General features: G+C 62.8%; 80 protein-coding genes (2 of these 80 only partly in view). 33 read left to right on the plus strand and 47 right to left on the minus strand.

The features are described 5' to 3' along the window. The 4 genes from hutI to tdh form a co-directional block, all read right to left on the minus strand. On the minus strand, window positions 1–930 hold the 5' portion of the coding sequence (gene hutI, locus M1E05_RS14950; RefSeq protein ID WP_461163388.1) for an imidazolonepropionase. The gene continues 273 nt to the left of window position 1, outside the view; the window shows 930 of its 1203 coding nt (coding positions 1–930); its start codon is at window positions 928–930; its stop codon lies beyond the left edge, outside the window. An 11-nt stretch (window positions 931–941) separates the two neighbouring features. Continuing rightward, window positions 942–2096: an NAD(P)/FAD-dependent oxidoreductase gene (locus M1E05_RS14955; RefSeq protein WP_461163389.1), complete on the minus strand. Its 1155-nt coding sequence runs from the start codon at window positions 2094–2096 to the stop codon at window positions 942–944. A gap of 74 nt (window positions 2097–2170) precedes the next feature. Further along, a complete protein-coding gene (locus M1E05_RS14960) occupies window positions 2171–3379 on the minus strand; it encodes a glycine C-acetyltransferase (RefSeq protein WP_461163390.1) in 1209 nt (402 codons plus the stop codon). Between the two features lie 8 nt (window positions 3380–3387). Beyond that, the gene (gene tdh / locus M1E05_RS14965) at window positions 3388–4434 is read right to left on the minus strand and encodes an L-threonine 3-dehydrogenase (protein WP_461163391.1); all 1047 of its coding nucleotides are present in this window, start codon (window positions 4432–4434) and stop codon (window positions 3388–3390) included. Window positions 4435–4569: 135 nt separating this feature from the next. On the opposite strand from tdh, the gene M1E05_RS14970 reads away from it, so the two are divergent. Continuing rightward, complete coding sequence (locus M1E05_RS14970) at window positions 4570–5493, plus strand: LysR family transcriptional regulator (RefSeq protein WP_458114452.1); 924 nt, start codon at window positions 4570–4572, stop codon at window positions 5491–5493. A 107-nt stretch (window positions 5494–5600) separates the two neighbouring features. Here the strand turns inward: M1E05_RS14970 and M1E05_RS14975 are convergent, their stop codons facing one another. The 5 genes from M1E05_RS14975 to M1E05_RS14995 all read right to left on the minus strand — a co-directional run bounded on the left by M1E05_RS14975 (window position 5601) and on the right by M1E05_RS14995 (window position 11488). Then, window positions 5601–6251: a hypothetical protein gene (locus tag M1E05_RS14975; RefSeq protein WP_461163392.1), complete on the minus strand. Its 651-nt coding sequence runs from the start codon at window positions 6249–6251 to the stop codon at window positions 5601–5603. Between the two features lie 233 nt (window positions 6252–6484). Further along, window positions 6485–7993 carry an Asp-tRNA(Asn)/Glu-tRNA(Gln) amidotransferase subunit GatB gene (gatB, locus tag M1E05_RS14980; protein WP_458114451.1) on the minus strand — a complete coding sequence of 503 codons (1509 nt, stop codon included), beginning with the start codon at window positions 7991–7993 and terminating at the stop codon, window positions 6485–6487. Further along, window positions 7990–9570, minus strand: a complete 1581-nt coding sequence (gene gatA, locus M1E05_RS14985; RefSeq protein ID WP_461163393.1) for an Asp-tRNA(Asn)/Glu-tRNA(Gln) amidotransferase subunit GatA — start codon at window positions 9568–9570, stop codon at window positions 7990–7992. The genes gatB and gatA overlap by 4 nt, the downstream gene beginning before the upstream one ends. Before the next feature lie 3 nt (window positions 9571–9573). Continuing rightward, window positions 9574–9870 (minus strand): Asp-tRNA(Asn)/Glu-tRNA(Gln) amidotransferase subunit GatC, encoded by a 297-nt coding sequence (gatC, locus tag M1E05_RS14990; RefSeq protein WP_458113746.1) that lies wholly within the window; start codon window positions 9868–9870, stop codon window positions 9574–9576. 127 nt (window positions 9871–9997) lie between these two features. Next, window positions 9998–11488 (minus strand): CitMHS family transporter, encoded by a 1491-nt coding sequence (locus M1E05_RS14995; RefSeq protein ID WP_461163394.1) that lies wholly within the window; start codon window positions 11486–11488, stop codon window positions 9998–10000. Between the two features lie 213 nt (window positions 11489–11701). Between M1E05_RS14995 and M1E05_RS15000 the strand changes: the two genes are divergently transcribed. Next, a complete protein-coding gene (locus M1E05_RS15000) occupies window positions 11702–13417 on the plus strand; it encodes a sensor histidine kinase (RefSeq protein ID WP_461163395.1) in 1716 nt (571 codons plus the stop codon). Continuing rightward, window positions 13410–14078 carry a response regulator gene (locus M1E05_RS15005; RefSeq protein WP_461163396.1) on the plus strand — a complete coding sequence of 223 codons (669 nt, stop codon included), beginning with the start codon at window positions 13410–13412 and terminating at the stop codon, window positions 14076–14078. The genes M1E05_RS15000 and M1E05_RS15005 overlap by 8 nt, the downstream gene beginning before the upstream one ends. On the opposite strand, the gene M1E05_RS15010 is transcribed toward M1E05_RS15005, so the two are convergent. From M1E05_RS15010 to M1E05_RS15100, 19 genes are all read right to left on the minus strand, one after another. Beyond that, a complete protein-coding gene (locus M1E05_RS15010) occupies window positions 14075–14458 on the minus strand; it encodes a RidA family protein (RefSeq protein ID WP_461163397.1) in 384 nt (127 codons plus the stop codon). The genes M1E05_RS15005 and M1E05_RS15010 overlap by 4 nt on opposite strands. A gap of 82 nt (window positions 14459–14540) precedes the next feature. Continuing rightward, window positions 14541–15053, minus strand: a complete 513-nt coding sequence (locus M1E05_RS15015; protein ID WP_461163398.1) for a GNAT family N-acetyltransferase — start codon at window positions 15051–15053, stop codon at window positions 14541–14543. 146 nt (window positions 15054–15199) lie between these two features. Then, the gene (locus M1E05_RS15020; protein ID WP_461163399.1) at window positions 15200–16012 is read right to left on the minus strand and encodes an inositol monophosphatase family protein; all 813 of its coding nucleotides are present in this window, start codon (window positions 16010–16012) and stop codon (window positions 15200–15202) included. Then, window positions 16009–18351, minus strand: coding sequence for an NAD-dependent DNA ligase LigA (ligA, locus tag M1E05_RS15025; protein ID WP_461165260.1), 2343 nt, complete (start codon window positions 18349–18351; stop codon window positions 16009–16011). The genes M1E05_RS15020 and ligA overlap by 4 nt, the downstream gene beginning before the upstream one ends. 176 nt (window positions 18352–18527) lie before the next feature. Continuing rightward, a complete protein-coding gene (locus tag M1E05_RS15030; protein WP_461163400.1) occupies window positions 18528–23015 on the minus strand; it encodes an FtsK/SpoIIIE domain-containing protein in 4488 nt (1495 codons plus the stop codon). Beyond that, complete coding sequence (locus M1E05_RS15035) at window positions 23012–23716, minus strand: hypothetical protein (RefSeq protein WP_461163401.1); 705 nt, start codon at window positions 23714–23716, stop codon at window positions 23012–23014. The genes M1E05_RS15030 and M1E05_RS15035 overlap by 4 nt, the downstream gene beginning before the upstream one ends. A 64-nt stretch (window positions 23717–23780) precedes the next feature. Continuing rightward, window positions 23781–25628: a protein kinase domain-containing protein gene (locus M1E05_RS15040; protein WP_461163402.1), complete on the minus strand. Its 1848-nt coding sequence runs from the start codon at window positions 25626–25628 to the stop codon at window positions 23781–23783. Then, window positions 25625–27496: an FHA domain-containing protein gene (locus tag M1E05_RS15045; RefSeq protein WP_461163403.1), complete on the minus strand. Its 1872-nt coding sequence runs from the start codon at window positions 27494–27496 to the stop codon at window positions 25625–25627. The genes M1E05_RS15040 and M1E05_RS15045 overlap by 4 nt, the downstream gene beginning before the upstream one ends. Next, window positions 27483–28562, minus strand: a complete 1080-nt coding sequence (locus tag M1E05_RS15050) for a PP2C family protein-serine/threonine phosphatase (protein WP_461163404.1) — start codon at window positions 28560–28562, stop codon at window positions 27483–27485. The genes M1E05_RS15045 and M1E05_RS15050 overlap by 14 nt, the downstream gene beginning before the upstream one ends. Next, a complete protein-coding gene (locus M1E05_RS15055) occupies window positions 28559–29884 on the minus strand; it encodes an RDD family protein (protein WP_461163405.1) in 1326 nt (441 codons plus the stop codon). Before M1E05_RS15055 ends, M1E05_RS15050 begins: the two co-directional genes overlap by 4 nt. A gap of 260 nt (window positions 29885–30144) precedes the next feature. After that, window positions 30145–32781: a transglutaminase family protein gene (locus M1E05_RS15060; protein WP_461163406.1), complete on the minus strand. Its 2637-nt coding sequence runs from the start codon at window positions 32779–32781 to the stop codon at window positions 30145–30147. Further along, window positions 32778–34127, minus strand: a complete 1350-nt coding sequence (locus M1E05_RS15065) for a DUF58 domain-containing protein (RefSeq protein ID WP_461163407.1) — start codon at window positions 34125–34127, stop codon at window positions 32778–32780. Before M1E05_RS15065 ends, M1E05_RS15060 begins: the two co-directional genes overlap by 4 nt. A gap of 51 nt (window positions 34128–34178) precedes the next feature. After that, entirely contained in the window at window positions 34179–35150 is a 972-nt protein-coding gene (locus tag M1E05_RS15070) for an AAA family ATPase (RefSeq protein WP_458113731.1), read from the minus strand. 69 nt (window positions 35151–35219) lie between these two features. After that, window positions 35220–41333: an Ig-like domain-containing protein gene (locus tag M1E05_RS15075; RefSeq protein ID WP_461163408.1), complete on the minus strand. Its 6114-nt coding sequence runs from the start codon at window positions 41331–41333 to the stop codon at window positions 35220–35222. Between the two features lie 179 nt (window positions 41334–41512). After that, entirely contained in the window at window positions 41513–47257 is a 5745-nt protein-coding gene (locus M1E05_RS15080) for an Ig-like domain-containing protein (RefSeq protein ID WP_461163409.1), read from the minus strand. 590 nt (window positions 47258–47847) lie between these two features. Next, entirely contained in the window at window positions 47848–49197 is a 1350-nt protein-coding gene (locus tag M1E05_RS15085; RefSeq protein WP_458113728.1) for an adenylate/guanylate cyclase domain-containing protein, read from the minus strand. Further along, window positions 49181–49669, minus strand: coding sequence for a PH domain-containing protein (locus M1E05_RS15090; protein ID WP_458113727.1), 489 nt, complete (start codon window positions 49667–49669; stop codon window positions 49181–49183). Before M1E05_RS15090 ends, M1E05_RS15085 begins: the two co-directional genes overlap by 17 nt. Before the next feature lie 142 nt (window positions 49670–49811). After that, complete coding sequence (locus M1E05_RS15095; protein WP_461163410.1) at window positions 49812–50807, minus strand: biotin--[acetyl-CoA-carboxylase] ligase; 996 nt, start codon at window positions 50805–50807, stop codon at window positions 49812–49814. 51 nt (window positions 50808–50858) lie between these two features. Beyond that, window positions 50859–51749, minus strand: a complete 891-nt coding sequence (locus M1E05_RS15100) for an SDR family oxidoreductase (RefSeq protein WP_461163411.1) — start codon at window positions 51747–51749, stop codon at window positions 50859–50861. Window positions 51750–51953: 204 nt separating this feature from the next. Between M1E05_RS15100 and M1E05_RS15105 the strand changes: the two genes are divergently transcribed. From M1E05_RS15105 to M1E05_RS15120, 4 genes are all read left to right on the plus strand, one after another. Continuing rightward, window positions 51954–53537 carry an acyl-CoA carboxylase subunit beta gene (locus tag M1E05_RS15105; protein ID WP_458113724.1) on the plus strand — a complete coding sequence of 528 codons (1584 nt, stop codon included), beginning with the start codon at window positions 51954–51956 and terminating at the stop codon, window positions 53535–53537. Then, window positions 53534–53785, plus strand: coding sequence for an acyl-CoA carboxylase subunit epsilon (locus M1E05_RS15110; protein WP_461163412.1), 252 nt, complete (start codon window positions 53534–53536; stop codon window positions 53783–53785). Before M1E05_RS15105 ends, M1E05_RS15110 begins: the two co-directional genes overlap by 4 nt. A 175-nt stretch (window positions 53786–53960) precedes the next feature. Then, on the plus strand, window positions 53961–55643 hold the full coding sequence (locus M1E05_RS15115) for a DUF885 domain-containing protein (RefSeq protein ID WP_461163413.1): 1683 nt from the start codon (window positions 53961–53963) through the stop codon (window positions 55641–55643). 269 nt (window positions 55644–55912) lie between these two features. Further along, window positions 55913–57349, plus strand: coding sequence for a dicarboxylate/amino acid:cation symporter (locus tag M1E05_RS15120; RefSeq protein WP_461163414.1), 1437 nt, complete (start codon window positions 55913–55915; stop codon window positions 57347–57349). 146 nt (window positions 57350–57495) lie between these two features. Here the strand turns inward: M1E05_RS15120 and M1E05_RS15125 are convergent, their stop codons facing one another. Next, on the minus strand, window positions 57496–58059 hold the full coding sequence (locus M1E05_RS15125; RefSeq protein WP_461163415.1) for a hypothetical protein: 564 nt from the start codon (window positions 58057–58059) through the stop codon (window positions 57496–57498). A gap of 170 nt (window positions 58060–58229) precedes the next feature. Between M1E05_RS15125 and M1E05_RS15130 the strand changes: the two genes are divergently transcribed. The 7 genes from M1E05_RS15130 (at window position 58230) to M1E05_RS15160 (ending at window position 67982) form a co-directional block, all read left to right on the plus strand. Continuing rightward, entirely contained in the window at window positions 58230–58886 is a 657-nt protein-coding gene (locus M1E05_RS15130) for a TetR/AcrR family transcriptional regulator (RefSeq protein ID WP_461163416.1), read from the plus strand. A gap of 66 nt (window positions 58887–58952) precedes the next feature. Then, window positions 58953–61574 (plus strand): MMPL family transporter, encoded by a 2622-nt coding sequence (locus M1E05_RS15135; RefSeq protein ID WP_461163417.1) that lies wholly within the window; start codon window positions 58953–58955, stop codon window positions 61572–61574. Window positions 61575–61584: 10 nt separating this feature from the next. Beyond that, window positions 61585–62238 (plus strand): Maf family protein, encoded by a 654-nt coding sequence (locus M1E05_RS15140; protein WP_461163418.1) that lies wholly within the window; start codon window positions 61585–61587, stop codon window positions 62236–62238. A 111-nt stretch (window positions 62239–62349) separates the two neighbouring features. Next, window positions 62350–64011, plus strand: a complete 1662-nt coding sequence (locus M1E05_RS15145; protein ID WP_461163419.1) for a LuxR C-terminal-related transcriptional regulator — start codon at window positions 62350–62352, stop codon at window positions 64009–64011. 128 nt (window positions 64012–64139) lie between these two features. Then, the gene (locus M1E05_RS15150) at window positions 64140–65264 is read left to right on the plus strand and encodes a flavin-containing monooxygenase (RefSeq protein ID WP_461163420.1); all 1125 of its coding nucleotides are present in this window, start codon (window positions 64140–64142) and stop codon (window positions 65262–65264) included. A 186-nt stretch (window positions 65265–65450) separates the two neighbouring features. Continuing rightward, a complete protein-coding gene (locus M1E05_RS15155; protein ID WP_461163421.1) occupies window positions 65451–67217 on the plus strand; it encodes an acetyl/propionyl/methylcrotonyl-CoA carboxylase subunit alpha in 1767 nt (588 codons plus the stop codon). Window positions 67218–67250: 33 nt separating this feature from the next. Beyond that, the gene (locus M1E05_RS15160) at window positions 67251–67982 is read left to right on the plus strand and encodes a glutamine amidotransferase (protein WP_461163422.1); all 732 of its coding nucleotides are present in this window, start codon (window positions 67251–67253) and stop codon (window positions 67980–67982) included. Window positions 67983–68137: 155 nt separating this feature from the next. Here M1E05_RS15160 and M1E05_RS15165 read toward each other — a convergent pair whose 3' ends face one another. Next, window positions 68138–69550, minus strand: coding sequence for an MFS transporter (locus tag M1E05_RS15165; RefSeq protein ID WP_458113712.1), 1413 nt, complete (start codon window positions 69548–69550; stop codon window positions 68138–68140). A 289-nt stretch (window positions 69551–69839) separates the two neighbouring features. On the opposite strand from M1E05_RS15165, the gene M1E05_RS15170 reads away from it, so the two are divergent. From M1E05_RS15170 to M1E05_RS15190, 5 genes are all read left to right on the plus strand, one after another. Further along, window positions 69840–71315 carry an MFS transporter gene (locus tag M1E05_RS15170; RefSeq protein ID WP_461163423.1) on the plus strand — a complete coding sequence of 492 codons (1476 nt, stop codon included), beginning with the start codon at window positions 69840–69842 and terminating at the stop codon, window positions 71313–71315. Window position 71316: 1 nt separating this feature from the next. Next, complete coding sequence (locus M1E05_RS15175) at window positions 71317–73518, plus strand: molybdopterin oxidoreductase family protein (RefSeq protein ID WP_461163424.1); 2202 nt, start codon at window positions 71317–71319, stop codon at window positions 73516–73518. Then, window positions 73515–75131: an FAD-dependent oxidoreductase gene (locus M1E05_RS15180; RefSeq protein WP_461163425.1), complete on the plus strand. Its 1617-nt coding sequence runs from the start codon at window positions 73515–73517 to the stop codon at window positions 75129–75131. The genes M1E05_RS15175 and M1E05_RS15180 overlap by 4 nt, the downstream gene beginning before the upstream one ends. Before the next feature lie 197 nt (window positions 75132–75328). After that, window positions 75329–77011, plus strand: coding sequence for an HNH endonuclease signature motif containing protein (locus M1E05_RS15185; protein ID WP_461163426.1), 1683 nt, complete (start codon window positions 75329–75331; stop codon window positions 77009–77011). A gap of 253 nt (window positions 77012–77264) precedes the next feature. Then, window positions 77265–77630: a LuxR family transcriptional regulator gene (locus M1E05_RS15190; protein WP_458113707.1), complete on the plus strand. Its 366-nt coding sequence runs from the start codon at window positions 77265–77267 to the stop codon at window positions 77628–77630. A gap of 438 nt (window positions 77631–78068) precedes the next feature. Here the strand turns inward: M1E05_RS15190 and M1E05_RS15195 are convergent, their stop codons facing one another. The 5 genes from M1E05_RS15195 to M1E05_RS15215 all read right to left on the minus strand — a co-directional run bounded on the left by M1E05_RS15195 (window position 78069) and on the right by M1E05_RS15215 (window position 80730). Further along, entirely contained in the window at window positions 78069–78446 is a 378-nt protein-coding gene (locus M1E05_RS15195; protein ID WP_458113706.1) for a DUF7793 family protein, read from the minus strand. Between the two features lie 72 nt (window positions 78447–78518). Next, entirely contained in the window at window positions 78519–78803 is a 285-nt protein-coding gene (locus M1E05_RS15200) for a hypothetical protein (RefSeq protein ID WP_461163427.1), read from the minus strand. Beyond that, entirely contained in the window at window positions 78763–78927 is a 165-nt protein-coding gene (locus M1E05_RS15205) for a GNAT family N-acetyltransferase (protein ID WP_461165261.1), read from the minus strand. The genes M1E05_RS15200 and M1E05_RS15205 overlap by 41 nt, the downstream gene beginning before the upstream one ends. 16 nt (window positions 78928–78943) lie before the next feature. Further along, window positions 78944–79777 (minus strand): gamma-glutamyl-gamma-aminobutyrate hydrolase family protein, encoded by an 834-nt coding sequence (locus M1E05_RS15210; RefSeq protein WP_461163428.1) that lies wholly within the window; start codon window positions 79775–79777, stop codon window positions 78944–78946. Window positions 79778–79923: 146 nt separating this feature from the next. Then, window positions 79924–80730: a carbon-nitrogen hydrolase family protein gene (locus M1E05_RS15215; protein ID WP_461163429.1), complete on the minus strand. Its 807-nt coding sequence runs from the start codon at window positions 80728–80730 to the stop codon at window positions 79924–79926. A gap of 297 nt (window positions 80731–81027) precedes the next feature. On the opposite strand from M1E05_RS15215, the gene M1E05_RS15220 reads away from it, so the two are divergent. Then, window positions 81028–82809, plus strand: coding sequence for an N-acetylglutaminylglutamine amidotransferase (locus M1E05_RS15220; protein WP_461163430.1), 1782 nt, complete (start codon window positions 81028–81030; stop codon window positions 82807–82809). 12 nt (window positions 82810–82821) lie between these two features. Here the strand turns inward: M1E05_RS15220 and M1E05_RS15225 are convergent, their stop codons facing one another. Then, window positions 82822–84237, minus strand: a complete 1416-nt coding sequence (locus M1E05_RS15225; protein ID WP_461163431.1) for an NAD(P)H-quinone dehydrogenase — start codon at window positions 84235–84237, stop codon at window positions 82822–82824. Window positions 84238–84337: 100 nt separating this feature from the next. After that, complete coding sequence (locus M1E05_RS15230; RefSeq protein WP_461163432.1) at window positions 84338–84679, minus strand: metallophosphoesterase family protein; 342 nt, start codon at window positions 84677–84679, stop codon at window positions 84338–84340. 83 nt (window positions 84680–84762) lie between these two features. Here M1E05_RS15230 and M1E05_RS15235 point away from each other — a divergent pair, with 83 nt between their 5' ends. Together M1E05_RS15235 and M1E05_RS15240 are read left to right on the plus strand one after the other, a co-directional pair. Next, window positions 84763–85596 (plus strand): purine-nucleoside phosphorylase, encoded by an 834-nt coding sequence (locus tag M1E05_RS15235; protein ID WP_458113700.1) that lies wholly within the window; start codon window positions 84763–84765, stop codon window positions 85594–85596. A gap of 100 nt (window positions 85597–85696) precedes the next feature. Continuing rightward, a complete protein-coding gene (locus tag M1E05_RS15240; RefSeq protein ID WP_461163433.1) occupies window positions 85697–87445 on the plus strand; it encodes a phospho-sugar mutase in 1749 nt (582 codons plus the stop codon). Window positions 87446–87481: 36 nt separating this feature from the next. Here M1E05_RS15240 and nirD read toward each other — a convergent pair whose 3' ends face one another. Continuing rightward, window positions 87482–87847, minus strand: coding sequence for a nitrite reductase small subunit NirD (gene nirD / locus M1E05_RS15245; RefSeq protein WP_458113698.1), 366 nt, complete (start codon window positions 87845–87847; stop codon window positions 87482–87484). 312 nt (window positions 87848–88159) lie between these two features. On the opposite strand from nirD, the gene nirB reads away from it, so the two are divergent. The 6 genes from nirB to M1E05_RS15275 all read left to right on the plus strand — a co-directional run bounded on the left by nirB (window position 88160) and on the right by M1E05_RS15275 (window position 95308). Beyond that, window positions 88160–90802 carry a nitrite reductase large subunit NirB gene (gene nirB, locus M1E05_RS15250; protein WP_458113697.1) on the plus strand — a complete coding sequence of 881 codons (2643 nt, stop codon included), beginning with the start codon at window positions 88160–88162 and terminating at the stop codon, window positions 90800–90802. 3 nt (window positions 90803–90805) lie between these two features. After that, complete coding sequence (gene cobA, locus M1E05_RS15255; protein WP_461163434.1) at window positions 90806–91840, plus strand: uroporphyrinogen-III C-methyltransferase; 1035 nt, start codon at window positions 90806–90808, stop codon at window positions 91838–91840. Between the two features lie 8 nt (window positions 91841–91848). Then, window positions 91849–93027: a uroporphyrinogen-III synthase gene (locus M1E05_RS15260; RefSeq protein WP_461163435.1), complete on the plus strand. Its 1179-nt coding sequence runs from the start codon at window positions 91849–91851 to the stop codon at window positions 93025–93027. Window positions 93028–93245: 218 nt separating this feature from the next. Next, complete coding sequence (locus M1E05_RS15265; RefSeq protein ID WP_461163436.1) at window positions 93246–94151, plus strand: FAD-dependent oxidoreductase; 906 nt, start codon at window positions 93246–93248, stop codon at window positions 94149–94151. 70 nt (window positions 94152–94221) lie between these two features. After that, complete coding sequence (gene deoC / locus M1E05_RS15270; RefSeq protein WP_461163437.1) at window positions 94222–94980, plus strand: deoxyribose-phosphate aldolase; 759 nt, start codon at window positions 94222–94224, stop codon at window positions 94978–94980. A gap of 97 nt (window positions 94981–95077) precedes the next feature. Then, on the plus strand, window positions 95078–95308 hold the full coding sequence (locus M1E05_RS15275) for a hypothetical protein (protein ID WP_458113692.1): 231 nt from the start codon (window positions 95078–95080) through the stop codon (window positions 95306–95308). A 54-nt stretch (window positions 95309–95362) separates the two neighbouring features. On the opposite strand, the gene M1E05_RS15280 is transcribed toward M1E05_RS15275, so the two are convergent. Both M1E05_RS15280 and mfd read right to left on the minus strand, forming a co-directional pair. Beyond that, complete coding sequence (locus M1E05_RS15280; RefSeq protein WP_461165262.1) at window positions 95363–96184, minus strand: metal-dependent hydrolase; 822 nt, start codon at window positions 96182–96184, stop codon at window positions 95363–95365. Window positions 96185–96190: 6 nt separating this feature from the next. Further along, window positions 96191–99835, minus strand: coding sequence for a transcription-repair coupling factor (gene mfd, locus M1E05_RS15285; protein WP_461163438.1), 3645 nt, complete (start codon window positions 99833–99835; stop codon window positions 96191–96193). A 363-nt stretch (window positions 99836–100198) separates the two neighbouring features. On the opposite strand from mfd, the gene M1E05_RS15290 reads away from it, so the two are divergent. Together M1E05_RS15290 and M1E05_RS15295 are read left to right on the plus strand one after the other, a co-directional pair. Further along, window positions 100199–100696 carry a DUF2505 domain-containing protein gene (locus M1E05_RS15290; protein ID WP_461163439.1) on the plus strand — a complete coding sequence of 166 codons (498 nt, stop codon included), beginning with the start codon at window positions 100199–100201 and terminating at the stop codon, window positions 100694–100696. Between the two features lie 4 nt (window positions 100697–100700). Beyond that, a complete protein-coding gene (locus tag M1E05_RS15295) occupies window positions 100701–100919 on the plus strand; it encodes an SCO4848 family membrane protein (RefSeq protein WP_461163440.1) in 219 nt (72 codons plus the stop codon). 130 nt (window positions 100920–101049) lie between these two features. Here M1E05_RS15295 and sufU read toward each other — a convergent pair whose 3' ends face one another. From sufU to M1E05_RS15330, 7 genes are all read right to left on the minus strand, one after another. After that, window positions 101050–101499, minus strand: coding sequence for a Fe-S cluster assembly sulfur transfer protein SufU (sufU, locus tag M1E05_RS15300; protein ID WP_461163441.1), 450 nt, complete (start codon window positions 101497–101499; stop codon window positions 101050–101052). A 26-nt stretch (window positions 101500–101525) separates the two neighbouring features. Continuing rightward, entirely contained in the window at window positions 101526–102851 is a 1326-nt protein-coding gene (locus M1E05_RS15305; RefSeq protein ID WP_461163442.1) for an aminotransferase class V-fold PLP-dependent enzyme, read from the minus strand. Window positions 102852–102924: 73 nt separating this feature from the next. Further along, the gene (locus M1E05_RS15310) at window positions 102925–103815 is read right to left on the minus strand and encodes a sulfotransferase family protein (RefSeq protein ID WP_461163443.1); all 891 of its coding nucleotides are present in this window, start codon (window positions 103813–103815) and stop codon (window positions 102925–102927) included. Continuing rightward, window positions 103805–105106 (minus strand): hypothetical protein, encoded by a 1302-nt coding sequence (locus M1E05_RS15315; RefSeq protein WP_461163444.1) that lies wholly within the window; start codon window positions 105104–105106, stop codon window positions 103805–103807. Before M1E05_RS15315 ends, M1E05_RS15310 begins: the two co-directional genes overlap by 11 nt. Window positions 105107–105189: 83 nt before the next feature. Further along, window positions 105190–106557: a Gfo/Idh/MocA family oxidoreductase gene (locus tag M1E05_RS15320; protein ID WP_461163445.1), complete on the minus strand. Its 1368-nt coding sequence runs from the start codon at window positions 106555–106557 to the stop codon at window positions 105190–105192. A 77-nt stretch (window positions 106558–106634) separates the two neighbouring features. Further along, window positions 106635–107288 carry a hypothetical protein gene (locus tag M1E05_RS15325; protein WP_461163446.1) on the minus strand — a complete coding sequence of 218 codons (654 nt, stop codon included), beginning with the start codon at window positions 107286–107288 and terminating at the stop codon, window positions 106635–106637. 37 nt (window positions 107289–107325) lie between these two features. Continuing rightward, a complete protein-coding gene (locus M1E05_RS15330) occupies window positions 107326–110502 on the minus strand; it encodes a PKD domain-containing protein (protein ID WP_461163447.1) in 3177 nt (1058 codons plus the stop codon). A 278-nt stretch (window positions 110503–110780) separates the two neighbouring features. Between M1E05_RS15330 and M1E05_RS15335 the strand changes: the two genes are divergently transcribed. The 3 genes from M1E05_RS15335 to M1E05_RS15345 form a co-directional block, all read left to right on the plus strand. Beyond that, window positions 110781–113018 (plus strand): O-antigen ligase family protein, encoded by a 2238-nt coding sequence (locus tag M1E05_RS15335; RefSeq protein ID WP_461163448.1) that lies wholly within the window; start codon window positions 110781–110783, stop codon window positions 113016–113018. 84 nt (window positions 113019–113102) lie between these two features. Continuing rightward, window positions 113103–114743, plus strand: a complete 1641-nt coding sequence (locus M1E05_RS15340) for a P-loop NTPase family protein (protein WP_461163449.1) — start codon at window positions 113103–113105, stop codon at window positions 114741–114743. After that, on the plus strand, window positions 114721–115343 hold the start of the coding sequence (locus M1E05_RS15345) for a lipopolysaccharide biosynthesis protein (RefSeq protein WP_461163450.1). It continues 955 nt past the right edge of the window; only the first 623 of its 1578 coding nucleotides appear in the window; the start codon lies at window positions 114721–114723; its stop codon lies off the right edge, out of view. Before M1E05_RS15340 ends, M1E05_RS15345 begins: the two co-directional genes overlap by 23 nt.

The raw sequence follows: 115343 nt of genomic DNA on the forward strand, positions 1-115343 counted from the left end.
GTAGGACGTTCCCGGATTGCAGTTGGAGGCCAGGGCAATCGGGACTCCGGCGTCCAGGAGCTCGCGGCCGGGCGCAAGGGGCTGTCTGGTGGACAGGTCGCAAGCGGGAAGGCAAGTGGCCACCGTTCCCCGCTGTCCGTTTCCAGTGTTCCCGGACCAGCTGGCGGCGAGCGCGTCCAGGTCTGCCCGTGACAGGTAGTTGACGTGGTCGACACTGGCTGCGCCAAACTCCACCGCCAGCTGAACCCCCGGGCCCTCGCCAAGCTGGTTGCCGTGGACGCGCAGGCCCAGTCCTGCATCCTTGCAGGCCTTCAGCACCCGCCTTGACTGCTCTTCGGTGAAGGCGCCGCGCTCACAGAAGACGTCTGCCCAGCGGACGTAGGGCCGGACTGCCGTCAGCATCGGGCCGCAAACGAGGTCCGTGTATTCCTCCGCGTCCATTCCGTCCGGCACCAGGTGCGCTCCGAGAAAGGTCACTTCGTCGACGGCGGTGGCGGCGATGCGGGCACTCCGGGCCTCGTTTTCCACATCCAGTCCGTAGCCCGTTTTGGTTTCCAGGTACGTGGTCCCCTGGGAGACGGCCTCCGCCACCCGGCCAAGCGCCAGCCGGGTCAGGTCGTAGTCGCTGGTGTTCCGGGTAGCGCCGGTGGTCACCGCTATGCCCCCCGCGCTGTAGCTTTCGCCAGCCATGCGGGCCTCAAACTCGGCAGTCCTGTCCCCGGCGAAGATCAGGTGGGTGTGGGAGTCCACCCAGCCTGGCAGCACGGCACGGCCGCCGGCGTCCACCACATCGTCGGCCGCAGGGGCCTCTGCCGCCATGCCGATCCATGAGATACGTTCCCCTTCGATCACCACAGCGGCATTCTTGAGGACGCGGTGCTCCAGGTCCTGGGTCATCAGTTCGGCGATATTGGTAACGAGGGTGCTCATGGATCAATTCTTCAGCGCCGGATGGACCAGCGGGTGGCGGCCAGGGCTTCAGCTGTACGGGATACCGGACGCTTGCCTTCCCCGGTTAATTGCTGCCCGGCAGTCTGCTGTCCGGCACTCTGTTGTCCGACGGTCTTATTTCCGGTCAGGATCTGCTCCGCTGCCAGTTCAGCAATCGCCGAGGAGGTCTGGAAGCCGTAACCGCCCTGTCCGGCGAGCCAAAAGAATCCGGGCGCCTCGGCGTCGAACCCCACGACGGGAAGGCCGTCGGCCGCTTGGGTCCGCAAACCCGTCCAAGCGGTCCTGACGCCGCTGATCCCCAGAGTGGTCACCGAGTTCAGCCGCGCGATCAGCGTCTCCACGTCTCCGGGGTGCGGCTTCGCGTCTTCTGGACCGCTGGGCACCGCTTCCGAAGGGGAAACCAGGACGTCGGCCCCCTCCCGGCGGAAGTAGAAGGATTCGTCGGCTGCCGCCACCATGGGGCAATTCTCCGGAAGTGAATGTTCGACGGCGACAATCGCCGCCGTCCGCCGGTACGGCTGCAGGCCAAGCTTTTCCACCCCGCTGATGACAGCAAGCTCATCGGCCCACGCGCCTGCGGCGTTGACCAGGACACCGGCCTGCAGCGCCTCCTGTCCGGCCCCGATCTGCCAGCCCGAGCCGAGATGCTGGGCCGAATGAACCCCCGCTCCCGTGATGATGTCGACGCCCGCGCTCTCCGCCACCTGCCGGTGATGCTCCAAAAGCACCGGGGCATTGCAGCCGAAGGATTCTGTATCTAGGCCTGCGGCGCTGAACGAGTCCGGTTCAAGAACCGGACAAAGCGCCAGGGCCTCCGTGTGACTGATCCGGCGCATGGAGCCGCTGGCTTCTGCCCGGACGGTATCCTCATCCCCGATCAGCATGAAGCTGCGTGGTGTGAGGACTTTGACGGGCTTGGCCTCATCCTCTGCAGCGATCAGCTCAAGGGTACGGACAGTCAGCTGCTGCACCACGGCCGGGCCGTAGCTCGGAATCAGCTGCCGGGCCGAGCGCGATGAGGTGTGATAGGCAAGAGACTGCTCGGCTTCCACCAGGGCGACCCTACATTTTCCCGCAAGGGCCGAGGCCAGTGACAGCCCCGCTATGCCGCCGCCTACAATCACCACATCATAATTTGCTGACATTGCTCCATCCTTGCAGACGGTGGCGGTTGGCGCAGTGCAGCATCAGCTCAGGCGGCATTCCGCCGGGGCGGGGCTCAGGCGGCGAGAGCCTCACGGCTTTCCACGAACGCCCTCACGCAAGCTTCGACGTCGTCAGTGCTGTGCGCAGCCGAAAGCTGTACCCGGATCCGTGCTGCACCCTTGGGTACCACCGGGTAGCTGAAGGCCGTCACGAAGACTCCGTGCTGCAGCATCCGGTCTGCCACCTTGGCAGCCGCCACTGCGTCACCGAACATCACCGGAACGATCGCGTGTTCGCCCTCTAGAAGTTCAAAACCTTCTTCAGTCATTCTGTTCCGGAACAATTGGGCATTGGCGAAGAGCTTGCTCCGCAGCTCAGCGGAATTCTCCACCAGGTCAAGGGCCTTGAGGGTGGCTGCAACGATGGAAGGGGCCAGCGAATTGGAAAACAGGTAGGGGCGCGCCTTTTGGCGGAGCATCGCCACAATTTCGCTGCGTCCCGAGACGTAGCCGCCGGATGCGCCTCCCAGGGCCTTGCCGAACGTTCCCGTGTAGATGTCCACGCGGGAGGATACTCCGGCGTGCTCCGGGGTGCCCGCTCCTGTGCCTCCCATAAAGCCCACGGCGTGGGAATCGTCCACCATAACCAGGGCGTCATACTGCTCGGCAAGATCGCAGATGGCCTCCAGCGGGGCAAGGTAACCGTCCATCGAGAACACACCGTCCGTGACGATGATGGTCCTGCGTGCCGGTTTCTCACCCCGCGTCGCCTCAATCAGTTTCGCCTCGAGGTCTGCCATGTCCCTGTTTGCATAGCGGAACCGCTGGGCCTTGCAGAGCCGGATGCCGTCGATGATGGACGCGTGATTGAGGGCATCGGAGATGATGGCATCCTCGGCGCCGAAAAGTGATTCGAAAACGCCGCCGTTGGCATCGAAGCAACTGGAGAACAGGATGGTGGCCTCGGTGCCCAGGAATCTGGAAACCCGCTCCTCCAGGGCCAGGTGAACATCCTGGGTGCCGCAGATGAAACGGACGCTGGCCATGCCGAAGCCCCGCTCGTCCAGGGCGGACTTCGCCGCTGCAATGATCTCCGGATGATCAGCGAGGCCGAGGTAGTTGTTGGCGCAGAAGTTAAGGACGTCTGCTCCTGCCTCACCGATTTGGCCTGCCCGGATGTGGTTGCCCTGCGGGGAATCAATGTGCCGTTCGGTCTTGAAAAGCCCTGCGGTGCGGATCTCGTCCAGCTCGCCCTGCAGCTGGTCCTTGATGCCTGAATACATGGTGCTCCTTAGATTTCAGTCCAGTTGAGGACGACTTTGCCGCCGATGCCTGCGCGGGCGATTTCAAAGCCTTTTTCCCAGTCGGCGGCCGGGAGGGTGTCGGTGACTACGGCCGAAATGCCGGCGTGCAAAGCAGGGTTGGAGGACAGCATGGCGCTCATGGCATACCAGGTCTCGAACATCTCACGGCCGTAGATGCCTTTGAGGGTCAGCATATGGGTAACCACCTTGCCCCAGTCGATATCAATGGACTGGCTGGAAAGGCCAAGCATGGCGATGCGGCCGCCGTGGTTCATGTTGTCTATCATTTCGGGCAGCGCGGTGGGGTGGCCGGACATTTCCATGCCGATGTCAAAGCCCTCGCGCATACCAAGCTCCTGCTGCGCGTCCTTGATCCTCATTTTGGAAACGTCAATGGCCAGGTCAACGCCCAGCTTCCGGGCCAGTTCAAGCCGTGGAGCCGAGACGTCCGTAATGGCGATCTTCCGCGCCCCCGCATGCCGGGCCACGGCGATGGCCATCAAGCCGATGGGACCGGCCCCGGTGATGAGGACATCTTCACCGACGAGCGGGAAGCTGAGGGCGGTGTGGACAGCATTGCCGAAGGGATCGAAGATGGCGCCCAGCTCCGGGGTCACGGAGGGATCCTGATGGACCCAGACGTTCGTTTCGGGGATGACCACGTACTCAGCGAAAGCGCCGTCGCGCTGGACACCGACGCTGACGGTGTGGATGCACATCTGCTTCCGGCCGGCACGGCAGTTACGGCAGATCCCGCAGACTACGTGTCCCTCCCCGGAAACCCTGTCGCCCACCTTGACGTCCCTGACGCCGTCCCCTGTTTCCACCACTTCGCCGTAGAACTCGTGGCCTGGGATGAGCGGGGCTTCGATGATGCTTTGCGCCCAGGCATCCCAGGACTGGATGTGGAGGTCGGTCCCACAGATGCCCGTGGTCATTACCCGGATCTTGACATCGCCAGGCCCGGCTTCGGGCTCTGGCCGGTCTGCCAGTTCGAACCCGGAATGGGCACCGGACTTATACAGAGCCTTCATTGGCTTCCTCCACTCTTGCTGGCCCCTGTCTCGGAGGCCATGAACTTCCTTCATTAGAGCCTCAAAAACGCATTAGCACAACCGGGAGTTTCTCAATCGACGATTTAGCTTTTGCTTAGGAATACAATCATGCTTATGGAAATTCACCAGCTGGAGATGCTGCGCGAACTCGGTGCCCTTGGCAGTGTCAAAGCCGTGGCAGAAACGCTCCTGGTAACACCTTCCGCCGTGTCCCAACAATTGGCGTCTCTGCAGAAGAGCCTGGATGTGCCGCTTACCCGGAAGGAAGGGCGGAACCTGGTCCTCACCGACGCCGGGCAGGTACTGGCCGATGCGGGAGCCGCCGTCGTCAGCGCCATGGCCGAAGCCCGGCGCGCGATAGGCGCCTACCACGCATCTCCGGTCTCGCCGGTGACGGTGAGCGGTTTCCACAGTGCCGGCCAGGTTCTGTTTGCTCCCCTGGCCCGGCTCCTGGACGCTCCTGATACTCCGAAGGTGCTGCTCTCCGACGAGGACGTGGCCCAGCAGGATTTTCCGGCGCTGACCGCGCGGTACGACCTGGTGCTGGCGCACCGGATGGACCACAGCCCGAGATGGCCTGAGGAGAGGGTGGCCGTGATCCCGCTCGCCCGGGAACCTCTCGACGTCGCCCTGCCGGCCAATCATCCGCTGGCCCGGTTGCGCTCACTGACAACGGACGACGTCGCCGGCGAACCCTGGGTGACCAGCCGCGCCGGCTACTCCCCCGCGGACGTCCTGACCGCCGTCGCCGCCTCATCAAGCCGCGAGCTCAACATCGTGCACCGCATCAACGATTACTCCACTGTCGCGGCACTGGTGGCCGCCGGCAGTGTCATTGGCCTGCTACCGCGCTACACAGCCAGGCCGGCACTGAATCCGGGTATCGTGCTGCGCCCGTTGGAGGGCATCAGCACCAGAAGGAGGATCGACATCCTGGCACGCCCCGAAAACCTGAAACGGACGTCGGTCATGATGGTGTGCCATGCGCTCCAAAAGATCATGGACGGACTCGTTGACGCGGACGGGTCTCCGGTTTAGGACACGCAAAGGGCATCAGGACGCCGAAACGGTCGGAGGACACCTAAATTTGGTGTCCTCCGACCGTTTGCGCGTCCCGAGCGGCTCTGGTGGCTCAGGCGCTCCACCTATGGTGCATTGCCCGGTGCCTGATTTTTGCCCAGGGCCTTGCCGTTTCCTTTGGCATGATCCTTGCCGGGCCGATGATCCCTGCCGAAGCCCATACCGTTCCCGGGTCCGTCCGGGGCTACCCCTGCAACGATCTTTTCCGCTGCAACCGAGTCGCCGTCCCTGATGCCCTTGGCGCGGACCGTGTCGCCGGCCTTAAGGTCCGCTGCGGTGACATCGGTGGGCTTGAGCCGCTTCCCGGACTCGTCAGTGGGTAGTGAGCCGTCCTCTGCCAGTGGCGGAAGTTTGACTATCCGTGTTTCAGCGCGAATGACGTAGGTCTGGCTGAACCCGTCCTCGCTCTTGACGGTGACGGAGTTCTCGCTGACTGATTCCACCGTTCCACGCTGGGAAACCTCGGTCTGGAAGGAACCGTCGCTGTTCTTGACCACGGTCTCGCTATGCAGGGCCTGGCCTCGCTGGGCTTTGTCCGGCCTGTTCTTCTGTCCCTTGTCCTGGGATTGGCCCGGCGGGGAGGCTGACTGGGACTGGCCATTGTTGGGCGGATCACCCGCCGACCATGCGACAGCAGCTCCCGTTCCAGTGAGCGCGACTGCAATGGTGCCCACGAGGGCAGCTTTACGTATGTTCCTGGGCTCCTGGGTAGCCATGGCACTTCCTCCCGCCGCGCCGGGTGGACACCGGCGCCTTGTGAGCAGTTTACGACCGGAAGCAGCGGCGAATACACAAGATTGCCGCAAGTTCAGAGCCGGCAATCTGCTACAAACTTCCCCGGTCCCAAAGCCAACTGGGTCGCAGTTGTTGCTGTTTTGACGGCTCAAAACAACGTTAACTGCGACCCAGTTGGGAAGGAAAGAACGTTAGGCTTCGACTCCAGCTTCGACTAGCCTTCTACTCCCAGTTTTTCCAGGATCAGTTCGCGCACCCGGCCCGCATCGGCTTGTCCGCGCGTTGCCTTCATGACTCCGCCAACGATTGCTCCGATGGCCTGGACCTTGCCGCCGCGGATCTTGTTAGCGACGTCGGGCTGCGCGGCGAGGGCTGCGTCTATTGCTTCAAGGAGGGGTCCGTCGTCGGACACCACGGCGAGGCCGCGCTTCTCCACGATCTCCGCCGGAGTACCTTCGCCGGCGAGCACGCCGTCGAGTACTTCCGTGGCCATCTTGTTGTTGATCTTGCCGTCTTCAACCATTTTGTTCAGCTCAACGATGGTGGCAGGCGCAACACCCAGCTGGCCGGGGTCGACGTCGGCGTTCTTGGCGCGCCCGACGATCTCGCCCATCCACCACTTACGGGCCACCGATGCAGTGGCGCCAGCGGCAATGGTTTCCTCAATTTCGTCCATCACACCGGCGTTGACGACGTCGCGGAACTCCAGGTCTGAATAGCCCCAGTCGGCCTGCAGCCGCCTCCGCCGCTCGGCAGGGGGCTCGGGCAGAGTCGCCCGCAGTTCTTCAACCCATTCGCGGGAAGCCACGACAGGAACCAGGTCAGGCTCCGGGAAGTAGCGGTAGTCGTCGGCGTCAGACTTTGCACGGCCGGAGGTGGTGGTGCGGGTGTCCTCGTGCCAGTGGCGGGTTTCCTGAACCACAGGCTCGCCCGAGTCCAGAACCGCGGCATGCCGCTGGATCTCGTAGCGGACGGCGTGTTCGACGGCGCGCAACGAGTTTACGTTCTTGGTCTCGGACCGGATGCCGAAGCGTTCGCGGCCGTGCGGGCGGAGCGAAACGTTGGCGTCGCAACGGACGTTGCCGCGTTCCATTCTGGCATCCGAAACACCGAGGTTTTTCACGATTTCACGGACCGCTGCCACATACGCCTTGGCCAGTTCCGGAGCCCGCGAGCCGGCACCCTGGATAGGCTTGGTGACAATCTCGACCAGTGGAACACCGGCACGGTTGTAGTCCACCAGGGAGTAATCGGCACCCTGAATGCGGCCGGCGGCTCCGCCCATGTGGGTCAGCTTTCCGGCGTCTTCCTCCATATGGGCCCGTTCGATTTCGACGCGGAACACCGTTCCGTCGGAGAGCTCGATGTCAAGGTAGCCGTCATACGCAATGGGTTCGTCGTACTGCGAAGTCTGGAAGTTCTTCGGAGTGTCCGGGTAGAAATAGTTCTTCCGGGCAAAACGGCAGTACTCAGCGATCTTGCAGTTGAGCGCGAGGCCGATCTTGATGGATGATTCCACGGCCGTCTTGTTAAGCACGGGCAGGACGCCGGGCATGCCAAGGTCCACCTCGTTCACGTTGGTGTTGGGCTCGTCACCGAACACGTTGGGCGCTGAGGAGAACATCTTGGTCTTGGTGTTGAGCTCCACGTGGACCTCGAACCCCAGAACGGGATCGTACTTCTCCATGGCCTCGTCGAAGGTCAGGATTGCGTCGGACATCAGCGTGAACCTCCGGGTGTCGTGACAAGCTCCGTGAGCGAGGGCGCGCTTGCCAGGATGGGACCGCCCCACTTCGCCTCGAGCAATGATTCAAGGACTGCACCAACGCGGTACAGCCGGGCGTCTTCACGGGCCGGGGCGAGGAGCTGGATGCCCACCGGGAGCCCGTCCTCGTCGGCGAGTCCGCCGGGGAGGGACAGGCCTGGTACGCCCGCCATGTTCGCTGGGATGGTGGCGACGTCGTTGAGGTACATGGCCAGGGGATCGTCCAGCTTCTCACCGAGCTTGAAAGCGGTGGTGGGTGCAGTGGGCGAAACCAGGACGTCAGCTTTGGTGAAGGCGGCCTCGAAGTCACGCTGGATCAGGGTGCGGACCTTCTGCGCAGACCCATAGTAGGCGTCGTAGTAGCCGGCGCTCAGGGCGTACGTGCCAAGGATGATGCGCCGCTTGACTTCGTTGCCGAAGCCGGCAGCGCGGGTGGCTCCCATCACGCGTTCAATGGTCATCGGCGCGTCTTGGGGGAGGACCCGCAGGCCGTACCGGACGCCGTCGAACTTGGCCAGGTTGGAGGAGGCCTCTGAGGGCATGATCAGGTAGTAGGCACCCAGCGCGTACTTGAAGTTGGGGCATGAGACCTCAACGATTTCGGCTCCGGCCTGCTTCAGCAACTCAAGGGATTCGTTGAATCGGTTCTCGACGCCGGCCTGGTAGCCCTCGCCGTGAAGTTCCTTGATGATGCCGATTTTCATGCCCTCGATGTTGCCGATGCGTGCAGCGGCAACAAGGTCAGCGAGGGGATCCGGCAGCGAGGTGGAGTCGAAGGGATCGTGCCCGCCGATCACCTGGTGCAGCAAGGCCGAGTCCAGTACCGTGCGTGACACCGGGCCGATCTGGTCCAGGGAAGAGGCCATGGCGATGGCGCCGTAGCGGGAAACGCCACCGTACGTGGGCTTGACGCCGACGGTTCCGGTCACGGCGCCGGGCTGGCGGATGGAGCCACCGGTGTCCGTGCCGAGGGCAAGGGGGGCTTCGAAGGCCGCGACGGCGGCCGCGGAGCCACCGCCCGAACCGCCGGGGATGCGGTCCAGGTCCCAAGGGTTGCGGGTGGGCCCGAAGGCGGAGTGCTCTGTGGAGGAACCCATCGCGAACTCGTCGAGGTTGGTCTTGCCCAGGATGGGCATCATCGCAGCGCGCAGCTTCTTCACGACTGTGGCGTCGTACGGGCTGTGCCAGCCTGCGAGGATTTTGGAGCCCGCCGTGGTGGGCTGGCCGACGGTGACGATGAGGTCCTTGACGGCGATGGGCACGCCGGCGAGGGCGTGGAGCTCCTCGGCCGCGGCTCCGCCGGCGGCGCGGATGTTGTCCACCTCGGCGGCAACGGCCAGCGCTTCTTCGGTGTTGACGTGCAGGAAGGCGTGGACTCCCCTGTCGCCGCCGTCTACTGCGGCGATGCGGTCCAGGTGCGCCTGGGTGACCTCGACGGCGGAGACCTCACGGGCCGCCAGCTTCTCAGCCAGCTGCGCGGCGGAGTTGCGGATGAGCTCGGTGGCACTTGTACCGGTAGCGTTGTATTCAGTCATGTCTCAGTCCTCGTCCAGGATTGCCGGAACCTTGAACCGGTTCTCATGGGCATCCGGCGCGCCGGACAATGCCTCTTCTGCGGTGAACGTGTGCCCCACGATGTCCTCACGAAAAATATTGGTGAGCGGGATGGGGTGGGACGTGGCCGGGACGTCGTCGCCGGCGGCTTCACTCACCGACTTCACGGCGTCAACGATGACGGCGAGTTCGCCTGCCATTCTGTCCAGCTCGTCAGGACTCATCTCGATGTGCGCCAGCCGCGCAAGATGCGCGACGTCGTCACGGTTGATCGCAGCCATGGATCTCCCCTGCAAGGTAGTTGGTTTCCCCCATAGTCTACGTGGCAACAGTGTGCCCGCCTGACGACCCCCAGCGGGCGTGAGACGGGCACAACTGGCCAGACGGCAAGCCGCCGACAATCTCAGGTTAGCCGATTCCGATGGCTCCTGTAAGGACTCCCACACCGAGCATCACGAGGGAAATAACGGCCGTGCGCCATAGCACCTTCTTGTGGTGGTCGCCGAGGTCGACCTTGGCAAGGGAGACGAGCAGCAGGATGGCGGGAACCAACGGGCTCTGCAGGTGGAAGGGCTGGCCGGTGATGGAGGCGCGTGCCATGTCCGCAGCGCTGATGCCGTAGTGGCTGGCCGTCTCGGCCAGAACGGGCAGCACGCCGAAGTAGAAGGCGTCGTTGCTCATGAAGAACGTCATCGGAATGCTCAGAATCCCGGTGATCACGGCCATGAACGGACCCATCTGGGACGGGATGATGTTCACCAGCCAGGCAGACATGGCCTCGACCATGCCGGTTCCGGTGAGCACACCGGTCAGTACAGCGGCGGCCATGACCATGCTGACCACGGCAACAATGGACGGCGCGTGGGCGATGAGCTGGGTGGCCTGGTCCTTGACCCTGGGGAAGTTCACCAGCAGGGCGATGGCCGAGCCCACCATAAAGACGTACGGCAGGGGCACGAGGTCAGCGATGAGCATGCCCATGACGGCCACGGTCAGGCCAAGGTTGAACCACTGGAGCTTAGGGCGCAAGGTCTTGCGGTTGGGGTCCAGTGCGGTGTCCGCCATGGCTGAATCCCTGTCATCAACCAGCAATTCAGGATGGTCCAGGACAGCAACTGCTGAGCCCTCGACGGCGGGGCTTCCGCCGGCAGGTCCGTCACCCTTGCCTCCGCTGCGGCCGCCACCGGATGTACCCGTCGAACCCGAACCGCCGAGGGCCGGGGTGGTGCCGCCGCCGAACGCGTCTGCCGGATCCAAAAGATCGCCCCAGATCCCGGGAGCCGTTGCGCGAAGTCGGTTGCGCTCCTGAAGGCCCAGCAGCCAGGCGAAGACGAAGACTACAACCAGGCCTGCGATCAGGGACGGGATCATCGGAACGAAGACGTCGTTGACGTCGATCTTCAGCGCGGAGGCGGCACGTGCGGTGGGGCCTCCCCAGGGAAGGATGTTCATGGTGCCGTTGGCCAGGCCTGCCACGCAGGTCAGGACCACGGGGCTCATCTTCAACCGGAGGTAGATCGGCAGCATCGCAGCCGTGGTGAGGATGAACGTAGTGGAACCGTCGCCGTCGAGGGATACTGCTGCCGCCAGAATCGCCGTGCCCAGAACAACCTTGGCGGGGTCGTTGCCGAGCTTGCGCAGGATGAACCGGACCAGCGGATCGAACAGCCCGACGTCGATCATGAGGCCGAAGTAGATGATGGCGAACATCAGCAGCGCTGCGGTGGAGGTCATGGACTTCATTGAGTCCATGACCATGTCGCCGATGCCCAGGCCAGCGCCTGCAAACAATCCGAATACAGTGGGAACAATGATCAGCGCCAGGACTGGCGTCAACTTCTTCGTCATGATCAGCACCATGAATACTGCGATCATGGCGAATCCAAGTAATACCAGCACGGCCGGCTCCTTTTCCTGTGAACAGCAACACAACAGTGTGATGCGCGATACAGACGTTATAGTGGCCTCGATCACGGCTGTGCCTTTGGCTCAATTGATTGGCATACTGCTTATTGGGAGCATTTTGCTCATTTAGCTCACAGCCATGCGGCAGACGCATTCAGCACCGGTTCGGCAAGGGCCAGTTGGATTGAGGGGATCGACAGGAGGATCATGAAGCGCTCCACCTCCCGTCTTCCCCTGCGGTTTTCGACACAAACCCTGTTCCTGCAGCTTGGCGTCGTATTGCTCGTAGTCCTGCTCAGCGCTGCAATGCACGCCTGGCTCACCTTTGACCGTTTAGGCCGCGAGGCGGAAAACCAGGCGCTCACCTTGGCCCGAACCGTAGCTTCTGATCCTTCGGTCCGTGCCGAGGTGCAGTCCATAAGCCGGAAGGAGGGCACTCCCCCGGCATCAGTGCTGATAAAGGGTCCGCTTATGGCTGCGGCGGAAGGTGCCCGCAACCGCACCGGGGCACTTTTTGTGGTGATCACTGACGAGACTGGACTCCGCCTGGCCCACCCTGATGCCGACCGCCTGGGGGAAAAGGTAAGCACAGATCCTTCCGATGCGCTTTCGGGCAAGGAAGTGACCACTCGGAACACAGGCACGCTAGGTCCTTCCGCCGGGGCGAAGGTGCCCGTTTTTGCCCCTGACTCCTCGGCTGTAGTCGGCGAAGTGAGCGTGGGATATTCCACGGAGAGCATCTCCCGGAGCCTTGCCCGGGATATTGTGCCCATTGGAGTGACCGCGGCCGGAGCCCTCCTGGCCGGCGTGTTGGCATCGTTCCTTTTGCGACGGCGTCTGCACCGGCTCACGCTGGGGCTGGAACCGGAAGAAATCAGCACCCTTGTCCACGACCAGGTTGCTGTCCTTCAGGGTGTGGACGAGGGCGTTATCGGCATCTCCGGCGACGGCAGGATCAGTGTCTTCAACGCAGCAGCCCAGCGGCTTCTTGACCTTGACGATCTGACCGGGACTCCTTGGACCCAGGCCCCGCTTCCCGCCCAGCTGAAAGCACTGACGGAGCCCGACGCACAGGAGAGGGATGCAATCCAACTTGTTGTCGGCGCCCGGGTGGTCGTCGCAAGCGCACGGAAAGCCCTGCACCGGAAAGAGGACCTCGGCTGGGTCATCATGCTGCGGGACCGCACCGAGTTGCAGCATCTGACACGCCAACTAGATGCTGTTGGGACCATGTCCACGGCGTTGAGGGCCCAACGCCACGAATTCGCGAATCAGATGCACACCCTTGCCGGATTCATGAGCATCGGACAGTTCCGGCAGGCACAGGAGTATCTGGGGCAACTGGTGGCGACGGGCCCTTTGAAATTTCCGGTGGACCAGGCTGAGTTGCTGCAGGATCCATATCTTCAGGCCTTTGTGGGAGCCAAAGGTGTGGAAGCGCATGAGCGGGGCGTGGCATTGCGCATCGGCCCGGAAACACTGGTGCGTGGACATGTCACAGATCCCCAGGACGTCACTACTGTGCTTGGCAACCTCATCGACAATGCCGTAAATGCGGCCGTCGCCGGTGCGGCTGCCGATCGCTGGGTTGAGGTGGAAGCTCTGGATGCCCCGGGCGAGGATGGGGGGACCCTGCATATTGTGGTGGCCGATTCCGGGGACGGACTGGACCCCGGACACGTTGACGATGTGTTTTCGGAGGGGTTTACCACTGCAGGAAGTTCGACGACGCCGGCTCGCCCGGCCGGGGGCCAGGGACTGGGCCTCGCCCTCGCCCGCCAGCTGGCCCGGCGGCGGGGCGGGGACGTCACGGTTCTTGAGAAGGGTACAGCCGGAGGACCGGGAGCGGTGTTCATGGCTACCCTCCCGGGTACAACGGACACCGGCATGACGGTTTCATCAGGAAGGGACAACGGTGTCTGAGGATTTCAGGGTGCTGATTGTGGATGACGATTTCCACGTGGCCAAACTCCATGCTGCCTATGTGGATTCTGTGCCGGGATTCCTGGCGTTGGCTCCCGTAGGTTCTGCCTCCCAGGCACTCATGGCCATCCACAGCCTGCGCCCGGATCTGGTGCTGCTGGACGTGTACCTGCCGGACGCATCGGGGCTCGATCTGCTCCGGCAGCTCGACGTCGACACCATGATGTTGAGCGCCGCCTCGGACACCGGATCGCTGCGGCTTGCCTTCCGCCGTGGGGCCCTCGCGTACCTGCTCAAGCCTTTCACTTCGGAGTCCCTGTCCCAGCAGCTGCGCTCCTATGCCCGTTACCGCCGTATCCTCGCCCAGCCAGGAAACGTCGATCAGGAGACTGTCGAGCGGGCCAAACGCGCGCTGGTTCCCGGTGAGGTCAGCCCGTCTGCGCGGCCCCGGTCGGCAACGGAAGCAGCTGTTCTGGAGTCCCTGGTCCCTGGGGAACAGTATTCGGCCGCGGAGGTAGCAGCGCGGGTGGGCGTCTCACGAGCTACTGCACAGCGCTACCTGTCTTCCCTGGCGGATGACGGCTCGGTCGATATCCAGCTTCGCTACGGCACCACCGGCCGGCCCGAACACCGCTACGGACTGCCGCCTGCGCGAAGCTAGCTGGCACCCTTCTGGGCCACAAGCTCGATTTCCACCAGCATTTTCGGGTCAAGGAACGGCAGCACGTGAACCAGTGACAGGGTGGGGCGGATTTCCCCGAAGACTTCGCCGTGGGCGCGGCCTGCCTCTTCCCATTGGCTGATGTCCGTCAGGTAGAGCTTGGACTGGACCACGTCAGAGAATTCAAACCCGGCATCGGCCAGTACCACGCCCAGCTTCTCGAGGATGAATTTGGTCTGAGTGTAGAAGTCCTCGCCCACAATCCCGTCCTCGCCACTGGCAGCGGTAGCCGAGATGTAGAGCGTGTTGTCCACCTGTACGGCACGTGAATAACCAAGGATCTTTTCCCAGGCGGAGCCGGAGCCAAACGTCTTGCGCATCTGTGCCTTTCGCAGTGCTGCATCCCGGCAGACGGCTGTTTGCCGTCTCCGGATGCAGCAGGGTCATGGAGTCGGCACTACTTTAGGTCGCCGGGAGGTCCCGCCGGTAAACGAGCAGCTTTATGTCGGTGCCCGGGACCAGCCAGTCACGTTCAGGCACCCGCTGGAATCCGGTCTTCTTATACAGCCCATGGGCGCTTTCCCAGGTCATGCCGGTGGTCAGCGACACTCCCTTGATCCCGTCCAGGGAGCCTGCGTAGTCAAGAATGGCCTCCACCATGGCTTTGCCCGCCCCGCTTCGCTGTACCGCCGGATCCACCACCAGCATGCGGAACTCCAGTTCGTCCTCCAGGGCAATGTCCGCGAAGGGCTCGCCGGCCACGGCCAACGTCACCGAGCCAATCACTTTCCCCGCACGCTCAGCCACCCACACCGTAGCTTCCGCCGCCCGGGCATCTACTTGTTGAATCTGCCGCATATACGGGTGCTCGGCGGTTTCAAAGTAGCCGGCAGCGAGATAGGAGTCCCGTGTGATGCGGGCTACGGAATCGTAGTCTGCGGGGACAGCCGGGCGTATGAGAATCTGCGAAGGCACGTGGCAATGGTAATCGTGCGTTCCCCGTTACTATTGCGAATACATCATTTCCGTGACTGAACTATCACTCCCGGCGCCCGCACAAGACCCCCACCTCCGGCGCCGGCACAAGGCTCAAAGGCTCAAAGGCTCAAAGGCTCAAAGGCTCAAAGCGGGAACTTGCCTGACATTTCCAGCGTGCCCGCACAAGTCCACGCGGACAAGCGCTCCTCAAGGGAGGGACCGCCATCGAGCGGGCTGGTAAGACGGGGTCGGCGCACCCAGCAACCAGCCTCCTCGGCGATCAGCGCACCCGCCGCGAAATCGTGCTCGTTGAGCCCCCGCTCGCCGTAGGCGTCGTGTGTACCGTCAGCCACAAGGCAAAGATCCAAGGCAGCCGAGCCGAGCCTCCTCAGGTCCGCGAAGCCCTCCATAAAGCCGGCCAGGGCGTTTGCCTGCTCGGCCCGCACCTCGGGGTCGTAACTGAATCCCGAAGCCAGGATCTGCCCGGGGCGACCGGGATCGGGGCCGTTCAGCCGGGTGACGCGGCCTCCCTCCTCCAGCCAGGCGCCCTGACCCCTGGACGCGTAAAACAACTTGCCCAGGGCAGGGGCGTTGACCACCCCGGCCAGCCAGAAGCCGTCGGGATCCGCGACCGCCACGGATGTTCCGTAGTAAACGATGTTGCGGATGAAGTTGGTGGTTCCATCCAAGGGATCGATGGACCAGCGGTAACCGCTGGGCGACGCAGGCATGTGCGTGCCGTATTCCTCTCCGGTGATGGCGTCGTTGGGCCGGGCCTGAACGAGGACATCACGGACCGCGTTTTCGGCAGCGACGTCGAAGGCCGTCACCCAGTCGCCGGCAGCGCCTTTGTTGCTCGCCTTCAGCTCGGCGGCATTCCGGCGGGCCAGGACAGCGGCACCAGCGGCAGCGGCTTCCTTGGCCAGTTCCAGCAGTTGCGTATGGTCGGTACTCATTGAGCGCCTCCCGCCTCGTGGAGTTGCATCTCGTCGTTGTCCTCGGCGGGCTCAGTGTCCCCGCCGGGACTGCCGGCAGGGGCTGCGCCAGCGTCATGTGCGGCGGAATCAGGTTCCACGCCCGTCGCTTTTGCCGGTCCGTTCGCCAGCAATTCCCGGAAGCCCTCCTCATCCAACACGGGAACGCCCAGTTGCTCCGCCTTGTCCAGTTTGGTTCCGGCGCTTTCACCGGCGACCAGATAGCTCGTGTTCTTCGAGACCGAACCTGACGCTTTCCCACCACGGATCAGGATGGCTTCTTTTGCTTCATCCCGGCTGAAATGTTCAAGACTTCCGGTGACAACAATGGTCAGCCCCTCCAGCGTCCGTGGCGTTGATTCGTCCCGTTCGTCCTCCATCCGCACTCCGGCCGCACCCCAGGCATCGACGATTTCCCGGCGCCAGTCTTCAGCGAACCACTCCGTCACGGCTGCCGCGATGGTTGGTCCGACTCCGTCGACATGGGCAAGCTGGTCCTCGGAAGCCCGGCGGATGGCGTCCATGCTGCCGAATTCAGTGGCCAACGCACGCGAAGCACGGGGGCCAACATGGCGGATGGACAGCGCCACGAGAACCCGCCACAGCGGTTGGGACTTGGCTTTCTCGAGTTCCTTGAAGAGCTTCTCGGTATTGGCCGTGGGTTTCGAGGGTGACTTGGCCGTGGGCTTAGAGAAGAAATACGGCACCAGTTCATATTCTCCGGTGCCCACACCCTTCGAGCGCTTCTCACGCCGGATGCGCACATTCGCCAGGTCCTCGGGCTTGAGATCGAAAAGCGAGGCTTCCGTGGTGAGGGGCGGGGTCTCCGGCTCGGCAGGTTGGGTAAGGGCGATCGCAGCCTCCCAACCAAGCGCCTCGATGTCAAAGGCACCGCGTCCCGCCAGGTGGAAAACACGCTCACGAAGCTGGGCGGGGCACGAACGCGCATTTGGACAACGGATGTCCACATCGCCCTCTTTGGCCGGCGCCAGCGGAGTTCCGCACGACGGGCATTCGGTGGGCATCACGAAGTCCCGGACCGGAGGATCCTGGAGATCGCGCAAGGCCAGGACCGGCCCCACGATTTCCGGGATGACGTCGCCCGCCTTCCGGAGGACCACGATGTCACCTATTTTCACGCCCTTGGCCCTGACAACATCCTGGTTGTGAAGCGTTGCCATTTCCACGGTTGATCCGGCGACTTTGACTGGCTCCATCACGCCGAACGGAGTCACCCGGCCTGTCCTGCCGACGTTGACAGCGATGTCCAGCAGCTTCGTGTGGACTTCCTCCGGCGGGTACTTGTACGCGACCGCCCAGCGTGGCACGCGCGTGGTGTAGCCGAGGGCGCGCTGCGTGCCGAAGTTATCGACTTTGACCACGATGCCGTCGATTTCATGCATCAGCTTGTGGCGCTTTTCGCCGTAACGGGCAATGAACTCAAGAATGTCCTCAAGCCCGTCGAGCACCTCGAAATAAGGGCTGACCGGCAGCCCCCAGCTCTCGAGCTGGCGGTATGTTTCCGATTGGCTCCCGGTGTCCAGCCCTTCGCGGGCGCCGATTCCGTGCACGAACATCCGGAGCGGCCGTTTAGCGGTTTCGGCGGGGTCCTTTTGCCGCAGGGAGCCGGCGGCCGCGTTTCGCGGATTCGCCAGCGGGGCTTTTCCAGCCTCGATCAGGGCTGCATTGAACTCCGCGAAGGCGTCGGAAGGAATGAAGACTTCTCCCCGCACTTCCATTTCTGCGGGAAAGCCGCTGCCCTTGAGCTCCTGGGGGATCTCCTTGATGGTCAGGACATTGTGGGTGATGTCCTCACCGGTGGTGCCGTCTCCACGTGTGGCGGCCCGCACGAGCTTCCCGTCCCTGTAGAGGAGGTTGACGGCGAGGCCGTCGATTTTGAGCTCAGTCAGCCATTTAGGCCTTCCGTTGTTATTGCCACCCAGCTTTGCCACGGAGGCCTCTGCCTTAGTGATCCACGCCCTCAGCTCTTCGAGGGAAAAGACGTCCTCCAGGCTGTACATCCGCTGCAGATGCTCGACGGCGGCAAAGGCAGCGGAAACTTCTCCGCCGACTTCCTGTGTGGGGGAATCGTTGGACACGAGTTCCGGATGCAGGGCCTCCAGTGCTTCAAGCCGACGGTAAAGCTCGTCGAACTCCGCATCCGAAATAAGCGGTGCGTCCTGCTGGTAGTAGGCGAAGCGGTGTTTGCGGACCTGATCGGCAAGGGCCTCATACTCTTCCCGCAGGTCCTCGGGTGGTACCGCGCCGGCGGAAGTTTGAACCGGTGCTGCCTTTTCTGCCGGTGCTGCGTCGTCTGCCAGTGCTTCATTTCCCGGTGCTGTGCTCACAGACCTATCTTGCCTTAATGGGCTGACAATGTCCGACCGCCAGAAAGCAGTAATTAGAGGCCGTAAACAGGAAGGCCCGGACCGCCGCTTGAACCTGCGGAGCACTTCCCGTGCCTTCCTGTCAGCGGACTCCGACCGCCGGATCTGCGTTAGACGCCGGCCGCACCCACCCCGCTGAGGGCTGACTCCCCGTAGGCACGGTCCTCCGGGGGCAGCGCCACCTGGAGTTTGCGCACCTTGCCCCTCCCCACAATGTAGCCTCGTCCGGGAATGAAGTCGGTGCTGATCCGGCCCAATGATGTATTGAGCAGGCTGTCCCCCTCAATATCTCCCGGGTTGATGAGCAGGCCCCGGCGCCCGGACTTGAACGGCTGCGCCAGGGACCAGGCCGAGGACCAGGTGGACGTTTCGGATTCGCCCACCACCCATTGATCCGCCTTAATCGACGCCGTCACCAGGCGCCCGATGCCGGATTCCGCTATGGTGTCCGTGAATTCAGTGAGGCCCTCGATAAAGATGGCGAGGCTCCCCGGATTGCCCGTGGAGGACTCCGTAAGATCGTCCAGGGCCTCCTGGACATCGTCCACTCCCACGAACGAGCGGTTCCAGACGCGCAGAGAAGCCACTGCTGAGCGGCGGGATCCGATATAGATGAGCTCCGTGTTGGGATTGGAGCGGCGGAGGGCATAAGCCATGGTTACCAGGGCCACAGTCCTGCCGGCACCAGGGGGACCTGCCAACAGCAGCGGTCCCTTCGCGAGAATTTCGGCGGGTTGCAGCGTTTCGTCGTCCACGCCGATCACAGGCGCGTCCGGACGTCCCGCCGGAAGGATATCCAGGTCCACCTGGTCCGGCAGACGTTCGATCTGCGGTGCCTTCTCGACTCCTTGCCGAAGCATCGCCTGGGCGAGCTTGTGCACCTCTCTGGCCTGGAGAGCCAGGTTGGAGTTCCCGCCGAGCACGGCCAGCTGAACTTCGTTGTTCCCCAGGAGCCCGCGCCCTGGCGGAGACGTTTTGCTCAGAACGTCCTTGGCCACATCGACGGACATGTAGTCGTCCTCAGAAGACAACCGCAGGACAAGCCGCCGTTGGATGGATGCCAACAGCGACGCCGGTACCGAGTTGGGGCGGTCTCCGGACACCACAAGGTGGATACCGAGGGGCCGGCCGTCAGTGGCGAGCTGCAGGAAGATGTCCCAGAGCGCAGACAGCCTGCTGAACTCATACGTCTCGCGGAAGGCCGACATACCGTCCACCAGCACGAAGATCCGCTTTTCGGCAGGCCTGCCTGAGAGTTTGCGATACTCCACAATGGTGGATGCCCGCACTTCGGCGAAACGAGCTGATCGGTCATCGGCCATGTCCCGCAACCAGCGCAACAGGCGCCCTACGCGCTCGACGTCGTCGCCGCTGATGACCTCGCCGACGTGCGGGAGTTCATCGAGCATTTTCAGTCCCGAAGAACCGCAGTCAATGCCGTAAACATGAACCGGTCCACCCCGGGGTGTCACTGCCGCGGCGATGGCGATTCCCCTCAGGGCCGCCGACTTCCCGGAACCGCCGGTTCCGTAGATCGCCATGTTGCCGTCCCGGTCCGGCTCATAGAAGACTGTCGGTTGGTCCTGGTGCGCGGGATCGTCGGCCACCCCCAGCAGGAGCCGCTCATCGGTCCGGGGATTGGGAAGCTTGGAAAAATCGTAGGTGGTGGCGAGCTCGTTCAGCCACGGCTTTCGCGGGGATTCAATGGCAAGCACTTCAGCGGCCTTGATGATATTCGCCGTCATACGGGCAATATCATTGGGCCCGGCCGGCTCTTCCTTGACGGGGTTTTCCGGTGCAGGAGGCTCCCAGCTTGCCCCCGACCCGAAGGCCATTTCCACAATGTCGATCTGGGGACGCTGGGGCTTTTCCGTGGTCCAGCCACCCGCATACCCGGTCTGGAAGCCCTGGATGCGGCCTGGACCGGTCTTGGCAGCACCACGCCCGGGAATGGATGGGTCGAAGTAGGCGGCAGTGGGAACGCCAAGGATGTCTGTGGCGTCGTCCTCATCGGCCATTCGCAGGGCCACACGGAGGTTGGTGTTGGCGCGGAGGCTTTCCTTGATGACGCCTGCCGGCCGTTGTGTGGCGAGGATCAGGTGGAGTCCCAGGGACCTGCCCCTGGCCGCGACGTCGACTACGCCGTCCACGAATTCCGGAACCTCTGTGGCGAGGGCCGCGAACTCGTCCACGATGATGATCAGATACGGCGGCGCTTCAGGGTCAGCTTCCCGTTGAAGACCCAGCAGATCCTTGGCCTTCTTCCGGTTCAGCAGGTGTTCCCGGTAGTGCAGCTCGGCCCGCAGGGACGTCAGTGCACGGCGCACCAGGTGCGGTGACAGGTCGGTCACGAGTCCAACGGTGTGAGGGAGGTGAAGGCAGTCAGCGAAGGCCGCGCCGCCCTTATAGTCGACAAACAGGAAACTGACCCGGTCGGGACTGTAAGCGGCGGCCATGCCCATCACCCAGGACTGCAGGAACTCCGATTTGCCGGCCCCTGTGGTTCCGCCCACCAGAGCGTGCGGACCTTCGTTTTTCAGGTCCAGGTACAGCGGCTCTACGCCCTTCGAGCCGACCAGGGCGCGCAGTGTGCCGTTGTCCTTGCGGTTGGGGACGGCCGTGGCCCGGACGGAATTGTTTTCCTTCCAGCGGTCCGCCACAGCCTGCGGGTTGTCCATGAAGTCCTTCCCGATCAGCGTCGCATAGGACACTGCCCGGGGAAGGTCCGATTCGTCGTCGACAGGTTTACCGACGTCGACGACGGGCGAGAGCATCCGTGCAAGCTGCTGGGCGAGCTCGGCGTCCAGGCTCTCGCAGCTGACAGGGTAGGTGTGGCGCCCGAGCCGGACCTGGCCGGTAGTGGTACCGTGATCGCCGTCGACCACCATAAAGTCCCGGCAAGCTGCCGGCAGGGACTGAACGCTCGAAGCAACCCACATCACGTGCACGCCTGAATCCGGTCCACGCTCCACGAGCCGGGTGAGCCGTCCACGGTCCACTGGAGCGTCATCCTCGACAATGACCAGGACCGAGGGCAACACCGGGCCGGGAAGTTCCTCTTTGTCCGCCTCGATGGCCGGCCGCGACTGGGAACCCTGGGTCTTGGCCGCCGCCTCGCGCTGCTCGATCAGGTCTTCAAGGCGGGCCAGGAGGGTGGATCCGCTCGCCGAGCCGGCCGCGAGGTGGTCCCCGTTCAGCGGGCTATGCCCTGATCCGACGTGCGGCAGCCATTGCAGCCAGCCCCACCGGTCTTTTGACTCAGCCGAGGTGATGGCAGTGACCACCACCTCCGCGGGCGAATGCAAACCCACAGCCTGAAGGACTATTCCCCGCGCGACGTCGTCGACGAGACCCCGGGCTCCGGCCAGCCCGAACGAGCCTGCTGAACGGAGCTGGGACACCACCGGCACGCCTTCGATGATCTGGAACTGCTTCAGGCAGTCCTGGAGCTCCTGCATGAACTCCGGCTCGGTGTCGTTGCTGCCCGGTTCTTCAAGGGGAACTCTGGACGGAACAGTACCCAGGCCAAAACGGATCCCCAGGAAGCCAGCGTGTTCGGGCCGGTGGGTCCAGAGGAGCGGGCCGAGTTTGTAGATGGAGTCCACTGTGTCGCTGACCGACGGGGCCTCCTGGAGGCGTACTGAGCGCTCAACGTGCTGGAGCTCAGTGATGTCACGCCGGAACGCTGCCATCGATTCACGGAACTGCTTCAGTTGTTCCTTCCGCTCCCGCTTACTGCGCATCCTTTGGTCCACATAGTGCCCGACGATGAACAGCGGCATCATGGCCATAAACATCGCCGACATGGCGTTCTGGGTCACGATCCACAGAACCGTGCCCATCATCAACGGGGCGATGAGCATGATGAACGGAAAAGGGTGGTTATCCGGGCGTTTCGGCCCGGCCGGCAGCACGCGCTTGGGAGTTTCGAAGCGCGGCACCACCCTGGGGGAACGGTTGAAATCGACGAGGGGCGACGTCGGTGCTGCCGCCTGGTTGCGTGACAGGGACACCACGGCCACGGTGGTATCTCCAAGCATCAGGGTGTCTGAAGAGTTCAGCGTAGCCCTGGTGACGGGTAATCCATCCATGATGAGCCCGTTGGCGGAGTTCGTGTCGACGATCTCCACCGTCTCTCCCACCGTAATCCGGGCGTGCCGCTTCGACGTCATGGGGTCCGACAGCCTGATGTCCACGTCCCGGCCCCGGCCGATGTAGCTGGTTCCGGTGGGCAATGAAAATTCCTGGCCGACGTCGGGACCAGTCAGGATCCGGAGCGTTGCCGCGGCCGGACCCCGGTTGGCCCCCGGGACGGCGAACTGCTCACTGACCTGCGTCAGCGAAACAACGGAACCCGGCCGGAGCCCCGACTCCAAAAGATTGTCCGTCCTGTTGAGGACGTTGCCCGTCATGCCGCCGGCCACAAAGGCTTCATCGATGCTCAGGGTGAGGTTGGGGGGTGCCGGCGTGCCTCGCCGTTCCGGATCTGCAGTCCAGAGCTCGACGGCGATGTCCGCCACCGTGGCCAGGCCGTCCACGGTAACGGCCAGATCCTTAGCTTCGGCCGGGTCCCGGCGCAGCGTCAGTCGGATTCTCACCCTTCTTCGACTCCCCTCATCTTTTCGATCAAATACAGGTCATCGACAGTTACCAAATGGGATGTCACGGCATGTTCTACGAGACGGGCGCGCCTGTTGGTAGCCAGCTTCCCGCCTCCGCCGCGCAGTCCGGCAACACCGACCCGGTCCAGTTTGTCGCACACGTTGTCCAGCTTTCGGTTGAATCTGGTCAGGGCCCAGCCAAGTTTTTTTGCTGCCGCGGCCGAGGATGGAATGGCGCTGAAGCCTGTTCCTTCACGGCGGAGCATTGGTTCAGCCAGGGCGACGATCAGCGCCTTTTGGGAGTCTGTAAAGACCACGGGCCCGATGGTTGTATCCCCTCCGCTCTCGTCGTCCCGGATCTCCTGCCGAAAAGACGGGGTCTTCAGGTGCACGGCAAACTCGTAGGTAGTCGGACCAGCCGTAAAGATCACGTTGGTGTGGCTGAAGACGAGCGGGATCCGCGCCCCCGGCGAAAGCCAGGCCTGCATTCCCCCCGAACCGTCCGCGACGGTGGCAGAGAGCATGCTGCCGACGTTGCTGAGCCACCAGATCCCGTCATATTGGGCGATCTGGAGGAATCTCCGGTGCAGGTAGGGGTTGTCGTCCACCTCAAGGTCACCCTCGCGGCCGATGCTGAAGACGTCCTCGTCTGACGGCTCGTGCCACTCGCCACAGAAATCTATTGCTAGATCCCCCATATTTCCGTGCCTCCTCGTAGGGCAATACCGGATGCGTTCCATGAGCTGGTACGTGCGATTACAGTCAATGGCATTCGCGTGCGTCCAGCGACTTTCCCTCGGAAGCAGTGCCGTCGCTGCGGACAAGGATCACAGTCATGCAGGTGAACTCCCCCGGCGGGTTTGCAACAATCTCAGCTCTTGGCTCAGTGGTTGACTCGACAGGTCCTCCGTCAAGATTCCACTTATAGACATCGCCCGGTTTCGGACTGGGGTTGGTCCACGTGAAAATCACCTTGCCCGGTGCTCCATCGACTGCCTTCAAATTCTCGATGTCAGGAACAACGCCATCGTCCAAGGGATCAGCGGGTGGCTGGCTGAACTGTTCCGTGGCGACTACATGCGGTTCGGGCCTCGTCTGGGACAGCGTTATTCCGAGGATGATCGCCACAACCAGAATGGTTCCACCGGCGATTGCCAGCCAGAGGTTCCGTTTCCCGGTGTCCTCGGGAACTTCCTCGGCATCTGCCTCACCCATTGCCCGGGGACGGTTGACCGTGGCGGCCAGGTCATTATCCCGGACGTCTTCATTTGCTGCGTACTGTCCAAGGGCAGCCTGTGGGCCAGGGCCGCCGGCTGGCCGGGCCGGAGCTACCGCCCTTGGTCCGCGCAGCATGGTTGCCTGGACCGAATCGTCCTGTTCGGTGTTGTTCCCCGCAGCGTAGCCGGTGGTGTTCCCCGCTGCGTACGCCGTGCCGGGACCCTGCCGTCCAGACTCCGTACGATCCTCGGGTTTGGGCGCGAACAACTGCCCCGGTACCTGGGAAGCGGGTGGCGGAGTCACCACGGGAGTAGGCGTCTGAGCCTTCGGCCCGGCCGGTTGAGCGGCTGGTTGAGCGGCTGGTTGCCAGGCTGGTTGGCGGGTCGGTTCACCGGCGAGGGGGCGGGTCCGTCCGGGGAACGTGGGAGCGCTGCCGGTCAGCTCGGGGTCAATCGAAGCGACGCTCCGAACCCGGGTCTCTTCGAAGCCGTCATCCGGGTGGCCGTCGTCGTGCTGCGGCTCTTCCAAAACCTCAAAGGGCGTCACAGACAGGTTCAGTTCAGCCTGGATGCGCTGGAGTGCAAGAGCAAAGGCGTGGGCGGAGGAGTACCGGGAAGTCGGGGACTTGGCCATCGCCGTCGACAACGCCAGCTCAAGGGACTGAGGGACGTCGGCGCGGCCCAGCCGTGGAACCGGCATATTGGAGATACGCGAAATCAGCTCACGCTGGGAATTGTCAGCACCCGGCATGACAAAGGGAGAGCGCCCGGCCAGGAGGGTGTACAGCGTGGCTCCCAGCGCCCAAACGTCCACCATGATGCCATCCACCGGACCGTCGCGGAACTGCTCCGGCGGGGACCAGGGAATGGACATCCCGGCGTCCTCATCGGCATCGCTTCCCAGGGTCCCTGAAATCCCGAAGTCAGTCAGGGCAGGCCTGTTGTAGTCGGTGACCAGGATGTTGGCGGGCTTGATGTCCCGGTGGGCGATGCCGGCACGGTGGGCGGTTTCGACGGCGGAGGCCACCTGGATGCCCACAGCAAGGACTTCGTCCACGCTGAAACGCTGCCGACGGTACCTGATGTCCAGGCTTGGCCTGGAACAGTACTCCATTGCCAGGTAAGAATGCCCGTCGTCAGTCACTTCGGCTTCGAAGATGGTGACGATATACGGGTGCGAGGACAGCTGAGCCATGAGGTTGGCCTCAGACTCGAACCGTCGTCGGGCACCATCAGTTTTCAGGCCCGAGAGCAGAACTTTGACGGCCACCTTGCGGCGGGGCCTGTCCTGTTCATAGAGGTACACATCCGAAAAACCGCCTGAGCCAAGGAGGCTGACGTAGGTGAAGCCGGGAATGCGGGGTGGTGGAGCGGGGGGACGTTTGGAACTCAACGGATCTCCTCAAACCGTAAGGAAATGTCATCACCGAGTTCAGCGATGTCCCCGTCCAGGAGAATGGCCATCTCACCTTGAGCCAACCGCCGTGGAGATTGCCCCTCGCGGACCAGGACTGTGCCGTTCGTGGCCTTCAGATCGCATAACATAACGTGCCAGCCCTCGAGCCTCACCTCCACGTGGGAACGTGAAATGTCTCCGCTCGGGCTGGCCACCTGGACGAGCCTGGGCATGACACCGCCCTGAACACGGGAAACAGAAGGCTGCCGCCCCACAATCATCGACTGGTCCAGATGTATCAGCTCGCCAGTGGACACCCGCATCCGGCCCAGCGCAGGCCTCGGGACCTGGACTGCATCATCGGGAAGAGGCTGGTGGCACGTGGAGCACTCGGAATGAGTAGGAGGATTTGCGTGGTTTTGCGGGCAAACACGGGCGAGGACCCTGGGCCCTGTCCGGTCACCGTTCGCGTCACCGTTGCCGGGGACGGAAGCTTGGCCGGCTGCTGCCATCCCGGCCAGATCACTTTTCATGATGGTCTGACCGTCATGGTCGCTGTCATCCACCAGCGGCAGGACGGGCGCTGGCGCTACCACCAGGAGCGGCTGCTCGGACCGGTTGTTGGACGCGGGTATGTTCGGCTGCCCACTGAACGGCGCATTGAACGGTGGATTGGACGGCGCGGGATTGGACGGCGGATTGGACGGCGAGCTAAAGGAAGGAGGCGTCGAGACGGAGGACGCATTGGAAGAACCGCTGCGCCATGGCACCGAGTCGATCAAACCGCCCTGCTGGAGCGGCGCGGCTGATGGCTCAGCAGGCTGTTGGGCTGGCTCCTGAACGTGCTCTTGGAAGGAGACGGCCAATGGTTGGTCCGCTGCTTCAGGGTCCTCTTCAGCTGGTTCGTTGCCGGTCACCGCAGGCCCGGTGCTTGCCCCTTGGGCAGCCTCGTCGGCATCCGGGTCTACCCGAACAGCGGCATCCTCGATGTTCCGCATCACTGTCTTTTCCCAGAGGTGATCGTAGCTGCCTGTCATTTCGACGGCGGCGACCTCCTCGGGCACATCAGATACTGCGGCGGAATCAGGTTCTTCAACCGGTTCAGCAACGTCGGCGTCGTCGTCGTCGTAGTCTTCATCGTCGTCGTGGATGCCCATTACGGTCTCCTGCGAGACCCCGTGATCAATCGCTACCTTCTCGGTCGCTCCGGGCAGGTTCCCTTCCGGCAGGTTCCCTTCGGGCAGGACCACGACGGCGGGAGGAGGCACCAGCTCCGGCACCACCTCTACCGGTCGTTCCGGCACCTGCGGCGCCTGGACCGGCGGTTCCGGCAGCTGCCGCGCCAGGATCTGCTGTTCGGGCACAACGGGTTCCGGCAGCAGCGCGGAGGGCACCCGAGCCAGCGGAACCTGCACATCAGAAACCCCTTCGCGGTCCATGCGCAGGCCCTGCAACAGCACAACCCCATCAGCCAGTGGCAACTCGGCGCCTCCGGCACTCCCGGCCGGAACCGTCACGGTGTACCACTGTGGATCCGCCAGGTGACGCTCAGTCCAGGTGGTGACATCGCGTCCGTTGAGTTCAACAGGGCCCTCGGCCAAGTGAGCTGTCAACTCGATATCGCCGCGGAGGAAAACGCGAAGGGAATGCTTGAAGTCCACAATGCCGAACGACGGGATCTGGGCCAAAGATCCGCCGGAAGCGCTAGTGACAGCATGGAGGACCTCATGGACCTCGGCGGAATTTCCCAACAGCCCCCAGAGGGAATGGACCAGCGCGGGGTCGGCCTCCGGACGCAGCAATACGGCAGTGCCGGACCGGACAACACCGATCCAGCTCCCCGGGCTGTAACTACTGGAGACCATGACCTTGCTCCCTGTCTTCCTGGACGGCGGCAGGGCTGCCTTCGGTCTGTGGCGCCTGGCCGATGTCGGTATCCGCCGCCTCTGGCCTGGTCTCTGGCACTGCCGCTGAACCCGCGTCTGAATCTGACTCCGGATCCGCTCCCGAACCTGACGACGGGTCCTTTTCGCCGCCACCCTCTTGGCTTTCCTGCTGCGGGTCATCCATTCCGGCGTTGATCAGGTTCCGCGGAAGCGTGTCTTCTTCCTCGGCCGCAACCACCGTGCGTGGTGCTGTGGTGACAGCGCCGGCGTCGTTCAAGACGTTCTTGGCGTCGACCACGATGACTGTGACATTGTCCCGGCCGCCGCTGCGAAGCGCGGATTGGATCAGGGCGTCAACAGCATCCTGGGGGTGGCCCACGGTGCTGAGGATGCGGAAGATGTGCTCATCGGTGAGTTCGGCATTGAGCCCGTCCGAACAGATGAGGATGCGGTCACCTTCTTCAACGGGTAGGAGCCAGTAGTCCGCTTCGGTTTCGTCGCCCGTGCCGAGGGCCCGTGTCACCACATGCCTGCGCGGGTGGACCGTTGCCTGCTCCGGGGTGATCTCACCGGCGTCAACCAGTTCCTGGACTTCGGAGTGGTCTACGGTGACCTGTGAAAATCCGCCCTGGCTGAGCCGATATGTCCGGGAGTCCCCGATGTTCATCACAAGCCAATACGGCAGGCCCATCTGCTCCACCACTACGGCACCGGTGAGCGTGGTGCCTGCCCTTGAGCCCGTGGCTTCCCGGATGCGCTCATCTGCAGTTATCAGGTACTGCTGTACGACGGCGGCCGTCGCGGTTCGCTCGCCTGTAGCAAGTTGCGGCATTCCAGCCAGGACACGAACACAGATGCCGCTTGCGATCTCCCCCGCCTCATGGCCGCCCATGCCATCCGCCACGGCAAACACCGGGTCCGATGCGATGAAGGAATCTTCATTGAGTTCCCGCCGCAATCCGCGGTCCGTTCCGTAACCGCAGCTCAGCTGCAGTCCGTGTTCGGTGTGCTGAGGAGGTGTGGAGGAGTCCGGCTCGGTGTTCATGCTTGTCCTAGATGAAAAGTGCGGTCACCGAAGTGGACGGTGGAACCTGGGCGGACGTATGCCGGCTGGCCTGCCTGCAAAGGGGTGCGGACGCCGTCGGGGGTGGTGACGGCACTGCCGTTGGTGGAATTCCGGTCTGTGACCCAGACTCCATCACGGTCCGAAAGGAGATGAAGATGCGTTTTGGAAATGGAACGGCCCGGATCCTGAATCGCGAGCATTTGCGTGACCTGCTCCCCTGAATGCGCCGCAGGATTCCTCCCGATCAGGACAGTGCGGTCGAGCTCGAAGTCGCGGCCGTCGTCGAGTCGGATCCGGAGGACAGCCAACGGCGCTGGCGGCTGTGCGCCCTTCAGCTGGGTACGCTCGTGGTCGTCATCGGGATGGGCGGCGGCGGAATACGGCTGGGATGCCGGTGCCTGGGCCATTGGCGCTGGAGCTGGAGCGGCAGGCTGGTGTACCTGTGCGGGCAGCTGGACCTGGGCCGGCAGCTGGACCGGAGGTGCCGCCTGCCCGGCAGCCGGAGCCGACCAGGGCTGGGGTGTTGCAGGGGCCTGCCATTTGTTCGGGTCCAATGCGGCACCGCCTGGAGCCGGAGCTTCAGAGGCCTGGCTGCCCGGCAGGTTCAGCTGCTGGGCGTTTATGACCTGCGGTGCCGTGGAGGCAGCTCCGGCAACCGGGGACGGAACCTGTTGGACCGGCGGGAGATCCAGGGGGGCGAAGCTGTAAGGGCCCTGGATACCGCCGGTGGTGACAGGATTCCTGCCCGCCTTGATATCGAACACGAGTGCCTTCGCCACGGCATCGTGCCACCCGCGGAGGTTACTGTTCTTGTCCCAGGTGTTTGAGACAACCACGATGACAGCCCACGCGCTTCCGAGGAGGAACAGCGGAGCAACGATCCAGAGCGCTATATCGAACGCTTTCAGGGCTACCAGCACAATCGCCGCCAGGATGGCAAGGATGATGCCGGCCCCTGTAATAATGCCGCGGAGAAAGACGGGACCAGCGCCAGGAGCGTAGCCATCCTTATCGGCGCTGCGAATCCCCATGATCTGGTTTCCGAGCGTGTTGCCCGTGCGGCCTTCGATCCCCATCAGGACCAGTGCGTACACGAGCGCGAGAGCCGAGCCGATTCCGCCCAGGAGGACCACCGTAGACGTGTCGTAGATGATGAAACCTCCGCTGAGCGTCCGCGTCACGCCAGCGAAACCGATGGTGAAGCTGATTGCCAACACGGCAAAGGCCGGAAGCCAGTCGAGCACGGCGGCGCCAAGGCGTGTACCGGCAGCTGCGGGTACTACCTCAAGTCGTGCTGCCATTCCGGCTTCTCCCCCTCGTCCAAGGCCCCCATTTCCGTGGCCGGAATTGTGCCCTGTTTGACCAGGCACTATCGGGATATTACCGGGAATTGAGGGGCGGTGCGCGGACAGCCACTCCTCCCGTGCCTGCTGCCCGTGATTCGCGTTGCGGGTACTCCTGGCGGCCCTGTTGTTTAACGGGACGCCACATGCCGTGCAAAAAGTGGCTCCGGCGCGGATCAGCTGCCGGCAGCGCTGGCAGCGCTCTGCGTCGTGTGTCATTACTCGTTGCGGTTCTTCCTGACAGTGGCGTCGTCCTCCGGATTGGACTGACCGCGAAGTTCGCGGCGTCCTCGTGGCGCGTCGCCGGATGGTGCCACCCCGGTTGGCGCGTTCCCGGGGTGCGCGTCCCCGGAGGATACATTCCCGGAGGGTACAGAAGCGGCCGGAGGGGTCTCTGCCTTATCTGCGGGCTCAGTCTTTCCTTCAGGCTGGCGCCCGGCCCCCAGGACCGGCCGCAGCCCGCGCAGGCTGAGTGCCGTCCTGCCGTCGGCAAGGAGGGACCGCGGCGAGAACCTGGCCTGCTGGCGGCGCCAGAAACCCACAGCTCCCGTCATGTCCTTGAGTGATCCTTCCACGATGGTCCAGTATTCCCGGACTTCCGCTTCGCTCGGCTGCCCCGCGCCGAAGATGCTCGCATCGGCGCGGTGTGCCAGCAAGGTGGTAGTCGACTGGGTAGCGGGGAAAGCTTCAGCCAGGACGACGGCGGATTCCCGCCGGGTGGCGCGGTGATCCACTCCTGCACCCATGTCAGTTGCGAGGCTCAGGAGTTCGTTCCACCCGCCGCCAACTCGGCGGGCAGGATCGCCTTCCGTGAAGCGGGCCTTTCGACGCCGGCCCTTCAGTAAGGCAATCAGCAGCAGGGGCAGCCCAAGGATGCCTATCGGGATCATGGCCAGGCCAATCGCGGCCAGAATGGGTCCCCAGAAGAGCCAGGGATTGTTCTTCTTCTGATCTGCATCCAATGCGTCCGGGGAGGAGTCCGGCGGCAGCTCAGCCGGCTCCTGTGGCGGGGGCGGCGGCTGCAGGACCTGGGGTTTGGGTTTGGACTTGCTCTCCGGATCCGGAGGGATGGGCACGTTGTCCTTAGACGGAGTGGGGTCGAAAGCAACCCACCCCACGCGGTCAAAAGCGACCTCAACCCAGGCGTGCACGTCCTTACCTGTGATGTTGACTTCCCCGGCCCCGTTTTCAGGGCTCTTGGGATCGGGATAGAACCCCATGACCACCCGGGAGGGGATGCCGAGATGCCGGAGCATCAGTGACATGGCCACGGCGTACTGCTCGTCGTCGCCCAGCATCTGCTTGGCTGTCAGGAGGTTCCTGATCCGTGCAGAGCCGTGTCCGGAGACACTGGGCAACTGGCCCTCGGTGATGAGGCCGTTGCTGAAGGCGCCCTTTTTCTGGAAATGCGCTTCGATCTGGCGGACCCTGTCCACGGCGGTCGGAGCGTCGGCAGAAAGGTCATTTGCCTGGGATCCGACGACGGGCGGCACTTCTACGGCATCCGGCATGCTGAACTTGGCAAAGTCATATTGAGTGAGCTGGCCGTGTTCCAGTTTGACGGGATCCGCTACCTGGATGCTGTAGGAGTCTCCCTTGGACAGCCCTTTCGTGGTGACGGCGGTATCCGTGCCGGAGTTGAAGTACAGCCCTGCGGCTGCATTGCTCGAAGCCTGCGAAAAGCTCAGGCCCGTGGTTTTTCGCCCGCCCGGCACGAAGTAGCCCTGGTAGTCCTCCACTGTGATTTCCAAGGTGTAGTCAACGGTGGGCACGATGCCGTCGGTATCCGCCAGGGTGTTGATGGATCTGGCGTCGCCGACCTTGCTGAAGTTCCCTGAGCTGTTGGGATCGATGTTGTAGTTGGTTCCGTTGAACGCATCCAGTGCAGCGAGGCGAACGCGCCCGTCCTTGGGCAGGCCCTTGACCACGAAGAGCTTGTCGTCCTTCTTGTCCTTCACGAAGGTCCGGAAGCTGGCCAGCGGAGTGATGTAGTCCTTCGGGTCGAAGGGCGGAACGATCGTGTTCCTGAGGACGCGGCGGTCATCGCTAGCGGTGACCATGGGCGAGACCAGGGCCGTGATGCCGACGCTGAGTGCAATGACCCCGGCTGCCGTGGCCAACCGCCGGGTCCGTGCTCTGCGGGCGGTTGAGGCATCGGTCTGCGGGCTGTTGACCGAGACCTTGCGGGTATCGCTGCGCCGCAGGGCATCACGCCGGAAGGTAGCCCAGGCAATGGCCAGCACTGTCAGGGCGATCCCTCGTTCCACCGTGAGGAAGCCTGCATTGGTGCTGAAGGCGATGCCGGTGACAAAGAGCACCAGGATCGGCAGCAGCGGCCAGTATGGCCCCTTCGAGCGCCAGGTCAGAAGGGCCGCGGCCAAGGCCGTGATGAAGGAACTGAGGAAGGGGACGATCAACACCCCGCCGGCGGTGCCAACGGGCACACCCACCGTCAGCATGTCCTTCCACGAAAAGACCACGCCCAGCAGCAGGGTCCGCAATGAATCCAAGGTGGGGATGAACCCGGCAATGGCTGCGCCCGGAACCGCAACCACAGTACCGAGGACCAAGTAGGCGGCCAAAGCAATCGCCGCCGTGATCAGCAGGCCAAGCCGAAGGTGGGCGTTGAGGGCTGCTACGCCCAGGCCCAGGACGATTCCACCAAATCCGGCCACAAGGTAGTAAGGGTCGCCGCCGTAACTGAGGCTGAAGCCCAGCACGCCCAGACCCATGAGTACGGTCAGGGCTGCAACGTCGACGGCGAAGTGCCACACCGGCCGCCCATCCAGGAAAGGGGACACTTGGGCGGGTGCTGCGGACTGGCGCCGGGTGCGGAGTCCGGTGGCGGAGCTCATGCTGCTGCCTTTCTGAGGACGATGGCCAGATCCGGCAGGTCTCCCAAGGTGAGAACAGTCAGGTCAGCGATGTTGGCACGTGAGGGCGCGGCGCCGGGCTGAAGGCGAACTGCCAGGCTTCGGACGCCTGCAGGGACGGAAGCAGCCGCCGATCGCAGTTGGGCAGGCGTGACCTGGCTGCCAACGATGAAGAACACGACTGAGGCATTGGGGACTTTATCGGCCAGGGTGCGGGCGAGGTCCACTGCGGTCTTGCGCATCGGGCTGCCAACGATCCTGGTCATGTCGTCGAGCATGTTCCGGCCTGTCTCGCAACGGAGCGGTCCTTTTTGGGTGAGGACATCAAGCTCACGCTGCTCTCTTATGGCTTGGCGGCCAATGGATGCAGCCACTGAAATGGCCATCTCGAATTCATGCTCGGAGCCATACTCATCGGTGTTGATGGACAGGGAGATGGCCAGGTGCGCGCGGCGCGTCTCCTCGAACTGGCGGACCATCAGCTTGTTGGTCCGCGCCGTCGTCTTCCAGTGGATATGGCGTCTGTCATCACCAGGCACGTAGTCGCGCAGCGCGTGAAAGGAAACGTCGGCGCTTGAGAGGTCAGTGGTGGGCATTCCTTCGAGGTCACGGATAAAGCCGGCAGCCGATCCGGCCAAAGCCACTGTCCTGGGGTGGACATAAAGGTCCTCGGGATCTGTCCACAGAACCTGCCTCCGCAGCAGGTGCAGGGGATCGGCCCGGACGGACCGGACCGGGCCGACAACGATGACCGCACGCCGCGCCGTAGGAATCGTGAAGAGATCCTCGTGAACCTGAGCGGGTTTCATTCGCGGCAGGTGGAAAATGGCCGTGGCTGCGCCCACCGGCAGTTCAAGGGCAGCCGGCAAGAGCGCCCGGGCTGAGGTGTTGGATACTGCGATGCTTCCTACCGCACTGTCGCCAACAGCCACCCTGGTGCGGGTGAGGTCCAGAATCACGCCATAAGATGACCTGCCAAGGACAAATCCCACCGCGATGACGAAGAGCACGAAGGCCGCTATGGCTGCTGCTTTGGCCTCCTGCCAGCCGAAGGACTGTCCTACCACCCACAGCAGGATGGACCCAGCCAGAATGGACCAGCCCAGCACGCTCACGATGGAGAGCACAGGCCAGACGAAGCGCAGCCACTGCGCCCGGACTACGCGCCAGACGGGCTCCACTGCGAGTTGGGCTGTGCTGAGGGCTTCCGTCCAGACTGCCGAGGGACGGAGGAGCTTGCCCCCGTTTTTTGTTGGAAGCAAGTGCCCTGCCGGCCGGAACTGGCGGAGGCGTTCAGCAAGCCGGTTCAACGGAGTGCTGCGGAACATAATGAGGCCTTTGATCGCGTACTGACTGGGATGGTTTTTGAAAGGACTTTGCTACGCGTTTGCCCGCTGCTGGGGAGCTGCCACGTCGGCAAGCACACGCGCAAGAATTGCCTCGGGGGTGGCTCCGGAGAACTCGGCTTCGGGGTCCATCACAAAGCGGTGGGTCCATACGACGCCGGCAAGGTCCTTGATGTCGTCCGGAAGAACGAAGTTCCGGCCCTGGCTTGCTGCCCAGACCTTAGCCGCGCGGACCATGGCCAAGGCACCGCGTACAGAGACGCCCAAGCGGGTCTCAGGGGCGTTGCGGGTCTCCTCGCAGAGCCGGGAGATGTACTCGAGCACGGCGGTGTCCACGTGCGTGGTGGCGGCCAGGTCAGCCATGTCAGCGATGGCCTGGGTGGTGATCACGGGGGAAATGTCCTTGGAGCGGTCCTTCAGGTTGGTGCCTCCCAGGATCTGGACGGTGGAGGCGTGGTCCGGATAGCCGATGGAAGTCTTCATGAGGAACCGGTCCAGCTGTGCCTCCGGCAGGCGGTAGGTTCCTGCCTGTTCGATCGGGTTCTGGGTTGCCATCACCATGAACGGGCGGCCCGCCTCATACGTGACGCCGTCTACCGTCACCCGGGATTCCTCCATGACCTCCAGGAGCGCGGACTGGGTCTTGGGCGACGCGCGGTTGATTTCGTCGGCGAGGACGATGTTGTTGAAGATCGGCCCCTTGTGGAACTCAAATTTTTGGGTCTTCTGGTCATAGATGGTCACGCCGGTAACATCCGAGGGCAGGAGGTCCGGGGTGAACTGGATGCGGTTGTTTGAACCTTGAACGGTCGCCGCCAACGCCCGGGCCAGCGACGTCTTACCAGTGCCCGGGGCGTCCTCGAACAGCACATGGCCCTCCGCGAGCATGGCGGTGAAGGTCAAGCGGATGACGTGTGCTTTACCGAGCACGGCGTGGCCGACGTTGGCAACGAGCTTCTCGAATGTTCCTGCAAACCAGGCGGCCTGCTCAGTTGTCATGGTCATGTGTAGTTCCTTTTTTCGTGTTCTGGTGAATTTCCCGGGCGAACTGATCTAAATTCGCCTAATTTCGGGTTAGTAGCTGGCCGGGCACGAGCCCATGCCTGAGGTCGAACTATTGACAGTGTCAGCCCGGATGAATCGGTATTCATTGGTCCAGCGGTTGCCGTCCTTGCTGTAGATATAGAACCAACGGCTCGATCCCCAGCCGTCGCGATAGCATTCCAGTTGCAAATTGGAGCCCTGCGGCATTTTGTACGAGGTGCAGGCGTCGCCACTCCAGTGATCGCCGGTGCCTTTTGCCTTCTCCAGGCAGCTGTTGACGTTAACCACCGCGGCCCAAGTTCGTGGTCCCGGCGGAGGTGGTTCTGCGCCGCTGCGAGACGTGTCCGCGCCAATCCTGCCCGGCTGTTCACCACTGATGGCCCGCACCTCAAGGCGATGAGCTTCGCCGAAGCCGACGCTATCGGAGAAAGAACGCTGCTGCGTGTTTTGCCAGCTTCCTCCGTCCATCCTGTACTGATAGCCAGACACCGGGCGGCCATTGCCGCTGGGTTGGGTCCAAGTCCAGGAAACAGTCCTATCCCCGACGCCGCTGCTGTTGCTCCCAGTTACGGTCGGCGCGAAGGCGAGCCCATAGGGATTAACCGCGTTGGATGCGGGACTGGCATCGCCAGCCGTGGAACTGCGGGAAGAGACAGCCCAGACCACGACCGCTGTCTCGGTGCCGTTGGCTGCGGGGACTACGCCTCCACCGGCAGGAATGTCTCCGCTGCCGCCACCCGTAGTCAACCGGTACTTATATGTAATCTCGCCAGCAGTAGACCCGTTGCGCTGGGCAGCGGTCAGCGCCGGGAATTTCACATCGATCTTTCCCCCGTCGCCATTGGTGTCGACGAGGCTAGCGGTCGGGGTCCCCACCATGTCCGGCTTGCCTGCTGCGCGGATGGGTGCCGACTGTGCGCTGTCACCACTGGTCCCCGCCTTGTTGGTGGCGGAGACCGTAAAAGAGTAGTCGGCTTCGGAGTTGGCCACCTTCACGTTCTGCGAAGTCCCGGACGTCACCGGTTGGCTCGATACAGCGGCTCCTCCATGCCACGTGGTGAGAGTATAGGAGGAGACGGCGTCGCCATTGTTGGCCGGGGGCGTCCACGTGACCTGGAGCTGGCTCTCCGCTCCGAGGGAACCGGCCTGCGAGGCTGAAGGCGCAGCGGGCGTTGCCGGCACTCCTGCGGGTACTTCCGACGCCGAATAAACGCTCCATTCGGACGGTTCCTTCGCATCATTGCGGGCGAGCACGCGCACCTTGTACGCGACGCCGTTTTGAAGGCCCTTCCAGACGTAGCTGGCTGCCGTGAGGTTTTGGATCTGCGCGTTCTGCCCGGCCGGAGCCGGAGAAATCTCCAGGTCATAAGACTTCACCGGTGAACCCTTGCTGGCCGGCGGCACCCAGGTCACCGTCAGCTCCTTGTCGCCGAACTTCAGCGCTGGGGCGAGTGGAGTGTCGGGCTTTACGTCGGGACGGACTTCAGCCGACGCCGGGGACCTGTCAGATTCATCGATGGCGTTGGTGGCCGTCACCTGGAAGTGGTACTTGGTGTTGTTGGTCAGCCCGGTCAACGTGCAGGTGTTTGCAGGGCAATCCTGCTGGTAGCCACCTTCTCCATAGACCGTATATTTGGTGATGGGAGACCCCCGGTCGGCCGGCGCCTGCCAGGTCAGCAATGCGCTTTCGTCACCGACGCTTTGGGCCTGCGGTGTGGTCGGAGCGGCAGGCTTGTCTTTGACCGTCAGGCGGATCCGGCCGGTGGCGTATCTGGAGGATTCCTCGGTCTTGTCTGCCACGGTATAGGACACAACCATGGTTCCTGTAAATCCAGTGGACGGTGTGACATTAAGGGAGCCCCCAGCCACTGCAACGTCTCCGGTGCCTGTTTCCGTAACAGCTGAGATGATTGTCAATGGCGTTTCGGGAAACGGATTCGAGTCGTTGGCGAGAACATTGACCGTCACGGGTTTTCCGGCCGCCGCATTCGGTTCAAGATCGTCGTTGGCTACAGGCTTAGGCCGGTCGGAGGCCGTAATAGCAAACTGGAACGTGGCCGTGGCTTCCAGGCCCCTTGGGTCCTTTGCCTTCACCTGCACGGCTCCAACAGCGCCGACATCGCTGCCATCGCTGCCGGAAATTCTCAATGACTTGCCGTCGATGGTGGTGTTGAACCCGGTGGGGTTGCCGCCAATAATCTCGTACTTCATGTTTTCGAGGTCGTCCCGGTCGGGATCTGCAGTCAGCTTGCCCAGGTCTGTAGTTGCCGAATCCCCCTTGGGTACATCCACTGACCCTCCGAGCAACGTTGGCGGGTTGTTCCGGTTGGGGTCGGGCAGCACCTTGGTCCGGATGCTGAGGGTGGATTTGAGGCCGGCCGGATCGTCGGGACCGGACCCGTCCGTAACTTCAAAGCTGATGGAACCAGGTCCGACGTAGTCCGCCCCGGCCGTATATTTCAATTCTGAGTTGTTACCGCCGATGGGGTCACTCCCATCGGCGCCGATGAGCTTGACGCGGTCACGTTGCGTCAGCCGTGGCGTATGCCCCTCACGGACCTTCACCCACTCATTCAGGTTGACCGTGACCGACTGCCCGGCCACCACTTCGAGGACTTCATCCTTGGACAGCGTGGGAACCTGCTGGCCGATTCCTGGCACCCAGATGATGGCCGTGGACTTTTGCCCGTCGACGTCCTCCACCTCGTAGGGAATGAGTTGTGGCTGCTCGGTGAGCTGCACAACCATGTTGCCTTCGGTTCCGGGAGCTGCCGTCGCGGTCTGGGCGGTGACTTTCAGGTTTTCCCCGACACCGTCCGGATCTTCATCGTTTTTCAGCACGGGAACGTCGACGGCGGTCTTGCCCAACGTCTGCGCGGAGGTGACACGGTCATCGCGGGCGATAGGTGCCTTGAGGGGTACCTCGTTGTCGGCCAAGACGCTAATGGAGGCTTTCGCCGACGCATCCCGATCGTCTGCAATCGTGTAACCGACATTGACTGTGCCCTCAGCGGAGGGTGCGAGCAGGATGATCCGGCCACTCTGCTTGCTGACAGTGGCCCGCAGTGCGGGATCTGCCTCGATACCATCGGTCAGGATGCGGATGAGGTCGCCGTCAGGATCACTGTCATTGCCAGTGGCATCAACGGCTATCTGGCGTCCCGGGCGCACCTTGACTTCGTCATCCACGGGCGTGGGTTGCTGGTTGGTGTCCCCTCGCGGAGCAATACCGATGGTCACGGTGCCGGTGTTCACGGCACCCTGGCGGTCCACCACTTTGTAGCGGAAGGTGTCGGTCCCCGCGCCGTCTCCCGCCGCCGTAAAGTCGATGAAGTTGCTGCCGACCGTGGCAGTGCCCATGTTGGGCGAACTGTCGATTCCCGTAAGTTGTACGGAATCGCCGTCGGGGTCTATCCCGTCCAGGGGCACCGGAATCCGAACTGAACCGGCAGCAACCACCCTCGCCGTCAGGTTCCGCGGCTGCGGACGTGAGTTCTCCGCCCCTTCAAGGGGCAGGATGTGGATGGTGACCGCTGCGGCACTCTTCTGGCCCTCGGGGTCGACGGCGTTGTAGATGGCGCGGACGGTCTTTGGCTGGCTCCCGGCAATGAACCGAAGGGAATTCTCCGACACGAAGCTCTTCCCGTCCTCCGCGGGAACCTCTTGCGGCAACACCGGATCAACTGTGAGCTTTTCGCCCTGCGGGTGGGTGTCGTTATCCAGGACGGGGATGGTCACGACGTCGTTGACGCGTACGTTCACTTCGTCCGGCTTGGGCTGAGGTGCTTCAACGACGGCGGGCGCAGGGACAGGAACAACGGAGACGCTGCCCGTGGCAGACTTTTTTCCATTGGACACGGTGTAACTGAAAATAAAGGGATCCTTGGTGCCCACCAGGTCGGTGATGCGCAGGACGCTGTGGTCGATGACGCTCACTGAGGCTGTGGAGTTTTCGGGCATGGATACCGACTGCAGCACCAGCACTCCCCCGGAAGGATCGGAGTCGTTCGCGAGCGGGTCCAGCAGCACGCTGCCGCCCACGGGCATGAGGGCGACGTCGTGGACAGCCACAGGATTGCCGGTGTCCTTCCCCGATTCAACATCGACACGGATCAGGCCCTGGCTGCTTTGGGGACCGTTGCTGGCAATATACGTCAGGTAAACCGGCCCCGGCGTCCCGCTGCGGAAAGTAAACGTGCCGCCTTCGGTAACAGGACCAGGCTCCGCAGGACCGGAGGCTTCCACCTGGGCGAGCCTCAGTGCGCCGCCGTTAGGGTCGACGTCGTTCTTCAGGGGTGCGATCACCAGGTCCTGGCCGACGACGGCGGTGACGTGGTCAGCATTCACAACCGGGGCCAGAGCGCCAGGGGGCTGAACGTTGATAACTACCTTGCCCGTAACTGTGGCGCGACCGTCCCAGATGGTGACCGTAACGTTTTTCTTGCCCGCGGCGGCTCCTGAGTCCTGATAGGTAAGGAGTCCATCCCGCCGCACCTTGACCTGGTCCTGGTCGTTGTCCGCCTTCGCGTCCATCAGTACGAGATCGTCGCCGTCGGGATCCATCCAGTCCGTCAGGATATTCTGGCTGACGGTTTTGCCCTGTTCCACAAGCATGGTGGTGGGTTCGCCGCGCTTGAAGACCGGCAGACGGTTCTCGTCCGGACCCACAACGTTAAGCGCGATGCTGCCACCCGCGGAGAGTCCCCGCCCGTCCGAAGCGTTGTAGTCAAAGGTTTCCACGCCCGGTTTGGCATCGGCCGGAATACTGACCTGGAATGCTGTTCCGCCGTAAATGTTCTCCAGATTCCCTGTCTTGGGGCCGGACGTTCCAACAGAGGCGGTGAGGACGTCGCCGTCGGGATCGGAGTCGTTGTCCAGCACCGGAAGGATGCTGGTGCGTCCCGGCCTGACTCCGAAGGCGTCAGGCTTGGTTTCGGGCGGGCGGTTCGGTTTGGTGCGGTCCGGCAGGATGTTGATGGTGTTGTTGTCGGCTGAGTCCTTGTCCTGCTCATCGGATTCATTCTTGGGTGGGACAACGTCGTCCCAGTTGTTCACCAGCTGCATGTTCTGGTTCACCAGCCACACATTGCCCGAATTCACATCATTAAGAACCACCAGATCCCGGTTCACCCGGAACACATACTCCGGAGACGCACTGGCCTTGGGAACATCAACGTTCTTGTCATCAGCGTCATTGACGCACTCGCGCACATACCTGTTCGCCCCCGACCACGCAGCATGCACACAGCCGCCCAGCTGCACCGGCGCCGCCGGAACACCCTCACCATTGAAGGTCACCGTCTTCGCCGTCGACCCGCCCAACGGCTGCAACAACAACGCCTTCGGAGTCGCCACCGCCACAGCATCAGAGGCAGGACCACTCTGCTGCAGCTTCGCGTCCTTCGCATCCGCCAACGCCAGCTCCCGCCCGCCCGGCAAAAACAGCTTCCCCCGCCCAGCATCCAACACCACCGGCTGATCCCCCACCACAGCCAACTGCAAATCACCGGCCCCCTTCAAGGCCTCCCACGTGCTCTCCTGAACCCCCGTGGACACACCCTCCGCATCCACAGACGTCACAGAAACCCTGCCTGTCTTCGGATCAGCACTGTAGATCCGGTCATCAGCGCCCACAGCCGACACCAAACCCTGCGAACCCACCACCACCGGCTCGCTGGACTCCTCATCAAAACCATTAACAGTGGACGGCGACAACGCCCACACCGTCCCCTTACCAGGATCAGTCACCGCCAAAACACCCCGGCCAAAACTCACATCCGCGGACCCCGGCAACTTCTTATCCCCACCCAGACGCATATTCGCCGCCGACACCTGATTCAACGTCGAACCCGTCGGATCATCAACAAAAACATCCCCGGCACTCTGCAACACATCAAAAGAAGTACTCGCCGGCGTCACCGCCCCATCCAGAACCCGCGACGGATAATTCAACCGCCCCACAGCATTCCTGGACTTACTCACAACCCAGACACCACCATCGTTCAACTCCACCTCAGTGGTCTTAAACCCCGGATAAACCACAGCACCAACCACCAACGCAGCACCAGCCACCGCAAAAACAGCCCCACTAAAAAACCCACTGCGGCGCCGACGAGACCCAGACCTGCCGAACAGATGTGTCACAGCCCTACAATTCCCCCGCAATAAAAGCCACCAAAAAAGCAGCACAAGACCAACCAAAAGACCAGAAAGGACACGACGGACCCGATACAGGGCTCTCCGTTACCCGCCACAGCCTACCCAAGCATTCCAAAGCCTGCGATGGGGAGAACTTCCCGCGGCGCCAAGTGGCAACGCGTCCGTCAGCACGGTGGCACCCCTTGCACGCCGGGTTCTCCCAACGCCGTGGAGCCCGCGACGACGTAACGCCCCACGTTCCGCCCTGAGCCGGCTTCTATCCGGTACCAGGTTCGGATCGGGTTGGGGGTCCAATGGTCGCTTTGAATGATGTAGCAGCGCACCACAATGGGGTCGGCATCGGCCACGTAGAACCACGGCTCGCGATGGGCGTTGATGCCGTCACAGTCGTAGTACGGCGCAGGCCGGTAGTTTGCTCCGCCAAGGGTGTAAGTACAGGACCGCACAAAGTTGGGATCCGCTGTGCTCATCCTTGTTGTCCATTCCCCCATCCGACCGGATTGGGCACTGGCAGTGGCGATCGGCCCGCCTTGAGCCAGTGAATTGAACGTCTGGACCTGGATGCTGTGCCGTTCATCAAAGCCCGCGGTATTAATAACCCGGCTGCCTGATGGAGCTACCGTTTCCCAGTTGCCCGAGCCGTCGAAACTTATCCTGGTCTGGGCGACATCGTTTGTGGCCGTGGGTGAGGACCAGCTCAGCGTCAGTGATTTCTGGTTCATTCCACCGTTGGTTCCGGATGCCGACGGCGTTCCTGGCGCCCCGTAGGGCGTGACGGACGCCTTGGTGCTGGCATCCGAACTGGGCGCCACGGTGGAATGGGCGATGATCGTGATATCGGTCGCCCTGCCGTTGGCGAAGCCGCCCACCGTCTGCCCCGGAAGGATGGGACCCGTCTGGCCGTCGGCCGTAGCGTAATAGGTGTAGGACACCTCGTTGGCAGCTGAACCGTTCCGCTGATCCGGTGTGAGCTGATTGAAGTTGATAGTGACCTCCCCGCCGTTGCCGCCCGTATCGGCCGGTGTGGCGCTCACCCCGGTCACTTGCCCGAGCTTTCCCGTGGCACGTCGAGGGGCAGATGGCGCGCTGACGGCTCCCTTGCCGGCCTTGTTTTCCGCCTGCACGGTGAAGGTGTAGGCGGCTTCGGAGTTGTTGGCGGTGAATGTGGCGGTCCGGACCGTTCCCGTGATGGTCTGGGTTTGAGCCGCTGAGTCCCCGCCGCTCATGGTGACGTAGTAGTTCCTGATCGGATCGCCGTTGGTGTTCGGCTCTGTCCAGTTGACCGTCAGCTGGTTCTGGTTGCCGACGGAGGATGCCACCGCCGAGGTTGGGGCCGCGGGTGCGCCCGGAACGCCGGCCGGATTATCCTCCGGCGAATAGAGTCCCCAGTCGGAGGGGCCAAGCTCGTTCACAGCCTGCGCCCTCACCTTGTACTTGACGCCGTTGGTGAGGCCGGGCCAGGTGTAGTTCAGGCCCGCCACATCGTTTTTGACGGCGATGCCGTTGGCCGGGGGCGGGGAGATCTCCAGGTTGTAGGTCTTCACGGCGGAACCCTCGGTCTGTGCCGGCTGCCAGGTGATCACCATGTCCCTATCCCCGGCTTTTACTGCCGGGGCATCCGGCGGCGAGGGCTTCTCGTCGGGCCGGATCTCGTTGGAGGGGGCTGATGGCGCGGACTCGTCAACCTCGTTGGTGGCCGTCACCGTGAAGACATACTTGACGTCGTTCGTCAGGCCAGTGAGGGTGCACGTCGTCGTGGCGCACTTTTGGGTGAACGAGCCGGACCGGACCGTATATTCGGTGATCGCTGACCCGTTGTCCGACGGCGGCTGCCATTTGAGCACCGCCGTCCGGCTTCTCACGTCGGTGGCGGCTGGAGCGGAAGGAGCATCCGGCTTGTCGCGTACCGTAAGCCTGATGCGTCCGCTCGCCTGCCGGGAGACGTCGTCCGTTTTGTCCATGACCGTATAGCGCACCACCATGACGCCCTTGAAGCCGTCTGCCGGCGTCACCGAAATGGAGTCTCCGGAAACGGAAGGCTGGCCCGCCGCCGACCCGGTTTCCACGGTTGCCGCAACAATCTTCAGGGCAGCGTCGTTGAAGGGATTGAAATCATTGGCGAGGACATTGATGGTTTCCGCACGCCCGGCGTTGGCCTTGTCCACGACGTCGTCGGTGGCAACGGGCATCGGCCGGTTGGAGGCGACGTACTTAGCTGAAATGGTTGCCTTCACTGCCGGGGAACGAGCGTCTGTGACGCGGACAGGGATGCTGCCGACGAAACCCAGGACGACGGAGTTTTCCGCGCTGACCTTGAGCTCGCTTCCTTCAATCGCTGCCTTAAACCCCGTGGGCAGCGTACCGTCGAGCTCGAACTTGAGCTTGTCCTGGTCCTGCTCGTCAACGTCTTTGGCGAGGCCCCGCAAGTCCACGGTGGCCGTTTCGCCCTTGGGTACGTCCAGCGAAGTACCGCTGAAGGTGGGCGGGTGGTTTGCGGTGGGGTCAGGAATGACCCGCGTCATGATGGTCAGCGTGGACGTGAACCCTGCCGGATCATCCGGACCCGTCCCGTCGGTCACTTCGAAGGTCAGGGAGCCTGGACCTGCGTAGTCCGGCTTGGCGGCATAACGCAGTCCGGTTCCGTTGGAGGTGATCACGTTGGACGGATCCGCACCCTGAACATGTACTTTGTCGGCCACGGTAATCCTTGGCGACCGTCCCTCCCGGACCCTGACGTACTCGTTTAGGTCAAGGGTCAGTTCCTTGCCGGCCATCACTTCCACTACATCGGAATTGGCCAGGGTAGGCAGCTGTTCCGCCTGCCCGGGAACCCACATCACGGCGGTGGCCACTTGGCCATCGGCATCTGTGACGGTATAGGGAATGAGTTGTTCCTGTGGGGTCAGGGTCACGACCACGCTGCCTTCGGCTGCGCGCGCATTCGGATTTCCATCCGGCAGACCGATGGAAAGTTCGGCTGCGACGCCGTCCGGATCCACGGCGTTCTTGAGCACCGGCACGTCCACCGCGGACTTTCCCAGGGTTTCAGCCCGGGTCACGTGATCATCTTCGGCCACGGGCGGTTTCAGCTCTGCGTCAAGGCTGATCTTCACCCTGATCACGGCGCCGGCGCTGGCACTCCTGTCATCCTGGATTGAATAACGAACGCTTTCATTCCCGGCAACAGCGGGAGCCGTCAGCAGGACCTTGGAGCCTTCCGCGGCCTGGACCTGAAGCTCCGGGCGCGCCTCGAAGCCGTTCGCCACCAGTGCTACCGGATCGCCGTCGGGGTCGGAGTCATTGGCGAGTACGTCGACGGCGATATTGCGGCCTGGGCGCACTTCCACCGAATCGTCGACGGCCAACGGTTTTTGGTTGTTCGGCTCCGGCGGTGCAATGCCCACAATCACCGTGCCCGTGTTTTCCGCTCCAATACGGTCGCGGACTATGTAGGTGAAGGTATCTGTGCCTGCTGAGTCACCTCCTGCGGTGAACTCCAGATATCCCTCCCTCACAATGGCAGTTCCCATCGCAGGCGCCTGGTCGATCCCGACCAGCTGAACGGAGTCGCCGTCGGTGTCAACGCCGTTCAGTTCAACCGGGATCTTCACTGTCATCCCAGCGACGACACGGGCCGTGAGGTTCCGGGGCTCTGGGCGCGTGTTCCGGGCATCGTCCCTGGCCGCAATCCTGATGGTGACCTGCTGGGAGTCTGTCTGTCCGGATTCATTCCGGACCTTGTAGATGGCGTAGACCGTCTTGGGTACCTCGCCGGCAATAAATCGCAACGAGTCTCCAGCGGTAAAGATCCGCCCGTCGGCGGCGTCGGGTTGCTGGGCAAGATCCGGAACCAGCGTCAGCTTCCCGCCATTAGGATCTGAATCATTGGCCAGAACAGGCACAGTGACAACGTCCCCCACACGGACGATTGCTTCATCCGGTTTGGCCTGCGGCGGCTGGAGCTTTTCGGGTGCCGGGACCAGCAGGATTGCTATCTCCCCGGTAGCGGACGCTTTGCCGTTGGAAATGGTGTATTTCATCGTTAGCTGGCCTTCAGCCCGGATGTCGGTAACCTTCACCACCGAGTGGTTCAGGACTGACACGCTGACAGGCAAACCATCGCCGGCAGTTACTGATTGAACCACCAGCACTCCCCCTGAGGGATCCGAATCGTTGCCGAGGACGTCCACCAGGACGTTCCCTCCGGTGGGGAGCAAGGCGATATCCCGTACAGCAACCGGCGCGCCTTGGCCGTTTGCCTCCACCACGTCAATGCGGACCAGTTGCTGCGCACTCGCGGGACCATTAGTCACAAGGTAGGTCACGTAGTGGGGCCCTGGAGTGGCGGAATTAAAAGTGAAGGTCTGCTGGTCGGCGCCGATGGTGGCTGATGACTGCGCATCAGGCGTTGCCTGGGCCAGCCGCAATGAGCCGCCCTGAGGGTCTACGTCGTTGCCAAGCGGTGCGATGACGGTATCGGTCCCCGCGACAGCTACAACATGGTCTGCATTGGCCACGGGAGGAAGCGCCCCGGGTGCCCGGACGTCGACGATAATCTTCCCCTCGGCGGCCTTGGACCCGTCCGAGACCGTCACCGTCAGAGTCTTTCGTCCAGGCGCCGTTCCCGAGTCTTGGAAGGACAACAGGCCATCGGGGCGGATTTTGACCTGGTCGCGGGGATCGGAGCTTGCCACCCCCACCGCGAATAGATCGTCGCCGTCGGGGTCGATCCAGTCAGTCAGAATATTCTGGCTGATGAGCTTTCCGGATTGCACCACCAAGGCAGTGCTTCGGTTTGGTTTCTGCTGCGGGGCAGCATTCTCGGCGGCAGGAACAATCCTGAGCGTAACGTCGGCAGTTGCGGAGAGTCCCCGGCCATCATCTACTGTGTACGTAAAACTTTCAGAGCCTGACTTCTCTGCGGGAACAGCAATCTGGAAGCCTGTGCCGCCATAGATCGCAGAAAGCGCACCGGATTTCAGGGCCTCCGGCGTCCTGAGCGTGAGGACGTCGCCGTCGGGATCCGTGTCGTTGTCCAGCACCGGAAGGACGGTGGTTTTTCCCGCACGGACACCAAACACGTCCGGCTTTGCCAGCGGCGGATTGTTGGGCTTTGTCCGGTCTGGCAGGACGGTCTGTTGGACTTCGTCTGCTGAATCCTTGTCGGCATCGTCGGAGGTCTGCTTGGGTGGGACAACGTCGTCCCAGTTGTTCACCAGCTGCATGTTCTGGTTCACCAGCCACACATTGCCCGAATTCACATCATTAAGAACCACCAGATCCCGGTTCACCCGGAACACATACTCCGGAGACGCACTGGCCTTGGGAACATCAACGTTCTTGTCATCAGCGTCATTGACGCACTCGCGCACATACCTGTTCGCCCCCGACCACGCAGCATGCACACAGCCGCCCAGCTGCACCGGCGCCGCCGGAACACCCTCACCATTGAAGGTCACCGTCTTCGCCGTCGACCCGCCCAACGGCTGCAACAACAACGCCTTCGGAGTCGCCACCGCCACAGCATCAGAGGCAGGACCACTCTGCTGCAGCTTCGCGTCCTTCGCATCCGCCAACGCCAGCTCCCGCCCGCCCGGCAAAAACAGCTTCCCCCGCCCAGCATCCAACACCACCGGCTGATCCCCCACCACAGCCAACTGCAAATCACCGGCCCCCTTCAAGGCCTCCCACGTGCTCTCCTGAACCCCCGTGGACACACCCTCCGCATCCACAGACGTCACAGAAACCCTGCCTGTCTTCGGATCAGCACTGTAGATCCGGTCATCAGCGCCCACAGCCGACACCAAACCCTGCGAACCCACCACCACCGGCTCGCTGGACTCCTCATCAAAACCATTAACAGTGGACGGCGACAACGCCCACACCGTCCCCTTACCAGGATCAGTCACCGCCAAAACACCCCGGCCAAAACTCACATCCGCGGACCCCGGCAACTTCTTATCCCCACCCAGACGCATATTTGCCGCCGACACCTGATTCAACGTCGAACCCGTCGGATCATCAACAAAAACATCCCCGGCACTCTGCAACACATCAAAAGAAGTACTCGCCGGCGTCACCGCCCCATCCAGAACCCGCGACGGATAATTCAACCGCCCCACAGCATTCCTGGACTTACTCACAACCCAGACACCACCATCGTTCAACTCCACCTCAGTGGTCTTAAACCCCGGATAAACCACAGCACCAACCACCAACGCAGCACCAGCCACCGCAAAAACAGCCCCACTAAAAAACCCACTGCGGCGCCGACGAGACCCAGACCTGCCGAACAGATGTGTCACAGCCCTACAATTCCCCCGCAATAAAAGCCACCAAAAAAGCAGCACAAGACCAACCAAAAGACCAGAACAAAAAATAATGGAGGCGGCCGGCCACGGTGATCGGGCCGACGGTCAGCTCCGACTATCTCATAAGACCATCAATTGTATGAATAGGGCGGCCGCGATCCAGGACCCGATCTGGTCCAGGACAAGGCCTAGTCCAGGACCAGGCCGCGGCCGCTTCCCCTCGAAAGCAGCACCGGAAGGATTTCGCCGAAGCCACGCACGGTCTCCACGGGCTGCGGGACCAGCACGAACCGTTCGTCACTGTCCAGAGCGGCGGCAGTCACAGAATCCACCAGTACGGTGCCCGGGTCCGCCAGTGCGGTGAGGCGTGCTGCGAGATTCACAGTGGGTCCGTAAATGTCGCCCAGTCGTGACAGGATCCGGCCCCAGACCAGCGACACCCTGGCCTCCGGCAGAATCTCATCCTGCGTAAACGCTTCGGCAAGCGCCAGGGAGATTTCTGCGCCGGCGGCCGGCGTCTCGGCGATGTACAGGACTTCGTCGCCCACTGTCTTCACGAGCCTGCCGCCGCCGACGGAGATGATCTCGGCGCACTTGTTCTCAAAGCGCTGCACCAGCTGGGCAAGAGTCTTTTCGTTCATCCGGCGGGAGAGACTCGTATAGGAGACCAGGTCAGCAAAGCCGACGGCACGGGCCAAGGGCAACGGCGCGTCATCTTCGTCCCCTTCGCGGCCTTCTTCGCTGGCCTGCAGCCCGGCTTCGGCACGGACGGCCAGCCTTTGAACGCCGGCGTTGAGCTGGCGGCGCCACGAGTAGACCAGCATTTCCTCCAGGGCGTCCACCAGGGCCGGAAGTTCATTGACCAGGCGCTTGCGGGCGACGGCGTCCGGAACCCCCTGCTGATGAACCATGTCTTCCACAAGGGCTTCGATCTGCCAGACCACCATGCGGTCGGTCATTTGACCGATGGACCTCGTCACGGAAATAGCCGCCTCTTCCGTCAGCTTTCCGGTCCGGACGAGATCAACAACGGTGGAGAGCGCAGCCTGGTCCCGTTCGGTAAAGGCGACGTCCTCGTCGCCGAGATTGGGAAAGCCCAGGGCCCTCCAGAGCTTTCGCGCGGACAACAAGGAGAGACCTGCACCGGCCGCGACTTCACGCCGGCGCAGCTTTCGCTCACCGCCGAGCAACCGGGCTTCCAAGGCTTTTGCCGCCAGACGCTCCGCCGAGAAAGTGCCTGTGGCCGGGGGCCCGGTCACGGGGGCGAAATCAGCAGCGTCGGATTGGGGACCGCGCTCAGCAGCAGGTTCGGCGAACGGCGAGGCAGGGGCCGTTTCCAGGACGGCGTCTTCGATGGTGGCGGCCTCTACCACCGGTTCAATGGATTCTTCCGGTTCCTGCGCTTCTCCGCGTTCCGGTGTTTCTTCGTGTGTGAGTTCGCGTTCCCGTGATTCTGCCGATTCAGGAGTCTCTCCCGGTGGCTGAGTTTGCCCGGAGGCCAAGGGCACAGCTTCAGTGTGCTCACTGCCAGCGTTCATCTCTTCCACCTTCTCTCGGTCTCCTGGGCCGCTGTTGCGAACGGCCCTCCCAGTATCTGTCCACGTCCTCGAGCCCGTCTCCGCGGCTGTCCTCTTCTAAAAGGACCGAAGCCGGCGGCAGTTCATCGATGGCCTCAAGGACAAAATCACGGAACTTCCCCGCCTCCGGAACGTCCGCCAGCACCGCTGGATCATGATGCCCGGTATCCAAGGATATATTCCCTGAACGCAATATGCGTTGGAGCACCGATTGAACCACCCACACCTGCCGGATAGCTGCAAGGGAAACCTGCCATTCCCTGCGCCGCAACATTCCGTACTTGGCAACTATGCGCTGACTGGTCAATGTGTAGCGCGTCGACTGCCACCGCAAAGTGCGCGGAAGGCAGTACCCGCAGAGAACCCAGGCGACAAGCAGGATGCAGGCAGTCACCAGCCAAAACGTCCAAGCGGAGGTTACGACTGGAAACATCCTCGCAGGTTCCCCTTTGACGATCCATGCCGTTGCGAAGGCACCCACTGCTGGGACTGCAATGAAGAGAGCGGCCGGGATAATCAAAGTCCTCGGCTGGGGCCGCGTGACCACTATCACCTGTTCACCCGGCAACAGCTGTCTACGCATAACCGCTCTCGGTCGAACCCCCGGAACCGCTTCCTGATTGTTTCGAATCGTCTTGCCCTGGCGGAGTCCAGGGACGGAGGTGGACGACGTCGCCGGCGGTCACCACATGCTCGTGCGAAGCCGCGTCAACCACAAGAAGGGATCCATACTCGTCAAGCCTGGTGGCGTGGCCGATAATTTCGTGGTCGCCCGGCAGTTGGGCGCGCACCTGCTTGCCTAACGTCACCAGAACGCCCTGCACCCGCTTATGCAGGGATGGCCCACCCGCCATCCCTGCTGCGGGGTCGCCGTCGGCGTTACAGAAGCTGCGGTACAAGGTGGCGAACCGGGAAAGATAGCTTTTCAGGAGAACGGTGCGGTCTACGGTTTGGGCCTCTTCGAGCAACACAGACGTAGCGGTGGGAACGGGAAGCTCCTCCTGGGTCAACGTGACGTTCAGCCCGGTTCCCAGGACAACAGGTGGCACGCCTCCATCCCCCATGGGGCCCAGTTGGGCCAAAATCCCGGCAATCTTTCGTCCGCGGACTATGACGTCGTTGGGCCACTTAAGTTCAGCAGGGATGCCGGCCGTCTCCAGGAGTGCCTCGCGCAGGGCCAGGGCTCCCAGCAGCGAGAACCAGGAGTAGCTCTGCGTGGGCAGCGGCCGGCCCTCCGCGTTTACAGGCCGGAGGACCACTGAGACCAACACCGAGCTCAGCGGCGGGGCTTCCCAGCTGCGGCCAAGCCGTCCCCGGGCGGCGGTCTGGTGCTCGGTCGTTAATACAGAAAGGTCGGGCCAGGACCGGGGGTCAGTCGTGACAGCTTCCAGCAGATCGGCATTCGTAGAGCCGGTGGAATCGACCACGGTGAGCTGCGGAATTCCAGTGGCGGCCAGGAAATCCTCATTTACCAGCGCTGTCCGGTCCAGGCCTTTGCGCTCGACTCCCCGTGCGGTGTGCTCCGGAAAGTCAACGGGTTCCTGGCTGTTATCCGACTGGGGGGCTTCCATAGCTGAATCCTATCGAGTTGCCACGTCGACGGCGGCCTCCGCGCGCCAGGCTCAAAGGAAAATGTCAGGAACAAGCCGTTCCTCGGGCACACCAAGGCTGTAGGGGGAAAAGTCCATGACTCCGGCGGCAATCAGGACTTCCTCGTCTGTGTAGAAATTCCCGCTCCGGGAAGCGGAACCTGAGACTGCATTGCTTCCGGTCAGCACCGCGTGGGCAGCATCGGCGACGATTTCGGGTCCACGGGCGGCCTGGACCAGGTGGCTGCCACCGGGCATGTTCCGTATGGCAGCGGTATCAATGAGGGTCCGGGGCCACAGTGAATTGACGCTGATGCCGTCTGCTTTGAGTTCTTCTGCGAGACCGAGTGTGGTGAGGCTCATCCCGTACTTGGCCATGGTGTATGCCAAGTGCATGCCGGCCCATTTCGGGTCGAGGTTCAGCGGCGGAGACAGTGTCAGGATGTGGCCGTTATCGGAGCGGCGCAACGCCGGGAGAGCCAGCTTGGACAGCAGGAACGTGCCCCTGACATTGATGTCCTGCATCAGGTCGTAGCGCTTCATATCAATGGTATCGGTGCTTGAGAGGTCAATAGCCGAGGCGTTGTTGATCACTATATCGATCCCGCCGAACCGCTCGACGGCGGCATCAACGGCGCCCGCGACGTCGGCGTCGTTCCTGACGTCCCCAACGATGGGCAGCGCCTGGCCACCGGCTTTCACCAACTGCTCCGCGGCACTGAAAACCGTGCCTTCAAGCTTTGCATGGGGCGTCCCCGTCTTGGCCATCAGTGCGATGTTGGCACCATCCCTAGCGGCGCGCAGGGCAATGGCCAGGCCGATCCCGCGGCTTCCACCGGACATCAGGATGGTTCGGCCAGAAAGGGAACCGGCGGCCTTGTACGGCTCTGCTGCGGCGCCCGAAGCAACGTTGCTTGAAGTCATGGGAACACTCTAGCCGAAGTATGTTACTGGTGAGTAACATGTTCGACCAAGCCGACCGCAGCACTGAACCTTGTAGGTTTTCTACAGCCATGCGGGTCCAAAACGTTACTAGACTAGCCAGCAGGGCCCGGATTTTGTGTGGATGCTACTTAAGTTCTGCACCCGGGAGCCAGCGACTATCAGCTACAGAGCCGGAGACACTTGATGAGCCACGATCTGACCACGACAGCGGGAAAGATTGCAGATTTCCGCGATCGCCAGGCGCGTGCCGAACAGCCCTCCGGCCCCGAAGCGATCGAAAAGCAGCATGCGCGCGGCAAGAATACCGCCCGGGAACGCATCGATCTCCTGCTCGACGAAGGCTCGTTCGTCGAGTTCGACGCCCTCGCCGTGCACCGTTCCACCGCTTTTGGGATGGAAAAGAAGAAGCCGCTTGGAGACGGGCTCGTTTCCGGTTACGGCACGGTGGACGGGCGGCCGGTTGCTGTGTACAGCCAGGACTTCAGTGTCTACGGCGGGTCCCTGAGCCAGGTCAACGGGGAAAAGATCGTCAAGGTCCAGGAATTCGCCCTTCGCAACGGCTGCCCTGTAGTGGGTATCCTCGATGGCGGCGGGGCAAGGATCCAGGAGGGCGTGGCCTCGTTGGCAATGTTCGCCGATATCTTCCGCAACAATGTCCACGCTTCCGGCGTTGTGCCCCAGATTTCCCTCATTATGGGCCCGTCGGCCGGTGGCGCAGCGTACTCCCCCGCACTCACTGACTATGTGGTCATGGTGGACAAGACCTCGCATATGTTCATCACTGGCCCGGACGTCATCAAGACCGTCACCGGTGAGGACGTGGACATGGAAACCCTGGGCGGCGCACGCCAGCACAACGCCACCACCGGAACCTCCACCTACCTCGCCGCTGACGAAGCCGATGCCATTGAGTTCGTCCGCGAACTGCTCGACTTCCTGCCCTCGAACAACCTCGCCGAGGCCCCTGTGCTGGAGCACCAGCAGGAGCTCGAGCTCGACGACGACGACCTTGCGCTGGATACGCTGATCCCGGATTCCGCGAACCAGCCCTACGACATGCGCAAGGTCGTTGAACAGATCGTGGACGACGCCCACTTCCTCGAGATGCAGGCCCTCTACGCTCCGAACGTCATGATTGGCTACGGACGGGTCGAAGGCCACACTGTGGGCATCGTGGCCAATCAGCCCATGCAGTTCGCAGGCACCCTGGATATCTCCGCTTCGGAGAAAGCCGCCCGCTTTGTCCGCCATTGCGACGCCTTTAACATTCCCATCATCACTTTGGTGGACGTCCCCGGTTTCCTGCCGGGCAAGGACCAGGAGTTCCAGGGCATCATCCGCCGTGGAGCCAAACTGCTGTACGCCTATGCCGAAGCCACTGTTCCCAAGGTCACCGTTATCACCAGGAAAGCCTACGGCGGGGCGTACATCGTCATGGGCTCGAAAAAACTGGGGGCTGACCTCAATCTGGCGTGGCCCACGGCGCAGATCGGCGTGATGGGAGCGCAGGGCGCGGTCAACATCCTGTACCGCCGCGACCTCGCAGCTGTGGCCGCAGACGGCGGCGACGTTGAAGCCAAGCGTGCAGAAGTGATCAAGCAGTATGAGGAAGAACTTCTGAACCCCTACCAGGCCGCGCAGCTCGGCTATGTTGACGCCGTCATTGTGCCGTCCGAAACCAGGGTCCAAATTATTAAGGGGCTGCGGGCGCTGCGGGACAAGCGTGCCAGCCTTCCGGCCAAGAAGCACGGAAACATCCCGCTATGAGCACTGAACTTCCTGCTGGGAGCCAGGGCGAAGGAACGGCAACACCGCTGGCGCCGCCGCTCTTCTCCGTGACAAAAGGCGATCCCACAGCCGAGGAGCTCGCGGCGCTGACCGCCGTCGTGCTTTCACTCGGTGGCGGAGAACAAGCCGAACCGGCGAAGCCTACCGTCCGCGGCTGGGTCAGGCGTCAGCAACTTCGGCTCGCACCCACACCAGGGCCAGGGGCCTGGAAACGCAGCCGAGGCTGAATCCGTCCCCACCGCCTCCCTAACCTCGCTGCGCTCGGCCAGGGAACCCTCGGCGGCGGAGGCCCCTGCTACAGAAACCTCGCTGCGCTCGGCCAGGGAACCCTCGGCGGCGGAGGCCCTGCTAATGGTTCAGTAAGTCTTTCATAACTGGGTTTGCGCCGTTAGTCTCATGAGGGTGACTAACGAAACCACTCCCATTCGGCCGCAGACCGCCATCGACAAGATCGCCGACGCGCACACTGACACCCTCATCAGGCTCGACCCCAGCTTCGCCATCACCCTCGGCGTTCCTGGCCACGAGACCGAATACCAGGACTTCTCCCCGGCCGGAATCGAGCAATTTGTCGATGCCGCCCGTACCACGCTCGCTGCCCTTGAGCAGCAGGTTCCGGTGGACGACGTCGACACCGTGACGCTGGACGCCATGAAGGAACGGCTCGGACTCGAACTGGAAATCCACAACTCCGGCTGGGATGTTGCCAACCTCAACAACATCGCGTCTCCGGCCCAGGATATTCGTGCCGTCTTTGACCTGATGCCCACCGAGACCGTGGAACACTGGGACCACATCGCAGGCCGGGCCCACAACGTTCCCACAGCGATCGAAGGCTACGCGGCCTCACTTCTTGCTGCCCGGGATGCGGGGAAAGTTTCCGCCGTACGCCAGGTGGAGATTGTGATTGAGCAGACCAGCAAGTACGCCGCCGAGGACGGCTTCTTCGCCAAGCTGGCGGCAGGGGCCAAAACGGCGGAGGGACCTCTCCCTCAGGAGCTCCAGGACAAGCTCGACGCCGGTGCTGCCGCGGCCCGGCGTGCCTACGCACGGTTCGCGGAATTCCTCCGGCAGGAACTCCTCCCTGTGGCCCCTGCCAAAGATGCGGTGGGACGGGAGCGCTACGCCCTGGCTTCCCGATCCTTCCTGGGGGCGACGGTGGACCTTGAGGAGACCTACGCCTGGGGCGTGCAGGAACTTCAGCGGCTGATCTCCGAGCAGGAACGGGTTGCGGAACAGATCAAGCCAGGTGCCTCCATTGAACAAGCCAAGGAGATCCTTAACAACGATCCCTCGCGCCAACTCAAGGGAACAGATGCCCTCAAAGCGTGGATGCAGGAACTGTCAGACAAGGCTGTGGCGGAACTCGCGGATGTGCATTTCGAGATTCCGGACGTCATGAAAACCCTCGAATGCCTCATTGCCCCCACTGACGAGGGCGGCATTTACTACACCGGACCGTCGGATGACTTCAGCCGTCCGGGCCGGATGTGGTGGTCCGTCCCGGCAGGCGAAGACACGTTCACAACGTGGTCGGAAACCACCACCGTCTACCACGAAGGAGTTCCCGGGCACCACCTCCAGGTCGCTACTGCCGTATACCAGCGTGAACGGCTGAACAGCTGGCGCCGCAACGTCTGCTGGACCTCCGGCCATGGCGAGGGCTGGGCCCTTTACGCAGAGAAACTGATGCAGGAACTTGGCTATCTGAAAGACCCGGGCGATCACATGGGCATGCTGGACATGCAGCGGATGAGAGCAGCCCGGGTTGTGTTCGACATCGGTGTTCACCTGGAACTCGAGGTCCCGGAGCGCTGGGGATCCGGAACCTGGACGCCTGACAAAGGACTGGAGTTCCTCAGGGCCAACCTCCCCATCAGCGAAGGGCAGCTGAAGTTCGAGTTCACCCGGTATCTCGGGTGGCCGGGCCAGGCCCCGTCATACAAGGTGGGCCAGCGACTCTGGGAGCAGATCAGGGCCGAGCTCGAAACCCGGCCCGACTTTGACCTCAAGGCTTTCCACACCAAGGCACTGAACATCGGCTCCGTAGGCCTCGACGCCCTGAAGCGCGCCCTCCTGTCCTAACTAACCCCGCGGGTCCAGTCCAGCGACGTGGCCGCCTTCCTCCGCGTGCTGCTCCTTCGTCGCTTTGACGCACGCATCCGGAAGACTGCCACGCCGCCGGATCAGCCCACAGCCGAGACGTTTGCCACACTAATGTCGGGAATAACTTCACAAACGGCCTTGAACTCCCAGTAATCACGGGGATTATCGGCGCGGTGACGCATGAACTGCCCGTAACATTTCTCAACGTTCGTTCGCGGTGGTATATGCACTGCCTTTAGCGTATTCGGGTGAGCACTCAAACAAGCATCCCCGCCCCTGCAGGAAAATCCGGGTTCCAGCTGCCCAAGTGGGCCGGCTCGTTCGGTTTTCAGATCATCGCTGCCCTCATCGTCGGCCTCGGCCTTGGCCTCCTGGCCAAGTACACCGGCAGCACTAAAGCAAGCCCCAACGGCCTCGGCGCAACCTTGCAGACCATTGGCTCAAGCTACGTCTCGCTGCTGCAGACCGCCGTCGTACCTCTGATCTTTACGGCTGTGGTCAGTTCCATCTCGAACCTGCGTGAAGTGTCCAATGCCGCAAAACTGGCCTGGAACACCCTTCTGTGGTTCGCCATCACTTCGCTCATCGCAGTGCTGATCGGCATCGGTCTGGGCGTTTTCCTTCAGCCCGGCGCCAATACGGGCCTTGCCCAGCAGGGTGAGTACACCGGCAAGTCCGGAGACTGGTGGGCCTTCCTGATCGGCCTGTTCCCGAAGAACTTCCTGGGCCTCGGCGCCACCTCCACCGTGGCTGAGTCCGGCGCTGTCACCACGTCGGTCAGCTTCAACGTGCTCCAGATCCTGGTGATCGCTATCGCCGTCGGCATCGCCGCCCTCAAGGTGGGGAAGCAGGCCGAGCCGTTCCTGAAGCTCAATGCCTCTGCCCTTGCTGTGATCCAGAAGGTCCTGTGGTGGATCATCCGGATCGCGCCTCTGGGTACCGTCGGCCTGATTGGAAACGCTGTTGCTGTCTACGGCTGGGACACCATCGGATCGCTCGGCAAATTCACCATCGCTATCTACATCGGGCTGGCCCTTGTGCTGTTCGGTGTCTACCCCGCCCTGATCCGCTCGCATGGCCTTTCCGTCAAGCAGTATTTCTCAGGGGTGTGGCCCGCCGTCCAGTTGGCATTTGTTTCCCGCTCCTCCATTGGCACGCTTCCCCTGACCCAGCGCGTGGCTGAGCGAAACCTCGGCGTCCCCCGCGCCTATGCATCCTTTGCGGTGCCTTTGGGCGCCACCACCAAAATGGATGGTTGCGCGGCCATTTACCCGGCGATCGCGGCAATCTTCGTGGCCCAGTTCTTCGGCATCCAGCTGGACTTCAGCCAGTACCTGCTCATCGCCCTGGTCTCAGTACTCGGCTCCGCGGCAACAGCAGGCACCACCGGCGCAGTCGTCATGCTCACCCTGACGCTGTCCACCCTGGGACTTCCCCTCGCCGGCGTCGGACTCCTCCTGGCCATCGATCCCATCCTGGACATGGGCCGGACGGCAGTGAACGTGGCCGGACAGGCCCTTGTGCCCGCGATCGTTTCCAAGCGTCAAGGCATCCTGGACGAAACCCTGTACAACGCACCGCGAAACGGCGAGGCGTTCTCCGACGACACCCCGACGGCGGAAGACCCGTCATCCGCAGGCGGCACTTCTTCCCGCGAAGAGGAGCTTGAAACCTCGAAGGCGTAACTTCCACTGGCTTCTCCCTTAGGTTCTCCCCTGAGTTCTCCCTCCGGGAGATGCTGCCAGGAAATCCGTCCAACACAGTGCCGCAGCACAATTCCCCGGGAACTTCCCGGGGAATTGTGCTTTAAGTGCCCTTAGGAAAAATCCGCTTAGCGACCGCCTCCGATTACTCCCTTCTCCACCGCCTTGGCTGCACCGTCAGCCTCGGCCTGGGTCAGAGTGCCATCGGTGACTGCCTTATCAAGGCGGGTCTTGAGCGCAGCCGCACGTTCCGTCTGCGCCTCGGTGCGGAGCTCCTCCAGAGCGGCCGTCACTTTTGCTTCGTCAATCCCGAGGGATTGTGCCAAGGATGTTGCGAGGGCGGCGTCCATTGCTGAACGATCCGGCCTGGTGCCTGCAGCCTTGTCGCCGGATGTGGCATCAGGCTTGTTGGCATCGCGGAAGGCCTGCAGGGCTTCCGTAACCTTCGCTTCGTCAACGCCGAGCTTCGTAGCCAGCGCGGCCGCCTGCACGCCGGTGCCGCCACCCCGTTTGCCGTGACCGCCGGGGCCTCCGCGCTGACCGTCGGTTGAAGCGTCCGCAGATGCGCTCGCTGAGGAAGTGGGGGTCGGCGTCGTCGTGGCGGCATAGGCCGCTCCCGAGACTCCCAGACCTGCAACCAGCGCGACGCCGGCGGCGCTCAGGCCAAGGGTCAGTTTCTTCTTCTGTGACATTGCTTTCTCCTGGATCTGCCGCCCGAAGGCGGCTCAGATGTGCGGCCGGCCGTTGATTGCCGGCCTTTAACCACTCTCGGCGGGCGACGTGTTAGAGAGCTGTCCCGAGACTGTCAGGAGACTGTGAAGCAAAGTTGCGCAGAGTGCAAACTTGCACGTAGTGTAGCGCTGTGAGTCCAAACGTGCCGGTAATTGTTGCCGAAACTCCCCCTCTTTCCCGGCGAGAGCTGAACAAGGCGGCAACCCGCCAGGCCATCACACGCGCCGCCATGGAGCTCATCCGCACAAAGGGTGTGGGTAACTTCACGGTGGAGGATATCGCTGACGCGGCAGGTGTATCGCGCCGCACGTTCTTCAACTACTACGCCAGCACCGAAGCGGCCATCGGGAACATCACGCATGAGTTCCTGGAGGTTGCGCTCCAGCAGTTCCGGTTGCGCCCGCGTGACGAGCCCGTGATCGTATCGGCCAAAGAAGCCATGATGGCCCTCGCCGATCCAATGGCCGTTGCCCCCGTTGCCGAACTGTTCACCCTGATGCAGCAGAATCACCAGCTCGCCCGCTCGGAACTCGAAGCGTGGGACCACTGCACCGGACAGATCATCGAGGCCGCTCGTGAGCGCATGGCCGGCGAGACTGACGGCGAAATCGATGAACTTTTTCTTCGCGCCCTCTCAGGCTCGGTAATTTCGTGTGGAAGGGCGGCCATGGATGTCTGGTTCAGGCGTTGTGGACCCGACCTTTCGGAAGCCTCCATGGCCACACTTCGTCAATTGATGATTGATTCCTTGGACCTCCTAGCCTCAGGCTTCGCCACGTCACCCTAGCTTCAATCTCCCCTTCAGACATGACTTCCTCACAGACATCTCCTCTCCCCAAAGATCGGCACTGACATGGCCCTGCTCCTGTACCGCCTAGGCAAGTTCTCCTACCGCCACCGCTGGCTCGTCATCTCACTCTGGCTGGCGGTGCTGCTCGCCGTCGGGGGCTCCGCCGCAGCTTTCCACGGCACCATGTCCAACAACTTCCAGATCCCGGGAACCGAAACCCAGCGGATGCTGGACAAGCTGAAAAAGGACTTGCCGGAATCCGCCGGAGGCACCGCGGGTGTCGTGTTTGAGGCCGACGGCGGGCAGTTCAGCCAAGCGGGCACGGACGCTGTAACGGCGGCTTTGACCAAGCTCAGGACGCTTCCGGATGTCCAGGGTACTGTTGACCCCTTCGCCACCCAGGCCCAGTTCGACAAGGCGGAGTCGGACCTTGTGGCAGGAGAGCAAAAAGCCGCCGAAGGGAAAGCCCAGCTGGAGAAATCAGCAGCCCAACTTGAGGCCGGAGCCGCACAACTGGCCCAGGCGGAACAGCAACTGACAGCTGCCGGTTTGCCTGCATCCGCCATTGAAGCCCAGCTGGGCCAGCAAAAAGCGGAGATCGCTGCCGGTCAGCAGCGGCTTGAGGCCGGCAGGAAAGAAGCCGAAGCAGGCGCCGCCCAACTGGAGCTCGGCAAACGGCAGCTCGCCGCCTCTGAAGGCATGCGTTTTGTCTCCGAGGATGGTAAAGCGGCCATTGCCCAGGTTCAGTTCAAGACCTCCATCAATGCGCTCAACCCAGAGGTCCGTAAGGAAGTGCAGGAGATCGCGCAGGAGGTGTCCTCTGCCGGTGTCACTGCTTTCGCGAGCAAAGAGATTACCGAAGACGTCTCTGACGTGTTCGGGGTCTCCGAAATCCTCGGTGTCGCCGTCGCCGCCCTTGTCCTGATCGTGATGCTGGGAACGCTGATCGCGGCCGGCTTGCCTCTGCTCATGGCACTGGTGGGGGTGGCAGTAGGTGTAGGGGGAACGTTCGCGCTCACCAGCGTGGTTGATATGAGTTCCATCTCGCCGATGCTGGCCCTCATGCTGGGCCTGGCCGTAGGCATCGATTACTCACTCTTCATCGTCAACCGCCATCGCAGCCAGCTGTTGGCTGGAATGGACGCTGAGGAATCCGCGGCGTTGGCAACAGGCACTTCGGGCAACGCCGTGCTGTTTGCAGGCCTGACGGTCATCATCGCGCTTGCCGCCCTCGTTGTTCCCGGGCTCCCGTTCCTTGCCGTCATGGGTCTCTCCGCTGCAGCAACAGTGGCGGTCGCCGTCGTTGTTGCGTTGACCCTGACCCCGGCCGTCCTGTCCCTCATCGGCCGGAGGCTGATTTCCGCTCGTAGGTGGGCCAAAGCTGAACAGCACAACGCCGCACCTGGGCACGAAGAAGAGGACCACGCAAAAGAAGAGCACAAGAGCAGCCACGGCTGGGGCGGCCTCGTAACCCGGCACCCCATCCTGGCGATGCTGGCCGGCGTTGCGCTTCTTGGCGTGCTTGCCCTGCCGGCCGGCCAACTCCGGCTGGCATTGCCCGACGGCGGTTCGGAGCCGGTAGAGTCCCAGGCATACAAGGCGTATGACGTCACCGCCCGCAGCTTTGGAGAAGGCATGACCGGGCCGATCGTGGTGGTGGGCGAGTTCCCGGCCGGGCTGACCGAAACCGAAGCCCAGTCCAAGCAGTTCGACGTCGCTGACATCCTGCGGGGCCTGGACAACGTTACCGCCGCTGTCCCTGTTGCCCTGAGCGAGGACCGCCGCACTGCCGTCTTCCAAGTGATTCCGGAGGAGGGACCAGCCAGCGCAAGCACTGTCCAGGTGGTCTCCGAACTCCGCGGTAGAAGTGCCGGGATCAAGGACTCGACCGGGGTAAGCATCGGCCTCACGGGGCAGACCGCCGGCAACATCGATGTTTCAACGAAGCTGCGCGACGCGCTGCCCCCATACCTGGCGATCGTCGTCGGGCTGTCCCTGATCCTGCTGCTCCTCGTGTTCCGCTCCATCGTGGTGCCACTGCTGGCCACCGGGGGCTTCCTGTTGTCCCTGTGGGCAGCGTTCGGCGCCGTCGTCGCTGTGTACCAGTGGGGCTGGCTGGGAACGATCTTTGATGTTCCGAACCCTGGCGCGGTGCTGAGCTTCCTGCCCATCATCCTGATCGGCGTGCTGTTCGGCCTGGCCATGGACTACCAGGTCTTCATCACCTCAGGGATGCGGGAGTCCTATATGCACGGTGAAAGCGCCAAGCATGCAGTCCGCACCGGTTTCAGTCACGCCGCCGCCGTGGTCACAGCCGCCGCCATCATTATGGTCAGCGTCTTCTCCGGCTTCGTCTTCTCACACCTCACAATGGTGAGGCCCCTCGGCTTCGCCATGGCCTTCGGGGTCCTCGTTGACGCCTTTGTGGTGCGCATGACGATCGTCCCGGCAGTGATGTATCTTCTGGGCGACAAAGCCTGGTGGCTGCCGAAGTGGCTGGACCGGATCCTGCCTGATGTCGACGTCGAAGGGGCCAAACTCCGCCAGAAAGAACCGGCCAGAGTTGCCGCGCAGGCCGAGCAGGCCGAGCAGGCCGAGCAGGCCGAGCAGGCCGAGCAGGCCGAGCAGGCCGAGCAGGCCGAGCAGGCCGAGCAGGCCGAGCAGGCACGTGTTGAAGTGAATTAGGCTGGAACCCGTGACCCGCTTGATTCTGGCCTCCCAGTCCCCCGCCCGCACCAAACTGCTCAGCGAGGCAGGCATCCGGCATGAGGTTCTTGTCTCGGACGTTGATGAGGACGCAGTCCAGGCCCGTTACGGGGTGACGGAGCCGCACGACACTGCATTGCTCCTGGCGCGGGCAAAAGCGGAAGCAGTGGCTTCGCTTCCTGAATCCGAAGGTGCGCTGGTGATTGGCTGCGACTCCGTCTTCGAATTCGAGGGCGAGTCGCATGGCAAGCCCTACACGCCGGACATTGCGCGGCGGAGGATGCTGCGGATGAGCGGCAACAAAGGCGTACTGCACACCGGCCATTGGCTCGTGGACTGCCGGGACACCGAGGCCGACGACGATCCGGAGTTCTCGCTTGGTTCCGGCGCCACAGTCGGGGCGGTTTCGTCGGCCGAAGTGCATTTTATGGAGATGTCAGGCGAGGAAATCGACGCCTACATTGCCACTGGAGAGCCGTTGCACTGTGCCGGCTCTTTCACTATCGACGGGCTGGGCGGGGCGTTCATCCGCAAGATCGACGGCGACCCCCACGCCGTCGTCGGGCTTTCCATTTCCACCCTTCGGGTCCTGTTGGGGCAAGCCAAAGTGGGCATCACCGAACTTTGGCCGGCCAACCCTTAGAGGTGACCCGCTGATCTTGTTGCCTGCCCATTTTGGCGGCGGTACCCTAGCGAAGTAGGGCAGGTGGTCGGAGCTACAAGGGTTCCGATGCTCCGGCCGGAAGAAGTCACAGTGACAGTTTCCACCGCTTTGGACCGCGGCCGGTCAGCCTTCGCAGAACGTCGGTGGCTGGATGCCTCCAGCGAGTTCGCCCTGGCGGTCCAGGAAGGCGGATTGCCCGCCGAGGATCTGGAACGTTCGGCCACCGCTGCCTTGCTGCTGGGCCGTTTCGACGACGGCATCAACACCTTGGCGAAGGCGCACGAGGAATACCTTCTGGTGGGCGAAGCTCCTGCCGCAGCGCGCTGCGCCGCCTGGCTGGCCATGCAGTTCAGGTACGCAGGAAAGCCTGCCGCCGCCGGTGGGTGGTTGGCCCGGGCCCGCCGGCTGGTGGAGGAACACCCGGAGCCCTGCGCCGTCGAGGGATTCCTCCTGGTCCAACAGGCCCTGGCACAAATGTACGGCCGGGACTTCGAAGGTGCCCTGCAGATGTTTGCCCGAGCTGAACAAATCGCGGAGCGCTTCCAGGATCGCGACGTTCTGGCGCTCTCCAGGCTAGGGCAGGGTCAGGCCCTGATCAGGCTCGAGCGGGTCGACGAAGGAATGGCGCTGCTGGATGAGCTCTTGGCATCAGTCATGTCAGGCGGAGTCGGCCCCTTTCCTTCCGGAATCGTCTACTGCGCCCTTATAGAGAGCTGCCACCTCGCGTTTGACCTCGGCCGCGCCCAGGAATGGACCCTTGCCCTGGACCGGTGGTGTTCCTCGCAGAAGGACCTGGTGCCCTTCCAAGGCCAATGCCGGATGCACCGTGCCGAGATCTATTGCCTGCAGGGCGCCTGGTCTGACGCCCTCGCCACGGCACGCACGGCTCAGGAGTTGTCCCGGCGCGGGGACCGGAACGCGATGTACGGCGGCTTCTACCAGCAGGCTGAAATTCAGCGGTTAAGGGGCGAATTTACCGAAGCCGAGAATTCGTACCGGCAAGCGCACCAGGCAGGTCACGATCCCCAGCCAGGGCTCGCCTTGCTCCGCCTCGCCCAGGGGAAACCCGCAGCGGCCCAATCCCTCATCCGACGGGCAGCCGAGGAGGCGGGGACCTTCTCACGCCGGATGCTCCTGCCTGCGATGGTCGAAATCGAGGTGGCCGCGGGAGATCTTGTTGCCGCCCACGCTGCAGCGGCGGAGCTTGAATCCCTCGCCGAAGCCACCAGGATGCCCTGGGTCATGGCGCTCGCCGGTTATTCGACAGGAATTCTGTTGTTGGCTTCCAGGGACCCGCACGGCGCCGTGAAGGCCCTTCGCGGTGCCTGGGGCAACTGGTCCCAGCTGGAGGCGCCATATGAGGCAGCACGCTGTCAGTTGAAGCTCGGCATGGCACTTCAGGAACTGGGCGACGACGAATCAGCCCAGCTGGAATTCGCGGCTGCACGCACAGTTTTCAATGATCTCGGCGCGATGCCGGCATTGAGCTCCCTGGACCAGCTCGGAAACCCGGTTTCTCCAGCTCCCGTGGCAGACAATTGGCCTCTCAGCCCTCGTGAAGCCGAAGTGCTGCGGTTGGTCTCTGCCGGCATGAGCAACCGGAGTATCGCCTCGGCACTGTTTCTCAGTGAAAAGACGGTGGCCCGGCACGTCAGCAACATCCTGCTCAAACTGGATGTGCCATCCCGCAGCGCGGCGACGGCGTACGCCTACAACCACGGGCTGGCCGGACGCCTCCCCGGCAGTACATAAAAATACCCATTCCCCATTCCGGCACATCACATACTTTCCTCGATGTGCCGCCATGTAGCTGAAACGTAGCGTGAAGCCATGGAACTACCCCTCCATACCGTTTACATCCTCAGCTCGGAGGCATTGCCATGAACAACAATCATTTTTCCGGTCAGCCCGAAACCAAGGACACCGTCATTATCGGCGGAGGCCAGGCAGGACTCACGCTCGGATACCTCCTGTCCCGCCAACGAAGGGATTTCGTCATCCTCGACGCCAGCGAAAGGGTTGGTGATGGCTGGCGGAAACGGTGGGACTCCCTTCGTCTCTTCACCCCCGCAAAGTTTGATGGGCTTGTAGGGATGAGTTTCCCCGGAGACCGTTTGGCCTTTCCCACCAAAGACGAGCAGGCTGACTTTCTGGAGTCCTATGCCCAGCGCTTCAATCTCCCGGTGCTCAGCAATACCCGCGTGGACAAAGTGGAACGCTCAGGAGAGGGCTACCTCGTCACAGCCGGGGACCGACAGTGGTCCGCCCTCAACGTGGTGGTAGCCACCGGGCCGGAAGAACTCGCAAAGCTCCCCTCCTTCGCCCAGGACCTCTCACCCACCATCCGGCAAATGCACTCCACCGAGTACCGCAGCCCCGGCCAACTCCAGGAGGGACCGGTGCTCGTGGTGGGGGCAGGCAACTCAGGGGCGGAGATAGCCTTCGAGGTGGTCCGGAGCCACCCGACGCTGCTGTCCGGAAGCCCTTCAGCAGAACTTCCCTTTAAGCATGGCCGGAATGCAGCAAGGTTCGCCCTTCCCCTGGTCCGGTTCGCCGGCTTGCATATCCTGAACCTGGATACACCCATTGGCCGCAAGGCGGCGCCCGGCTTCCTGACGCATTCCGCTCCCCTGATCCGCACACGTATGCGGGACCTGGCCGCGGCCGGCGTCGAGATCGTTCCCCGGATCACGGGTATCCAGGACGGTGTCCCGTTGACCGCTGAAGGCAACGCACTGGAAGTCTCCAATGTCATCTGGTGCACCGGCTACCGTCATGATTACAGCTGGTTGGACGTACCTGGTGCCCTTGACGCCAACGGGGTCCCGGTTCAGCGCCGGGGTGTAGCGGAGACCTCACCGGGCCTCTACTTCCTGGGTCTAGAATTCCTGTACTGCGCCGCCTCTTCGAGCCTGCCCGGCGTGGGCCGGGACGCGAAGTACCTCGCGGAGCATCTTGCCACCCGTCAGGCAGCAGCTGCCGGCGAGCGTCAGGACGTGGGCTAGCAACAAAGACGTGGGCCAGCAACAAACCAGCCAATTTGTAGCAACCCTACAAGTTCTGCGGCTGATACCTGCGGACGAACGCGTGATTCCTGCGGGAAACCTCAAATTCACGCTAGGCTCCACTGAGAAAAGAATGGAGCCTTCCCCACCATGTCCCACAGCGCATCCCGTAGTCTTCCCGCCTCAATGACCAAGGTCCTTATCGCCAACCGCGGCGAAATCGCAGTGCGCATCATCCGCGCAGCGCGGGATGAAGGGATCACCTCCGTGGCCGTCTATGCGGACCCGGACCGGGATGCGCTGCACGTCCGGCTCGCCGACGAGGCCTACGCCTTGGGCGGGAACACTGCGGCTGAGTCCTACCTCGTGATGGACAAGCTGATCGAGGTAGCGCAGCGCTCCGGTGCCGACGCCATTCATCCCGGCTACGGCTTTCTGGCCGAAAACGCGCAGTTCGCCGCAAAGGTGATCGCAGCGGGAATCACCTGGATCGGCCCCTCTCCCGAGGCAATCTCCGCCCTTGGCGACAAGGTCCAGGCCCGTCACATTGCCGAAAAAGTGGGTGCGCCGCAGGTCCCGGGAACGGCTGATCCGGTGGAGTCCGCCGAGGAGATCCTCGAATTCGTGGACAAGTTCGGACTTCCAGTAGCAATCAAAGCAGCCTTTGGCGGCGGTGGACGCGGCATCAAGGTGGCCCGTAACCGCGAAGAGATCCCGGAACTGTTTGAGTCCGCTGTCCGTGAGGCCACTGCCGCCTTTGGCCGTGGAGAATGCTTCATTGAGCGTTTCCTCGACGCCCCCCGCCATGTGGAGACCCAATGCCTGGCTGACGCCTTTGGCAATGTGGTGGTGGTATCAACCCGGGATTGCTCGCTCCAGCGCCGCAACCAGAAGCTTGTGGAAGAAGCCCCTGCACCGTTCCTCACGGAAGAGCAGAACAAGCGGCTCTACGAATCCTCCAAGGCCATCCTTAAGGAAGCCGGGTATCTCGGAGCCGGAACCTGCGAATTCCTGGTGGGCCAGGATGGCACCATCTCCTTCCTCGAAGTAAATACCCGCCTCCAGGTGGAGCACTGTGTTTCGGAGGAAGTCACTGGAATTGACCTCGTCCGCGAACAGTTCCGTCTGGCCCGCGGCGAGAAGCTCGGCTATGACGACCCGGAGGTCCGCGGGCACTCGATCGAGTTCCGCATTACCGGAGAAGATCCGGGGCGGAACTTCATGCCGGCGCCGGGCACCATCACTACCCTGAAGAATCCCACTGGTCCCGGTATCCGCATCGACTCCGGTGTGGAACAAGGCGACGTCATCAGCGGCAACTTCGACTCCATGCTTTCCAAACTCATCGTCACGGGGGCCAGCCGGGAACAGGCCCTCCAGCGTTCCCGCCGCGCACTTGAAGAGATGGTGGTTGAGGGCATCCCCACGGTGATCCCCTTCGACCTCGCAGTGGTTTCGGACCCGGCTTTCGCTCCTGCAGAGGGCCCTTTCAGCGTTCACACCCGGTGGATCGAGACAGGGTTCGTCAATAACATTCCGGCTTGGGGCGGAGCCGGGGCGTCCACCGATGGCGAGGAGGCCGGAGAGCGGCAACGGGTTGTCGTCGAGGTGGGCGGCAAGCGCCTGGAAGTGGTGCTGCCAGCATCCCTGGGCAGCGTCGCCAGCGGCTCCGGAAGCACAAAACCCGCTAAGGCCAAGAAACGTTCCCGCTCCGGTGGCGCTGCTGCAGCGGCGAGCGGCAACGCTCTCAGCTCCCCCATGCAGGGCACTATCGTCAAGGTGGCCGTCAGCGAAGGCGACGTCGTCGTCGAAGGTGATCTCGTCGTCGTGCTCGAAGCGATGAAGATGGAACAGCCACTCACTGCCCACCGTTCCGGAACCATCACCGGACTTGCGGCAATCCAAGGGGAGACAGTTTCAGCTGGTGCGATAATCGCGACGATCGAAGACTAGTCTGCCGCCCCGCGCGGCGTGCACACTTAGCCTGTGAAGCCATTTTTGCTGTTGGCCTCCCGGGCCGAGGACGCTGCCGCCGAGGACGAGTACCAGGCGTACCTCCGGTATGGAAGGCTGGATCCGGAACAGCTGAAGCGGATCCGGATGGAAGCCGGACCTCTGCCTGCCCTGGACCTCTCTGACTATTCGGGCATCATCGTCGGCGGAAGCCCGTTCACGTCCAGCGATCCCCCGGAGCACAAAAGCCAGGTCCAGCACCGTGTGGAAGGTGAACTGGCACGCCTGTTGGACCGCGTGGTGGAGGAGGACTTCCCCTTCCTTGGCGCGTGCTACGGCGTGGGTACGCTCGGCCTGCATGAGGGTGCGGTGATCGACAGGACCTATGGCGAGGGGCTGGGCGGGACCACCATCACACTGACGCCGGAGGGCCTGGTTGATCCTGTGCTGCAGGGACTCCCGGAATCCTTCACCGCGTTCACCGGGCACAAGGAGGCCTGCACTGTGCTTCCCCCGCATGCTGTCCTGCTGGCCACCTCGCCCGCCTGCCCGATGCAGATGTTCCGCATCAAGGAGAATCTGTACGCCACGCAGTTCCATCCGGAGCTCGACGTCGGCGGCCTGGTCACGCGCATCGACATCTATCGCCATGCCGGCTACTTCCCGCCGGAATCCGCCGAGGAACTGATGGAGAACGCCCGCCGGTTCACGGTGACCGAGCCCATGACCATCCTCCGGAATTTCGTGAAGCTGTACGGCCGGTAAAACCGCCCCGCCTGTTACTTCCGCCCGACGACGCCGCCGCTGCCAGCAGCCGCCCGACGTCGCCGTTCCCGCCCGGTTACTTCTGCCCGGATACAGGAATGCCCGGCGTGTTGAGCAAACACGCCGGGCAGTCCTTTAGTAACTGGGCGGGAGCGTCAGGCTACGTTGTTCTCGTAGTCCAGGTCCCGGGTTTCCTTGCTCAGGTACAGCGCCACCAGGGTCAGGACTGCCATGGCAGTCAGGTAGATTCCCACGAGCACAGGGCTGCCGTCAGCAGCTTCCCAGAGGGCGACGGCGATGAACGGCGCCACAGCCGCACCAAGAATGCTGGAGACGTTGTAGCTTACGGCGGAGCCGGTGTACCGGACGTTGGTCGGGAACAGTTCCGGGAGGAGCGCACCCATCGGCCCGAACGTGAGCCCCATCAGGGAGAAGCCGATGACCAGCAGTGCCATGGTGCCCACGAAGCCGCCGCTGAACAGCGGGACGAACAGCAGGCCGAAGACAAAGATTCCACCGGTCACGGCCAGCAGCATTTTACGGCGGCCGTACTTCTCGGCCAGCGGTCCGGAGACCAGGGTGAAGATACCGAAGAACACGACGCCGGCAATCAGCATCCAGAGGAAGTCGTTGCGGGTGAATCCCAGTCCGGGAACGAATGCCGCGGCTGCTGCCTCGGTCATGGGTTTGCCGGCCTTCTCCGCAGCTGCTTTGGCGGCGTCCAGGGTGGCTGGGCGCGTGCCGTAGGTCAGCGTGAACGTGGTCATCAGGTAGAAGAGCACATAGGTAGCAAGCATGATGAACGTGCCCAGGATGAGCGGGCGCCAGCTCGTCTTGAAGACCCGGGCAAGCGGCAGCTTGGCCACTTCGTTTGATTCGAGCACCTTGGTGAAAGCCGGAGTTTCAATGAGCTTCAGGCGGACGTAAAGGCCGATGATCACCATGACGGCGCTCAGCAGGAACGGGACGCGCCAGCCCCAGGCTTCGAAGTCGGCAGGGGAAAGGATGTAGCTGGCTACAAGGAAGATCACGTTGGCAATAATGAAGCCGATGGGCGCACCCAGCTGCGGGAACGTCCCGTAGATGGCCCGCTTGTTGGCGGGGGCGTTCTCCGTGGCCAAGAGGGCTGCGCCGCTCCATTCGCCGCCGAGCGCGAGGCCCTGGGCGAAGCGCATGACCACCAGGAGGGCAGGAGCCCAGAAGCCCCAGCCCGGGACCAGTGCCGTGGGAAGGCAACCTATCAGGAACGTGGCAATTCCCATGGTCAGCAGGGAGGCTACCAGGGTGCCCTTGCGGCCGAACTTGTCTCCGAAGTGGCCGAAGACGATGGATCCCAGCGGACGGGCGATAAAGGCGACGCCAAACACTGCGAAGGAGCTCAGCAGCTGGGTGGTTTCATTCTGGCCCGGGAAGAACAGCCTGGGGAAGACCAGTACGGCGGCCGTGGCGTAGACGTAGAAGTCGTAGAACTCGACGGTGGTGCCAATCAGGCTGGCGACGATCACGCGCCCGCGCGAGTTCACCGGGAGTGAAGACCCGGCTTCGGTTGATGTGGATGGGGAAGACATGAAGCTGCTTTCGTCAGTGTTATCCGGCGGGTGCGAGGCCGTCCGGCTGTGGAATACGTATTCCTAGATATTAGTTCCCGGAATCCGGACATAGGACGAAAGGTCCATGATGCGGAACTGTGCCTTTTGTCTCAGGCGCCGGCAGCAGTTCCCCGGCCCCGGACAGAATTCTCACGCCGTCACAAACACCCCGATAGGCAAATGTCACAGCACGTTAACAAACGGCGACGCTTGACGAAACGAGCAATCCCTAACGTGGGAGTACAACATCCCCCTTAGGAGGTACACCGTGACTGTTGACCGAACCGCCGAATCCGGCGCCGGCACTCCGCCTGAAACTGAAGCCGAGCCGTGGCACGGATCTGTTGCCACGTCCCCCGACGCGCAGCCCGGTTCCGCCCGCACCACAGACGCGGCAGCCCTTGAATTCCGTTCCGGCCGTTGGATCGCCGGCTGGGATGCCGAGAACAAGGAGCAGTGGGAGTCCAAAGGCCGTTCCATCGCCAAGCGGAACCTGAACTGGTCCATCTTCGCTGAGTTCCTCGGCTTTGTCGTCTGGCAGCTCTGGTCCATCGTAGTGGTCCAGCTCCCCGCGGCAGGCTTTACCTTCACGACGTCCGAAATCTTCTGGCTGATCTCCATGCCAAGCCTCGTCGGCGCAACGCTCCGCATCCCGTACACCTTTATGGTCCCGCGCTTCGGTGGCCGCAACTGGACCATCGTCTCAGCCCTCCTCCTGCTGATTCCCTCCATTGGCCTTGCGATGTGCGTCTCCAACCCGGAGACCCCTTTCGGTGTGATGCTCCTCGTCGCAGCGCTGGCCGGTTTTGGTGGCGGAAACTTCGCGAGCTCCATGGCCAACATCACCTTCTTCTACCCCGCACGTGAAAAGGGCTGGGCCCTGGGACTGAACGCGGCCGGCGGAAACCTCGGTGCCGCCGTCGCACAGCTTGCCGTTCCCATCGCCATCACGCTCCTGGCCGCCGGCACGGTGAACTTGCCTGTCGCAGGCCTGATGTGGGTTCCGTTCATCCTGCTGGCCGCGTTTGGTGCCTGGAAGTACATGGACAACCTCACCAGCGCCAAGGGTGACATCGCAGGATCGGTGGCCGCGCTCAAGGAACCGCACCTGTGGATCATGGCGTTCCTCTACATCGGAACGTTCGGCTCGTTCATCGGCTTCGCCGGTGTTTTCCCCAAGCTCATCAAGGACTACTTCCCCGATTTCTCCTCCATCGCAGTCGGAACTGCCGCTCTGTCGCTCGCCTTCCTGGGTCCGCTGGTTGGTTCCCTGGCCCGCCCCTTCGGCGGACGCATGGCGGACCGCATGGGCGGCGCCCGGATGACGGTGACCACCTTTGGCGCCATGGCAGCCATCACCCTCGTTATGATCTGGACGCTTCCGCTGAAGAACTTCTGGCTGTTCCTGGCGCTGTTCCTGATGCTGTTCACGGCCAGCGGCTTCGGTAACGGCGCCACGTACCGCATGATCCCGATCATCTTCGCCACCTCCAGCCGGGCCGCCAAGGCCGGTGCCAGCAGCGTCCACACCGCCAAGCTCGCCTCCGCTTCGCTTGGCCTGGTCTCCGCAATCGGGGCCTACGGTGGCTTTGTTATCCCGCAGGTCCTGAACGCCTCCAACAGCGCCAGCGGCTCCTACACCCCGGCGTTCTACGGATTCGTCGGAGCGTACGTTGTAATGCTCCTGGTCTGCTGGGCCTTCTACATCCGCCCCGCCAAACAGAACGCGATGGGACACGTCTAACATGACCAAAAGCGCCGACACGCACTGCCCTTACTGCGCCCTGCAGTGCGCCATGACGCTGAAGTCCCCAGCGGCTCTGACCCCGGCTAAACAGCCGGGGTCAGACCCCGTGACGGCTCTACCCGTTCTTGAAGCCCCGCCCCTTGAAGTGAGTGGTCGGGATTTCCCCACCAACCGCGGCGGCTTGTGCCGCAAGGGCTGGACCTCCGCTTCGCTGCTGACCCACCCGGGCCGTGTCACGGAACCGCTGCTCAAAGGTTCCGACGGCGTCCACCGCCCCATCGATTGGGACGAGGCCCTGAAACTCATCACCTCCGCAGTAAAGGAAACCCAGGCCCGCTACGGTGCGGACGCCGTCGGAGTTTTCGGCGGAGGAGGGCTCACCAACGAAAAGGCCTACATGCTGGGCAAGTTCGCCCGGCTGGCCTTGCGCACCTCGCGGATCGATTACAACGGCCGGTTCTGCATGTCTTCCGCTGCTGCCGCCGGGATGCGCGCGTTCGGCGTTGACCGTGGACTCCCGTTTCCGCTGGAAGACCTGGACGGCGCAAGCACCATACTGATGCTCGGCTCCAACGTGGCCGAGGCCATGCCTCCCTTCGTGCAGCACCTTCAGGGCGCGCGCGACGCCGGCGGGTTCATTGTGGTGGATCCGCGCCGGTCCGCCACGGCTGCCTTTACCAGCGACGGCGGCGGGCTCCACCTGCAGCCCCTGCCGGGCACCGATCTCACCTTGCTGCTCGGCTTGTCCCACGTGGTGATTCACGAGGGCCTCGTGGACAACGACTACATCCAGGCACGCACCAGCGGCTACGACGCCCTGGTCCGCAGCGTCAATGCCTTCTGGCCCGAACGCGTTCAGTCCCTTACCGGCGTGCCGGCCGAGCTCATCCGCGAGACCGCACGGCGGCTGGCCGACGGCGCACGGAAGGGCGGCTCCTACATCCTCACCGGGCGGGGCGTGGAACAACACGTGGACGGAACGGACACTGCCACGGCCGCCATCAACCTGAGCCTGCTCCTGGGTCTGCCCGGCTCCACCCGCAGCGGCTATGGCACGCTCACCGGTCAAGGCAATGGCCAGGGCGGCCGCGAACATGGCCAGAAGGCCGATCAGTTGCCCGGCTACCGGAAGATCACCGACCCCGCCGCCCGCGCTCATGTTGCCGGAGTCTGGGGTGTCCCTGAATCCCTCATCCCGGGTCCGGGCCTGCCCGCTGTCCAGCTCCTGAAATCGCTGGGAAAGCCCGACGGCGTCCGGTGCCTTATTGTTCACGCCTCCAATATCGCCGTGGCATCCCCCGATGCGGGTTCCGTGATCGAAGGAATCCGCAGCCTCGACTTCATGGTGGTGTGCGACTTCTTTATGTCAGAGACAGCAGCCGAAGCCGACCTCGTACTGCCCGTGCTGCAGTGGGCCGAGGAGGAAGGCACGCTGACCAACCTTGAAGGACGCGTCCTGCGCCGGCGTCGTGCCCTGCAGCCGCCGGAGGGGGCCCGCAGCGAGCTCTGGATCATGGCGCGGCTTGCTGAGGCACTGGACGCTCCGTCCACGTACAGCGAAGATCCGGAGACTGTGTTCGAGGAGCTGCGCCTTGCCTCGGCAGGCGGACTGGCCGACTACTCAGGCATCGATTACGCCATGCTGGACCGCGGCGAGGCTGCCTACTGGCCCTACCCGGCGGGCAGCACCGGAACACCCCGATTGTTCCTGGAAGCATTCGCCCACGCCGACGGCAAGGCGGTCATGACACCGGTGACGCCCCGCCGTCGTCGTACCCCCGCCGTAAATCCGGACCCGGACGCCAAGACCATGACCCTCATCACCGGGCGGTTGCTGGAGCACTACCAGTCCGGCGCCCAGACCCGGCGGGTCTCGGAGCTCATGGCCTCCCAGCCGGAGGCAAAAATGCAGATCCACCCCGCCGCTGCAGCCGCCATGGGCATCACCGACGGTGCGTTTGTCTCGGTCGCCAACGAACGCGGCGAAGTCGTCTGCAGGGCGGAGCTGAGCGCCGCAATCCGGCCCGAAACGGTCTTCCTACCTTTCCACTTTCCGGAGCTCGAGAGCGCCAACCGCCTGACGGAAGCCGCCACCGACCCCATTTCGGGGATGCCGGAGTTCAAGTTCAACAAGGTATGGGTCCAACTGGCCAAAAACGTACTTCAGACCACTGTTCTTCAGACGACGGAGGCCTCATGAGCGAGCGCATTGTTGTAGTTGGTTTCGGCCCGGTCGCTGCCCGGCTGATCGATGAATTGTTACCTGCAGTCCGCAGCGGCCTCGCGCACGTTACCGTTGTGGGCGAAGAGGACGACGCCGCGTACAACCGTGTAATGGTGGCCGATCTGGGCGTCGGGCGGACAACCGCCAGTGCTTTGGCTCTTGCTGATGCTGCCAGCCTTATTGCCGAGGGTGTCGATGTCCGCCTGGGGACGCGGGTGCGTCGCGTGGACCGCGCAAGGCAGCAGGTGGTCCTTACCGACGGTACCTCCCCGGGCTACGACCGGCTGGTGTTTGCCACTGGTTCCCGGCCTGTCATCCCAAACCTGACAGGGCTTAACCCTGATCCGTCCGCTCCTGTCCTACCAACAGGCGTTACGGCCCTCCGCGATCTTCGCGATGCCAATGTGCTCCTGGAAGCTGTTTCCGGAGGCAAGCGTGTTGTGGTGCTCGGCGGCGGTGTCCTGGGCCTTGAGACAGCCTTGGCCGCTGCAGAGGAAGGCGCCACCGTGACGGTGGTCCACAACGGGCCCCACCCCTTGGGCCGCAACATTGATCGGGGCGGCGGCGCTGTCCTTGCCGCAGGCCTGCGTTCCTGCGGCGTGCGGATGGCCGCAAATGCCAGGTCCACGGGGATCGAACACAACGGTCCCGACGGTGCTTTCTCCGCACTGTTGCTGGACGACGGCTCGGCCATTGACGGTGACCTGCTGGTGCTCTCATGCGGCGTCAGGCCCAGGACTGAACTGGCCGAAGGCTGCGGGCTGTCGACCGGTGTGGGCATCCTGGTGGACCACAAGCTGCGTGCCCACCACGAACAGCACATCTTCGCGATCGGTGACTGCGCCGAGGTGCGATGCCCCGATTCTTCATGCGTTGAGTGCCGGAATGCCGGTGGGCCCTCCGGCCTGATCGGACCAGGCTGGCGGCAGGCGGAATGGCTCGCTGAGTACCTGACACTGCTGGCCGAAGATTCGGCGGAAGGCATCCTGCCCGACGGTGTTTCCGCCGACCTGAGGGACACCGGTGCCCACCTCTTGGCGAATGCATTGCCTGAACTGCCTGCTGAGAAGCCAGGCGTCGTGATCCTGAAGGCCCGCGGACTGAATATGGCCGTGGCCGGGGATAACTCAGCGGAGCCCTGGGATGAAGAAGTACTCACGTCCGGTGCCGTCACTGGACGTCCCCGGCGGCAAATTGCGCAATGGGCAGATCCTGAACATGGCCGGTACGTGAAGATGACCACGCGTGGAGGCGTTCTCGAGGGTCTTGTTTCGGTGGGGATGCCACGGACGGCTGCCGAACTGGTACAGCTGTTCGAGCGCGGCGACGAACTCCCGGCCGACCGGTCCCTCATGTTGCGCCTCGATGGTCCTGATCACCTGGCTGCCGCAGCAAACAACGACCCCGCACGTACCGTCTGCCGCTGCGCGGGTGTCAGCGGGACCAAGATCCAGGACGCCGTCGAGGACGGTTGCTCCACGGTGGCAGAGGTGTCTGGCTCTACGCGTGCTGGAACAGGTTGCGGTGGCTGCCACTCGGACATCAGGGAGATCATCGAAAAACACTTCCAGGCGGCAGCAGCCGCCTGAGGTAATTAGCTGAAGCCTGAGGGCGAATACGGGGGAAGGCCTGACTCGGTCAGTCTTCTCATCGATGTCGGCGGCAACATGGCGGGCCTGGAAAGTGAAAACCAGTTGGCGGCCCTGGCTGGGATACTGGGTCGGGTGTAGGTCTGGTCCATTCGTAGGGGTCGTTAAATGTCAGACCCGACTGAGATGCTTTTTCTATGGAAGGCACGGGGGCGTGGACAGCTGGGACCGGGGAGGCTTTAGAGTCCCCCGGCGGGCTCGAGGCTGCCGAGGCCCTGGCTGCTGTTGCTGCATCCGTTGCCATTCTTGGGCGCATCATTGGACCGGATTTCCGTGGCGGAGCTGATGGCCCTGATGCTGATTACGGCCAGGACTCCGATCCCCTGCGGCGCCAGCTCGATGCCTGCCTGGACGCCTTGGCCGAGGTCGCCCGGTTCGAAGCCAAGGCCGCGGCGCTGAAGGTACACCTGGTGGGCAAGTACGTCGAGGCCGCGGAGGCAATCGCCTCCCCTTCTGTTACCGCCCGGGACGCGACCGTGCAGGAAATGTCCACCATTGCAGAGCTCGCCTGCGTCCTCACAGTGAGCGAGCGTACCGCCGCGGCGCTCCTGGACCATGCCCGGCACCTGACCACCGGGCTGCCGCTCACCCTCACGGCACTCCAGCACGGGTCGATTTCGTGGCAGCACGCCCGCATCATGTGTGATGAAACCGGCAACCTGGACCCGGCCGGGACTTCCGCACTGGAAACACACTTCCTTGATCCTGACTCACCCGACGCTGCGCGCGGATGCCACATCGGTGAGCTGGTCCCGTCCCGGTTCCGCACCAAAGCCCGGACCTGGCGCGAACGCCACCACCCCGACAGCATCGAGACCCGTCACCGCAAGAGCGCCCTGGACCGGCGGCTGGAATACACCCCGGACCACGACGGCATGGCATGGCTCTCGGCCTACCTGCCAGCCGCGACAGCCGCCGGGATCTGGGACCGGACCACCACCGCCGCCAGAGCCCTGCAGGGTCCCACCGAGCGCCGGACCCTCACCCAACTCCGCGCCGACATCGCCGCCACCTGGCTCCTGAACAACACAGGGGCCAACAGCGATACCCGCAGCCCGGGCCCCGCGGACATTGACGGGGCTGGCTTTGGCATGGGTGTGGGCGGCGGCCCGGTGGGCGTTCCCTCTCCCCGGGCCCAGGTGCTGGTCACCGTTCCTGTCCTCTCACTGCTTGGCGCCACCGACGAACCGGCAATGCTGGACGGGTACGGACCTATACCGGCGTCCGTGGCCCGGGACCTCGTCGCCGACGGGGCCGATTCCTTCCACCGTGTCCTGATCGATCCCCGCGACGGGGCGCCGCTGGAAATCGGCCGCACCAGTTACCGGATCCCCAAATCCATGCGCCAATGGCTGCGTCTGCGCGATGCGAAGTGCCCCTTCCCCGGCTGCCACAACCACTCCCTCGACAACGAAGCCGATCACCTCCTGGCCTGGGCCGACGGCGGCACCACCGGCATCACCAACCTTGGCCAACCCTGCCGGAAACACCACCACCTCAAACACAGCACCTCTTGGACGCCAACCCAAGCCACCGCAAACCAAACACCCGGCTGGACCGCGCCCTCAGGCAGGCAGTACCCCAGCGAACAACAAGACTGGCAACCACCCACCTGGCCCGACCACACCGGCCTACCCGCGCCCAACCCGGATTTGGATCTGAATCAGCATCAGGCTCAGGCTCAGGCTCAGGCTCAGGATCTAGCTATGCCCATGGACCTTGATCCGGATCCGGCCCTACCTATGCCCGTGGACCCATTCCCGGAATGGCAACTATTGCCCGCGGTGGAAACGGATGATTGGTGGCTGTCGGCTGCCTGAACACCCCGCTGCGGATGGCTCCCCCGAAAGAGTTTGCCAAGGGCACGTCCTGGCCGTTTCACCCGGAATCATTGTCGTTTCGCTCCAGGCACTGTTAAAGCGAAACACCAGCATTGCCTAGGGGACTAGAAATTTCCGGCACCATCCCGACAGAATGGTAAGCAAGCTGACCATTCTGTCGGGAGCTCTGACAAAGAAAGGACAACCGCTCCGCGGATCTCTAGCCGAGCTGACAACACTACGAGGAGGACCAATGTCCAGGAATTTCATTCGCACAGCCGTCGTTCTGGCTTCTCTGGGGGTTTCGCTCCTGCTGGCAGGGCCGGCGCATGCGGCAATCGCCGCAGGGGCCATCTCAGCACCGGGAGCCGTCCAGGCCCAGACCACGTCTCCAACACCAACGGATGCACCCACAGGCGTGACTCCAGCCCCCACCGGAGTCGCGACGCCGTCGGAAGGCACGCCCACCGGCTTCGGCAATCCAGGAACGGGTGAAACGCAGCAGGCAGAAGACGCGCGGCTGGACCTGGCGCCGATCGTGATCGGGGCCATCCTCCTGGTCCTGTTGATCGTGGTTGTTATCTGGCGGCGCAGGCGTAAGGACACCACAATCGTTTAGGCGGAGCTGAGGTAGCGGAAAGTAGCCATCAGTGAATGAGACGGCGCGAGGAGGAAGGGCCCGGGTCTACAGCTGACGTAGGTATCGTTCTGGAGCCGGTTCGTCGAGCACCCAGAGTCAGCGCCCTTGGAAGCGATCGACTGCCCAGCTCGAGAAACGATTCACCATGGGACATCTCATGGAAAGGGATGTCCTGGCGCGACAGGCTCGGGTTCCTCTCAAGGTAGGTGAAAAAACCATGCATCGATTCCACACGCAGAAAGCTCAGATCGAGGCCCCTGTCCGGAACCTGGGCCACCGGTGGCAGAACAGCCGGCAATCGCCGACGGTCGAGAACGTTAGCCGGGTCTTCAGTCAAGCTTCGAATCGGAAGGCTACGGGCATTCTCCATTCTTACAGCCGCACTTCTCCCCCCACCCGCGGGAGCAGATCACGCAATCAGGCTGTTGAATCCTGGAGGAGCCAATTCACGGCCTCAGCCCGGTCCGTGAAGAAGAGCGTGGGGCATGGAAAAGAGTCGGCGCGGCGGAAGTTGGCAATGACCCGGTCAACTGGAGTCGAACCAAGCAGTGCAATCCGGGATGCGACAGAAGGAAGTGAAAATGCTGCACGGGCGTCGTGGCTGACACTCGTAGTGCCGCCCATGTCGACAAGCAACGGGTGAGGAAGTCCTTGGCAAAAGTAGTCCAAGCTGGCCATCGCAGCAGTAACGTCGGCCACTTCAAGGCTGACCTGGCGCTGCCACGTCAGACACACTATGCCGTTCTCAAGAAGTTCCAACGTGGCCTTCTCGCTGTCGTTGGAAGTGGGCTTCACTTTTGACTCCTTGCTTGACTGAGTTATCCACGATCTTAGCCATCCAGATGAGCTGCATGCTCCATCCCTGCTTCACTGAACACAGTCCCCGACCGTATCGAGGGCGTCAAGGACGTGCCTTGCGTCGGGCCCAACGCCGCGCAGTGTGGCGGAGGCGAACATCCGTTGGCGCTCGAGCCCGACATAGCTGAGGGCTGGGACGGTGGTGGAAACGCCCCTGGTGTGCAGCGGGATCCCGGATGCATCCAGTGCCGCTACGGGGAGGAAGGAGACATCGGGCAGGAACCCGGTGGCCAGGATGATGACATCGCCGGATTCAAGGGACCCGTCCGCCCGCATGACACCGTGCGTCGACAAGCGCTGTGGCCACTCCGGTACCCCGTACCGACCGGTCTACGTACAGGTCACACAGATAGCGAAAGTAGCGCCATCCGTTATTGTCCGGGCATAGGCCACCTGCTCGCCGGAACCGGTGCAGTATCCCGTCAGACTAGCCGTTAGATCGCGGCCAAGCCGTCCGAGAGCTGGGGAGAAGCTTCGATGCCTGCCTGCACGATGTTGACCGGAGCCGGGGACGCATGCAAAACCTTTGCCACTTTGTGCTCGCGGGCCGCAGCAACAAAGGTCCGGAACAGCGTTTCCTCTTCCGGCAGCTGTTCAGGATGCCATTGCACACCCAGGCAGAAGCTCTGGCCTGGATGTTCAATCGCCTCAACAATCTGGTCCTCACTCCAGGCCGCAGCGATGAGCCCCTCCCCCAGCCTGTCAACAGCCTGGTGGTGGGAGACAGGGACGGTGACGGAGTCTTGGCCGAGCAGACGGTTCAGGAGGGAATCAGCTTTGACCTCCACCTGAATGCTATTGAACTTATGCCCGCCAAGCTGGTAAACGCCGTCGCCCACAACGTCAGGGAGGTGCTGATGGAGCGTCCCACCGAGAGCCACGTTCAGCAACTGCTCGCCCCTGCAGATGGTCAAGAGTGGAACATCTTGCCGGATCGCTTCAAGGATCAGTGCCAGTTCCCATTCGTCCCGGGCCCGTCGTGGGGAATCTGTCGCCGGGTGGGCTTCCTGGCCGTACCGTGCAGGGTCAACGTCCCATCCTCCGGGCACCAGGAGACCATCCAGGGTGCTCACCAATTGCTCCACCACTCCCGCGAGGACCGGCTGGGGAGGCAGCAGAACAGGAATGGCACCGGCAGCCAGGAGAGGAGCGAAATACGCTTCGGGCAGGAAGGCAGAACTTACGCGGCCGCAGCCATCGGTGCCAGCCTCCTCCAGATAGGTGGTCAGCCCAATTAACGGCCGAACGGTTGTTTCCGGTGCGCTCATTTCCCTGTCCTTCCACATGCATCCATAAGCAAGGCTACGAGCGGTTTGTTTATTCCATGTTTCGTAACCGTCACCATTGGGTATCAAATGGGCCGGAGAGCAGCAGCGGAAGGGGTCATTCCGTGAGGAAAGAGGGACAGGCCAGTCTAGGGATGAGGGACGTTCAGCGGAACAACGGTGAACCGCCGGTTAGCCAGGGAGGGCACCCGTTGCCGCACTGACTGGAGCCGTTCCGGCGCGACGTCTGCGAAGATCACCCCAGGCGCTTCCCCTGCATTAGCGAGGACCACCCCTGCTGGGTCCACGATCATGGAGTATCCGGTGCCCAACGGCGCCGTTTGGTTGGCCGCCACAACATAGGCCGTGTTTTCTATGGCGCGGGCTCGGATGAGGGTATTCCAGTGGTCTTCCTTCCCCGGGCCGGGAACCCACATGGCAGGGATCAGAAGTACGTTGGCTCCTGCATCAATGAGGCGGCGCGCACTCTCGGGAAAGCGGAGGTCGTAGCAGGTGAAGGCACCGAGCCGGAGATCCCCGAACGTCAAAAGGAAGGGATCACTGATATCCCCTGGCGCTATGCCCTCGCTCTCCCTGTAGCCAAAGGCGTCGTACAGGTGGATCTTCCGGTAGGTGCCCGCGATGTTGCCGTCAGCGTCCACAGCAACCAGCGTGTTGTACGGTAATCCGGCGGGGTTTGCCTCAATGGTTCCAACAACCACGGGCAGGGCCAGCTTCTTGGAAACGGCTGCAATGCCGCTGATGAAGGGACCTTCCAGTCCCTCAGCCACGGAGGCCAGAACGGCGGCAGATTCAGGAGAGCCGTAGAGGCTGAGCTCAGGTAGCAGGAGCAATTCAGCTCCCCCTGCCGCGGCCTGCTCCATTAGCCCGGTGATGGTCTCAAGGTTGGCGGCTGGATCCTTGCCCGCTGTGAACTGCCCGGCTGCTACACGCATTCTGTCTCCTTTTTCTCACCTCACATCGTCCCACCCTTGCAGTCAGGATGGGTACCGGCAAATTTCCGGAGATGAGTCCGGCTCTTACCAGCAAATGACTGCCAACAAGTGACTGGATTTTTCAATTTAAACTTGACGGGCCCAACCCGGCAGTTCAAGGTTAAGGGAAGAAATAAGCATGCTTAGTATAAAAATAACTGGCGTTGGTCCCCCTGGGATCGACCCCGGAGCCCCGGGGGGAGCTGCCGGAACCTGGTGTGTTGAGTACCTTCAACACTTGAGGTGAGGAAGTTTTCGATGTGCGGGATAGCTGGCGAACTGGCCTTCGGCGGGGTGAGGGCCGGCGTCGACCCAGTCAGAAAGATGGCGGCAGCGATGGAGTCCCGGGGGCCGGACGGTCAGGGAATCTGGCGTGAAGGTTGGGTGGCTTTGGGGCACCGCCGGCTCAGCATCATCGACCTCTCCGATGGCGGCGCCCAGCCCATGGTCGACGAGGACCTGGGGCTGGCCCTTGTGTTTAACGGCTGCATCTACAACCACCACGCACTGCGCCGCGAACTTGCGCCCTACTACCGCTTCAACTCCACCAGCGATACGGAGGTGATCCTCAAGGCATACCACCGCTGGGGGGAAGACTTCGTTCACCATCTTGTGGGGATGTTTGCGGTGGCCCTCGTGGACTCTAAGCGGAACCTGGTGGTCTTCGCGAGGGACCGCCTCGGCATCAAACCCTTGTATTTTGCCGAGGCTGGAGGCAGGATCCGGTTCGCATCGACCTTACCGGCGTTGGTTGCCGGCGGCGGCGTCGACACGTCAATTGACGAGGTGGCGCTCCATCACTATTTGAGCTGGCACTCCATAGTTCCGGCTCCGCGAACCATTCTGCGCGGCGTCAGCAAGCTGCCTCCCGCCACGGTAAGGATCATCAATGCAGACGGCGGCCACCGGGACCGGGTCTACTGGAAACCGGCGTATGTGCGGGACCCACAGCGGATCGATTGGACCGCGGAGGACTGGCAGGAAGCCCTGCATGCGTCGTTGCGCACCGCCGTCGAGCGCCGGCTGGTGGCCGACGTTCCGGTCGGAGTCCTCCTTTCCGGGGGTCTTGATTCGAGCCTCCTGGTGGCCCTGCTGGCGGAAGCGGGCCAGCCGGGACTCAGCACCTTCAGCATTGGTTTTGATGGGGCCGGAGAGGAATCCGGCGACGAGTTCATGTACTCAGACCTCATCGCCCGTGAATTCGGCACAGACCACCACCGGCTGCACATTCCCACAGCCGAATTTGCCCCCGCGATCGGGGATGCTCTGGATGCAATGTCCGAACCCATGGCCAGCCACGACGTCACTGCATTCTTCCTGCTCTCCAAGGTTGTGTCCGAGCACCTCAAGGTGGTCCAGTCCGGCCAGGGCGCGGACGAAGTTTTTGGCGGCTATGCTTACCACCAGCCGGCCCTGACAGTTGAACGGGACGCTGCCCTGGACACCTTCACCGCCGCGTTTGCGGATCGCAGGCATGCCCAGATGGCGGAAGTCCTTGAGCCGGAATGGTTCTGTGGTGCGGATGTCAGCCGTTGGAAGCTGCAGTCAGAACTAGCCCGCCCGGGAGCTGAAACAGCAGTGGACGCACTCCTCCGCCTGGACACGCACGTCCTGATGCCTGATGATCCCGTCAAGCGCGTGGACAACATGACTATGGCGTGGGGCCTCGAAGCCCGCGTACCGTTCCTGGATCAGGACCTCGTTGCGCTTGCGGCCTCCTGCCCGCCCGAATTCAAGGCCGGAGGCGAAGGCAAATGGGTGCTGAAGGAATTGAGCCGCAAGCTCCTGCCCCCAGCGGTCATCGACAGGCCCAAGGGTTATTTCCCGGTCCCGGCATTGCGCTATCTGGAGGAGCCGTTCATCACCATGGTGGAGGATGCGCTCCACGCTCCCGAGGCAAAGCAGCGGGGACTCTTCCGGTCCGACTACATTGAGTCGCTCCTGCGCAGCCCGAACGGCCAATACTCACCGGCGGGAAGCAATACCCTGTGGCAACTGGCAGTGCTGGAGATGTGGCTGCAGCAGCACAATGTCGGGTGAAGCTGCCACAAACTACATGTGGACGTGCAGGCGCCGTGCAGCCTCGGAGATGGATCCGCTCAGTGACGGGTATACCGTAAAGGTGCTGGCGACGTCGTCGACGTGCAGTTTCTGCTTGACCGCAATGGCGATGGGGAAAATCAGCTCCGACGCGTTGGGGCCCACAACCACTCCCCCGATCACCGTTCCCGAGCCCTTGCGGGCGATGATTTTTACGAACCCGTCCTTGTGGTTGCGCATCTTGGCGCGGGCGTTGCTTCTCAGCGAGAGTTTGATGACATCGCCCTGGTACTTGCCGGATTCCACTTCCTCTTCGCTAACGCCCACAGAGGCGATTTCCGGGGAAGTGAAGATGTTGGATGCTACCTGGTGCAGTTTGACCGGGGTCACGCTGTCGCCCAGGAAGTGCGCGATGGCGATCCGGCCTTGCATAGCGGCCACAGATGCCAGCGGCAGGACCCCGGTGCAGTCCCCGGCGGCGTAGATGTTGGGGGCCGAGGTGCGGGAGACGCCGTCCACCTTGATGTGCCCGCTCTCCGTAAGCGCCACACCTGCTTCCTCGAGGCCGACGCCGGCGGTGTTCGGGATGGACCCGACGCAAACCAGGCAATGGCTGCCGGTCACTTTGGAGCCGTCGCTGAGGGTGACCACGACGCCGTCGTCCGTACGTTCGACAGTCTCCGCCCTTGAACGGGACAGCACCCTGACTCCCCGGCGCTCAAAGACCTCTTCAAGGACCTGGGCGGCATCTGTATCGGATCCGGGAAGCACCCGGTCCCGGCTTGAGATCAGGGTCACATGTGAGCCCAGGCCGTTATAGGCGGACGCGAATTCAGCGCCAGTGACGCCGGATCCCACCACGATCAGTTCCTCCGGCAGTTCGTCCAGATTGTAGATCTGCGTCCAAGTCAGGATACGTACGCCGTCGGGCCGGGCTGTGGGGAGCTCGCGCGGGTGGGCGCCCACAGCAAGCAGGACGGCGTCCGCCTCAACTCTTTCGGTACCCTCCGCGGTGAGGACCTCGATGGTGTGGTTGTCCACCAGTTTCCCGGAGCCCATCAGGATGCGAACGCCCTGAAGTTCCAGGCCCTTCAGGATGTCGGCCGACTGCTGCCGGGCCAGGTTCAGGAGACGATCGTTGATGTGCTTGAGGTCCGCCCTCATGACTGGCACAAAATCCCCGCCGTCGACGTCGAACTTGACGCCCAGCTCCCCCGCCTCACCGACCCGGGTCATGAGGTCCGCCGTCGCGATCAGGGTCTTGGAAGGCACGACGTCGGTCAGTACAGCCGATCCGCCAAGGCCGGCCCGCTCGATGATGGTGACCTTCGCGCCCAGCGACGCGGCCACCATGGCGGCCTCATAGCCGCCGGGACCTCCACCCAGGATTGCGATACGGGGGGCGCTGAAATCAGGATGCGTAGTCACAATCATCCATTCTCGCCTATCCCTCCCTGCACAACCAATACCGGGCGCTTTCCGGCCCAAGCACCACGCGTGCTGGATAGCTAAGGGGACATGCGGCCGGTCAGAAGCGCGCGGGCAACATCGGGGCGTCCATTGCCCTCGGCAACAGCGGAAGGCACTTGAACCACTCACGGTGGGTTTCGGTCATCTCCTTGCGGGCCAGCAGGTCTGAGGGGCCCATGTTTGCCGGTTCTGTTTCGAGCACTTGCCGTTCGTGGTTTCCGCGAACTGTGGGCAGGTCAAGTTCCATGAGCCTGTCGGCTGTCAGGCCTGGCTGGACAGCTCCGGACAGCAAATCACCAAGGTTGACGATGCTGTCCACGCTGCGCTTTTCAATGTCGGTCAGCACTGCGTCAAGGGCCAGCAGGTTGCCATGGACATCGGAAATGACAGCGATTCGCATCTGCCCACCCTAATCGCTGTACTGTAATCGCTGCTGGAATCGCCCTACTGGGCAGGACGGCGGCGGCACGATAACTTGTACCAGTGAGTAATACAGACTTCCGGAACACTGATCCCCTTGAGGCTGATCCCTTTGACGCTGCGCGTCGCGCGGCCGAGTACATCGCCCAGGAGACAGACGTCGACCGTCACGATGTCGCCCTGGTGCTCGGCTCCGGCTGGGGAGGTGCAGCTGACCTGATCGGCCACACCACGGCCACCCTTTCGGCAGACGAAGTGCCCGGATTCTCGGCACCGGCCGTCGAAGGCCATGTAGGCACCATCCGTTCAGTGCTGACAAGGGACGGCAAACGCGCGCTGGTCCTTGGCGCCCGCACGCACTATTACGAGGGCAAAGGGGTCCGCGCCGTGGTCCACGGGGTGCGCACTGCTGCCGCCGCCGGTTGCAAGACGCTGGTGGTCACCAACGGCTGCGGCGGACTCAACGAAAACTGGGCTCCCGGCACTCCTGTGCTCATCAAAGATCACATAAACCTCACCGCCACGTCCCCGCTCGAAGGCGCAACGTTCGTGGACCTCACCGATCTCTACTCCTCGCGCATCCGTGCCCTGGCGCAGGAAGTGGATCCCTCGTTGGAGGAAGGTGTTTACGCGCAGTTCACCGGCCCGCACTATGAGACCCCGGCCGAAGTGCAGTATGCCAAGCGCATCGGTGCCGATCTGGTGGGCATGTCCACGGCCCTCGAAGCCATTGCCGCCCGGCACGCCGGGATGGAAGTCTTCGGCATCTCCCTTGTGACCAATCTCGCCGCAGGCATCAGCCCGGTGCCCTTGAGCCATGAAGAGGTCCTTGAGGCCGGCCACGCGGCAGGCGCCCGCATCTCCAAACTGCTGGCCGAAATCATCGCCAGGCTTTAAGCCCTGAAACCGTCAGTCCCCAACAACTGACCCAAACTGTGACCGTTCTCCCCCGCTTTCGAGGCAGGCTTCATGAACGTTTGGGGCTAGTTTGGATCCTATGACCTCTATCGATCCCGAACTGCCGCAGCTGTTGGACTCCGCCCGTGAATGGGCAGCGCAGGACCCGGATCCCGCTACCGCAGCAGCTCTCTCTGAGCTCATCCTGCGTGTTGCTGATGGCGTTCCCGCTGCCCGCCAGGAGCTGACGGACAGCTTCAACGGCACCCTCCAGTTCGGTACGGCCGGGCTTCGCGCCCCGCTGGGACCCGGGCCGAACCGCATGAACAGGGTAGTAGTCCGCCGTGCCGCTGCAGGTTTTGCCGCCTTCCTCACCGACGCCGTCTCCACAGCGGCCCCCGGAACCCGGCCCCGCGCCGTCGTCGGCTACGATGCCCGCTACAACTCGGACATCTTCGCTCAGGAGACGGCCGCGATCTTCGCGGCGTCAGGCATTGAAACTTTCCTTTTGCCGTCGGCCCTGCCGACGCCGTTGCTCGCCTTTGCTGTGCGGCACCTGGATTGCGACGGCGGCGTGATGGTCACGGCCAGCCACAACCCGCCCGAGGACAACGGGTACAAGGTGTACCTCGGCCGCCACGCGGTGGAGGAAAGCGGACGTGGAGCGCAGATCGTGACACCCTACGACGAGCGTATTGCTGCCAAGATCAACGAGGTTGGCTCCCTGGACTCGGTGCAGCTTGCCAATGAAGGCTGGAACATTCTGGATCCCTCAATCATCGCGGAGTACCAGTCAGCTGTTGCCGCGCTGGCTATGCCGGAGGCATTCCCTGCCCGCGAGCTGAAGATCGTCCTGACCCCTCTGCACGGTGTGGGCGGGGAGACCGCGGTGTCCGTCCTGAATGCTGCAGGTTTCAAAGATGTCACCCTCGTGCAGGAACAGGCGCACCCGGACCCCGACTTCCCCACTGTCAGCTTCCCGAATCCGGAAGAGCCGGGGGCACTGGACCTTGCCTTGGAGACGGCGCGACGGGTGGGTGCAGATATTGTGCTTGCCAACGATCCAGATGCTGACCGGGCTGCCGTGGCCGCCAAGGATCCTGATACCGGCGCCTGGCGCATGCTGCGGGGCGACGAGGTGGGGGCCCTTCTGGGCCACCACATTGTTACCAGGCTTGCCGGCCAGGCCATTGAAGGAGAGCAGAGCCAGGGTGTCCTGGCCAATTCAATTGTCTCGTCACGCCTACTCGCCCGAATCGCCAAGGCTGCAGGATATGCCCATGAGAAAACGCTGACAGGCTTCAAGTGGATCTCGCGGGTGCCGGGACTCCTTTACGGCTACGAGGAAGCGCTGGGTTATTGCGTTGCCCCTGAGCTGGTGCGGGACAAGGACGGGATTTCCGCGTCAGTGCTCATCGCGGAGCTCGCAGCCGCCGCGAAGGCTGAAGGGAAATCGATCTTCGACACCCTGGACGAGCTCTACCTGTTTCACGGGGTGCATGCCAGCGACCAGCTCAGCATCAGGGTGGCGGACCTCGGACTGCTCGGAGCCATGATGAACAGACTCCGTGTGACTCCCCCCGAATCATTCGGAGGATCCGCCGTTGAAACGTACACGGATCTCTCGGAGGGAAGCGAACACCTTCCCCCCACCGACGGCCTGCTGTACATCACCAAGGACCTGAGCCGCGTAATCATCAGGCCCAGCGGGACCGAACCCAAGCTGAAGTGCTACCTGGAAGTGATCCAAAGTGTGGGATCGGCGGCCGAACTTCCGGAGGCCCGCCAAGCAGCAAGAGCCTCGCTGGACAACGTGTTGCATGATGTCCGCGAGGCTCTGGGGCTGTAGCTGCTGGGGCTACAGCTGCTGGGGCTGTAGCTGCTGTTAGAGCTCGACTTCGATGTAGCCGTCTACAACCTTGGCGTTGAACGTGGGCAGGCTCAGCTCTGCATTGCCGAAGCATTCCCCGGTTTCGAGGTCATAGACCTCTTTGTGCAGTGGTGAGGCGATGGTGGGCCTGTCTCCGCGGGAACCGAAGATGCCGCGGGCCATAACGTGGGCTCCGGTGGCCGGATCCTCCTGGGAAACGGCGTAAACCTCGTCCGAAGCGGTGCGGAATACCGCGATCTGGCGTCCGGCAATCAATGCTGCTTCGCCCCAGGCGGGCTCAAGCTCTGCAATGGGGCACACCCGGTGCCAACCTGTCGCAGCTGCGGTGGTTTCTTCCTGAAGTTCAAGTACTGCCGTCATTTTTCGGGCCCCTCTCACGTTGCCTTCTGTCCAGCGGGAAGCGTCTGTGCTTTGTGGGTGCTGCTGAATGCTGCTTCCCGTGGAACCCGGACCGCCGACGCGGCCACATCATCAAAAGTAGGCGGCGGGTGTTTCATCGGCATGCAGTGAATGTGTCCGGCGCGTAAAAGAGACCTCACTTGCCGGGAAATCTGTTCGTGATGCAGAAGTTAAGTTCACGAAACAATTGGGAAACTGAAGCGAAACTGCCCTTGCCTAGTCTGGATGGACAAGCTGCAGAGCACCGTCTGCGGCCCATGCGAAAGGCCCACAGTGACCGGACAGACTTCAAGCACAGAGACACCACGCCGCGTCGTGGTCGCCGGCGGCGGCCCAGCGGCCCACCGTTTTGCGGACGCAATGCATGCCCGTGGCCTCGATGGCTGGCACGTTACTGTCCTCACCGAGGAAACCCACCTCCCTTACGACCGCGTGGCTCTCAGCAAGGCACTCACGGACAACGACTACGACCTCACCTTGGGTGAGGCGTCCATGTGGGACCACGGTTCGCTCGAGCTCAAGACCGGCGAGCGCGTCATTAAGATCAACACGGATGGCAAGTCCGTGGAAACCGCAGCCGGCAACAGCTACGAATACGACCACCTCGTCGTCGCCACGGGCTCGAACGCAGCCCGCCTGCCGATCCCTGGTGCCGAGCACACCCACGTCTACCGCACGCTCGAAGACGTCTGGGCCATCAACAAGGCTATTGCCGAGCTCACTGAAAAGCTGGGGCGCAAGGTCAAAGCGGTCACCATCGGCGGTGGCCTCCTGGGCCTTGAGTCGGCTGCCGGTACGGAGCAGCTGGGGGCCACCCCCATCGTCATCGACGGCGCAGCATGGCTGATGGCCACCCAGCTCGATGAGGGCGCCGGCCAAGCGATGGGCCGCCTCATCAAGGCCAAGGGCTTCGAAGTCCACAGCGGCGTGTTCCCCTCCGAGGTGTTGTCCGACGACGACGGCCAGGTCACCGGTGTTCTCATGGCTGACGGCCGCATCATCGACGCTGACCTTGTGATCGTCGCCATCGGCGTCCGCCCGCGCGATGAACTCTTCCGCGCCGCGGAAGGCGAAGAGCAGATCTTCTCGCTCGGCCAGCGCGGCGGTGTGGTTATCACCGACGGTTGTGAAACCGAGATTCCCGGCATCTGGGCCATCGGTGAAGTGGCCAACTTCGGCGGCATGTGCCTGGGCCTGGTAGCCCCGGCCAACACCATGGCTGAGATCGTCGCTGACCGCCTGCACGGTGGCGAGGCCACGTTCCCCGGCTTTGACACCGCCACCAAGCTGAAGTTGTCCGGCGTTGACGTCGCCAGCTTCGGTGACGCGTTCGCCAAGACTGAGCACGCCCTCGAAATCGTCTACGCCGACCCCGCCCGCGGCGTCTACCAGAAGATCGTTACTACCGATGACGCCAAGACCCTGCTGGGCGGTATCTTCGTCGGTGACGCTACTCCGTACACAAGCCTCCGCCCGCTCCTGGGCCGCGAACTCTCTGCGGAGCCCGGCGCGTACCTCACTGCCGCCGGCGGCGGAGAGGCGCCCGATACCGAACTGCCCGATGACGCCATCCTCTGTTCCTGCAACAACGTAACGGCCGGAACCATCCGCGACACCGTTAATGGCTGCGGCGCCTGCGAAGGCAACGCACCTGTCCAGGAACTCGGCGAGCTCAAGGGCTGCACGAGGGCCGGTACCAGCTGTGGTTCGTGTGTACCCATGCTGAAGAAGCTGCTCGAAGGCGAACTGACGAAGTCCGGCGTCGAGGTCTCGAAAGCCCTTTGCGAGCACATCGAACTGTCCCGCCAGGAGCTGTTCGACGCGATCCGCGTCCTGGAACTGACCTCCTTCGAAGACATCATGGCCAAGTACGGCAAGGGTGCCGGCTGCGACATCTGCAAGCCGACCATTGCCTCCATTCTGGCCAGCCAGCACAACGCCTATGTCCTCGACGCCGGCCGCGGCGCCCTGCAGGACACCAACGACCGTGCCCTCGCGAATATGCAGAAGGACGGCACGTACTCGGTTGTTCCCCGCATCGCCGGCGGTGAAATCACCCCCAAGAAGCTCGGTGTCATTGCCGCCGTCGCCGAAAAGTACAACCTGTACACGAAGATCACCGGCGGCCAACGGATCGACATGTTCGGTGCGAGGCTGGAGCAGCTTCCGGAAATCTGGAAGGAACTGGTGGACGCCGGGTTCGAATCCGGCCAGGCCTACGGTAAGAGCCTGCGCACAGTGAAGTCCTGCGTCGGGTCCACCTGGTGCCGCTTCGGCGTCCAGGATTCGGTGGCCATGGCCATCCAGCTGGAACTGCGCTACCGCGGCCTCCGCAGCCCGCACAAGCTCAAGATGGGCGTTTCCGGCTGTGCCCGTGAATGCGCCGAGGCCCGCGGCAAGGACGTCGGTGTCATTGCGACGGCGGACGGCTGGAACCTCTACGTCGGCGGCAACGGCGGTGCCACCCCGGCCCACGCCCAGCTGCTGGCCAAGGACCTGGACGACGAAACCCTGCTGAAGTACATCGACCGTTACTTCATGTACTACATCCGCACCGCCGACCGCCTGCAGCGCACCGCACGCTGGCAGGAAGAGCTCGACGGCGGCATCAAGCACGTCGAGGACGTGGTGGTGAAGGACACCCTGGGCATCGCCGAAGAGCTCGAGGCGGCCATGGCCAAGCACGTGGACACGTACGTGGACGAATGGGCTGACACCCTGAAGGATCCCGAGCGCCTGCGCCGGTTCCGCTCCTTCGTCAACGCCCCCGATCAGAAGGATGACTCCATCACCTTCGTACCGGACGAGCGCGGCCAGATGCGCCCGGCCACCGCTGAAGAAAAAGGGAAAGTGCTCATTGGAGCTTCCATCCCTGTCCGGTCAGCCAACGAATCCGTCACTGAAAGCAAGGTGTAACCCATGCAGCTCAGCATCGATGTCAATGGCCGCGAAGTTCTCATCACGGGCTCCGACCATGCAGCCCGCCAGGCGGTCCGCCGCTATGAGGCTGCCGGGGCAGTGATTTCCAGGCTGAGCACTCCCCACGGTGCACGCCATGACGGTCCCCTCCCTGAGCGGCCGTTCCTGGTCGCAGCGGTGGACGACGGCCAGCCAGGCTGGGATGGGCTCCTGGAGCGGTGCCGTGAAAACGGGATCCCGGTCACCACTGAGCCCTCGGCCGGTGCCAACGGGCACGTCACACTGGTGGGCGGCGGACCAGGCACTGCCGAGCTGCTCACTGTTGCCGCTATCAAAGCGCTCCGGGACGCTGACGTCGTCTTCTACGACAGGTTGGCGCCGTATCAGGAACTGCCGTCGCTGACTTCGGCCGAGCTGGTGGACGTGGGCAAACGCCCCGGCCACCACCCGGTCAGCCAGTCCGGCATTGAGAAGCTTATGGTCGAGGCCGCCCTGGACGGCAAGAACGTAGTCAGGCTCAAGGGCGGTGACCCTTACGTCTTTGGCCGTGGAGGCGAGGAAGTAGCGGCCTGCGTGGCAGCCGGTGTTCCCGTCCGCGTGGTCTCCGGCGTTACCAGCGCCATCTCTGTCCCGGCGGCTGCGGGCATCCCCGTAACCCACCGTGAAGTGAGCCACATGTTCACCGTGGTTTCCGGTCACGCACCCCTCACGGAGAAGGAGCACATGCACCTTGCCGGCCTCGGTGGCACCATCGTGGTGCTGATGGGAATCGGAACACTGCATCAACTCGCCGCCGGCCTCCGAAAGGCGGGAATGAGCCCGGAGATGCCCATGGCGGTTATCGAACGCGGTTACCGGCCCGGCCAGCGGACCACCATTGCCCAACTCGGAACCATCGTGTCAGCGGCTGCAGAGTGCACCAACCCCGCTGTTCTGGTGATCGGCGAGGTGGTTCGCGTGGGGGAAGCCAACCGGGGGCATGCCGAAGCGTCAGCTGATCTTGACCGCCTTGCGGCATCGCTGCTGGGATCGTGACAGACCCCATGAGTGCTGTAGATACGGTTGCCCCCTTTCCGAACCCTGCGCTTGCCTCCGCCGGCGCCCAGGAACTTCCCTCCGCAGAGGGGGGCGAGTTGCCCCTGGAAGGTTTCCGGATCGGCGTGACCTCCCACCGGAGGTCGCAGGACCTGATCGAGGCCCTGGAACGGCGCGGTGCTGAGGTGCTGCACGCTCCGGCTTTGAAGATTGCCCCCGTCCAGGAGGATTTCCGCCTCATTGACGACACGCGGGCCGTCATCGCCGCCAAGCCTGATCTTTGTATCGCGACGACGGCCTACGGCATGCGCCGCTGGTGCGAAGCCGCTGATTCGTTCGGCATCGGCGACGAACTCCTGGAGACGCTCGCTGCCTGCCGGATGTTCGTCCGCGGGCCCAAGGCGCGCGGCGCTGTCCGGGCGGCCGGCCTTGCCGACGTCGGAATCAGCAGCGATGAAACCACGGCGACCCTGGTGGACATGCTGCTGGCCGAAGGTGTCCGAGGGAAAACCGTCGCCGTCCAGCTGCACGGCTACACGGACGTCCGCCAGCTTGAGCGGCTCCGGATGTCCGGTGCCACCGTCCTCACCGTGACGCCGTACCGCTGGGTCAAGCCTGAGGGTGAGGACAAGCTCCCGCGGCTGATTGAGGCTGCCTGCAGCGGAAACCTCGATGTCCTGACGTTTACCAGCGCCCCCGCAGTGGACGCATTGTGGAGCACTGCCCATGAAATGGGCCTGTACAAGCAACTGATCGAGGCCCTGAAGACCACCGTGACCACCGCCGTCGTCGGACCGGTGACGGCTCAGCCGCTTATCGGCGCCGGACTCTCACCGCTGGTTCCGGAGCGGTTCCGCATGGGTGCCCTGATACGCCTGGTGGTTGAACATCTCGCGTTGAACCATGTCCGCAGGCTGGATACACGCTCCGGCAACGTGGAATTGCGTGGCCGTTCCCTGCGGATCAACGGCGAGCAGGTGGAGATGGCTCCGGCACCGCTCCTGCTGCTCCGCGCCCTGCTCGGCGCGGGCGGGGCGGTCCTGTCCAGGGATTCGTTGTCCGAGCTCCTTGAACTCCGTGGCTCGGTGCACGCGCTGGACATGACGGTCAGCCGGTTGAGGTCGTCCCTGCCCGATGGACGCCTCGTGGAAACCGTGGTCAAGCGCGGCTACCGGATCCGCGTCTAGCCCCCCAGGATCCGCGTCTAGCTCCCCAGCTTCCGGCCCGTGGCACAGCGTCGTGTTACCGGCCGGTAAACAACCCAGTACAACTCGTAGTGCTTTCTCCAGGCAGCGGGACGTTTCGGCAACCGCGGGGAAACACGGGCGAAAAATGGACGGTCTAGCCTAGGTTCCATCACGAACCTTGCGGCCACACCAGGGCCGCACCATGAAAGGGCCTGCACATGTCCGCTCCGGCATCCTCACTCTCCCCCATAACTTCTTCACCCGCTGACGCCCCCTCGGCCGCGCCCGCCTCAGGTACCCCTGCCCCCAGAATTGTCATCGCAGGAGCGGGTCCGGCCGCCCAGGCACTGGTGGCCCAGCTCGCCCGTCAGCGCTTCGCCGGAAGCATCACAGTACTCAGCAACCGGGACGACGCTCCGCACGAGCTGCTTCAGCTCGCCGTCCTGCCCCGGGTATCGGTACGCTTCGGCCAGCCTGCCAGTTACATTGACCCGGTCCAGCGTTTCGTGACAACGGCTGACGGCATGGAATTCAGTTACGACCAACTGGTCATAGCCACTGGATCAGCCCCCGTTCACTCCCCCGTTGACGGCTCCGCACGCTGCCTCAGCTACTCCACCATTGACGACGCCGGCCGGATCGGCGAAGCGGTCAAGGAAGTAACCAGGGTGCTGGGCCGGCGCCCCTTGGGAATTCTTGTGGGCACTGGTGCTGCTGCTGGCCAGGCCGAGGCAGTCCTCAGGGCGCGGGGTGTCCGGCCCATACGCACAACCCTCCGGCCGGCGTCTGTGGTGCCCACCATTGCAGGCTCCGTCCTACCCGCCGCCGGCATCGTCTTCGAAGACGGCAGCACCATGCAGGGCGACCTCGTGGTGCTGGCGGAAGAGCGCGTTGCGCGAAGCGCGCTTGCCGCCAGCGCCGGGCTGCTCACCACAGCCGACGGCGGAATTGTGATCGACAGGGAGTTCCGCACCTCAGCCCCTGGCATTTGGGCTATCGGCGACGCTGCTTCGTTCGACGGCGTCCGTCTGGGCCTGCTGGTGGCCGCCGATCCCGCCGCGGATGTCTGTGCAACGCAACTGCTCCACGCGGCCTCGGCGGGGTCAGTTTCCGCAGCCGCTTGACAAGTCCCGGTTCCCTGCCCGGACACGTGGCAAGATGGTCACCTGAAACACCCACTGGGAAAGGACCATCATGAGCAACCAAGCCGCTGCGGCAGGCGCCGCCGCAGGGACTGCCGCAGGAGCACCCGCCGCCGGAGGAGCCTCCGCCCCCGGAACAGGCAGGGACATCGCCTCCTACATCGACCACACGCTCCTCAAGCCTGAAGCCAGTGAAGCAGAAATCCTCAAAGTTTGTTCCGAGGCCGCCGAATACCGCTTTAAGTCCGTGTGCGTCAACCCGGTCTGGGTCAAGACTGTGAAAACTGCCCTCAAGGGATCGGACGTGCTGACCTGTTCAGTGGTTGGTTTCCCGTTGGGTGCGACGCCCAGTGACGTCAAGGCGTTCGAGGCCCGTGGCGCCGTCCTGGACGGTGCCGACGAGATCGACATGGTGGTCAACACCGCTGCCGCCAGGGCTGGGGACAAGGGCACGCTGGTAGATGACATAACCGCCGTCGCCGAAGTGGTGCACGCCGGCGGGGCCATCCTGAAGGTGATCATCGAAACCGCGCTCCTGAACGACGAGCAGAAAGTCATTGCCTGCGAGGCTGCGGTGGAAGCCGGAGCAGACTTCGTCAAAACGTCCACGGGGTTCAACGGGGGTGGGGCAACCCCGGAAGATATAGCCCTCATGCGGCGGACGGTGGGCCCGGACCTGGGTGTCAAGGCCTCCGGCGGCGTGCGCTCGCTTGCTGATGCGCAGGCTATGATTGCTGCAGGTGCAACACGTATTGGCGCCAGCTCCGGAATTGCAATCGTTAAGGGTGAACAGGGTTCATCCGCGTACTGATGCATCCGGCTGCCGCCAGAGTTTTTCGGATGATGTTTTGAGCCCTTCGGGGCCGTATGTTTTGATGTTTGGAGCCCTTCGGGGCCGGGAGGAATGAATGTCCAAGATCGTTGATAGCCCCAAGACCCCTCAGAACGAGAACAGCCTAGTCGGCAGCGTCGTCGTCTTCGTGATCATGATGGCCCTGTTCCTGGGTTCCATCTACTCATTGTCCTACCTGACTCTCGGCAACCCTTGGCCGATGGCTGTCTGCCTGGGCCTTTTCGCTGCCTCCTTCTGGATCCCGCAGACCATCCTCGGCCGCTCCGATTCGGCCGGCGAGCACTAAGAAGCATTTCACGATTTCTCGCTGACGCCCCGGATATCCCGGGGCGTCAGCCGTTTAACCGGAGTCCAGCAAGGTGCTCATGAACCTGCTCCCGAAGGCCAGGGCGGCAGGAAAGTGCACATTTCCCAGCGCCCAGGCGGCCATGCACATGCCCACCATGCCATAGGCGCTCACGGGAATCAGGACCAGCCATTCACGTCGGGAACCGGCACGGCCCAGCAGCGGGATGGAAAACGCGCCATTGGCTTTCCAGACGTCCTTCAGCAAAGGCAGCTTCCGCAGGAATTTCGGCGGCTTGATCACAATCGGCCAAAGAAGCGGGACGCCTCCGGTGGTGATCATGTCCCCGACTATGTGGACCACCACTCCGGTCAGCATGGACACCGGCAGCCAGGTCCATTGGTCAGGTGCGAACCAGGTCACGAGGCCAGCCATCGTGAGGGCAAACAGCCAGTTGGTGATCCAGCCCGATTTCGGGAACAGCTTGAGGGCCTTGGCTGCGATGTTGATAAGGAACATGCACAGAAGCCCTGCCCCAACGGACAGGATCCCCCAGTCCGTGTGCAGCTGGATCTGTCCGGCCATCATGGCCAGCACCACGAAGAAGGCCCCGCCCAACAGGGAGTGCGTTCCCTGCCGGTGCCCACCGCTCGCGTTCTCTATTCCGACGGCGATCATGTTCGACAACGGAGGCAGCGACTGGGCCACTGTGCTGTGGCGGTGGTCCCAGTCGAGCACCAAGGCGGTTCCCGCCGTTGCCATCCCGCCGATCAAGATTCCGGTGGCGTCCAGCGGATACCAGCCCAAGGTGTAGGGACCGGTGGAAGCAATGGCTACCCACGCCGCGGCTCCCGACGCGGCATGGTGTCCTCCCATCACGGCTCAGCCCGCGGTCAGTTGGGCTGCTGGAGCGTCAGAGAAGATATTGCGGATGACGCCGTTGGCCCATTCGAGAATTTCGGCGTCCTGCAGGTCCCGTCCACCAATTTTCGCGGTCTTCGGCTTGGGAATCAGAACGGCGTCCAGCGCCGGCTTCGACTGGGCTCCCGGATACATGCGGTTCAGGCGCATGGTCTTGGACTCGGGCAGCTGCGCCGGCGAGAAGCGGATGAAGTTGCCCTGCAGCGCGACGTCAGACAGTCCGGCTTCGCGGGCCCCTACCCGGAAGCGGGCGACGGCGATAAGGTTCTGCGCGGGCAGCGGCGGCTCGCCGTAGCGGTCCACAAGCTCGGCCAGGACTTCGTCAATGGCTTCGTAGCTGACGGCAGCGGCCAGCTTGCGGTACGCCTCCAGCCGGAGGCGTTCACCGGGAACGTAATCGTGCGGCAGGTGCGCGTTCACGGGCAGCTCGATCTTCATCTCGGCCGCCTTTTCTTCAGCATCCCCGCGGTAATCTGCCACGGCCTCGCCCACCAGGCGGATGTAGAGATCGAACCCGACGCCCTGGATGTGGCCGGACTGTTCCCCGCCCAGCAGGTTTCCAGCCCCGCGGATTTCGAGGTCCTTCATAGCCAGCTGCATGCCGGCGCCCAGCTCGTTGTGGGTGGCTACGGCCTTAAGGCGCTCCAAGGCCACCTCCCCCAAGGGCTTTTCAGCCGGGTACAGGAAGTAGGCATAGGCTCGTTCACGGCCCCGGCCCACACGGCCTCGCAGCTGGTGCAGCTGAGAGAGCCCGTACTTGTCGGCGCCGTCGACGATCAAGGTGTTGGCATTGGAGATATCGAGGCCCGTTTCGATGATCGTGGTGCAGACCAGGACGTCAAAGCGCTTCTCCCAGAAGTCGACGATGATCTGCTCCAGCCGGCTCTCGGACATCTGCCCGTGGGCCACTTCCACCCGCGCTTCGGGTACAAGTTCCCGGATCTTGGCGGCCGTCCGTTCAATGGTGGAAACCCGGTTGTGGACAAAGAAGACCTGGCCTTCGCGCATGAGCTCACGCCGGATTGCGGCAGAGCTCTGCTTGTCCGTGTACGGGCCCACGTACGTCAGCACGGGATGGCGTTCTTCGGGTGGCGTGGCCAGGGTGGATGTTTCCCGGATCCCGGTCAGCGACATCTCCAGCGTTCGCGGAATGGGAGTGGCGCTCATGGCCAGCACGTCCACATTGGTGCGCATCTTCTTGAGCGCCTCCTTGTGTTCCACGCCGAAACGCTGTTCCTCGTCCACGATCACCAGGCCGAGGTCCTTGAACTCAAAGTCCTTGGAGAGCAGGCGGTGGGTGCCGATCACGACGTCGACAGCGCCGCTCTTGACACCCTCAACCGTCTCTTTGGTCTCCTTCGTCCCTTGGAAGCGGGACAAAGGCTTGACCCGGAGCGGGAAGCCGGAGAACCGCTCGGTGAAAGTCTCATAATGCTGCTGCGCCAGGAGCGTGGTGGGCACCAGCACCGCCACTTGCTTGCCATCCTGCACCGCCTTGAAGGCTGCACGGACGGCGATCTCCGTCTTGCCGTAGCCCACGTCTCCCGAGACGAGCCGGTCCATGGGAATTTCGCGCTCCATGTCCGCCTTGACCTCGTTGATGGTGGTCAGCTGGTCGGGGGTCTCAACGTAAGGGAAAGCTTCCTCCAGCTCACGCTGCCACGGGGTATCCGGGCTGAAGGAGAAGCCGCGGGATGCCATACGCGCTGAGTAGAGCCGAATAAGCTCACCGGCAATCTCCTTGACGGCCTTGCGCGCTTTGGACTTGGTGCTGGCCCAGTCCGAACCGCCCATCTTGCTGAGTACCGGAGTGTCCCCGCCGACGTAGCGGGTCACCTGGTCCAGCTGGTCGGTGGGGACAAACAGTCGGTCCCCCGGGGCTCTGCGCTTGGACGGAGCGTATTCCAGAACGAGATATTCGCGCATGCCGTCTCCGCCGCCGGAGACCTTCCGCTGGATGAGCTCCACGAATCGTCCGATACCGTGTTGCTCGTGCACCACGTGGTCGCCGGCGAGGAGTTGCAGGGGGTCCACAGCGTTCCGCCGTTTGGAGGGCATGCGCCGCATGTCCTTTGTGGAACCCGCGGAGGTCCGCCCCAACAGATCCGCCTCGGTGAGCAGGCTGAGCTTGAGGCCCTCCAGCACAAAACCGCGCCCGACGGCGGCAGTTGTTATCTCGATGATGCCCGGCTGCGGTTCCTTGTCCAGCAAGTCCACTCGGGCGCAGGGAATGTTGTTGTCATGGAAAAGCTCCGCCAGCCGCTGGGCAGGACCAGGGCCCTCAGTGACTACAACAATGCGCCATTGGTCCCGGACGTGGGATCCAATGAAGTCCATCATCTCGGCCACATCGCCCTGGTAGCCGCGAGGTTCACGGGCGTGCAGATTAAGGACGTCAATGTCCGGCACTATTTCCTCATCGGTGGCAAGGGAGGTGATGGACCACCAAGACACATCGTGAGCCAAAGCTGCAGTCCTGGTGTCCGTAAGGGAGCGGAAACTGGCTGAGTGGAGCGCTGCGGAGGCCGCAGAGCTCAAATCCAAAGGTGCCGTCCCGCCGTCGGACGCCGTGGACCACGCCGCTTCAAGGAACTCCTCGTTTGTGGCGGCCAGATCGTGGGCTCGTGTGCGTACTTTTTCCGGTTCAATCACCACGGAGATCGAGCCGGACGGAAGCTGATCGACGAACGGCACCATCGAATCCACCAGCACCGGCGCCAAAGACTCCATACCTTCGACCGCGATCCCGCCCGCGATCTTCTCCAGCATGTCTGCGGCTGCCGGCATCTGCGCCTTGAGCGTTGCCGCGCGGGACATAACCGATGGCGTGATCAGGATTTCCCGGCATGGCGGGGCATGAAGCTCCGTGGGATGGTGCACGCCGGGGGCGGACAGTGAGCGCTGGTCGGCGACGGCGAACCAGCGCATCTGGTCCACTTCGTCGCCAAAGAACTCCACGCGGATGGGGTGGTCTTCAGTCGGCGGAAATACATCCAGGATGCCGCCGCGGACGGCGAACTCCCCACGGTGGGTCACCATATCAACGCGGGCATATGCGGCATCGGCGAGGCTTCGCACGACATCGGTGAAGGAGCGCTCCTGGCCAACCTCCAAGGTAACGGGGGTCAGTTCGCCCAGTCCTGCCACGATGGGCTGAACAACCGCACGGACCGGTGCCACCACTACGCGCAAGGGGCCGGTGGGCGAGGTTTCCGGGTGTGCCAACCGGCGAAGAACGGACAGGCGCCGGCCCACCGTGTCGGAGCGGGGGGACAGCCTTTCATGGGGCAGCGTCTCCCAACTGGGGAACTCTGTCACCGAGTCCGCGGGCAAATATGCCCTCAGCGCCTCGGTCAGGTCCTCTGCCTCGCGTCCGGTGGCGGTCACTGCAAGTACTATCGCTGCGTTTCCATTGGCATCTTGCCTTGCCAGGCCGTCGGCCATTTCAGCCAGCAGGGCAGCCCTGAGTCCTGATGGGGCGCTGATCTGGTAGTCCTCGCTGCGGTCGTCAAAGCTCCTGGCCGCCTCCGCCTGGACCCTGGCGAAGGTTCTGTCTTCGGCGAGGACGCGGCGCAGACCGGTGAGGGATGGGCCGTTGAGGCTCATGACTGAAGCTCCTGGAGTGTTCATGGGATGCAGGCAACACGAAAACCCGAAATTCATGAGAATCCCGGGTGTTCCCAGCCTACCCCTGCCACAGGAGCATAGGCACCCGGGTTGTATTGCGACGCTGAGTGATTTCGCCCCCAGCAGTCATGCCCGTCCGCCAATCCCATTTCTGGCATCGCCGGCTCCAGCCCCAAATGGCTGGCCGTCCTACCGTTCCCTAGCCGGATTTTTACCGCAATGTCACGGAACATTACGGCAGCAGCTCAAGCACATACCGATGCGGAGGAGCGCCCGCAAACACCGTAGGATGTGGAGGGCAAAAAGCGATGACCACCCCCTTTCCTGACACACGGAGGAACAATGGCACTGAGTGCTTCCACTACCCTGCCGCACAACGTTGAGCTCGTAGCAGCTGTTTTCGTCAATGAGGAATTCCAGCGCCATACCAGCGAACTGGTCGGCGGGACCCTGGAATCCTTTACGGTTGACGGCGACGTCGCCGGCTCGTTCAGCACCACTTCCGTCCGGACGTTGCCCACCACCCGCCTGCCGGAAATTGCCCGTAAGTTCGTGGGCGACACGCTGAAGGTGACACAGCTGGAAACCTGGGAGGCCCCTGCCGCTGACGGCTCCCGTCAGAGCAACATCAGCCTCAAGATCGCCGGCGCTCCCCTCGACGTCACCGCCGTGCAGCGGCTGGTTGCCGACGGCGGCAGCACGCGCGTTGAGCTCGAAGGCAACGTCACCTCCTCGGTCCCATTCCTCGGCGGAAAAATCGCCGATGCAGCTGAGCCCATGGTGGGGAAGGCCCTCAACATCCAGTCCCAGCAGGCACAGGCCTGGCTGGAAAGTCACTGATCCCGTGCAACTGCCGGTACTGCTGTCAGTTGTCCTGATCATTTCGGGCGTGTGGTCCCTGGCCGTCTGGCCTCAGTTCCTGCGCCGGGTGATGAAAGACCCACGGGCACGCGATGAGGCGGGGAATGCCACCAAATTCCTCACAGTCCACATTGTGCTGGTGACTGTCTCCATGGTCCTCGGAGCCGCCACCGCCGCGATTGGAATTGCTGCGCTGGTATAGCCGGCAACAAGAACAACAGAAATGCGCCTGCCCCGATTGGGCCAGGCGCATTTTTGTTGAGGCGTCCGTGCAAACTTCGTTTACAATCCTTTGTCCGGAAGTTGGGTCCGGGAAGTAGTGGTGGCCCGACTTATGAGGCCTGGTTGAGGGCGTCCTCGGCTGCAACCCAGGAAATCATGGCGCACTTGACCCGGGCGGCGTAACGGGCCACACCCTCGAATGCGGCTGCGTCGCCAAGGATTTCCGGATCCGCGTGGACCTTGCCCCGCGATCTGAGGACTTCCCTGAACGCCCCGATCGTCTCGTGAAGCTCATCAACGGTCATCCCCTCCGCCATTTCGCTGAGTACAGAGGCGGAGGCCATCGAAATGGAACAGCCTTCGCCTTCCCAGGAAATTTGGGCCACCTTCCCGTGATCGACGGCGACGCGGAGAGTTACTTCATCGCCGCAGACGGGGTTCAACTGGTGCGATTGCCCCGTTGATGCACCCTGAGGCGCTGCGGTGGCGGAAAGTCCGCTGCCGTACCTGGTCTTCGAGTGATCAAGAATGATCTGCTGGTAAAGCTGGTCGAGGCTCATGTTCAGTACCTTCGGTGGTCCGGTGATCAGACACGGAAATAGGAGCGAACCCCGGAGACGGCGTCCAGAAATTGATCAATGTCGTCTGTGGTGTTGTAGAGGTAGGCGCTCGCCCGGGTTGTTGCAGTAAGGCCAAGGCGCCGGTGGAGCGGCTGGGCACAGTGGTGACCGACGCGGACGGCGATGCCGCGTGAGTCCAGAAACTGGCCGACGTCGTGCGCGTGTACTCCGGCTACGTCAAAAGCGGCCAGACCGATTCGTTCCACCCCTGCCGCCGGACCCAATACCCGGACCCCTTCGATCCGCTCAAGCCCCGCCACCATCCGTTGACCGAGCTCAGATTCCCACCGGTGCACCCGGTCAAGACCCGTTTCGCTGAGGTAGTTGACGGCCGTGGCGAGGGCGACAGCTTGCGAGATGCGCTGAGTACCTGCTTCAAACCGCTGTGGCGCGGGCAGGTATTCCGCACGTTCCATCGTCACCGTGGTGATCATGGAACCGCCCGTGAGGAACGGCGGCAATGTGTCCAGGAGTTCCTGCTTCCCGTACAGCACGCCGATGCCTGTGGGGGCGAGCATCTTGTGGCCGGAGAAGACTGCGAAATCGACGTCGAGGGTTTTGACGTCCAGGGCCAGGTGTGGCGCTGACTGGCAGGCGTCCAGCACCACGAGGGCGCCCTGCTTCCTGGCCATGGCAACCAGGTTCTGAACCGGATTGATGCTGCCAAGGACGTTTGAGGCATGCGTGAAGGCCAGCAGCCGGGTGCGTTCCCCGATGAGCTCTGCGGCCTGCTCCAGGTCCAGGGTTCCGGAATTGTCAACCGGGATGTACCGCAGAGTTGCCCCGGTCCTGAAGGCGAGTTCCTGCCAGGGGATGAGGTTGGCGTGGTGTTCCATCTCGGTGACAACGATTTCGTCCCCCGGACCCACGCCCAGGTCATTCAGCCGCCTGTCCCCCCGGCCTTGGGCTGCCCAAAGTGCAGCGTTGGAAAGCGCATAACTGATCAGGTTCAGGCCCTCGGTGGCATTGGAGGTCCACACCGTTTCCTCATAGTTGGCACCGATGAAATCGGCGACTGTCTGGCGGGCATCCTCGAAAGCATCCGTTGCCTCAACCGCCAGGTGGTGGGCGCCGCGGTGGACGGCGGCATTGCGCTGTTCGTAGAACTCCTGCTCGGCCTCAATCACGCTGAGCGGGTTCTGCGATGTAGCCCCGGAATCCAGGTAGATCAGTGGCTGGCCGTTGACCGTTTGGGAAAGGGCTGGAAAGTCATTTCTGATCCGCAGGACCTCCGCGTTGTCCATCGCCGGAACAGCGTGCTCCAGCGTGGTCGGCGTTGTTACTACAGCCATGAAACTCCTTGCAGTGTCAATTAGAAGACACTCAATTGTCCCATAGCGACTGTCCCATAGCGCCGCTGCCGGGCTACTGGCGCCAGGAGGGGATTGTGCCGGTCAGCTCGGCCAGCCTTTGGTCATAGGGAACAAAGTGCTCCATGAGGCGGTCCCTCACCCGGCGATCCAGCTGTTCGCCGGGTTGCTCGTTCCACGGACGCACAGTCTCCGGTTGCCACAATGGCAGGCCCAGCCAGCGCTGGATGCCTTCAAACTCCTCATGCGGCGAGGCAAAGAACCTGTCGGCATCCACCACCCGCAACCGGTCCGGCCCCAGCAGCCGGTGGATCCGCTCCACTTGCTCGGCGTACTGGCTCCGTCCCAGATAAGCATGGTGGCGATGCTCGTAACTCTGGTACAGGGGATCCTCCAGCATACGCTCCACCTCGCCCTGCAGCCGTTTCGGTTCGAGTTCCAGCGCCCGCTCAAACGTCTCGGTTTCAAAACCCCTATTGAACTCGTGCCGGTAAGCGGAATAAGTGCGGTTGACCGGGTTCCGCACCATCATCAGCAGTTTCACGGCCGGCATATCCTGGGCAAGCCGTTCGATCGCCAGTGGGTGGAATGAGTAATATCCGCTGCTCTCAAACGTGATCTTTTGGCCATGCGTATCGCCTGCTCCGAGCGCTGCCAGCGGAAAATGTCCGCGATACCAGCTATGCCCGCGATGGTAGTTCAGGTCAAAATAGCCCACACCTTTGGACGCCGTTGGACGGATCACGCCCGGATGGTCGGAAAGCAGGCGGTACAGAGTGGTGGTCCCGCTGCGCTGGGTTCCAACGATTATCAGGGAAGGCATCATGCGGAGCCCCGCGGTTACGGTGCCGGCTGCTTCGGCTGCAGCCCTGGCAGCATCGGCGATTCCGCTCGGGAGGTGACCGCTCGCCCAGTGGGACAAATCCCGAAAAGTATTAGTGGACATGCGCTGCCTTCTCCCCTTGGCTTGTTACCAGTTCCAGTGCTTCCAGCATGAGCCTGCTCTTGGTGCTGATGGCTTCTCCGCCTTCACCCTGCGCGCCCAGCAGATAGCGCAATGAAATCGCAGCCAGGTAGGCCCCAAGTACTGCATGTGTTCCGCGCGCCTGCCGGTGCAGGATCCGGAAGCCCGGGGCGCCCAGCTCCAGTCCTTCAAGGATGGCGGCCAGTGTGGTGCCGGCCCGGCGGAGATGCAGGTTGAGCGGATAGTGCAACTGGTCCAGCCCCACCGGGACACCTTCGTCAAAGCGTTCCCAGTCCCACAACTGCAGCCTGCCGCGACGCCTGGCCATGTTCCAGGGGGTGAAGTCCCCGTGCCATGCTCCGACGCGCAATATCTGGTCCGGAAAAGCCGTTTCCAGCCTGTCCAGGCACTGGCCAAAACGAAGGCGGACCGGGCCATCAGTCAATTGCAGGTATTGGGTCCGCAGGCCCACCCACAAGGGTGTTTGACCGAGCGGTAAATCCTCGTAGGGAAAGGCCTCATTCAGCTCCAGCAATGCACGTTCCCGGAGCCCTGCAAAGCGGGGTCCCCGGGCTGCCGGGACGGTGTTCAGGGCGGACATCACCAGCACGGTCATGGAACGCCACGAACCGAAACTGATCAGAGCCGGCAGTTCCAGCGTGGAAAAATCCTTTGCGGAGAGCAGTGCGAGGTTCTTGGCTTCCCGGCTGACATGGCTCGAGGCTGTTGCAGTATCGCCGACTTTGACGAAGGCGAGGCTTCTGCCTTTCGAATCGAAAACCTGCAGCACCGGTTTACGGTTGGCTCTCGCAGGTCCGATGCTCAAGCTGACCGACACCGGCTCGCCCAGGACGCCCTCCAGATACCCGAGAATGCTGCTGTCCCCTGCTTCGCCCTGCTGAAACCCGCCCAGCTGCGCCTGGTCCAACGGCACAGTGTCTGACGGCGCACTGTCCAACTGCACCCTGTCCGGCAGAAGGGCCCGTCCTGCTCCAACGCCAAGGGCTGAAGCCAGAACCAGCCGCTGCACCGTCTCGGAAAGGGAAATTGCGGCGCTGTAGCGATGAAGTGCTGAGGAGGCGGCGCGGGCATTGCTGACTGGAATGAGGATTCGGGGAGCGCGTGTGTGCGGCACCACCCAAAACCCTTCCCCGTTCGTAACCTCAGTGGTGGGGTTGTACGGGCTACGGGCCGATATCACCCTCCCGGTTGATCCGGGCCACAGGTCACTCAGCGTTGCCAGCAAGGGTTTCATAGTGTCAGTTGGTTCCACTGATCCCCCATCTGACCGCCCGGGGCGGTCGCCTTTCGTCGTCGGATCCCTGGCGGGGTGGCCGGCAGTTCTTCCGCAGGAAATTAGAAGCTGTCTGATCCGCCCTGGGCTTGTCGCTGGAGAAATGCCTCAATGACTCCGGAAATGAACAAGGAGTCCTTGGAGCGCATCTTGTACGTGGACAACCTGTTGTTCTGGATCATCGACACGAATTCAGCAATCGCGTAACGCAGTCCGTCTCCAGCAAAGGGAAAATGGAACGTCTGATCGCGGCTGGGGTCAGGAAACCGGACAAAGATGTCAGTTGTCTGCCACCATGGACCCGGGACGTAGATGGTGCCGCGGGTACCGGTAACCGTCAAATGCCCCTCGCTCTCCACTCCGAGGCCCACCGTGATGGAAGAGATTGACGAATCGAAGCGCAGGTTGATCCGGCTGAATTCGTCCACTCCATCGTCAGGATGAGGGTAGGTGGCAGCCTGCATATCCTGAAGCTGCGAATCAATGATTTTTGAAATGGCCAGCAGCGGCGTGCTTGCCAATCGCGACACGCTGCCGTCAAAAGGAGCATTCGCCCGCAAACCCTGTGTCAGCCTTGTGTAGGTGGCATCGACACACTTGACCGTTCCCACCAAGCCACTCCGGGCGAGCGCAACGAGCCGGATGAATCCAGGACAATATGCCGTCCTGATCTCTTCCAGAAGAACTTTGCCGCGCTCTGTTGCAAGAGCGTACAGCTCCGCCGTTTCCTTCTGGCTCAGCGTCAGGGGACTCTCGCACATCACATGGACGCCGCTTTCAAGAGCCTGCTTTACCTGATGGTAGTGAGACCGGGCAGGACTTGCTATGAACACTGCATCCACCGAGGCGAGGAAATCGTCGGAGTCCGAGAAGTGGTTTTGAATAGAGTTACTCTTGGCAAAGTCCCGGGCGATGGCTGCATTCGGGTTGAAGACCGATTCAATCTCCAGGCCACTGACCTTGAGGGCCTCGTCCGTGAACCAGTTCGTTGCGCTCCCCGTGCCGGAAATCCCTAATCGGACGATGCCCAGCTTCTCGGCACGTAACTGGGTGCTGGAAACGCCGGCCGTCCGCTCGAGATAGACCACTTTGCAGAAATCGTTGAGGTAGTCGAACTTCCCCAGCCAGTCGGAACCGATAGCGAAGATCTCAGCACCATGTTGCTGGATGTCATTGATCTTCTGGCCCTCATAGTCTTCGATGATCACCTCGTCCGCCAGGCCGGTTGCCTGCACATTGGCAATCCGGGTCATCATGCTGTCACGGACGTTGAGCTTGCCACGGGTTTCGTCGTAAGAGCTGGTGGTAATCCCGACTATCAGGTAGTCACCGAGTGCTTTGGCCCGGCGCAGCAGCCTGAGGTGACCCTCATGCAACATGTCGAAGGTTCCATAAGTAATCACTTTCACAGGTGCTTCAGTGGTGTTCATCAGCTGTATTCCCCTCGATTGGCTGTGGTCTTCCGTGACATCCAAGGCCCCTTCGGTCTATAGGTTCCGGCTCACGCTCACGACGTACATTTCAGCGAGTCCCTGGCTGTCTGCAGTGAGGCCTGTGCTTCCTGGGACGCTTTGTCGGCTTCAGCGGTTATGCCTGCATCGTGGGCGGACAATGCCGAGCTCCACTGCCGGCGTACATCAGAGAGCACCTGCATCACTGGTTCGTACTGCTGATCCGAACTGGCGAGCGAACCCACCATGCCCTCCAGATTGTCCAGTCCGACCAAAAGCATCCGATACCCCGTGGGCCCCACACTCTTCGCTGTCTCCTGGTACTCGGTCAGGGAGGACTCCAACGACGTGCAGTCGTTGACCGCTACTGAAGGCACGTCTACCGTGACATCCAATGGAACGTTGGCCGGTGGTGGATTGTCCGGCTGCTGCTCAGGTAGCGGCGCCTGTACCGGCGCTTCAAGCGCTTGTCCCGGCGCTTCAGGCGCCTGCGCAGGTGGCGCTGGTGCTGCGGCATCCGACGTCGCCATCGGTCCCGGAACCAGAATTTCCGGTGACGTGGCCGTGGAGGGACTCTCAGTCGCCGAAATTCCGGCAGGAGACTCCTGCGCAACAACAGCTTCCGTGGGGCCCTGGGAGCCTGCCCAGATGATTCCGCCGATGGCCGCCGCTGCAACGGCACCCATCACTATCCGATACTTGCGAAACACGTCGTTCCTCCCTGCCTTGACTTTTGCCGGGAGCACGTCAGGCTCCCGGTTGGAGCACGACGGACCACATGGCTACCTTGGTGGAAGCCAGCCCGGCCGTCGCCGCCACGCCTCCGGTAGTTCCTGCCCCGACGGGCCCTGTGTCGCTCAGGGCGGAGTTGATTGCGCCTCCGCCGCTTCCGACAGTGGTGGAACGCATAATCTGCGGGGCAGTCACCGTCCAGGTGTCGCTGGCGCTGATCTTTTCGGCCCAGTAGGACACCAGGGTGCTGCCTGCACTTGGGGCCTGCACTTGCGGTGTTGTGTGCTTGGTGGTTCCCGACACGTCAACCTCGGAGGCCTGTGCGACCAGCCAGTTGGGGCCCGTAACCCCTTGGTACACCACCAGCTGCAGGGCCGTCTTGGACAGCAAGGATATTGGCACCGTCACCGTCTTGCCGGCGTCTCCGGTCTGTACGCGCCTGGCCCAGAGGAAGGACTGGATGGTGGCCTGGGACTTCGATCCCACCACCTGCCATCCGGTGATTCCGGTGGGGCTGGAAACTGTCCCGTCGGTGTTGTTCACCGTTGCGAAAAGCAGCATGGCGTCTCCGACCTGGGCGGAAGCCGGAACCGCGACGGCGGGGGCGGTGCTGTTGGTGTTCGACTGCGACGCCGCCCTGAAGGTCACCGACCCGGCCGTTGTCTGGCCAGGAACGGTCACCTGCTGTGCTTTGCTGTTGGTGGCACCGGCGTTATCCGTGACTGTCAAGGTGATGGTGTAGGTTCCGGCAGTTGCGTAGGTGTGCGACGCCGTCGCGCCCGTTGCAGTTCCGCCGTTACCGAATGCCCAGGCATGGGACGCCACCGTACCGTCCGGATCAGTTGAGCCGCTTCCGTTCACATTGACGGTGAAGTTCGAAACGGCTGCCGTGAAGGACGCCACCGGCGGCTGGTTCGCAGCCGTGACTGTCACACTCTTTGATACCGAATGAGTGGCACCGGTGTTGTCGGTGACCTTGAGCGTTACCGTGTAGGTTCCGGCCGCGGCATAGGTGCGCGACGCCGTCGCGCCCGTAGCGGTACCGCCGTCACCAAACGTCCAGGCGTGCGAGGCGATGCTGCCGTCAGGGTCAGACGAGCCGGAGCCGTCAACGGTAAGTTTCAAACCAGCTGAGGTCGAAGTGAAGCTGGCGTTTGGTGCCTGGTTCACGGGAGGAGGCGGTGCCGCTTTGTCCCCCGCATACATAAACGCTTCGGTAGCAGCCCAGCTCTTCCCGTCGACCGTGGGGCCGGAGACGGTGGCTGGTGTCCCGCCGGCCACTGCCGTGTTGGCGTTCCATGCCCAGCGCTTCAGCGTCCCGGTGGAGTCAGCAACATAGAGGCTGTCGCCGTGCAGCATCAGCGATCTGGTGCCTGCCCATAGCGGGCCTGCCACATTAGTCGGTGCCACGAAGCGTACGGCACCAATAATGTTGATCTCAGTGCTGAAGTAACGGTAGAAGAGCCGCGAATCACCGCTCAGGGTGTAGTACAGCCGTGACGTGGCGGCATCGTAGAACATTCCGGTGATCTTGGCGACGTCAACCGGGAAATCTGTCAGGCCGCGCTGATCGACAATAGTTGCCGTGCCGAAGGTGGTCCCGTCGAACGACTGGACCCGGAATGTTCCGTCTGTCCGGCCGCTGTACAGCTTCTTGTCAATCATGAACGTGCCGCGCATTGAGCCGAACGGCTGGCTGGTGGCCATCACGGAGGAAGCCGTAACTGCCGTACCGCTGAAACTCCGCTTGATGAGGGAGGTGGACGGCAGCGCATTACCGGTGTCGTCGGTAGCTGCACCGGCCAGGTAGACGGTTCCCGGGAGGATGCCCGGATAGTCAGGGAGCAGCGGCGTCCCGCCCGCGACCGGCATGAAAGCCAAGCGGCCGTGATACTGGAAATTCGAGATGCGGTCGGTGTCACTGCCGATCCAAAGGCCGGTGTCGGTGGCCACAAAGCTGTAGACGCCGTAGCCGCGGGTGCGGCCGGGGTTCCACGCTAGCGGCAGGCCGTTCCGGACGTCGACGGCGGCAAGCCCCATCCGCTCCACTGCCCCGGGGCCGACCCTGTCCGCAGCGAACGGATTATTGAGCCAGCGTTGATGGCCGCCAAGGTAAACGGTTGTTTGCGTGACGGCTACGCGGGTCAGCGTATCGCCGCCGGTATAGTCAACCCAAGTGGGCTTGATGTCCGCACCGCTGGCTCCTGTCTCAAACCTGGCCGCGGTGTCGCAGAGAGTGTCGGCGTAGTACGAGCCGGTGGTGACGATGACGAAGTACTTCCCGTCAGGTGAGATATCTACGTCCCTCATATAGCTGTCAAACACCAGATTGCAGGTGGGGGCATAGCCCTCGGTGGACCAGTTGGCGAGCGATGTCGGTGACGTGGTGAGATCAGCAACCAGAACCTGTTTGCGGGACTGGCCATTGGCCATGGTGAAGTTGCCGATGCCCACCATCCGCGTTCCATCAGGGGTGATGTCCATGCGGGACATCTGCAGCGCCCCCTTCCGGGGAACGCTGATGTTGAGGGAGACGTTGGGAGCCAGGGCTCCGGTGGTGGGATTCACCGCAGCGAACAGTGACCGGGCACTCTCCCCCGCCTTCATGAAGCGTCCGGCGAGGTACAAGAGGCCGTTCCGCAGGCGGATCTGGTTCACGCGTCCGTCAAAGGCAGGAGGCGCAAATGATGTGTCGCGCTGCCCTGTGAAGACATTGATCTTGGCAAGCCCGCGGGCCGTTGCCCCATTCACGGTGTTGAACGAGCCGGCGATCCACACATGCTTTCCATCGCCCACGGCGAGGACGTCCATTATCTCACCGCTGACAGCCACGTTGAGGGAGGTGATGGTGTTGGCGCTGGTAAAGGCGAAGATGTGCGTGCGGGCTATTTCCGTGGTGCTGGAATCGTTTCGGACCCTGGTGAAGTTTCCGGTGGCCACCGTCAGATCGCCCACCTGGGCGAAGCCGGCCACGTAGCCATCCAGTACGTGCGGAGTTCCCCGCTTGGCGTTCGCGCTGACCACCACATTCTGGGTTCCCGGCTGGACGGCCGCAGCTGGTGATGGCGGGACCAAAGCCAGGAAGCCTGCACACAAGGCAGCCGCTACCACTGACCACAGCGCAACCAGCCAACGCGGCGTTTCGGAACGGCCGTAGAGCAGTCCGGGCTGGTTTGTGATGGGCCGGTGCACGTTTCCTACTTTCCGTAGCCCTAGCTGCTAGGACTTCCTTGCCAAGTTTCAACGTGGCGTCCTTAAAGACGGCACACGCACACGAAGTATCTGAAGTATTGACCCCTTGCCCAAGCCGGGAAAACAGGTAGTTGGCGGCACTTCGCGGGCATCAAAACAGGTAGTTTCCACGGTGTTTGCGCCGCACGCACGTGACTAGAGTCGGTCTCAACGCGTTGCACTGCGGCATTGACTGCGGCATGCAGGTCTCGGGTCGTACACGTTAGGGGAATACGCCCATGGCAACAACAGCTGAGCATTCGGCTCGGACGGCAACTGCTCCGCTTCCGGGCGGCCAGGTCCTGCCGTCCAAGCACAATGCCTGGCCGTTGGTTGTTCTGCTGGCCGGATTTCCGCTGTGGTGGGTTCTCGGACTCAGCGCCCTGCTGCCCTTGGTTTTAGCTGTGCCTATGCTGATCCAGTTACTGCGCAATGGCCGTATCCGCGTACCGCGCGGCACCGGCTGGTGGTTCCTGTTCCTGCTCTGGGTAGTCGTCAGTGTTGTCGCACTCTGGGCTGATGCCCCCGGCGGCGTTCCTGGTGGAGGTGGCGCCGAGCGCCTCATGGTGTTTTTTTACCGCCTCGCCTGGTACGGAACCTGCACCATCGCATTCCTCTGGATCGGAAACGCCCGTGAGGAGGATGCCTCAACCCGCCGAGTAACCGGCTTGCTCGGTTGGATGTTCGTTTTCACTGTGGCCGGCGGCGTTCTTGGCATGCTCGCACCAAAATTCGAGCTGACCTCACTTGTAGAGATTCTCCTGCCAAAGTCCCTCACTTCGAACAGCTTCATTCATCCTCTGGTGCATCCGGCCGCAGCAAACCTGACCACCTTCCTTGGCCGGGAAGAGTACCGGCCCATTGCACCCTTTGAATTTGCCAACTCGTGGGGCAGCAACTTTTCCATCTACCTGCCCTTCTTCCTCATGACCTGGTTCGGCAGGGCGCCAGCCTGGAAGCGGCTCCTGGCCCCGATCATCCTGGTGGTGGCAGCGTTCCCGGTGGTCCATTCGATGAACCGTGGCCTGTGGGTTTCCCTGGGCGTGGGGGCAGGCGCCCTGATCGTTTACCTGATTGCAAAGCGGCGGATACGCTCGCTCGTCGCCAGCCTCGTGGCGCTCGGAATTGGCGCCGCCATATTTGTCGGAAGCCCCTTGGGAGCACTTTCAGCAGAGAGGCTGGAAAACGCCCACAGCAACGAACGCCGTACAGAGCTGCTCATCGAAACAGTAACCAGCACCGTCGAAGGATCGCCAATACTTGGATTTGGCAGCACTCGGGATGTGAAGGGAAGCTTTTCCTCGATCGCTGGTGGTGGAAGGCCTGACTGCGATGGCTGCCAGGTTCCCCCGCTCGGAACGCAAGGTCACATCTGGCTGGTTATATTCTCGCAGGGCCTGGTGGGCATGTGCTTCTTCCTGCTTTTCTTTATTTCCCGCTTCCTGGCACACTGGCGCTCGCGAACACCGCTTGAATTTGCGGCGACAGCCATTTTGTTATTTTTCGCCATCCAGATGTTCGTCTATGACACCCTGGGCATGCCGTTCTTCACTATCATGCTGACTCTCGGACTGGTTTGGCGCCAACGGATGTCCGCCGGCGCCAGTAACGATGTACGCCTGCTGGGCAATTTCACCCGGAATGGTCGCCGCTACCTTCCTGTGCTGCTGATAGGGACCCTGGCCGGCACTGCCGCCGGCGCCGCCGTCGCTGCTTCCCGGCCTACCGCCCATGAGGCCTCCGTGACGTTGCTGCTGGCGCCCTCGCCGGTCTACCTGACCTTTGAGGGCACAGAGGACCCCCGGTCCGGCCGCATGACGATCGATACGGAGGCTGCGCTGGTATTGTCCCAAAGCAGTATTGATCCCGTGGCCAAGGCAGAGGGGATCAATGATCCGGAAACCCTTCGATCCCGCGTCGGCATTTCAGCCGTAAGGAATTCGCAGGTACTCACGCTGAGCTACTCGGGGACATCCGACGAGCAGGCAACAAGAACTGTCACCTCGTTGGCCGAGGCCTATCTCGCCGTGCGTAGTGAGGGTCTAAAACAGCGCCGGGAGCAGGTACTGCTGGCCCTGCGTGATCGCCTTGCGCGGCTGCAGGCCTCCATCCCCTTGTCGACACCCCTGTCCCCGGACAGCCGGGTCGGGTCGACATATGCGTCGGAAGTTTCCGCCAATATACGGGCAGCCGTGGTCAGCCTTTCGGCTACGTCGACTGTGGCGGGCGAAATCATCCGCGCCCCTCGGACACAGACCCTTCGAGGACAGCCTGAGGTAGACATCGCCTCCGGTGCATTGTTGGGGTTTTTGGCGGCAGCCGCACTATCAGTTGCGATCGCTTTTGTCCGCTCCTTCAGGAGCGGGATGGACGGCCGACGTCGGTGGCTGACCAACAGACGCAAAGAACCCGGGCCTCTCATCCAGGGATATGCCGGCCCTGCCGGATGGGAAGGGGAAAAGCCATTAAACCCCTGACCACGCCTCCCGCCACTATCGCCGCGGCTACCCCGGGCGTCCCAAGAATCTTCCCGCAGTACTGAAAGAACCGGAGAACGTCTCATGTCTCATCACTCACCAGAACCCACGGTCACACGGCCTACGCGCGAGCCGGGCTTTGAAACCCGAACGGCATTGTTCCGCACCGCAGTGGCCCGTACGTGGCCGGTCATCCTGGGCCTCACTGTGATAGGCGCTGTACTGGGAGCAACCGCCGGGGTTTCCGCACGCGAGCCCCAGATAGCCACCTCTGCCATCCTCCTCAGCCCCTTGGATGGCAACGCGTTCTATCCAAGCACGCGTGGTGAGCAGCTGATCAACCTGAACACTGAGGCCCAGGTACTGCGGTCCGACGCCGTTGCAAAAACCATCCCTGGCCGCCAGGACGCCAATGTCGAGGATGTGTTGGACCAAGTCACCGTGGTGGTTCCCGTCAACACGCAGATCCTGCAGATCAGCTACACGGATCCGGACCCGGCTGTAGCAGTAAGGCGGGCACAAGCCTTTGCTGAGTCCTACCTCGCATTCCGCGAGGCCCGGGCGACTGATTCGGTCAATAGCCGCGTGGAGGGAATCAAAGCTGAAGTCGCCAGGTACCAGAAGGATCTTTCTGGCTTGAGTTCGCGGTTGACCCGGGCTGGAGCCGGATCTCCCGAGGCGAGCCTCCTTCTGACCCAGGTCCAGTCCGTATCAACCCAGGTGAGTCAACTGAATGCGCAAATGGGTGATATCTCCACTACGCCGTTGTATCCGGGACAGGTCATTACGCCGGCAAGACTCCAGGGTGGTAGCTTCCTGAACCTGCCGCTACTGCTTACCGTCGCCGGGGGGCTTGCCGGCCTGGCCTTGGCCCTCGCTTTGGCCCTGGTACGGTCCCGTCCCAAGTCGGGCAAGGTAATCCGATCGGCAGCGGAAATTAAAGCGTTCAACGTTCCCACCATCGCGTCCCACCATGGGCACGACGGCTCGCCTGCACCCCTGTTCAGCAAGAACCCGCCTCCTGCCGTTCCAGGGCTCAACCGGTTGAATGCCAACGTCCTGGACTTCACCCGGCTCCACCGGAGCAATATCATCCTGTTGAGTACTGCCGGTAAAGACGCAGCGCAGCCACTCTCTGCAGTCTCAATTGGCTGGTCGCTTGCAGAGGCAGGGATCAAGACACTCGTTGTAGACACGACGGGCCGCCTGGTCATGCCACCCTTGGTCCGGGCAAATTATCCAGGCCTGGCTGATCTCCTGGACGAGAATATCGCCGTTGACGAAACCTTGGTGAGCCTGTCACCCACGCTTCAGGTCCTGGGCAGCGGTTCCCGGGAAGCAGGCTCTGCACACCACCGGATCACCCCCCGGCTTATCGGACTGATTGGCTCCCTGGCCCACCGTGCAGACGTTGTGCTGGTCGTCACTGGTCCTATGCTCAGCCCCAATACGCAGCTGTTGGCGAGCACTTTCAAATCCGTCATTATTGAGATCGCCTATGGCTCTACCAAGGTCACGGACCTCAACAGTTCTGTTGAAGTCTGCCGGGAGCTATCCGTGAACCTGCTTGGAGCCGTGGTACTGGAAACGGCCAAGGCGCGTCCCGCCAAGTCAACTTCCGGCAAACCGATGGCGGGTAGCAAGAAGAACGGCAACGGAGCAGAGCGTCCCGCCGCTGCCAAAGTTCCAGTCGCCTCCAGCAGTGCCAGTGCTCGTGGGCAGTGAAGCGGCGAACACTGAAGCGGTCGACGCCCAGCTCTCGCATATTGCACGCAGTGGAGTGTTCAACCTCCTCGGGGCAGCCGTTTCCGCAGTTTTCGGCTTCGGTCTCATCGTGGTGGTCACCCAACTCTATGACCAGGCCACTGCCGGTATGTTCTTTGCAGCATCATCTGCGTTTCTGATACTGCTGGGCGCCGCCTCCTTGGGTACTGAAAGCGGACTGGCCCGCTTTATGCTCCGGTACGAGGCGACTGGCCGCACTGCCGATATCTCCCAATGTCTGTCGGTCGCCCTCAGGCCAGTCCTGCTGACCAGCCTCGTGCTGGCGCTGGGAACCGCCCTTCTGGCCGGCCAGCTGGCACCTTTGATCGGCCTGGATACTCCCCAGGGGTCACTGGTCCTGCTGATGTTTGCCGTGCTCCTGCCGGTGGCCGCCTGGGGTGATTTTTCGTTGGCAGGTGCCCGCTCCTTCGGAACGGTACGCAGCACCGTCCTGATCGACAAGTTCCTGCGCACTATGCTGCAGCCGCTGGGTGTATGGCTCGCTGCCCTGGCTGGCGGCGGAGTGCTCCTGCTCTCTGCCGGATGGGTGGCCCCCTACGC

The sequence above is a fragment of the Arthrobacter sp. R4-81 genome, from assembly GCF_054792365.1.

What these genes read in the sequence shown, in the direction of transcription:
- M1E05_RS14955 (WP_461163389.1), bottom strand. Translation starts at nt 2,096, where the DNA reads ATGTCAGCAAATTATGATGTGGTGATTGTAGGCGGCGGCATAGCGGGG.
- M1E05_RS14960 (WP_461163390.1), bottom strand. Translation starts at nt 3,379, where the DNA reads ATGTATTCAGGCATCAAGGACCAGCTGCAGGGCGAGCTGGACGAGATC.
- tdh (WP_461163391.1), bottom strand. Translation starts at nt 4,434, where the DNA reads ATGAAGGCTCTGTATAAGTCCGGTGCCCATTCCGGGTTCGAACTGGCA.
- M1E05_RS14970 (WP_458114452.1), top strand. Translation starts at nt 4,570, where the DNA reads ATGGAAATTCACCAGCTGGAGATGCTGCGCGAACTCGGTGCCCTTGGC.
- M1E05_RS14975 (WP_461163392.1), bottom strand. Translation starts at nt 6,251, where the DNA reads ATGGCTACCCAGGAGCCCAGGAACATACGTAAAGCTGCCCTCGTGGGC.
- gatA (WP_461163393.1), bottom strand. Translation starts at nt 9,570, where the DNA reads ATGACTGAATACAACGCTACCGGTACAAGTGCCACCGAGCTCATCCGC.
- gatC (WP_458113746.1), bottom strand. Translation starts at nt 9,870, where the DNA reads ATGGCTGCGATCAACCGTGACGACGTCGCGCATCTTGCGCGGCTGGCG.
- M1E05_RS15000 (WP_461163395.1), top strand. Translation starts at nt 11,702, where the DNA reads ATGAAGCGCTCCACCTCCCGTCTTCCCCTGCGGTTTTCGACACAAACC.
- M1E05_RS15010 (WP_461163397.1), bottom strand. Translation starts at nt 14,458, where the DNA reads ATGCGCAAGACGTTTGGCTCCGGCTCCGCCTGGGAAAAGATCCTTGGT.
- M1E05_RS15020 (WP_461163399.1), bottom strand. Translation starts at nt 16,012, where the DNA reads ATGAGTACCGACCATACGCAACTGCTGGAACTGGCCAAGGAAGCCGCT.
- M1E05_RS15035 (WP_461163401.1), bottom strand. Translation starts at nt 23,716, where the DNA reads ATGGGGGATCTAGCAATAGATTTCTGTGGCGAGTGGCACGAGCCGTCA.
- M1E05_RS15045 (WP_461163403.1), bottom strand. Translation starts at nt 27,496, where the DNA reads ATGGTCTCCAGTAGTTACAGCCCGGGGAGCTGGATCGGTGTTGTCCGG.
- M1E05_RS15050 (WP_461163404.1), bottom strand. Translation starts at nt 28,562, where the DNA reads ATGAACACCGAGCCGGACTCCTCCACACCTCCTCAGCACACCGAACAC.
- M1E05_RS15055 (WP_461163405.1), bottom strand. Translation starts at nt 29,884, where the DNA reads ATGGCAGCACGACTTGAGGTAGTACCCGCAGCTGCCGGTACACGCCTT.
- M1E05_RS15060 (WP_461163406.1), bottom strand. Translation starts at nt 32,781, where the DNA reads ATGAGCTCCGCCACCGGACTCCGCACCCGGCGCCAGTCCGCAGCACCC.
- M1E05_RS15065 (WP_461163407.1), bottom strand. Translation starts at nt 34,127, where the DNA reads ATGTTCCGCAGCACTCCGTTGAACCGGCTTGCTGAACGCCTCCGCCAG.
- M1E05_RS15070 (WP_458113731.1), bottom strand. Translation starts at nt 35,150, where the DNA reads ATGACCATGACAACTGAGCAGGCCGCCTGGTTTGCAGGAACATTCGAG.
- M1E05_RS15085 (WP_458113728.1), bottom strand. Translation starts at nt 49,197, where the DNA reads ATGAACGCTGGCAGTGAGCACACTGAAGCTGTGCCCTTGGCCTCCGGG.
- M1E05_RS15090 (WP_458113727.1), bottom strand. Translation starts at nt 49,669, where the DNA reads ATGTTTCCAGTCGTAACCTCCGCTTGGACGTTTTGGCTGGTGACTGCC.
- M1E05_RS15095 (WP_461163410.1), bottom strand. Translation starts at nt 50,807, where the DNA reads ATGGAAGCCCCCCAGTCGGATAACAGCCAGGAACCCGTTGACTTTCCG.
- M1E05_RS15100 (WP_461163411.1), bottom strand. Translation starts at nt 51,749, where the DNA reads ATGACTTCAAGCAACGTTGCTTCGGGCGCCGCAGCAGAGCCGTACAAG.
- M1E05_RS15105 (WP_458113724.1), top strand. Translation starts at nt 51,954, where the DNA reads ATGAGCCACGATCTGACCACGACAGCGGGAAAGATTGCAGATTTCCGC.
- M1E05_RS15110 (WP_461163412.1), top strand. Translation starts at nt 53,534, where the DNA reads ATGAGCACTGAACTTCCTGCTGGGAGCCAGGGCGAAGGAACGGCAACA.
- M1E05_RS15125 (WP_461163415.1), bottom strand. Translation starts at nt 58,059, where the DNA reads ATGTCACAGAAGAAGAAACTGACCCTTGGCCTGAGCGCCGCCGGCGTC.
- M1E05_RS15135 (WP_461163417.1), top strand. Translation starts at nt 58,953, where the DNA reads ATGGCCCTGCTCCTGTACCGCCTAGGCAAGTTCTCCTACCGCCACCGC.
- M1E05_RS15150 (WP_461163420.1), top strand. Translation starts at nt 64,140, where the DNA reads ATGAACAACAATCATTTTTCCGGTCAGCCCGAAACCAAGGACACCGTC.
- M1E05_RS15155 (WP_461163421.1), top strand. Translation starts at nt 65,451, where the DNA reads ATGACCAAGGTCCTTATCGCCAACCGCGGCGAAATCGCAGTGCGCATC.
- M1E05_RS15165 (WP_458113712.1), bottom strand. Translation starts at nt 69,550, where the DNA reads ATGTCTTCCCCATCCACATCAACCGAAGCCGGGTCTTCACTCCCGGTG.
- M1E05_RS15175 (WP_461163424.1), top strand. Translation starts at nt 71,317, where the DNA reads ATGACCAAAAGCGCCGACACGCACTGCCCTTACTGCGCCCTGCAGTGC.
- M1E05_RS15180 (WP_461163425.1), top strand. Translation starts at nt 73,515, where the DNA reads ATGAGCGAGCGCATTGTTGTAGTTGGTTTCGGCCCGGTCGCTGCCCGG.
- M1E05_RS15185 (WP_461163426.1), top strand. Translation starts at nt 75,329, where the DNA reads ATGGAAGGCACGGGGGCGTGGACAGCTGGGACCGGGGAGGCTTTAGAG.
- M1E05_RS15190 (WP_458113707.1), top strand. Translation starts at nt 77,265, where the DNA reads ATGTCCAGGAATTTCATTCGCACAGCCGTCGTTCTGGCTTCTCTGGGG.
- M1E05_RS15210 (WP_461163428.1), bottom strand. Translation starts at nt 79,777, where the DNA reads ATGAGCGCACCGGAAACAACCGTTCGGCCGTTAATTGGGCTGACCACC.
- M1E05_RS15215 (WP_461163429.1), bottom strand. Translation starts at nt 80,730, where the DNA reads ATGCGTGTAGCAGCCGGGCAGTTCACAGCGGGCAAGGATCCAGCCGCC.
- M1E05_RS15220 (WP_461163430.1), top strand. Translation starts at nt 81,028, where the DNA reads ATGTGCGGGATAGCTGGCGAACTGGCCTTCGGCGGGGTGAGGGCCGGC.
- M1E05_RS15230 (WP_461163432.1), bottom strand. Translation starts at nt 84,679, where the DNA reads ATGCGAATCGCTGTCATTTCCGATGTCCATGGCAACCTGCTGGCCCTT.
- M1E05_RS15240 (WP_461163433.1), top strand. Translation starts at nt 85,697, where the DNA reads ATGACCTCTATCGATCCCGAACTGCCGCAGCTGTTGGACTCCGCCCGT.
- nirD (WP_458113698.1), bottom strand. Translation starts at nt 87,847, where the DNA reads ATGACGGCAGTACTTGAACTTCAGGAAGAAACCACCGCAGCTGCGACA.
- cobA (WP_461163434.1), top strand. Translation starts at nt 90,806, where the DNA reads ATGCAGCTCAGCATCGATGTCAATGGCCGCGAAGTTCTCATCACGGGC.
- M1E05_RS15260 (WP_461163435.1), top strand. Translation starts at nt 91,849, where the DNA reads ATGAGTGCTGTAGATACGGTTGCCCCCTTTCCGAACCCTGCGCTTGCC.
- M1E05_RS15265 (WP_461163436.1), top strand. Translation starts at nt 93,246, where the DNA reads ATGTCCGCTCCGGCATCCTCACTCTCCCCCATAACTTCTTCACCCGCT.
- deoC (WP_461163437.1), top strand. Translation starts at nt 94,222, where the DNA reads ATGAGCAACCAAGCCGCTGCGGCAGGCGCCGCCGCAGGGACTGCCGCA.
- M1E05_RS15275 (WP_458113692.1), top strand. Translation starts at nt 95,078, where the DNA reads ATGTCCAAGATCGTTGATAGCCCCAAGACCCCTCAGAACGAGAACAGC.
- M1E05_RS15280 (WP_461165262.1), bottom strand. Translation starts at nt 96,184, where the DNA reads ATGGGAGGACACCATGCCGCGTCGGGAGCCGCGGCGTGGGTAGCCATT.
- mfd (WP_461163438.1), bottom strand. Translation starts at nt 99,835, where the DNA reads ATGAGCCTCAACGGCCCATCCCTCACCGGTCTGCGCCGCGTCCTCGCC.
- M1E05_RS15290 (WP_461163439.1), top strand. Translation starts at nt 100,199, where the DNA reads ATGGCACTGAGTGCTTCCACTACCCTGCCGCACAACGTTGAGCTCGTA.
- sufU (WP_461163441.1), bottom strand. Translation starts at nt 101,499, where the DNA reads ATGAGCCTCGACCAGCTTTACCAGCAGATCATTCTTGATCACTCGAAG.
- M1E05_RS15305 (WP_461163442.1), bottom strand. Translation starts at nt 102,851, where the DNA reads ATGGCTGTAGTAACAACGCCGACCACGCTGGAGCACGCTGTTCCGGCG.
- M1E05_RS15310 (WP_461163443.1), bottom strand. Translation starts at nt 103,815, where the DNA reads ATGTCCACTAATACTTTTCGGGATTTGTCCCACTGGGCGAGCGGTCAC.
- M1E05_RS15320 (WP_461163445.1), bottom strand. Translation starts at nt 106,557, where the DNA reads ATGAACACCACTGAAGCACCTGTGAAAGTGATTACTTATGGAACCTTC.
- M1E05_RS15335 (WP_461163448.1), top strand. Translation starts at nt 110,781, where the DNA reads ATGGCAACAACAGCTGAGCATTCGGCTCGGACGGCAACTGCTCCGCTT.
- M1E05_RS15340 (WP_461163449.1), top strand. Translation starts at nt 113,103, where the DNA reads ATGTCTCATCACTCACCAGAACCCACGGTCACACGGCCTACGCGCGAG.